This window comes from Actinoallomurus iriomotensis (assembly GCF_030269445.1).
In the GTDB taxonomy this organism is placed as follows: domain Bacteria; phylum Actinomycetota; class Actinomycetes; order Streptosporangiales; family Streptosporangiaceae; genus Actinoallomurus; species Actinoallomurus iriomotensis.
Window position 1 is genome coordinate 1 of the sequence record NZ_BSTJ01000012.1, and the last position, 113,706, is coordinate 113,706.

103 protein-coding genes and 2 pseudogenes (1 of these 105 only partly in view) are annotated in these 113,706 nt (G+C 72.1%); 46 read left to right on the top strand and 59 right to left on the bottom strand.

Annotated features, from left to right (window positions below; genetic code table 11):
• Window positions 1-120: 120 nt before the first annotated feature.
• On the bottom strand, window positions 121-816 hold the full coding sequence (locus QSK37_RS38820) for a response regulator (RefSeq protein ID WP_285631146.1): 696 nt from the start codon (window positions 814-816) through the stop codon (window positions 121-123).
• Complete coding sequence (locus tag QSK37_RS38825) at window positions 813-2,021, bottom strand: sensor histidine kinase (protein ID WP_285631149.1); 1,209 nt, start codon at window positions 2,019-2,021, stop codon at window positions 813-815. The genes QSK37_RS38820 and QSK37_RS38825 overlap by 4 nt, the downstream gene beginning before the upstream one ends.
• A 196-nt stretch (window positions 2,022-2,217) precedes the next feature.
• On the opposite strand from QSK37_RS38825, the gene QSK37_RS38830 reads away from it, so the two are divergent.
• The 6 genes from QSK37_RS38830 (at window position 2,218) to QSK37_RS38855 (ending at window position 9,405) form a co-directional block, all read left to right on the top strand.
• Entirely contained in the window at window positions 2,218-5,136 is a 2,919-nt protein-coding gene (locus QSK37_RS38830) for an AfsR/SARP family transcriptional regulator (RefSeq protein ID WP_285631152.1), read from the top strand.
• 81 nt (window positions 5,137-5,217) lie between these two features.
• Entirely contained in the window at window positions 5,218-5,868 is a 651-nt protein-coding gene (locus tag QSK37_RS38835; RefSeq protein ID WP_285631155.1) for a hypothetical protein, read from the top strand.
• A 94-nt stretch (window positions 5,869-5,962) separates the two neighbouring features.
• Window positions 5,963-6,706, top strand: a complete 744-nt coding sequence (locus QSK37_RS38840; protein WP_285631158.1) for an SCO family protein — start codon at window positions 5,963-5,965, stop codon at window positions 6,704-6,706.
• The gene (locus tag QSK37_RS38845) at window positions 6,703-7,167 is read left to right on the top strand and encodes a copper chaperone PCu(A)C (protein ID WP_285631161.1); all 465 of its coding nucleotides are present in this window, start codon (window positions 6,703-6,705) and stop codon (window positions 7,165-7,167) included. The genes QSK37_RS38840 and QSK37_RS38845 overlap by 4 nt, the downstream gene beginning before the upstream one ends.
• A gap of 13 nt (window positions 7,168-7,180) precedes the next feature.
• Complete coding sequence (locus QSK37_RS38850) at window positions 7,181-8,374, top strand: Dyp-type peroxidase (RefSeq protein WP_285631164.1); 1,194 nt, start codon at window positions 7,181-7,183, stop codon at window positions 8,372-8,374.
• The gene (locus tag QSK37_RS38855; protein ID WP_285631167.1) at window positions 8,374-9,405 is read left to right on the top strand and encodes a cytochrome c oxidase assembly protein; all 1,032 of its coding nucleotides are present in this window, start codon (window positions 8,374-8,376) and stop codon (window positions 9,403-9,405) included. Before QSK37_RS38850 ends, QSK37_RS38855 begins: the two co-directional genes overlap by 1 nt.
• Window positions 9,406-9,418: 13 nt before the next feature.
• Here QSK37_RS38855 and QSK37_RS38860 read toward each other — a convergent pair whose 3' ends face one another.
• The 9 genes from QSK37_RS38860 to QSK37_RS38900 form a co-directional block, all read right to left on the bottom strand.
• Window positions 9,419-9,667, bottom strand: a complete 249-nt coding sequence (locus tag QSK37_RS38860; RefSeq protein ID WP_285631170.1) for a DUF202 domain-containing protein — start codon at window positions 9,665-9,667, stop codon at window positions 9,419-9,421.
• The gene (locus tag QSK37_RS38865; RefSeq protein WP_285631173.1) at window positions 9,664-11,166 is read right to left on the bottom strand and encodes an MFS transporter; all 1,503 of its coding nucleotides are present in this window, start codon (window positions 11,164-11,166) and stop codon (window positions 9,664-9,666) included. Before QSK37_RS38865 ends, QSK37_RS38860 begins: the two co-directional genes overlap by 4 nt.
• A 152-nt stretch (window positions 11,167-11,318) precedes the next feature.
• Window positions 11,319-13,046: a SulP family inorganic anion transporter gene (locus tag QSK37_RS38870; protein ID WP_285631176.1), complete on the bottom strand. Its 1,728-nt coding sequence runs from the start codon at window positions 13,044-13,046 to the stop codon at window positions 11,319-11,321.
• 265 nt (window positions 13,047-13,311) lie between these two features.
• A complete protein-coding gene (locus QSK37_RS38875; RefSeq protein ID WP_285631179.1) occupies window positions 13,312-13,956 on the bottom strand; it encodes a sulfotransferase family protein in 645 nt (214 codons plus the stop codon).
• Window positions 13,957-14,013: 57 nt separating this feature from the next.
• Entirely contained in the window at window positions 14,014-14,820 is an 807-nt protein-coding gene (locus QSK37_RS38880; protein WP_285631182.1) for a phosphatase PAP2 family protein, read from the bottom strand.
• Between the two features lie 3 nt (window positions 14,821-14,823).
• Window positions 14,824-16,986, bottom strand: a complete 2,163-nt coding sequence (locus tag QSK37_RS38885; protein WP_285631186.1) for an MMPL family transporter — start codon at window positions 16,984-16,986, stop codon at window positions 14,824-14,826.
• Between the two features lie 105 nt (window positions 16,987-17,091).
• Window positions 17,092-17,646 (bottom strand): TetR/AcrR family transcriptional regulator, encoded by a 555-nt coding sequence (locus QSK37_RS38890; protein ID WP_285631189.1) that lies wholly within the window; start codon window positions 17,644-17,646, stop codon window positions 17,092-17,094.
• 66 nt (window positions 17,647-17,712) lie between these two features.
• On the bottom strand, window positions 17,713-17,901 hold the full coding sequence (locus QSK37_RS38895; RefSeq protein WP_349498030.1) for an OmpA family protein: 189 nt from the start codon (window positions 17,899-17,901) through the stop codon (window positions 17,713-17,715).
• A 31-nt stretch (window positions 17,902-17,932) separates the two neighbouring features.
• Window positions 17,933-18,184: a hypothetical protein gene (locus QSK37_RS38900; protein ID WP_285631195.1), complete on the bottom strand. Its 252-nt coding sequence runs from the start codon at window positions 18,182-18,184 to the stop codon at window positions 17,933-17,935.
• A gap of 230 nt (window positions 18,185-18,414) precedes the next feature.
• Here QSK37_RS38900 and QSK37_RS38905 point away from each other — a divergent pair, with 230 nt between their 5' ends.
• Window positions 18,415-19,320 carry a DMT family transporter gene (locus tag QSK37_RS38905; protein WP_285631198.1) on the top strand — a complete coding sequence of 302 codons (906 nt, stop codon included), beginning with the start codon at window positions 18,415-18,417 and terminating at the stop codon, window positions 19,318-19,320.
• A 343-nt stretch (window positions 19,321-19,663) separates the two neighbouring features.
• Here QSK37_RS38905 and QSK37_RS38910 read toward each other — a convergent pair whose 3' ends face one another.
• Both QSK37_RS38910 and QSK37_RS38915 read right to left on the bottom strand, forming a co-directional pair.
• Window positions 19,664-20,641, bottom strand: coding sequence for an alpha/beta fold hydrolase (locus tag QSK37_RS38910; protein WP_285631201.1), 978 nt, complete (start codon window positions 20,639-20,641; stop codon window positions 19,664-19,666).
• A gap of 202 nt (window positions 20,642-20,843) precedes the next feature.
• Window positions 20,844-21,470, bottom strand: coding sequence for a response regulator transcription factor (locus QSK37_RS38915; protein WP_285631204.1), 627 nt, complete (start codon window positions 21,468-21,470; stop codon window positions 20,844-20,846).
• A 357-nt stretch (window positions 21,471-21,827) separates the two neighbouring features.
• Here QSK37_RS38915 and QSK37_RS38920 point away from each other — a divergent pair, with 357 nt between their 5' ends.
• The 3 genes from QSK37_RS38920 to QSK37_RS38930 all read left to right on the top strand — a co-directional run bounded on the left by QSK37_RS38920 (window position 21,828) and on the right by QSK37_RS38930 (window position 24,509).
• Window positions 21,828-23,021 (top strand): CaiB/BaiF CoA transferase family protein, encoded by a 1,194-nt coding sequence (locus QSK37_RS38920; protein WP_285631207.1) that lies wholly within the window; start codon window positions 21,828-21,830, stop codon window positions 23,019-23,021.
• A gap of 15 nt (window positions 23,022-23,036) precedes the next feature.
• A complete protein-coding gene (locus tag QSK37_RS38925; RefSeq protein WP_285631210.1) occupies window positions 23,037-24,203 on the top strand; it encodes an acyl-CoA dehydrogenase family protein in 1,167 nt (388 codons plus the stop codon).
• 69 nt (window positions 24,204-24,272) lie between these two features.
• Entirely contained in the window at window positions 24,273-24,509 is a 237-nt protein-coding gene (locus QSK37_RS38930) for a hypothetical protein (RefSeq protein WP_285631213.1), read from the top strand.
• Window positions 24,510-24,545: 36 nt separating this feature from the next.
• On the opposite strand, the gene mftF is transcribed toward QSK37_RS38930, so the two are convergent.
• Genes mftF through mftA form a run of 6 tightly spaced genes read right to left on the bottom strand, consistent with a single transcriptional unit; the run spans window position 24,546 to window position 29,535 of the window.
• Window positions 24,546-25,979: a mycofactocin biosynthesis glycosyltransferase MftF gene (gene mftF, locus QSK37_RS38935; protein ID WP_285631216.1), complete on the bottom strand. Its 1,434-nt coding sequence runs from the start codon at window positions 25,977-25,979 to the stop codon at window positions 24,546-24,548.
• 6 nt (window positions 25,980-25,985) lie between these two features.
• Window positions 25,986-26,726 carry a mycofactocin biosynthesis peptidyl-dipeptidase MftE gene (gene mftE, locus QSK37_RS38940; RefSeq protein ID WP_285631222.1) on the bottom strand — a complete coding sequence of 247 codons (741 nt, stop codon included), beginning with the start codon at window positions 26,724-26,726 and terminating at the stop codon, window positions 25,986-25,988.
• A 1-nt stretch (window position 26,727) separates the two neighbouring features.
• A complete protein-coding gene (gene mftD / locus QSK37_RS38945) occupies window positions 26,728-27,912 on the bottom strand; it encodes a pre-mycofactocin synthase MftD (RefSeq protein WP_285631226.1) in 1,185 nt (394 codons plus the stop codon).
• Between the two features lie 12 nt (window positions 27,913-27,924).
• On the bottom strand, window positions 27,925-29,133 hold the full coding sequence (gene mftC, locus QSK37_RS38950; RefSeq protein ID WP_285631229.1) for a mycofactocin radical SAM maturase: 1,209 nt from the start codon (window positions 29,131-29,133) through the stop codon (window positions 27,925-27,927).
• Window positions 29,130-29,405: a mycofactocin biosynthesis chaperone MftB gene (mftB, locus tag QSK37_RS38955; protein ID WP_285631232.1), complete on the bottom strand. Its 276-nt coding sequence runs from the start codon at window positions 29,403-29,405 to the stop codon at window positions 29,130-29,132. The genes mftC and mftB overlap by 4 nt, the downstream gene beginning before the upstream one ends.
• Before the next feature lie 7 nt (window positions 29,406-29,412).
• Window positions 29,413-29,535: a mycofactocin precursor MftA gene (gene mftA / locus QSK37_RS38960; RefSeq protein ID WP_285577974.1), complete on the bottom strand. Its 123-nt coding sequence runs from the start codon at window positions 29,533-29,535 to the stop codon at window positions 29,413-29,415.
• A 113-nt stretch (window positions 29,536-29,648) separates the two neighbouring features.
• On the opposite strand from mftA, the gene mftG reads away from it, so the two are divergent.
• A complete protein-coding gene (gene mftG, locus QSK37_RS38965) occupies window positions 29,649-31,187 on the top strand; it encodes a mycofactocin dehydrogenase MftG (RefSeq protein ID WP_285631236.1) in 1,539 nt (512 codons plus the stop codon).
• Between the two features lie 9 nt (window positions 31,188-31,196).
• Here the strand turns inward: mftG and mftR are convergent, their stop codons facing one another.
• Entirely contained in the window at window positions 31,197-31,829 is a 633-nt protein-coding gene (gene mftR, locus QSK37_RS38970; protein ID WP_285577977.1) for a mycofactocin system transcriptional regulator MftR, read from the bottom strand.
• Between the two features lie 69 nt (window positions 31,830-31,898).
• Window positions 31,899-32,825, bottom strand: a complete 927-nt coding sequence (gene sigJ, locus QSK37_RS38975; RefSeq protein WP_285631239.1) for an RNA polymerase sigma factor SigJ — start codon at window positions 32,823-32,825, stop codon at window positions 31,899-31,901.
• Between the two features lie 134 nt (window positions 32,826-32,959).
• Here sigJ (QSK37_RS38975) and QSK37_RS38980 point away from each other — a divergent pair, with 134 nt between their 5' ends.
• The 5 genes from QSK37_RS38980 to QSK37_RS39000 all read left to right on the top strand — a co-directional run bounded on the left by QSK37_RS38980 (window position 32,960) and on the right by QSK37_RS39000 (window position 37,561).
• Complete coding sequence (locus QSK37_RS38980; RefSeq protein WP_285631242.1) at window positions 32,960-33,334, top strand: DoxX family protein; 375 nt, start codon at window positions 32,960-32,962, stop codon at window positions 33,332-33,334.
• Window positions 33,335-33,388: 54 nt separating this feature from the next.
• Window positions 33,389-33,847, top strand: a complete 459-nt coding sequence (locus tag QSK37_RS38985) for a nuclear transport factor 2 family protein (protein WP_285631245.1) — start codon at window positions 33,389-33,391, stop codon at window positions 33,845-33,847.
• 132 nt (window positions 33,848-33,979) lie between these two features.
• Window positions 33,980-34,789, top strand: coding sequence for a mycofactocin-coupled SDR family oxidoreductase (locus QSK37_RS38990; protein WP_285631248.1), 810 nt, complete (start codon window positions 33,980-33,982; stop codon window positions 34,787-34,789).
• 42 nt (window positions 34,790-34,831) lie between these two features.
• Window positions 34,832-35,668 carry a mycofactocin-coupled SDR family oxidoreductase gene (locus tag QSK37_RS38995; RefSeq protein ID WP_285631252.1) on the top strand — a complete coding sequence of 279 codons (837 nt, stop codon included), beginning with the start codon at window positions 34,832-34,834 and terminating at the stop codon, window positions 35,666-35,668.
• A 162-nt stretch (window positions 35,669-35,830) separates the two neighbouring features.
• Entirely contained in the window at window positions 35,831-37,561 is a 1,731-nt protein-coding gene (locus QSK37_RS39000) for a PP2C family protein-serine/threonine phosphatase (RefSeq protein WP_285631255.1), read from the top strand.
• Between the two features lie 159 nt (window positions 37,562-37,720).
• Here QSK37_RS39000 and QSK37_RS39005 read toward each other — a convergent pair whose 3' ends face one another.
• Window positions 37,721-38,365 (bottom strand): cutinase family protein, encoded by a 645-nt coding sequence (locus tag QSK37_RS39005; RefSeq protein WP_285631258.1) that lies wholly within the window; start codon window positions 38,363-38,365, stop codon window positions 37,721-37,723.
• Between the two features lie 244 nt (window positions 38,366-38,609).
• Between QSK37_RS39005 and QSK37_RS39010 the strand changes: the two genes are divergently transcribed.
• The 6 genes from QSK37_RS39010 (at window position 38,610) to QSK37_RS39035 (ending at window position 45,650) form a co-directional block, all read left to right on the top strand.
• On the top strand, window positions 38,610-40,478 hold the full coding sequence (locus QSK37_RS39010; protein WP_285631261.1) for a serine/threonine-protein kinase: 1,869 nt from the start codon (window positions 38,610-38,612) through the stop codon (window positions 40,476-40,478).
• Window positions 40,479-40,597: 119 nt separating this feature from the next.
• Window positions 40,598-42,847, top strand: a complete 2,250-nt coding sequence (locus tag QSK37_RS39015; protein ID WP_285631264.1) for a right-handed parallel beta-helix repeat-containing protein — start codon at window positions 40,598-40,600, stop codon at window positions 42,845-42,847.
• A gap of 78 nt (window positions 42,848-42,925) precedes the next feature.
• Complete coding sequence (locus QSK37_RS39020; protein ID WP_285631267.1) at window positions 42,926-43,153, top strand: hypothetical protein; 228 nt, start codon at window positions 42,926-42,928, stop codon at window positions 43,151-43,153.
• Window positions 43,154-43,214: 61 nt separating this feature from the next.
• A complete protein-coding gene (locus QSK37_RS39025) occupies window positions 43,215-43,442 on the top strand; it encodes a hypothetical protein (RefSeq protein WP_285631270.1) in 228 nt (75 codons plus the stop codon).
• A 63-nt stretch (window positions 43,443-43,505) separates the two neighbouring features.
• Window positions 43,506-44,309, top strand: coding sequence for an alpha/beta fold hydrolase (locus QSK37_RS39030; protein ID WP_285631273.1), 804 nt, complete (start codon window positions 43,506-43,508; stop codon window positions 44,307-44,309).
• 102 nt (window positions 44,310-44,411) lie between these two features.
• Window positions 44,412-45,650, top strand: a complete 1,239-nt coding sequence (locus QSK37_RS39035) for a PP2C family protein-serine/threonine phosphatase (protein WP_285631276.1) — start codon at window positions 44,412-44,414, stop codon at window positions 45,648-45,650.
• A 209-nt stretch (window positions 45,651-45,859) separates the two neighbouring features.
• Here QSK37_RS39035 and QSK37_RS39040 read toward each other — a convergent pair whose 3' ends face one another.
• From QSK37_RS39040 to QSK37_RS39060, 5 genes are read right to left on the bottom strand one after another with little or no spacing between them, the layout of a single operon-like run.
• Window positions 45,860-46,726: a metal ABC transporter permease gene (locus tag QSK37_RS39040; RefSeq protein ID WP_285631279.1), complete on the bottom strand. Its 867-nt coding sequence runs from the start codon at window positions 46,724-46,726 to the stop codon at window positions 45,860-45,862.
• The gene (locus QSK37_RS39045; protein WP_285631283.1) at window positions 46,723-47,601 is read right to left on the bottom strand and encodes a metal ABC transporter permease; all 879 of its coding nucleotides are present in this window, start codon (window positions 47,599-47,601) and stop codon (window positions 46,723-46,725) included. Before QSK37_RS39045 ends, QSK37_RS39040 begins: the two co-directional genes overlap by 4 nt.
• Window positions 47,602-47,610: 9 nt before the next feature.
• Window positions 47,611-48,375 carry a metal ABC transporter ATP-binding protein gene (locus QSK37_RS39050; RefSeq protein WP_285631286.1) on the bottom strand — a complete coding sequence of 255 codons (765 nt, stop codon included), beginning with the start codon at window positions 48,373-48,375 and terminating at the stop codon, window positions 47,611-47,613.
• A gap of 2 nt (window positions 48,376-48,377) precedes the next feature.
• Window positions 48,378-49,310: a metal ABC transporter substrate-binding protein gene (locus QSK37_RS39055; RefSeq protein ID WP_285631288.1), complete on the bottom strand. Its 933-nt coding sequence runs from the start codon at window positions 49,308-49,310 to the stop codon at window positions 48,378-48,380.
• 9 nt (window positions 49,311-49,319) lie between these two features.
• Window positions 49,320-50,204: a hypothetical protein gene (locus tag QSK37_RS39060; RefSeq protein WP_285631291.1), complete on the bottom strand. Its 885-nt coding sequence runs from the start codon at window positions 50,202-50,204 to the stop codon at window positions 49,320-49,322.
• Window positions 50,205-50,409: 205 nt separating this feature from the next.
• Here QSK37_RS39060 and QSK37_RS39065 point away from each other — a divergent pair, with 205 nt between their 5' ends.
• Entirely contained in the window at window positions 50,410-51,381 is a 972-nt protein-coding gene (locus QSK37_RS39065) for a TAXI family TRAP transporter solute-binding subunit (protein WP_285631294.1), read from the top strand.
• On the opposite strand, the gene QSK37_RS39070 is transcribed toward QSK37_RS39065, so the two are convergent.
• From QSK37_RS39070 to QSK37_RS39085, 4 genes are all read right to left on the bottom strand, one after another.
• A complete protein-coding gene (locus QSK37_RS39070) occupies window positions 51,371-52,750 on the bottom strand; it encodes a sensor histidine kinase (protein WP_285631296.1) in 1,380 nt (459 codons plus the stop codon). The two genes, QSK37_RS39065 and QSK37_RS39070, sit on opposite strands and share 11 nt — an antisense overlap.
• Before the next feature lie 7 nt (window positions 52,751-52,757).
• Window positions 52,758-53,486: a response regulator transcription factor gene (locus QSK37_RS39075; protein ID WP_285631299.1), complete on the bottom strand. Its 729-nt coding sequence runs from the start codon at window positions 53,484-53,486 to the stop codon at window positions 52,758-52,760.
• A 106-nt stretch (window positions 53,487-53,592) separates the two neighbouring features.
• Window positions 53,593-55,236, bottom strand: a complete 1,644-nt coding sequence (locus QSK37_RS39080; protein ID WP_285631302.1) for an APC family permease — start codon at window positions 55,234-55,236, stop codon at window positions 53,593-53,595.
• A 176-nt stretch (window positions 55,237-55,412) separates the two neighbouring features.
• Window positions 55,413-56,288 carry an EamA family transporter gene (locus QSK37_RS39085; RefSeq protein WP_285631305.1) on the bottom strand — a complete coding sequence of 292 codons (876 nt, stop codon included), beginning with the start codon at window positions 56,286-56,288 and terminating at the stop codon, window positions 55,413-55,415.
• A 73-nt stretch (window positions 56,289-56,361) separates the two neighbouring features.
• On the opposite strand from QSK37_RS39085, the gene QSK37_RS39090 reads away from it, so the two are divergent.
• On the top strand, window positions 56,362-57,270 hold the full coding sequence (locus QSK37_RS39090; protein ID WP_285631308.1) for a LysR family transcriptional regulator: 909 nt from the start codon (window positions 56,362-56,364) through the stop codon (window positions 57,268-57,270).
• Window positions 57,271-57,291: 21 nt separating this feature from the next.
• Here the strand turns inward: QSK37_RS39090 and QSK37_RS39095 are convergent, their stop codons facing one another.
• Window positions 57,292-58,023: an SDR family oxidoreductase gene (locus tag QSK37_RS39095; RefSeq protein WP_285578023.1), complete on the bottom strand. Its 732-nt coding sequence runs from the start codon at window positions 58,021-58,023 to the stop codon at window positions 57,292-57,294.
• Window positions 58,024-58,304: 281 nt separating this feature from the next.
• Here QSK37_RS39095 and QSK37_RS39100 point away from each other — a divergent pair, with 281 nt between their 5' ends.
• From QSK37_RS39100 to QSK37_RS39110, 3 genes are read left to right on the top strand one after another with little or no spacing between them, the layout of a single operon-like run.
• Window positions 58,305-59,333 carry an alpha/beta hydrolase gene (locus tag QSK37_RS39100; protein ID WP_285631312.1) on the top strand — a complete coding sequence of 343 codons (1,029 nt, stop codon included), beginning with the start codon at window positions 58,305-58,307 and terminating at the stop codon, window positions 59,331-59,333.
• Window positions 59,330-60,181, top strand: a complete 852-nt coding sequence (locus tag QSK37_RS39105; protein WP_285578026.1) for an SDR family NAD(P)-dependent oxidoreductase — start codon at window positions 59,330-59,332, stop codon at window positions 60,179-60,181. The genes QSK37_RS39100 and QSK37_RS39105 overlap by 4 nt, the downstream gene beginning before the upstream one ends.
• On the top strand, window positions 60,178-60,831 hold the full coding sequence (locus QSK37_RS39110) for a carboxymuconolactone decarboxylase family protein (protein WP_285631315.1): 654 nt from the start codon (window positions 60,178-60,180) through the stop codon (window positions 60,829-60,831). The genes QSK37_RS39105 and QSK37_RS39110 overlap by 4 nt, the downstream gene beginning before the upstream one ends.
• A 316-nt stretch (window positions 60,832-61,147) precedes the next feature.
• On the opposite strand, the pseudogene QSK37_RS39115 reads toward QSK37_RS39110, so the two are convergent.
• The 5 genes and pseudogenes from QSK37_RS39115 to QSK37_RS39135 form a co-directional block, all read right to left on the bottom strand.
• Window positions 61,148-61,270, bottom strand: a pseudogene (locus tag QSK37_RS39115) (TetR/AcrR family transcriptional regulator); the annotation flags it as partial.
• Window positions 61,271-61,435: 165 nt separating this feature from the next.
• Complete coding sequence (locus QSK37_RS39120; protein WP_285631318.1) at window positions 61,436-62,374, bottom strand: acyl-ACP desaturase; 939 nt, start codon at window positions 62,372-62,374, stop codon at window positions 61,436-61,438.
• Window positions 62,375-62,516: 142 nt separating this feature from the next.
• A complete protein-coding gene (locus QSK37_RS39125; protein WP_285578030.1) occupies window positions 62,517-62,771 on the bottom strand; it encodes a hypothetical protein in 255 nt (84 codons plus the stop codon).
• 81 nt (window positions 62,772-62,852) lie between these two features.
• Window positions 62,853-63,233 (bottom strand): STAS domain-containing protein, encoded by a 381-nt coding sequence (locus QSK37_RS39130; RefSeq protein ID WP_285578032.1) that lies wholly within the window; start codon window positions 63,231-63,233, stop codon window positions 62,853-62,855.
• A gap of 413 nt (window positions 63,234-63,646) precedes the next feature.
• On the bottom strand, window positions 63,647-64,717 hold the full coding sequence (locus QSK37_RS39135) for a fatty acid desaturase family protein (RefSeq protein ID WP_285578033.1): 1,071 nt from the start codon (window positions 64,715-64,717) through the stop codon (window positions 63,647-63,649).
• Window positions 64,718-65,127: 410 nt separating this feature from the next.
• Here QSK37_RS39135 and QSK37_RS39140 point away from each other — a divergent pair, with 410 nt between their 5' ends.
• Window positions 65,128-65,331, top strand: a complete 204-nt coding sequence (locus QSK37_RS39140) for a cold-shock protein (protein WP_285578034.1) — start codon at window positions 65,128-65,130, stop codon at window positions 65,329-65,331.
• A 231-nt stretch (window positions 65,332-65,562) separates the two neighbouring features.
• Here QSK37_RS39140 and QSK37_RS39145 read toward each other — a convergent pair whose 3' ends face one another.
• The 4 genes from QSK37_RS39145 to QSK37_RS39160 all read right to left on the bottom strand — a co-directional run bounded on the left by QSK37_RS39145 (window position 65,563) and on the right by QSK37_RS39160 (window position 68,679).
• Complete coding sequence (locus tag QSK37_RS39145; protein ID WP_285631321.1) at window positions 65,563-66,378, bottom strand: helix-turn-helix transcriptional regulator; 816 nt, start codon at window positions 66,376-66,378, stop codon at window positions 65,563-65,565.
• A complete protein-coding gene (locus tag QSK37_RS39150) occupies window positions 66,344-66,622 on the bottom strand; it encodes a hypothetical protein (RefSeq protein ID WP_285631324.1) in 279 nt (92 codons plus the stop codon). Before QSK37_RS39150 ends, QSK37_RS39145 begins: the two co-directional genes overlap by 35 nt.
• Window positions 66,623-66,776: 154 nt before the next feature.
• Window positions 66,777-67,826 (bottom strand): hypothetical protein, encoded by a 1,050-nt coding sequence (locus QSK37_RS39155; protein WP_285631327.1) that lies wholly within the window; start codon window positions 67,824-67,826, stop codon window positions 66,777-66,779.
• A gap of 472 nt (window positions 67,827-68,298) precedes the next feature.
• Complete coding sequence (locus QSK37_RS39160; protein WP_285631330.1) at window positions 68,299-68,679, bottom strand: STAS domain-containing protein; 381 nt, start codon at window positions 68,677-68,679, stop codon at window positions 68,299-68,301.
• 413 nt (window positions 68,680-69,092) lie between these two features.
• Between QSK37_RS39160 and QSK37_RS39165 the strand changes: the two are divergent.
• Window positions 69,093-69,733 (top strand): annotated as a pseudogene (locus QSK37_RS39165) (SAM-dependent methyltransferase).
• Here QSK37_RS39165 and QSK37_RS39170 read toward each other — a convergent pair.
• A complete protein-coding gene (locus tag QSK37_RS39170) occupies window positions 69,723-70,937 on the bottom strand; it encodes an NAD(P)/FAD-dependent oxidoreductase (RefSeq protein WP_285631333.1) in 1,215 nt (404 codons plus the stop codon). The pseudogene QSK37_RS39165 and the gene QSK37_RS39170 sit on opposite strands and share 11 nt — an antisense overlap.
• On the bottom strand, window positions 70,925-71,866 hold the full coding sequence (sigJ, locus tag QSK37_RS39175) for an RNA polymerase sigma factor SigJ (RefSeq protein WP_285631336.1): 942 nt from the start codon (window positions 71,864-71,866) through the stop codon (window positions 70,925-70,927). The genes QSK37_RS39170 and sigJ (QSK37_RS39175) overlap by 13 nt, the downstream gene beginning before the upstream one ends.
• Before the next feature lie 447 nt (window positions 71,867-72,313).
• Here sigJ (QSK37_RS39175) and QSK37_RS39180 point away from each other — a divergent pair, with 447 nt between their 5' ends.
• Complete coding sequence (locus tag QSK37_RS39180) at window positions 72,314-73,294, top strand: DUF5954 family protein (protein WP_285631339.1); 981 nt, start codon at window positions 72,314-72,316, stop codon at window positions 73,292-73,294.
• Between the two features lie 47 nt (window positions 73,295-73,341).
• On the opposite strand, the gene QSK37_RS39185 is transcribed toward QSK37_RS39180, so the two are convergent.
• Window positions 73,342-73,740, bottom strand: a complete 399-nt coding sequence (locus tag QSK37_RS39185; protein WP_285578052.1) for a VOC family protein — start codon at window positions 73,738-73,740, stop codon at window positions 73,342-73,344.
• 98 nt (window positions 73,741-73,838) lie between these two features.
• Here QSK37_RS39185 and QSK37_RS39190 point away from each other — a divergent pair, with 98 nt between their 5' ends.
• The 3 genes from QSK37_RS39190 (at window position 73,839) to QSK37_RS39200 (ending at window position 81,232) form a co-directional block, all read left to right on the top strand.
• The gene (locus QSK37_RS39190) at window positions 73,839-74,843 is read left to right on the top strand and encodes a helix-turn-helix transcriptional regulator (RefSeq protein ID WP_285631341.1); all 1,005 of its coding nucleotides are present in this window, start codon (window positions 73,839-73,841) and stop codon (window positions 74,841-74,843) included.
• 57 nt (window positions 74,844-74,900) lie between these two features.
• Window positions 74,901-80,348 (top strand): AAA family ATPase, encoded by a 5,448-nt coding sequence (locus QSK37_RS39195; protein WP_285631344.1) that lies wholly within the window; start codon window positions 74,901-74,903, stop codon window positions 80,346-80,348.
• Between the two features lie 209 nt (window positions 80,349-80,557).
• Window positions 80,558-81,232 (top strand): DUF4189 domain-containing protein, encoded by a 675-nt coding sequence (locus QSK37_RS39200; RefSeq protein WP_285631347.1) that lies wholly within the window; start codon window positions 80,558-80,560, stop codon window positions 81,230-81,232.
• Between the two features lie 37 nt (window positions 81,233-81,269).
• Here the strand turns inward: QSK37_RS39200 and QSK37_RS39205 are convergent, their stop codons facing one another.
• Window positions 81,270-83,876, bottom strand: a complete 2,607-nt coding sequence (locus QSK37_RS39205; RefSeq protein ID WP_285631350.1) for a DUF4132 domain-containing protein — start codon at window positions 83,874-83,876, stop codon at window positions 81,270-81,272.
• Between the two features lie 172 nt (window positions 83,877-84,048).
• Between QSK37_RS39205 and QSK37_RS39210 the strand changes: the two genes are divergently transcribed.
• A complete protein-coding gene (locus QSK37_RS39210) occupies window positions 84,049-84,348 on the top strand; it encodes a hypothetical protein (RefSeq protein ID WP_285631353.1) in 300 nt (99 codons plus the stop codon).
• 193 nt (window positions 84,349-84,541) lie between these two features.
• Window positions 84,542-85,975, top strand: a complete 1,434-nt coding sequence (locus QSK37_RS39215) for a sulfatase family protein (protein WP_285632101.1) — start codon at window positions 84,542-84,544, stop codon at window positions 85,973-85,975.
• 30 nt (window positions 85,976-86,005) lie between these two features.
• Here the strand turns inward: QSK37_RS39215 and folE are convergent, their stop codons facing one another.
• Window positions 86,006-86,518, bottom strand: coding sequence for a GTP cyclohydrolase I FolE (gene folE, locus QSK37_RS39220; protein WP_285632104.1), 513 nt, complete (start codon window positions 86,516-86,518; stop codon window positions 86,006-86,008).
• Between folE and QSK37_RS39225 the strand changes: the two genes are divergently transcribed.
• Entirely contained in the window at window positions 86,513-87,250 is a 738-nt protein-coding gene (locus QSK37_RS39225; protein ID WP_285632130.1) for a helix-turn-helix transcriptional regulator, read from the top strand. The genes folE and QSK37_RS39225 overlap by 6 nt on opposite strands.
• A gap of 27 nt (window positions 87,251-87,277) precedes the next feature.
• Here the strand turns inward: QSK37_RS39225 and QSK37_RS39230 are convergent, their stop codons facing one another.
• The 13 genes from QSK37_RS39230 to QSK37_RS39290 all read right to left on the bottom strand — a co-directional run bounded on the left by QSK37_RS39230 (window position 87,278) and on the right by QSK37_RS39290 (window position 102,184).
• Window positions 87,278-88,954, bottom strand: coding sequence for a helicase-related protein (locus tag QSK37_RS39230; RefSeq protein ID WP_285631356.1), 1,677 nt, complete (start codon window positions 88,952-88,954; stop codon window positions 87,278-87,280).
• Between the two features lie 80 nt (window positions 88,955-89,034).
• On the bottom strand, window positions 89,035-90,309 hold the full coding sequence (locus QSK37_RS39235; protein WP_285631359.1) for a cytochrome P450: 1,275 nt from the start codon (window positions 90,307-90,309) through the stop codon (window positions 89,035-89,037).
• Window positions 90,310-90,334: 25 nt separating this feature from the next.
• Window positions 90,335-91,558: a cytochrome P450 gene (locus tag QSK37_RS39240; protein ID WP_285631362.1), complete on the bottom strand. Its 1,224-nt coding sequence runs from the start codon at window positions 91,556-91,558 to the stop codon at window positions 90,335-90,337.
• A gap of 67 nt (window positions 91,559-91,625) precedes the next feature.
• Window positions 91,626-92,231, bottom strand: a complete 606-nt coding sequence (locus QSK37_RS39245) for a GTP-binding protein (RefSeq protein ID WP_432705643.1) — start codon at window positions 92,229-92,231, stop codon at window positions 91,626-91,628.
• Window positions 92,212-92,586: a DUF742 domain-containing protein gene (locus QSK37_RS39250; protein WP_285631368.1), complete on the bottom strand. Its 375-nt coding sequence runs from the start codon at window positions 92,584-92,586 to the stop codon at window positions 92,212-92,214. The genes QSK37_RS39245 and QSK37_RS39250 overlap by 20 nt, the downstream gene beginning before the upstream one ends.
• Window positions 92,583-93,002, bottom strand: a complete 420-nt coding sequence (locus QSK37_RS39255; RefSeq protein WP_285578071.1) for a roadblock/LC7 domain-containing protein — start codon at window positions 93,000-93,002, stop codon at window positions 92,583-92,585. The genes QSK37_RS39250 and QSK37_RS39255 overlap by 4 nt, the downstream gene beginning before the upstream one ends.
• 101 nt (window positions 93,003-93,103) lie before the next feature.
• The gene (locus QSK37_RS39260) at window positions 93,104-94,567 is read right to left on the bottom strand and encodes a sensor histidine kinase (RefSeq protein WP_285631371.1); all 1,464 of its coding nucleotides are present in this window, start codon (window positions 94,565-94,567) and stop codon (window positions 93,104-93,106) included.
• A 727-nt stretch (window positions 94,568-95,294) separates the two neighbouring features.
• Window positions 95,295-96,452: an alpha-hydroxy-acid oxidizing protein gene (locus QSK37_RS39265; protein ID WP_285631374.1), complete on the bottom strand. Its 1,158-nt coding sequence runs from the start codon at window positions 96,450-96,452 to the stop codon at window positions 95,295-95,297.
• A gap of 282 nt (window positions 96,453-96,734) precedes the next feature.
• Window positions 96,735-97,964: an SGNH/GDSL hydrolase family protein gene (locus QSK37_RS39270; RefSeq protein WP_285631377.1), complete on the bottom strand. Its 1,230-nt coding sequence runs from the start codon at window positions 97,962-97,964 to the stop codon at window positions 96,735-96,737.
• The gene (locus tag QSK37_RS39275; RefSeq protein ID WP_285631380.1) at window positions 97,961-98,476 is read right to left on the bottom strand and encodes an adenylyl-sulfate kinase; all 516 of its coding nucleotides are present in this window, start codon (window positions 98,474-98,476) and stop codon (window positions 97,961-97,963) included. Before QSK37_RS39275 ends, QSK37_RS39270 begins: the two co-directional genes overlap by 4 nt.
• Window positions 98,476-99,234, bottom strand: coding sequence for a phosphocholine cytidylyltransferase family protein (locus QSK37_RS39280; RefSeq protein WP_285631382.1), 759 nt, complete (start codon window positions 99,232-99,234; stop codon window positions 98,476-98,478). The genes QSK37_RS39275 and QSK37_RS39280 overlap by 1 nt, the downstream gene beginning before the upstream one ends.
• Complete coding sequence (locus QSK37_RS39285) at window positions 99,231-99,851, bottom strand: gamma-glutamyl-gamma-aminobutyrate hydrolase family protein (RefSeq protein ID WP_285631385.1); 621 nt, start codon at window positions 99,849-99,851, stop codon at window positions 99,231-99,233. The genes QSK37_RS39280 and QSK37_RS39285 overlap by 4 nt, the downstream gene beginning before the upstream one ends.
• Complete coding sequence (locus QSK37_RS39290; RefSeq protein WP_285631388.1) at window positions 99,848-102,184, bottom strand: PEP/pyruvate-binding domain-containing protein; 2,337 nt, start codon at window positions 102,182-102,184, stop codon at window positions 99,848-99,850. The genes QSK37_RS39285 and QSK37_RS39290 overlap by 4 nt, the downstream gene beginning before the upstream one ends.
• 208 nt (window positions 102,185-102,392) lie before the next feature.
• Here QSK37_RS39290 and QSK37_RS39295 point away from each other — a divergent pair, with 208 nt between their 5' ends.
• From QSK37_RS39295 to QSK37_RS39340, 10 genes are all read left to right on the top strand, one after another.
• On the top strand, window positions 102,393-103,457 hold the full coding sequence (locus tag QSK37_RS39295) for a LuxR C-terminal-related transcriptional regulator (RefSeq protein ID WP_285631391.1): 1,065 nt from the start codon (window positions 102,393-102,395) through the stop codon (window positions 103,455-103,457).
• A 162-nt stretch (window positions 103,458-103,619) separates the two neighbouring features.
• The gene (locus tag QSK37_RS39300; protein WP_285631394.1) at window positions 103,620-104,501 is read left to right on the top strand and encodes an alpha/beta fold hydrolase; all 882 of its coding nucleotides are present in this window, start codon (window positions 103,620-103,622) and stop codon (window positions 104,499-104,501) included.
• Window positions 104,502-104,505: 4 nt separating this feature from the next.
• A complete protein-coding gene (locus tag QSK37_RS39305) occupies window positions 104,506-105,273 on the top strand; it encodes a class I SAM-dependent methyltransferase (protein ID WP_285631397.1) in 768 nt (255 codons plus the stop codon).
• 31 nt (window positions 105,274-105,304) lie between these two features.
• Complete coding sequence (locus QSK37_RS39310) at window positions 105,305-106,189, top strand: sulfotransferase domain-containing protein (protein ID WP_285631402.1); 885 nt, start codon at window positions 105,305-105,307, stop codon at window positions 106,187-106,189.
• The gene (locus QSK37_RS39315) at window positions 106,186-107,607 is read left to right on the top strand and encodes an MFS transporter (protein WP_285631405.1); all 1,422 of its coding nucleotides are present in this window, start codon (window positions 106,186-106,188) and stop codon (window positions 107,605-107,607) included. Before QSK37_RS39310 ends, QSK37_RS39315 begins: the two co-directional genes overlap by 4 nt.
• Window positions 107,608-107,725: 118 nt before the next feature.
• The gene (locus QSK37_RS39320; RefSeq protein WP_285631407.1) at window positions 107,726-108,388 is read left to right on the top strand and encodes a TetR/AcrR family transcriptional regulator; all 663 of its coding nucleotides are present in this window, start codon (window positions 107,726-107,728) and stop codon (window positions 108,386-108,388) included.
• A 76-nt stretch (window positions 108,389-108,464) separates the two neighbouring features.
• Window positions 108,465-110,807, top strand: coding sequence for an MFS transporter (locus QSK37_RS39325; RefSeq protein WP_285631410.1), 2,343 nt, complete (start codon window positions 108,465-108,467; stop codon window positions 110,805-110,807).
• 4 nt (window positions 110,808-110,811) lie between these two features.
• Window positions 110,812-111,039, top strand: coding sequence for a hypothetical protein (locus QSK37_RS39330; protein ID WP_285631413.1), 228 nt, complete (start codon window positions 110,812-110,814; stop codon window positions 111,037-111,039).
• Between the two features lie 70 nt (window positions 111,040-111,109).
• The gene (locus QSK37_RS39335) at window positions 111,110-112,546 is read left to right on the top strand and encodes a phytoene desaturase family protein (RefSeq protein ID WP_285631416.1); all 1,437 of its coding nucleotides are present in this window, start codon (window positions 111,110-111,112) and stop codon (window positions 112,544-112,546) included.
• A gap of 6 nt (window positions 112,547-112,552) precedes the next feature.
• Window positions 112,553-113,706: the 5' portion of a lipase maturation factor family protein gene (locus QSK37_RS39340; protein ID WP_285631419.1), read on the top strand. 286 nt of this gene lie beyond the right edge of the window; 1,154 of the gene's 1,440 nt are visible here — the first part of the coding sequence; its start codon is at window positions 112,553-112,555; its stop codon lies off the right edge, out of view.

Here is a 113,706-nt window from a genome sequence, read left to right on the forward strand (position 1 = left end):
ACCGGGGCGGCCTGACCCTCTACAAAGTCCTCCGCGAGCTACAGGCACTACTCGCCACCTGGACAGGCCACTGCCCCACCTGCCGACAGCCCCTCGCCTTAACCACCTAACAAAGCACTACTAGCCGGAGACGGACGGGCTGACCAGGCCGGTCTCGTACGCGTAGACGACGGCCTGGGCGCGGCTGTTGAGGCGCAGTTTGGTCATGATGCGGTTGACGTGCGTCTTCACCGTGGTCTCGGCGATGTCGAGCGTCTCAGCGATCTCCGCGTTGGCCATTCCGCGGCCGACCATGCGCAGCACGAGCACCTCGCGTTTGGTGAGCTCGTCGGGCGTCTTGGCCGGAACGCTGCGGTTCACGTACGCCTCGATCAGCCGGCGGGTCACGCTGGGCGCGAAGAGCATGTCGCCGGTGGCGACCGTCCGTACGGCGGCGAGGAGACGTTCGGGCGGGGTGTCCTTGAGCAGGAAGCCGGACGCCCCCGCCCGCAGCGCGTCGTAGACGTACTCGTCGAGGTCGTACATGGTGAGGATCAGCACGCGCGGCGGAGCCCCGCCGGCGTCGGCGAGGATGCGGCGCGTGGCCTCGATGCCGTTGACGCCGGGCAGGTGGATGTCCATGAGCACGACGTCGGGCCGCGTGGACGCGGCGAGCGCGACGGCCTGCTCGCCGTCTCCGGCCTCGCCCGCGACGTCGAGGCCGGGCGCGGCCCGCAGCAGCGCGGCGACGCCGGCCCGGATGAGGACCTGGTCGTCCACCACGAGGACCGTCGTCGGAGCGGCCGGGTCTCCGGCCGTCGCGCCGGGGTCGGTCATGGCGTCGCGGCCGGCGTGACCGGTCCGTCCGGCGACGCCGGAGGTACGGGAAGGGTCAACACGACTTCGAACCCACCTTCCGGGCGCGGACCGGCGATCACTTGGCCGTCGTAGATACTGGCGCGTTCGCGCATGCCCAGCAACCCGTGCGGTATCTCCTCCATGCCGTGGGGCGCCGGCCGTTCGCCGGCCCCGCGGCCGTCGTCGACGACGTGCACGACGACGCGTTCCGCCTCGTACGCCACGGTCACGGACGCCCGGGCCTGCCCGGCGTGCCGCAGGACGTTCGTCAGCGCCTCCTGGATGACGCGGAACGCGCACTGGTCGTGGCCGGACGGCAGGGGACGCGGTGTGCCGGTCACGGTCACCTCCACCGGCACGCCCGCCGAGCGCACCCGCCCGGCCAGCTCCTCGAGCCGGCTGAGGCCGGGCGCGGTTCCGTACCCGTGCTCGCCGGGGTCGGGGCGGGCCATCCGCAGGACGGCGAGCAGGCGGCGCATCTCGGTCAGCGCCTCGCCGCTGGTCGCGAGCGCGGTGTCCAGCGCGCCGCGCGCGGTCTGCGGATCGCTGGCCAGCGTGTAGCGGGCGAGCCCCGCCTGCACCGAGACGACGGACATGTGATGCGCGACCACGTCGTGCAGCTCGCGGGCGATGCGGACCCGCTCCTCGGCCACCGCCTGCCGCGCGCGGTACTCCTGTTCGACGCGCAGTCGCGCGGTCAGGTCGGCGAGCTGGACGTTGCGCTCGGAGAGCCGCCGGGCGTTCGTGCCCACCGCGCACACGCACGCCGGCACCAGCAGGGCCTCGATGACGGCGAGCGGGCCGGGCAGCGACGCTCCGCCGTACAGGATGACGGCCATGGTGAGCGCCATCCCCAGCACGAGGTCGCGCGGCGGCCGCGTCGCGGCGACCGTGTAGACGGCCAGCAACGATGCCCAGACGGTGATCGAGGGCACGTAGCCGGCCGCTATGTAGCCGGCGTACCCCGCGCACGAGACGAGCAGGATCGTCCGCGGGTACCGCCGGCGCAGCGCGAGCGGCAGCCCGGCGACGGCGCTGAGCAGGATCGCCAGGGTGTCGAAGGGCCGCCAGCCCGGCGGATCCCACGTCTCGCCCGCTGCGACGAAGCCGAGGACCAGGCAGATCGCCAGTACGGTGTCGCCGGCCCGGGGGCCGGGCCGGCGCAGCGCCCTGCGAAGGATCATGCGGGCACTGTAGGCACGATCGCGTACCACGTCGGTTGCACGAGGCGCCGCCGCTGCCCCCAGGGGTGGGCGCGGACGGGCGTCGCCGACACCGTGGGTTGCAGGAAAACATCATTATTGTGCCGGATGTCCGTTCCGGTCGCCGTGCGTACCGTCGGTGACGACCGTCTCGCCGGCCGTCGCGGAGGTGCCAAGGGTGGATTTCCGGGTGCTCGGACCGGTCACCGTCCGGACGGACTCCGGAGAGCGGGTCGCCTCCGGCGGGAAGCTGTGGACGTTCGCCGCACTCCTGCTGGTGCATCCGGGTGAGACGGTGGCACGTGAGCGGGTGATCACCGAGATCTGGAACGGCGCGCCGCCGCCCTCGGCCGGCGCGAACCTGCGCACGTACGCCATGGGCCTGCGCCGCCTGCTCGGTTCGCGCGCCGGCCGGTTCACCGGCCACCCGGCGGGCTACCGCCTCGACGTCGAACCGGTCGACGTGGACCTGTGCGTGTTCGAGCGGCACGCGGCGGCGGGCCGGGCCGCGCTGCCGGGCGATCCCGCGACCGCGGCCGAGCACTTCGGCCGCGCCCTCGGCCTGTGGCGCGGCGCGCCGCTCGCCGGGCCACGCCACGGTCCCGTCCTGGCCATGACCGCCGAGATCCTCGACGAGCAGCGGCTCAACGTCGGCGAGGACCGGTTCGCGGCGCTGCTGGACCTCGGCCGGTACGAGGAGGCCGCCGGCGGGCTGCGCCGCCACCTGGCCGGTCATCCGCTGCGCGAACGCGCCTGGGTCCAGCTGATGACCGCGCTGTACCGGCAGGGCGACCCCGCCGCGGCGCTGGCCGCGTACGCCGACGCGCGCGCCGCGCTCGCCGACGGGCTGGGCATCGACCCGGGAGAGGAACTCCGCGCCCTGCAGCAGGTGGTGTTACGGCGTGACGAGCTCCCGCCGCCGCGGCGGGCCCTGATCACGGCCACGGTCGCCGCGGAGCCGGCGGCGCCACGCCAGCTGCCGCGCGTCACACCGTTCTTCGTCGGCCGCGCCGCCGAACTGGCCGCGATCCGCTCCGCGCTGGAGGCCGTGCCGGACGGCCCGGTCGCGGTCGCCGTCCACGGTCCCGGCGGCGTGGGCAAGTCGGCGTTGGTGCTCCGCGCCGCGCACGCCGCCGCCGCGCGGTTCCCGGACGGCCAGCTCTACGCCGACCTGCGCGGCACCAGCCTGACCTCGGCGCCGGTCCCGGCCACCACGGTGCTGGCCCGGTTCCTGCGCGCGCTGGACGTGCCGTCGGCGGAGATCTCCGGCGATCCGGACGAGGACGCCGCACGCCTGCGGTCGGTGCTGGCGGACCGCCGGTTGCTGGTCGTGCTGGACAACGCGGCCGGCGCCGAGCAGGTGACGCCGCTGCTGCCCGCGACCGCCGGGTGCGCCGTCCTGATCACCGGCCGCCGGCCGCTGGACCCGCTCGACGCGATCGTGCTGCCGGTGAATCCGCTGAGCGAGGCCGAGGCCGTGCGCCTGCTGGCCGAGCTGGCCGGTACGGAGCGGATCGACGCCGAGCCGGAGGCGGCCGCGCGGGTGGTGCGGCACGGCGACCGGCTGCCGCTCGCGGTCCGCGTGGCCGGCGCGCGGCTGGCCGCCCGGCCCGAATGGCCGGTGGCGATGCTGGCCGACCGGCTCGACGACGACGCGGCGCGCCTGGACGAGCTGCGCCACGGCGACCTGGCCGTACGCACCTGCCTGCGGGTCGGCTACCGCGACCTGGCGGCCGCCGATCCGGTCGCCGCCCGCGCCCTGCGCCTCGCCGGTGCCGCCGGCCTGTCCCACGTCCGCGCGCAGGCGGTGGCCGCGCTGCTCGACGACGTCCCCCGGGTGGCGCGCGACGCATTGGACCGGCTCGCCGACGCCCAGCTCGTCCACGCCGAGGGCCCGGACTCCTACCGGATGCACGACCTCGTACGGCTCTTCGCCGCTGAGCTGGCCTCGGCCGAGGACGGCGGGGACGGGGACGCCGCGCTGCGCCGGCTCGCGAGCCACTACCTGGGCACGGCGCGAGAGGCGGCCCGCTGCCTGCGGGACGACCCGGTGGCCGAGATCGCGGGGGACTGGCTGGAACCGGACTGGGCCGTCCCGCCCCCGTTCACCGGCCCCTCCGAGGCGGTGGCGTGGCTGGAGGCCGAACGCGACGGGATGGTCGCACTGGCCCGGCGCCTGGCCGACACACCCGACCGCTCCGCCCGCCTCGCCATCGACCTGATGTGGGTGCTCCAGTCCTACCTGCCACGCGGCGGACACTGGAGCGACTACGCGCTCCTCGCCGAGCAGGCGCGCCGGGTCGCCGACCGGCTCGGCGACCGCCGCGGCGAGATCCTGGCCTGGACCATCCTCAGCGGGGCCGACCAGCAGGCGAGCCGCTTCGACGCGGCGGCGGAGAAGCTGAACCGCGCGCTCGGACTGGCGCAGCGGACCGGCTCGCCGACCGGCGAGGCCAGCGTGCTCTCCCACTTGGGGCACCTGTACCAGCTGCGCGGCGACGACGAGCGGGCGCTCACCTACTACGCGCGGGCGCTCAGCCGGTACGAGCTGATGAAGCTGCCCCTGCAGCGGGGCCTCCTGCTCCACAACATCGGCGAGATCCACCTGGCCCGCGGCGACGCGGAGGAGGCGGTGGCCCTGCTCGACGCGGCGCTGCGGCTCCAGCGCGGCTGCCGGGACCGGCTGGGCGCCGCCCTGACCCTGGCGATGCTCACCGTGGCGTACTGCGAACTGGACCGGCACGACGCCGCCCAGGCCAACGGCACGGAGGCCGTGCGGCTCGCGGCCGAGACAGGCCATCGGCAGGCCGAGTGGCTGGCGCTGCTCGGGAGGGCGGAGAGCCTGCTGCGCCTCGGCCGCGTGGAGGAGTCCCGCGAAGCGGCGAACACCGCCCTGGAGGTCGCCGCGCGCCCGGCCGACGACTACCGCCGCGCCCTCGCCACCTACGCACTGGCCCGCGCCGCCGACGCGCTCGGCCGGGTGACCGAGGCCCGCACCCTCTGGGACCGCGCCACCGCACTCCGCGCCACCACCCGCACACCACCGCTGCCCGTCCTCGAACGCCTCCTCCACCTCCCCACCGCGTCCGCGAGGTGATCGGGTGGCTACCGGGTGTCCTCGGCTTTGGCGGCCCGGTGTAGCCTCGATGTACTACACGTCGTAGTTTTCAGTGAGGTCATGGTTCTGCCTGGGTGGTTTCGGCTGGTGCGCGCCGGGGGTTTCGCCTCGGTGTGCGTCGTGCTGTCCAAGGCCGGGCATGACCTGATGGCGTCGCGTCCGGCGCCGGCGTGGTCCGGCTGGATCGCCCTGGCCGTCGTGAGCGCGGTCGGGTACTGCCTGGCCGACCGGCGACGGCCGCTGTGGTGGATCCTGCTCGCCGTGGAGGTCGCGCAGAGCTGCCTCCACCTGTGGTTCACCTGGTCCACGCCGGCGGACCCGGATACGGCTCCCGGCCGCCTCGGCATGGTGACGCACGGCGGCATGCACCACCTCACCGGTGCCGGCATGCCGGCGGGGATGCCGCACGACGGCGGGATGTCGGCCGGCATGTGGGGCGCCCACGCGCTGGCCGGGCTGCTGGTCGCCCTGTGGCTGTACGCCGGTGAGCGGGCGCTGTGGCACGCGCTCGGCGTGATCGTCGGATCCCTCGTGGGGCGCACGCTGCGGGCGTTCGCGGTCTTCCTCCGGGGTTGTGTCGACGCGGATCGCGGGCCGGCCGGCGCGGACCCCTGGCGAGGTGAGGACGAGTCCCCGCCCGCTCTCGCGGCGCTGCGCCACGCGCTGGTGCGGCGAGGGCCGCCTCGGGCCGTCGGCACGTACTTCGCGTGATCACACGCGGCGCCACCGCCGGCGCCGCTTCACCCGGTTTCGCCTGACCGGTCCGGGGGCCGTCCATGAGCCCTCTGTCGCCGGAGGCGACGCCGTGGTCGCCGTACGCCCGTTCACCATGCTCAGGATCACGATGTTCTTCTCCCATGCCACCGGACGCGGCGCCCGAGTCGCCGGTCCCGGGGCCGCAACCGCCCGGCGGCTCGCCGGGGCCGCCGCGCTCGGGCTCCTCACGACGCTGGCCGCCTGCGGAAACCAGGCCGACTCACCTCCGGTGAAGGTCGCCGGGCCCACCCCCGATCTGCACGGCACGAGGATCAGCACGCCGTTGCGCGAACCCGACCTGACGCTGACCGGCGCCTCGGGACGCCCGGTGAACCTCAGGAAGGCCACCGAGGGCAGGCTGACGCTGGTCTACTTCGGTTACACCCACTGCCCGGACGTGTGCCCCACGACCATGGCCGACCTGGCCGCGGCGCTGCGGAAACTCGCCCCGGCCCAGCGCGCCCGGATCGCGGTGGTGTTCATCACCACCGACCCGTGGCGCGACACCCCGAAGGTGATCAAGTCCTGGCTGGCCTCGTTCGACTCGTCCTTCATCGGGCTGACCGGCGACTACGCCAAGATCCAGGCGGCGGCCAAGCCGCTCGGGATCGCCCTGGAACGGCCGTCGTCGACCACGGGCGACTACGAGGTCACCCACGGCGCCGAGGTGCTGCCGTTCGGCGCCGACCACCGCGCGCACCTCATCTACACGGCCGGTGTCACCGCCGCCGACTGGGCCGCCGACCTGCCAAAACTCCTGCGGGAGACGACCACGAAGGGCGGCGACACGTGAGCCGGCGGACGCCGCTCCTGGCCATGGGCGTGGCGGTCGTCGTGGCCGTCGCCGCGCTCGCGGCGTGGACGTCGTCCACTCCCACGAGCAGGCCGAAGCTGCGGGTCGTGGGCGCGTACGTGCCCCGGCCGGCCTCGCCCGACGTCGCCGCCGCCTACTTCACGGTCGTCGACGAGGGAGGCGCCGGGGACGAGCTGACCGGGGTCGGCAGCGACGTCGCCGCCGAGACGATGATGCACCGCAGCACCGGCCGGACCATGGAGATGGTCGGCTCGGTCGCGGTGCCCGCCCGGGGACGGCTGGTGTTCCGCCCCGGCGGATATCACGTCATGCTCGAACGGCCCGTACGGTCACTGCGGCCGGGGGACCACGTCACGTTGACGCTCCGTTTCCGCCGGTCCGCCCCGATCACCGTACGGGCGCCGGTCGAGCCGATCGGATACCGGCCCGATGGCACGTGACCCCGATCGGCGCGTGAGCCGCCGCGGACTGCTCGCGATGACCGCACTCGCGGGAGGCGCCGCCGTGGCCACCGGCGGCGCGGGCGTGGCCGCCGCGACACGCGGCGAGTCCGCACGCGGTCGCGGCGGGCACCGGATCCCCTTCGACGGCCGGCACCAGGCCGGGATCCTCGCGCCGTACGCCGCGCACGGCTGGTTCGCCGCCTTCGACCTCGAGCCGGGGGCGGACGCGGCCCGGCTGCGGTCGATGCTCCGCGCCTGGACCGGCGCGGCACGGGAGCTGACCGCGGGCCGGGCGCCGTCCGGAGACGACGCGATGGCGGCGGGGTACGGCCCGGCCGCGCTGACGATCACGGCCGGGTTCGGCGCCTCGCTGCTGCGCCGCCTCCGCGTCCCGGTTCCGGCCGCGCTGGCCCCGCTGCCCGCCTTCCCCCGCGACGAGATCGACCCGGCCCGGAGCGACGGCGACGTCGGGGTGCTGTTCACCGCGGACGACGCCATCGTGGTCGCGCACGCCCTGCGTACGCTCACCCGGCTGGCGCGGGGCACCGCGCGCGTCCGATGGCAGATGAGCGGGTTCAGCACCACCGACGGCGTGGTGACCGGACAGAACGCCACTCCGCGCAACCTGATGGGCCAGCTGGACGGTACCGGCAACCCCCGGCCCGGCGACCCGGGATTCGACTCGAAGATCTTCGTCGGCGACACCGGGCCGGCGTGGATGCGCGGCGGGACCTACCTGGTCTTCCGGCGGATCCGCATGCTCCTCGACGACTGGGACACTCTGCCCCGGCACCGGCAGGAGCAGGTCGTCGGACGGCGCAAGGACACCGGCGCGCCGCTGTCGGGCGGTACCGAGCTCACGCCCTTCGACCTGGACCGGCAGAACCCCGACGGCTCGCTCGCCATCGGGCCGGGTGCCCACGTCCGGCAGGCGTCTCCGGAGTCGAACGAGGGCGCGACCATCCTGCGCAAGGGCTTCTCCTACTTCGACGGCCACCGAACCGACGGCTCGCCGGACGCGGGCCTGCTGTTCATGGCCTTCCAGTCCGACCCGGCCGGCGGCTTCACCCGGATCCAGCAGCGGCTCGCGCTCGCGGACGACCTGAGCCGGTACCTCCGGCACACCTCCAGCGCGCTGTTCGCGGTCCCGCGTGGCTGTGATCCCGGCGGCCATCTCGGCCAAGACCTCCTGGAGAGACTCTGATGGACCATCCCATGACGATGGGCGACCCCCTGGCGCCGCTCACCTGGGGCCAGGCGTTCACCACGTGGCGGTTCGCGCCCGTCACCGCCGCACTCCTGACACTCGCCCTGCTGCTCTACCTCGGGGCCGTGGTCGCGGCGCGCCGGGGCGGGACGCGATGGCCGCTCGCTCGTACGGCCGCGTTCACGGCCGGGCTCGCGGTCGCGGGCGCGGCGATCATGGGCAGCCCCGGCGTGTACGGGGACGCGGGCCTGCTGTGGGTGCACATGATCGAGCACCTGATGCTGATCATGGTGTCGCCGTGGCTGCTGTGCCTCGGGCACCCGACGACCCTTCTGCTGCGCGCCACTCGCGGGGCCGCCCGCGATCGCGTCGAGTCGATCCGGGGCACGTGGTTCGCCAGGTTCCTCCGCTCGCCGCTCACCGGACTGGCGGGATACGCGGCGGTGCTGTTCGGCGTCCACCTGTCGTCCTTCATGGACGTGATGATGGGATCGCCGGGACTGATGGCACTCGAGCGCGCCCTCTACCTCGGCGGCGGGTACCTGTACTTCTCCCGGCTGCTGACCGCCGACTCACCCCGTGACGGGCTGCCGTACCCGCTGCGGCTGTTCAGCCTGTTCATGGGCATGTCCGCCGACACCATCGTGGGGATCGTCCTGCTGCAGGCCACCCACCCGCCCTTTCCCGCCTACGCCCGGACGCAGCCGTCGTGGGGGCCGGGCCCGCTGGCCGACGTCCACGGCGCGGGCGCCGTCATGTGGATCGGCGGCGACGGCCTGATGTTCGTGATGATGCTGGTCGTCGCCGCCCGGTGGTTCACGGACCGGTCGCCGGAGGCCGCGCGGGCCGGCGCGTTCCTGGAGTCGGCCCGGCAGGCGGCCCTCGCCGGCACCGGGCACGGCGACACCGCGCGGCAGGACCGCGAGCGGCTCCGGACCAGCGGGGACGTCGACGAGGACGACGCGGTCCTGGCCGCCTACAACGCGCTCCTCGCCGACCTGAACCGTACGCCGCGCGCGGACCGCTGACCGCGACGGCCCGTCAGCCCTTCACCAGCACGGCCGTGAGCGTCATCAGTGAGACGGCCACGACCGCCACGGTCGTCAGGACGGGACGACGGGCGCCGGTTACCAGGGCGCTGAGGGCGAGCGCGGGGATGCCGATGGCGGGGTGCACCTTCACCAGCGCGCCGCTGAGCGAGGCGAAGGCGATGGCGGTCCGTCGCCAGGCCAGTTCCGTGCGCTCCTCCGCCAGGCCCGGGTCGGACGCCGTCTCGGGTCGTCCGGTCATCGGCCGTGCGCGGCGGACAGGACGAGGACCGTCGCGGAGACCAGCGCGATGACCCCGACGGCGAACGTCAGGACCTTGGGCAGGACGGACCGTGGCAGGGGTTCGGACCGGTACAGGGCGCGCTGGTTACGGCTCAGCTCCAGGTGGCCGATCACCGCGATGACGGCGCCCAGGAGGATCAGCGGGACGGCGAGCGCCGGCCGCCCCCACGGGACGCCCGGGAACGGGCGCAGGAGCTGGGCGACCGCCAGCCCCGCCGCGACCAGGGCCAGCGCCGTACGGTTCCACGCGAGGAACGTGCGCTCGTTGGCGAGCAGGAATCGCGCGTCCGGCGGTGTCTCCGCGGCGGTGACCGGCGTGACGCGCCGGCGGGCGCGTGGGAGCCGTACGGCGATCGGCGCCGCCAGGACGAGCACGGCGAGGGCGATCGCGGCGAGAGCGAGCCGGCCGCCGCCGGGTGACCCGGTGAGGGTGACGGTCACCACCGCCAGCGCCATGCCCAGCTCGCCGGCCGCCACCGCGCGGTCCACCGAGGGCGTCGGGACGGTGTCGCGCGCGATGACGAGCGTGCCCAGGAGGACGCCGAGGGCGGCGAGCAGGATCGTGTTCACCGCTCCAGGGGCGGGCTCCACGGTGATGCCGGCGATGACGGCGACGCAGCCGGCCGCGGCGACCATCACACGAAGGCGGGTACGGTGCGCCGGGCCGAGGAGGGCGGCGAGGACGAATCCGGCGGGCGGCGTGGCGGTGATCAGCCCGGCCACGGCCGGAGGCACACCGTCGGCCGCGCACAGCCGCGGGAGCAGCACCAGCGGTGCGAACACCGCGAACCGGGCGGTCAGGGTGAGACCCGGCGACCTCCGCCCGCCGCGCGGCAGGGCATGCGACTTTCGGGAGACGCGCGTCCGGGGGAGCAGGCAGCGCCCGGCCACCGCACCGGCGCATCCGGCCGGAACGCCGGCCAGGAACACCCAGCGCCAGCCCGCCGAGGCGATGATCAGGCCGCCGGCGACCGGTCCCGCCACCAGGCCGAGGAGCGACGCCGCGCCAGTCGATGGTCTACCCGGAACGACGCCGGTGCTCATCAGCGCGAGGCCGCCGGCCTGGACCATGGCCGCGCCCATCGCCTGCACCACCCGGAACGCGATGAGGACCGTCAGGGAGGGCGTCAGCCCGCACACGGCCGAGGCCCCCGTGACCACCACGAATCCGTATGTCCAGGTCAGCTTGGGACCGAGCGCGTCGACCATGCGGGTCATCGGGGCCGCCACCGCGGCCAGGGTCAGCAGGTGGCCGAATGACACCCACTGGACCGCGACCGGCGACACGTCGAAGTGCCGCCGCAGTGCGGGCAGCGAGAACACGACGGCGCCGGCGTCGCATCGCCCGAGGAACGTGCCCGCGCACACCGTCGTCGCCGCGAGCCATGCGGCGCGCGGATGCTCGCGCACGATCCGGGGCCGGGGCGCCTCCGTGCGCAGAGCACCCAGAACCGGCATGCCCCCACTCCTCACGGTTAGTTCTGTAAGAGAAGGACATCACGCAACATAGGCACCCGATGACGGACTGTGACACTGGCGGAACGGGGCGACGACGGTGCGGCCGGGGGAAGGAGGTCTTGGCCCGACCGCTCATTGCGGGCCGCGCCGAGTCATGCGCGGCGCGGGGACGGCGGGTCGGGGGTACCGACGAGCGAGCGCGCGTGGAGGAGGGCGGCGGCGGGGTCCGGGTGGAGCAGGTCGGCGGGCGGCAGGTGCGCACCGTCGGTCGCGTGGGCGATGAGCCGGTGATGGCGGGGGCGTACCCCGGCCAGCAGCACGGTCACGCCGCGACCGCGCAACTGCGTGATCGTCTCACCGAGCACGCGGGCCGCCGTCAGGTCCAGAGCCGAGACGCCGGCCATGCTGAAGATCACCACCCGCCGTCCGCTCACCTGGCCGAGCCCTTGGACGAGCCGGTGACTGGCGGCGAAGAACCAGGGACCCTCCAGCCGGTAGAGGCCGATGTCGCCGGCGGCCGTACGCTCCTCACCGGTGTCGTCTCCGTCCGCGCCCTCCAGGGGCATCGCCTCGATGCGCCCGCTTCGGGCGAGCGCGGCCACGGTGACCACGGTCGCGATGACCACTCCGGCGGCGACCGCCGCGATGAGGTTCACCATCACCGTGACGGTCAGCGTGAACGCCACGATCAGAGCGTCGCTGAGACTGGTGCGCACGATCGCGGCCAACGACCTGATCTTGATCATGCGCACGGCTGCGCCGAGCATCAGCCCCGCCAGCGCGGCGCGGGGGATGGCCGAGACCAGGCCGCCGGCCATGAACGCGATCGCGGCCAGTGCGAGGGCGTGAGTGAGGGAGGCGAGCCGGGACGTCGCGCCGCATCGGACGTTGACCGCCGTACGGGCCAGGGTCGCCGTCGCGGGAACCCCGCCGACGAAGGGCACCGCCAGGTTGGCCAGGCCCTGCCCGAACAGTTCCCGGTCCGGGTCGCTGCGCTCTCCCGCGCCCAGCGCGTCCACGACCGCGGCCGACAGCAGTCCCTCCAGGGCGGCCAGCACCGCGATCGCCAGCGCTGACGGCAGGAGGGCCACCGCGACGCCGAAGTCGAGGAAGTGCGGCGACGGGACGGGCAGACCGGCGGGCACCTCGCCGACGCGTTCGAGGTGCAGGGGCAGGAACCGGGCGACCAGCGTCGCCGCCGCGATGGCGATCAGGGCGACCGGCACCTTCGGCAGACGCCGGCTGCCCACCGTCATCGCCACGGCCACCGCCGCCGCCATCAGCAGGGGCGCCGGCCGTACGTCTCTCGCGTAGTCGGCGACGGTCGCGGCAGCCACTCGCCATACTTTCTCCCCATGCCGCGCGCCGAGCCCGAGCGCGGCCGGGACCTGCTGCAGCGCGATCACCACGGCCACCCCGACCGCGAACCCCTCCACCACCGAGGCCGGCACGCAGCGCGCGTACCGGCCCAGCCGGGCCAGCGCCGCCAGGACGAGCAGGACGCCCGCCATCATCCCGGCGAGCAGGGCACCTTCCACGCCGTGGTGGCGGATGATCGGGACGAGCACCACGGTCATCACCCCGGTCGGCCCGGACACCTGAAGCGCGCCGCCGCCGAAGATCGCCGCGAGCGCGCCGGCCACCACCGCGGTGGCCAGCCCGGCCCGGGCGCCGAGGCCCGAACTCGCGCCGTAGGCCAGCGCCAGTGGCAGCGCCACGACCGCGACCGACAGCCCCGCCAGCACGTCCCGGCGCGGGTCACGCCGCATCGCGGCCCAGTCCGCTCGCCCGGGGAGCAGGGCGGTCAGCCGGTTTCGCGGGATCGGCCGTCGCCGGCCATGCCGGGGAGCGGTCCGCGGTGAGAACACGATTCCCGGCATCACACGCTCCGTTCCGGCGGTCGAGTGCGCATATGACGCTTTTGCCGCTACTGGCCGGTGCGCGCACGCGGATGATTCCGTCGATCACAGAGAGTAATTATGGTCACGTCTCGATCGGCAGTTGCGGAATAGGCTGATTGCCCTTCCCGAATGGGGTGCCGCCATCGGCCGCGTCGTTACATTCGAATTTCGTAATGCCGATCGGGACAGTAGATTATGTGGAGTTCACGCAACATGAGGAGTCAGGCCTTCTCGACATAATGCGTCAAGCCTGCTCGGGGTTCCCCGAGGAGAGCCGCCTCCTCAGCTCGGCGAACGACTGCCGGTCGTTGCCGTGGGGGAACGGCTCGTCCGGCACGGGCACGCCGAGGAACTCGCACAGAGGCCGCCAGCCCTGCGTGATCTCGAAGACCAGCAGCCGGTCGGCCGGGATCTCGCGGCACACCGCCTCGTTGTGCTGCTCAAACATCCGGATGGCGTGTCGCGCGTCATCGAACCGGCCGTCGAACTCCCCCTTCCAGACGATCTCGTGCACGACCTGCCGCATCAGGGCCAGACCCGGATCGGCCGGTGCGGGACCGACGGACGCCTGGTAGATGCTTTCCCTCGCGCTTTCGTACCAGCGCCGCGGATGACGCACCGTGAGGATCACCTTGGCGCGGGGGAAATGCTCGCTGAGCTGACGCCAGAAGTGCGCGCCCGGCCAGTCGACCGTCGCGCGGTATCCACGGTAGACCGCGTCCCAGTCGGGATTCTCCTCGCGGACGACTCGCTCCCACTGTGAGATCTGCTCGGCGTTCTGGAGAAGTTCGGTCATGTGGTGGCAGGGGCCGAATCCGAGCCGTTCCAGGGCTGACTTCAACGACAAGGTCCCAGTACGCCCGAATCCAACGCCGATGACATCGAGCATGGCGGATTGCCCTTTCCCTGTCCGGGCGGATCGTCGTCCACCGACGATTCCATGATGCTAGTGCCCCGTCGCGGTGTGCATTGGCGGGTCGAGTGGGGGAAGAGCTCGGGCTGATCGGGCGGCTGTCGGAGGGTGCGGCTTCGATAGTCGGGCGTCTGTCAGTCGTGCTCGGCGCCTTGGGGGGATCAGGAACAGCGAGGCGCCCAGCAGGGCGGCGGCCACGATGCCGTCGAGCCAGTAGTGGTTGGCGGTGGACACCACGACGAACAAGGTGGCGGCGGGATGGGCCAGCCAGAGCCAGCGCCATCGGCTGCGGCCCACGGTGATGAGGCCGATCGCGATGACGAGCGCCCAGCCCACGTGCAGGGAGGGCATCGCGGCGAACTGGTTCGCCAGGCCCTGCGTGTCGACGTCGCCGTACGGGGAGGGGCCGACCAGGCGTCCGGTGTCGACGAGGCCGAAGGCCGGGACCATGCGCGGTGGCGCCAGAGGAAAGGCCAGGTGCAGGGCCAGACCGGCGCCGGTGAGCGCGGTGAGGACGCGGCGTACCCACACGTAGTGGGTGGGATGCCGCCAGAACATCCACACCAAGAACACGATCATGGCCGGGAAGTGGACGTTGGAGTAGTAGAGGTTGGCGGCCTTCTCCAGGGCTCGGCCGTGCAGGATGAGGCCCTGCACGGAGGCCTCGTCGGGCAGGTGCACGGTGCGTTCCCAGCTCCACACCCGCGCGGCATTGGCGAAGGCCTCGGAGACGTGACCGTTCGCCGCGAGCCGTCCCAGCCGGTAGAGGCCGTACAGGACGATGACGAGGAGGAGCTCCCGTACGATCTTCGGCCGGGACCTGGGGGGTGTCGGACGCACGGTCTAGCGGCCGCTGTAGGTGTAGTGGGCCTCCTGCCGCACGGCGGGCTCGCGGCGGAGTTTCTCGCCCTCGATGTCGAGGTCGGGCAGGACGCGGTCGAGCCGGCGGGGCAGCCACCAGGCGGCACGGCCCAGCACCGCCATGACGGCGGGCACGAGGGTCATGCGAACGATGAAGGCGTCGATGAACACGCCGACGGCCAGCGCGAAGCCGATGGACTTGATGATCGGGTCGGGGGTGATCATGAATCCGGCGAACACCGAGATCATGATGATGGCGGCGGCGGTGACGACGCGAGCGTTCGCGCCGAGACCGTTGACGGTCGCCTGCCGAGGTGTGTCGCCGTGGACGAAGTCCTCGCGCATCTTCGAGACGAGGAAGACCTCGTAGTCCATGGCCAGGCCGAACAGGATGCCGATCAGGATGATCGGCAGGAAGCTGATCAACGGTCCGGGAGTGGCCACCCCGACGAGGCCGGCCAGGTGGCCCTGCTGGAAGACCGCGGTGGTGATGCCGAAGGTCGCCCCGACCGTGAGCAGGAACCCGGCGGCGGCCTTGACCGGCACGAGGATCGACCGGAAGACCAGCATGAGCAGCAGGATCGACAGGCCCACCACGAGCAGCAGGTAGATGGGCAGAGCGTGGGCGAGCTTCTCGGAGATGTCGATGCCGACCGCGGTGGTGCCGGTCAGTGCGACGTCGGCGCCCTGGACGGCGGCCACCTTGTCGCGGATGGCGTGGACGGTGTCCTCGGTGGCGGCGTCGCTGGGACCGGTGGTGGGGATGACGGCGAGCAGGGCGGTGGTCTTGGCCTCGTTGTACTGGGCGGGCGCGACGGCCCGTACACCGTGGACGCCGTTCAGGAGGCCGGCGGTCTGCTCGGTGGCGGTACGGGTGGCGGCGGTGTCGTGGCCGGAGACCACGGCGATGAGCCGTCCGTTGTAGCCCTTGCCGAAGCCCTCACTGGTCAGGTCGTACGCCTTGCGCTGGGCCGAGCCCTTGGCCGCGGTGCCGGCGTCGGGGAGCGCCAGGCGCATGTGCGTCACCGGCAGGGCCAGCGCGCCCAGCGCCACGACGCCGACCAGCAGGATCGGCAGGCGCAGCCGTGTGACGACGCGTCCCCACCGGTACCCGAGCCCTTCCTTCTCGTGGACGCCCACCCGGCCGGCGCGGTGGCGGCGGGGCAGGACCTTGGCGCCGGCGAGGGCCAGCACCGCCGGCAGCAGGGTCAGGGCGACCAGCACCGCGATCGCGACGGTGCCGGCGGCGGCCAGGCCCATCGCGGCCAGGAACGGGATGCCGACCACCGAGAGGCCGGCCAGCGCGATCACCACGGTGGCGCCGGCGAACACCACCGCCGATCCGGCGGTGCCGATCGCGCGTCCCGCCGCCTCGCCCGGCTCGGTCCCGTCCAGCCGGTACTGGCGGTAGCGGGAGGTGATGAACAGCGAGTAGTCGATGCCGACGGCCAGGCCGAGCATCAGCGCCAGCACCGGACTGGCGTCGTTGAGCTGGACCACGCTGGTCAGTGAGTACAGCCCGGCCATGCCCACCGCGACGCCGATCAACGCGTTGAGCAGGGTCATCCCGGCGGCCACCAGGGAAGCGAAGGTGACGAGCAGCACCACCGCCGCGACCACCACGCCGATCCCCTCGGTGGCCTCACCGCCGCCGCCGTCCTTGGCGGCGTCACCGCCGGTCTCCACCCGCAGCCCGCCGTGCGCGCCGTGCGCGATGTCCTTGTACGCGGTGCGCTGCGCGTCGGTGATGTCGGCGACCTGCCCGGCGAACTGCACCTGGATGAGGGCGTAGCGGCCGTCGGGCGAGACCGACCTGGCCTGGAACGGGTCGACCGCCCCGACCACGCCGGGGACCGCCTTCGCCTGCCCGACGATGGGCGCCACCTGCGCCTCGGTGAGCTTCGTCTTCGCGGGGGCGGCGACGACGATGGTCCCGGTGGCGCCGCCGGCGGCGGGGAACTCCTTCCTCAGGGCGTCCATCGCCCGCTGGGACTCGGTCCCGGGCATACGGAACTCACCACTGGTCGGGCCCTTGAACGCGAACGCCGCCGCGCCCAGCGCGGCCAGCAGGATCAGCCAGACGGCCACGACCCGGCCGCGGTGCCGGAAGCACGCGCGGCCGAGCCGGTACAGCAAGCTCGCCATGGGGGGACAGCCTTTCCTTCTGGCAGCACGAAAAGAGCTGCGGGCAGCGGTGGGGGAGGCCGGAGCGGCGGATCCGGCGTCAGATCGGTGTGGGCGGGCGGGGGATCAGCCGGGCGTACGGCCCAGCGTCCGCAGGGCGCTGATGGTCATCGCCTCGCGCAGGGTCTCTTCGTCCATCTCGAGCTGGCCGCCGCCGGTCAGGAACATGCCGCCCAGCGCCATCGTCGCGGCCACCCGGTCGAACGGGTCGGATGAGCCGCCCGCCAGCACGCCGACCAGCCGGTGCCCGACGCCGTCGAGACCCTCCATGTCGGCCTCCCGCAGCGCGGTGGCGTCGGCCATGTTGTCGAACAGCACCTTGATCTCCTGCCGGAACCGTACGGTCAGGTCCACCAGCCCGGTGATCCCGGCGCGTACGGCGGCGTCGCCTTCCAGGTCGGCCAGCCGGGCGTCCAGCGCGACCATCTCCTTGCCGACCGGCAGCAGCAGCTCGCCGAGGATCGCCTCCTTGTTGCTGAAGTGGTACAGCAGCGAGGCCTTCGAGCAGCCGACCTCCGCGGCGATGTCCGCCAGCGACGTCCCGCGGAACCCGTGCTGAACGAACAGCCGCAGCGCCGCGGCGAGGAGCTGTTCGTGCAGCGCGGTGGAGGAACGGGCCATGCGACCAGAATAGCTGTCCGATCGGTCAGATCTGACCGATCGGACAGGAAGGACCTGTGGGCTTCGTCACCGCGGCCAGCCGCTCTGGTAGGAGATCTCCACGCGGCGGTGATCGGGTCCTTCACGTCCGGACAGCTCGGCCCGTACGGCCTCGGCGCGTGCGCGGGAGAGCGTGAGGTTCGCGGCCGGCGTGCCGATGTCGTCGGTGAAGCCGGTCACGCGTACCGGGACGGTAACCCCCCGCGGCGACCTGATCCTCCGCCCTGCTGCCGCTCCTCCAGTGGGATCACCGCCTCGGCGAACGCGATGTCGCGCACGACGTACCGCTTGAGTTTCTGTCCACGGTGGTGCCGGGGGCCATCGACGAGGGAAAGGTGCCCTGCGCCAGCACCTTCGCCGGGTTCGCGACGGTGATCCCGACCTTGGCGGCCGGCTGTGACGCCTTGGCGTCGTCATCGGTCCCGAGGCGGCCGGACACCGCCGGGGCCGGCATCGCGACGGTCGCGGCCGCGAGGGCGGCCCGCCGGATCGGCGTCATACGTCCGCCTAGACGATCAAGCTGGGCCTTAAAGTATGGGCATGGCAGCACTCGCGCCGCCCGCCGCTTAGGCGGGCCGTCCGACGACACCGGCGCGTCCCCGAGAACGGCGACGCGCGGTCCGGTCGTGCTCGCACGGGAGTCCACGACCCTCTGCTCCGTCGGGAGATTCAATCGTGTCGAAAACTGCCGTCGCGGCGGCTTCTGCTGCCCGAAAACCAGCTCGGCCGGTGCTGCGAGGTCTCGCCTGCCTCGCGATCGCCGGAACCACCTGGGGAACGACCGGGGCCGCCGTGGAGATCGTCTATCGGTCGAGCGACTTCGGGCCCATGGCCGTCTCGTTCTGGCGCTTCCTCAGCGGGATGGCGCTGCTGGTCGCGGCCCGCGCGCTGCGTCCTTCCCGCGCCGTACCCCGCAAGGCGCGGCCGGCACTGCGGCGCGTGTTCCTGCTCACCGGCACGGGCCTTGGCCTGGCCGTCTTCCAGACCGCGTACTTCGGTGCCGTGCGGGACACCGGCCTGGCCGTCGGAACCATCGTCTGCCTGGGCGCGGCCCCGGTGTTCACCGCCGCCGGCGCGCGGCTGTTCCTCGGCGAACGCCTCGGCCGGGGCGGGCTGCCGGCGGTCGGCGGCGCGCTGGCCGGCCTGGCGATCCTCGTCCTGGGCGACCGGCACGGCGTCGTCCGTCCCGTGGGAGTGGGCCTGGCGCTGGTCTCGGCCGCCGGGTACGCGACGACCAACGTCCTGGGCCGGTGGACCGGACGCCACGGCACGGGCGAGGACCCCTACGGCCTCACCGTGTGGTCGTTCGCCATCGGCGCGGCCGTGATGCTGCCCCTCGCCTGGAGCGAGGGCCTGTGGCCGCACACCGCCCACCTCGGGCGGGTCGTCCTGATGATGCTGTACGTCGCCGCCGTCACGACGGCGCTCGCCTACCCGCTGTACTTCGCCGGTGCCGCCGCCGTACGGGCGGCCACCGCGGCGGTGGTGATGCTGATCGAACCGGTCAGCGCGGCGGTCCTCGCCGTTCTCCTGCTCGGTGAGCGGCTCACCTCGGCGACGGTCGGCGGGACGCTGCTGCTGCTCGCGGCCGTCACGGGCCTGGCCGTGGCCGAGTCCCGCCGCGCGGAGCGATAGCCGGACGTCTCCCGGGTGTGGTGGGTGCGCGCATCACACCCGGGAGAACACGGCACGGCCTCGAGCCGGCCGGTCGGAGAAGCGTCGTCGACGCGTTCACGCGGGCGCGGCACGCGGCGGCGCAGGAGGAGGCACCCGCCCTCCGCGCCCTACGCGGCCAGGGCGTCGACATCGACGCGCTTCGGAGGGTTCTGCCGTGAGGCCGGATGACGCGATCGACGAGCTCCTGCGCTCCCTCCGCACCGCCCTCGCGGACATTCCCGCGTCGATCGCCGGCCTGCGGGAACGTCCGCGCCTCCGCCGATGGCGGAGGTCCCCGCCGTCTTCGACGGCCGCTGAGCCGTCAGGCGGGCAGGGCGGCGAGCCAGCCGGTCAGGAGGGCGTTGACCTCCTCGGGACGCTCCTGCTGGATCCAGTGGCCGCACCCGTCGAGCAGGTGGGAGGAGACCAGGCCCGGCAGGGTGGTGGGGTACGCCTCGATCGCGTCGGCCATCCACATCGTGGAGGCGTCCAGCGCGCCGCCGGCGAACACGGACGGCTGGGTGATCGGGGAGCCGTCGAAGTCGGCGAGGTCCGCCCAGTCCCGGTCCATGTTCCGGTAGCGGGCCAGCGCTCCGCTCATCCCGGTCCGCTCGAACTCCCCGGCGTAGACGTCGAGATCGTCCTCACTGAGCCACGCCGGCAGCCGGCCGGTGGGGAACCGGTCGCGCATCGTCCCGCCCCGCGACACGAAGTGCGGGTCCGGGGCACCGGCGGGCGGCATGGTGTCGGCGGACAGGGCGGCGTAGATGCCGGCGAGCCAGCCGCGGACGTCCGGCTCGATCTCGGCCTCCGCCCGGCCGGGTTCCTGGAAGTAGCCGACGTAGAACTCCTCATCTCCGCCCATCCGCGCGAAGACCTCGCTGGGCCGCGGGCCACCGCGCGGGGCGTACGGCACGCTCAGCAGCCCGACCGCACGGAAGACGTCGGGCCGGAGGAGGGCGGAGTCGGCGGCGATGGTCGAGCCCCAGTCGTGGCCCACTACCACTGCGGTCCGCTCGCCCAGGGCGTGCACCACGGCGACGTTGTCCTCGACCAGCGCCCGCATCCCGTACGCGGCGACGCCTTCGGGCCGGGAAGAACGGCCGTAGCCGCGAACGTCGATCGCGACGGCCCGGTACCCGGCCGCGGCCAGCGCCGGCAGCTGATGGCGCCAGGAGTACCAGCACTCGGGGAACCCGTGCACCAGCAGCACGAGCGGCCCGGTGCCCTGCTCCACCAGATGGACCCGCCCGGCGGGAGACGGAACCAGACGGTGAGTGATCTCCCCGACCTGCGACATCGGTCCTCCTTGACCTTCGTGTACGTGCAGGCACGATCATCCGACGGACGGGAGCGACGGCCCGAATCGTGTTGCTGTTTCAGCAAACTCGTCCTAGGCCGTGGATGTGCGGCAGCAGGACGTTAACGTCCTCGGAACGCAGCCCGGCGTGGTCGCGTAGCGCCGAGGCGGCCGGTTCCGCCCAGCGGGCCGGCCGTACGGCTCAGAGCCAGCCGGCCTCCGCGGCGATGCGGACCGCGTGGGCGCGGTTGCGGGCGCCGAGCTTGCCGGTGGCCGAGGCGAGGTAGTTGCGTACGGTGCCGCCCGACAGGCACACCTGGGCGGCGATCTCCGGGATCTCGTATCCGCCCGCGTACCGCTGGAGGATCTCGGTCTCCCGGGAGGAGAGCGGGCTGGATTCGGCGTCGAGCGCCGCCATGGCGAGCTGGGGCGCGATGACGCGGGCCCCGGTGCCGGCCTGATCGATCGCGTCGAGCAGCTGCTTGCCGGGCACGTCCTTGACGATCAGCCCGCTGACGTTCGCCGCGATGGCGCGGCGAAGGTGCCCGGGGCGGATGACGCCCGTGACGATGATGACCTTGCATCGCGGGAGCAGCGCGCGGAGCTCCTCGATGACGGTCAGCCCCTCGATGCCGAGCAGGTCGATGTCGAGCACCGCGACGTCGGGGCGGCACTCGGTCGCGGCGGCGAGCACCGCTCGCCCCGTCGTGGCCTGCGCGACGAGCTGGACGCCGTCCTCCCGCTGGACGAGGGCGGCCAGGGTGTTGCTCCGCAGCCGCGTGTCCTCGGTGATCAGGACCCGGAGCCGGCGCCGCACCCCGGCCGTCATCGGCCCACCTCGTGGACCGGAGAGCAGGCCAGGGCAGGCGGCAGGGCCACGGCGGGCCGAACGCGGGCGAGCGCCATGGCGGCTGTACGACGGGAGCGCTGAGTCACGGATCTGCGGATCGGCCTTGCTGACGGGGTGACGGGCGCGCCAAGGCTAACGGCGCGCCGTCCGGGACGATCGCCACGATGTGCACCGATCCTCGCCATCTCGCGCACACCTCGCCGTACGTGATCTGCCCGGCCTGAGTTCGCTCTCCGTGAGCGCGCATGATGGAACCGCCGTCCGAATGAGAGGTGAGAGGGTGCGACCTGCGATGTGGGCCGACGTGCTCCCGGCCCGGCCACGGGAGGCCGCCGGATGACCGGGTTCGCCGGCCTGCCGCTGTCCGGCGTCACCGTCGTCAGCGCCGAGCAGGCGGTGGCGGCGCCGTTCGCCACGCGTCAGCTCGCCGACCTGGGCGCTCGGGTGATCAAGGTGGAGCGTCCGGGCGGGGGTGACTTCGCCCGCCACTACGACACGTCCGTGTACGGTCAGTCCAGCTACTTCGTGTGGCTCAACCGGTCCAAGGAGTCGGTGACCCTGGACCTGAAGGCGCCGCGCGGCCGGGAGATCCTCGAGCGGCTGCTCGGCCGGGCCGACGTGTTCGTGCAGAACCTGGCCCCGGGCGCGGCCGGCCGGCTGGGGCTGGACGCGGCCTCGCTACGAGAGCGGTACCCCGCACTGATCCCGTGCACGATCTCCGGCTACGGAACCAGCGGTCCGTGGTCCGACCGCAAGGCGTACGACCTGCTCGTGCAGTGCCAGACGGGCTTGGTCTCGCTGACGGGGACGCCCGAGGAGACGGCCCGGGTCGGCGTGTCGATCGCCGACATCGCCGCCGGGATGTACGCCTACTCCGGCATCCTCACCGCCCTGTACACGCGGGCGACCACCGGCGTGGCACGTGCCGTGGAGGTGTCGCTGTTCGAGGCCCTGGCCGAGTGGATGGGCCAGCCCGCCTACTACACGCGCTACGGCGGCACCCAGCCACCCAGGATCGGCACCGGGCACCCCACGATCGCCCCGTACGGCGCCTACACCACGGCCGACGGCGGACAGGTGCTGTTCTCCATCCAGAATGAGAGGGAATGGAGCGCTCTGTGCGACCGGTTCCTGGAACGCCCGGACCTGGTGGACGACCCGCGGTTCGCGACGGGCTCCGCCCGCGTCGCGCACCGGGACGAGCTCGACGCGATCGTGGCCGAGCGGTTCCGCCGGTCCGGCAGCGCGGAGGTGATGGCGGCACTGGACGCGATCGGGGTGGCCAACGCCGAGGTCGACGACGTCGAAGGGTTTCTCGGCCATCCGGTGCTCGCCTCGCGGGACCGTTGGCGTGACGTACGGATCCCCGGGGGTATGGTCCAGGCGCTCCGGCCGCCCACCGACCTGGAGGGAATCGACCCGCGCATGGAGGCCGTCCCCGGCGTCGGCGAGCACACCGAGAAGATCCTCACCGAACTCGGCCACGATGAGGCCGACATCGAGCACCTGCGCGCCGACGGCGTCATCTGAACGAGGAGGACCAGCGTGAGCACAGTGGACATCCTTTCGGAGGACGAGCGGTTCATCGTCGGCACCGTGCGCGACTTCGTCGACAAGGACGTCAGGCCGGTCGTCCAGGAGCTCGAGCACGCGAACACCTATCCCGAGGCCCTGATCGAGCGGATGAAGGGGCTCGGCGTCTTCGGCCTGGCCGTTCCGGAGGAGTACGGCGGCAATCCCGTCTCCACCCCGTGCTACGTGCTCATCACCGAAGAACTGGCGCGCGGCTGGATGAGCCTGGCCGGCGCGATGGGCGGCCACACCGTGGTGGCCAAGCTGCTGCTGCACTTCGGCACCGAACAGCAGAAGCGCCGCTACCTGCCGAAGATGGCCACCGGCGAGGTCCGCGCCACCATGGCCCTGACCGAACCGGCCGGCGGCTCGGACCTGCAGGCCCTGCGCACGATCGCGCGCCGGGACGGCGACGGATACGTGATCAACGGGGCCAAGACCTGGATCACCAACTCCCGCCGGTCGCAGCTGATCGCGCTGCTCTGCAAGACCGACCCGGACGCCGAACCCGCGCACAAGGGCATCTCGATCCTCCTCGTCGAGCACGGTCCCGGCCTCACCGTCTCGCGCGACCTGCCCAAGCTGGGCTACAAGGGCGTCGAGAGCTGCGAGCTGTCCTTCGACGACTACCGTGCGAGCGCCGACGCCGTCCTCGGCGGGGCCGAGGGCAGCGGGTTCGCCCAGATGATGAAGGGGCTGGAGACCGGCAGGCTCCAGGTCGCGGCCCGCGCCCTGGGCGTGGGCCGGGCGGCGCTGGAGGACTCACTCGCCTACGCCCAGGAGCGCGAGACGTTCGGCAAGCCGATCTGGCAGCACCAGTCGATCGGCAACTACCTCGCGGACATGGCCACCTCGCTGTCGGCCGCCCGCCAGCTCACCCTCCACGCCGCGCGCGAGGCCGACGCCGGCCGGCGAGTGGACATGGAGGCGGGCATGGCCAAGCTCTTCGCCTCCGAGACCGCCATGCGCATCGCCCTCGACGCCGTACGCATCCACGGCGGATACGGCTACTCCACCGAGTTCGACGTCGAGCGCTACTTCCGTGACGCGCCGCTGATGATCGTCGGCGAGGGGACCAACGAGATCCAGCGCAACGTGATCGCCCGCCAGCTCGTCAAGCGCGGCGGCCTGGACGCCTGACGGCCCGTAGACGCCGGTCTCCTTCCGGGCGAGGGCCCGCGCGCGTATCGTCGGCGCCGGAGGTAGGTCGTGGCATCGGTACGAGGCGTCCTGCGGGCCCTGACCCGGCTCGATGACCGGGTGCTGGGACGGTGGCTGGACCGCCCACCGCCGCGTCTGTCCGTGGCGATCACCATGACGGTTCTCCTCGTCCTCGCCGCCGTGCTGCTCACCGTCCTCCTCGGGGACACCACCCCCCTGAAGGCCGCGTCCTTCGGCGTGCTCGTCGGCTGGATCGCGCGGTTCAGCCTGAGGCGATCCCGCTGAAGGCGGGAGCGCGACGCCGAGACGGGTTCCGTCCGGTCAGCGTGCGCGCGGTCGCCCGGGGAGCGGCAGGCGGACGCGGGGCAGGAGCGGGGCCGGGGAGCGGTGCCGCCAGGCGGAGCGGGTGACCCCGGAGCCGTAGGCCAGGTCCTCGACGAGCCGGAGGACCGTGTAGCGGACCGGGTCGAGATCGGGACGGTGCCGGATCCATTCGAGCGCTATCGGGGCGAGCATGGCGCTGGCGGCGGCCCGGGCAGCGCCGCCGCGCCCGGCCGCGGCCAGGCAGACGAGTCCGAGGGGCCACCACTCGCGGCGCAGCGCGTGGCCGACGGCGGCCGCGTCCGCCACCGTGCCCTGGCCGACGATCGCCGCGCTCAGCGTCCAGCGCCCGGACGTCCCGGCGAGGCGACGGGCGAGCAGGGCGGTGGCGGTGGCCGCGCAGGCGGCGGCCGCGCGCGGGCGGCCGTAGGTCAGCAGGGTGAGCGTGGCGAGGTTCCACGCCGACGGGCGGGCGGGGGTGAGCCGCCCGGGGTGGCGTTCGGCCAGCGCCGAGGCCGACGTGCCGTACTCGTGGCGGCGCCGGGCCCAGGCCGCCGCCGTCACGCGGGGAGTGTGCGCCACCCGTGCCTCCGGCTGGTACCGCACGTGCCGGTCGCGGTCGGCGAGCCGCCAGACGAAGTCGACGTCCTCGCCCAGCCGCATCTCCTCGTCGAAGAGCAGCTCCCGGGCCGTGGACGCGCGTACGACGAGCGTCGCGGTCGGCACGAAGCCGAGCCTCGCCCCGGGACGGACCAGCGCCGGCCGGGTGCCCATGTCGAGCGCGGACCGGGCGGCCTCGTACCGCGCCAGCAGGTGGGAGCCATCGGCGTCCGGGACGACGCGCGGGGCCACGGCGGCGACCTTCGGATCGTCGAAGTACGGCAGGAGCACGTCCAGCCAGCCGTCCTCGGGCCGGCAGTCGGAGTCCACGAACGCCACGAACGGCGTGCCGGCCAGCCGCAGCCCGGTGTTGCGCGCGGCGGCGGGCCCCCGGTTGCGCGGGTGCCGTACCAGGCGGGCGCCGTGCGCGGCGGCCAGCCGCCGCAGCGGCTCGGGGTCCGGCGAGCCGTCGTCCACGACGATCACCGGGACGCCCTGGACGGCCGCGAGGCAGCGGGCCAGCTCGGCGGCGCGCCCGTACGCGGGCACGACGACCGTCACGTCATGCGGTCCGGGCCTCGGCGGCCGTACGGGGTGGGCGAGGCCGTGGTCGAGCAGCCGCCGGGCCAGCGCCCGCCCGACCGGGGACGTGGCGGCGTGACCGCGTTCGCCCGCTCGCCGGAGCTCCGCGAGGTGCGGCCGCGCGGCCGCACCGAGACGGACCACCTTCCACGGCGCGCCGCCCGTGAGGACGCGGCCGCCCGACCAGAAGGACGTGCCGCGGTCGAGCGCGACCCGGAACCCCGGCGGGAGTTCGTGCTGTTCGGGGGACACGGCCGATCAGCGATCCGGGTCGAGGAGGCGACCACGGGAGTCGGCGAGGCCCGCGCCGACGCGGCGGACGACGGCCGTCGTCATGGCCCGCACGATCTGCCGGCCCTGCTCGGCCGACGCCCCGGCCGGATCGCCGAGGACGCCGGACGGGGAGACGGCGCGGACGCCGTGGGCGACCAGGTCCGGCATCAGCTCCGCCAGCGGGCGGGTGTCGCCCGCGACCGCGTTCGGCCGGACGACCAGGTCGGGCGCCAGGTGGAGCATCACGGAGGTCTCGGTGAGTCCGGCGTGAGCGTCACCGTACGGGACACCGCAGCCGGTCCAGGCGACGTCGTGTCCTTCGGCGCGCAGCCGGCCGACGGCGGCGTCGAGCGCGGCGGTGTTGCCGCCGTGGCCGTTGACGAGGACCACGCGTCCCGCCCACAGCGCCAGGGAGCGGACGGTCTCGACGAGCACGGCGCGCAGCGCGTCGTGTCCGATCGAGACCGTGCCGGGAAAGTCCGCGTGCTCGCCGCTCGCCCCGTACGCGATCGCGGGCGCCACCAGCGGCGGGCCCGCCGGCGTGGCGGGGAGGGCGCCGGCCGAGCGTTCGGCGACCGCCCGGGCGATCACGGTGTCGGTGGACAGGGGCAGGTGCGGCCCGTGCTGCTCGGTCGAGCCGACCGGAACCAGGACGAGCGCGCCCGCTGGGACGGACGGCCAGACGGCGTCCGCCAGATCGCGGCCGACGGGATCCTCTCCGGGCACGTCAGTGCCCCGAGCCGCCGAGAGTGAGGCGGAAGCCGGGCGGGACGACGAGGTCATCCGGGCACAGCTCACGGACGCCGGCGCGGCCGAGGCCCAGGACCGCGGAGTCGAGCCCGCCGCGCAGGATGTCCAGGACGTTCTCGACGCCGGCCTGCCCGTTGGCGGCCAGGCCCCACAGGTAGGCGCGGCCGATCAGCACGGCCCGCGCGCCCAGGGCGAGGGCCTTGGCGACGTCCCCGCCGCGCCGTACGCCGCCGTCGAGGAGGACCTCGATCTGGTCGCCGACCGCCTCGACGATGGAGGGGAGCACCCGGATCGTGGCGGGCGTGGTGTCCAGGTTGTTCCCGCCGTGGTTGGAGACGGACAGAGCGGTGACTCCCGCGTCGACGGCCTTCTTCGCGTCGTCCACACGGGTGACGCCCTTGAGCAGGAAGGGCCCGTCCCACTGCTTACGGAGCCACGCCACGTCGTCCCAGGTGGGCGGCGGGGTCCGCAGCCACTCGCCGTACGCCCCGAAGAACGTGGGGGCCGGTCCGCCCGGAGGCCGCAGGTTGGGCACGGTGAGGTCGGGGACGCGGCCGGTCCGGGCGAACGCCCACAGCCAGGCGGGGTGCGGCAGGACGCCGGGCGCCAGCCGCGCCATCGTCCGGAGATCGATCCTCTCGGGGATGGCGGGGCTGCCCCAGTCGCGGCCGTTGGAGAAGGACCAGTCCAGCGTCGCGATGAGCGCCTTGGCGCCGGCCGTACGGGCGCGGTCCATGCGCTGCACCATCGCGTCGCGCTCGCCGGTCCAGTACATCTGGTAGAAGGTTTTCGGGTTGGCCGCGACGACCTCTTCCACGGGCTTGCTCGCGAACGAGCTCAGCCCCATGATCACGCCCCGGTTGGCCGCCGCGCGCGCCACGGCCACCTCGCCGTCGGGGTGGACGGCCTGCACTCCCGTGGGGGAGATGAGCACGGGGAACGACGTCTCCACGCCCATCACCGTGGTGGACAGATCACGGTCCGCGTGGTGACCGGCGACGCGGGGGGCGAAGCCGAGTTCGGCGAAGGCCCCGACGTTGTCCTCGACCGTCCGGCCGCGCTCGGACCCGGCGACCAGCGCTCCGTAGACCACGGAGGGAAGCCGTCTCCTGGCCCGGCGCTGGGCCTCCGCGACGGTCTCGAACCAGGGGTTCCTGCGCATGTGGTGTTCTCCTCAGTGGATCCGCAGGCCGGCGAGGGGGTCCTCGGCGCACGCGCTCACCGGGGGACGGCGGGTGAGCGGCACCAGGACCGGCCCGACGCGGGGAGCGGTGCGGTGGGAGTGGTCGGCCGAGGGCCGGGGCACGCCGGTGCGGTCCTCCGGCCGCCCGGCCAGCAACTCCTCGCCGTGTCCCTGGACGCACTCGGGGTCGGGGCCGTCCAGGGGCAGGCCCGTGAAGAACTTGGCGGCCATGCAACCGCCCTTGCACGTGTCGTAGAAGGCGCAGGAGGCGCAGGCGCCGCCGCTCTGCGGGCCGCGCAGGCGGCGGAACAGCTCGGACTCGCGCCAGACCCCCGCGAACCCGCCGGGCCGGCGCACGTTCCCGGCGAGGAACTCCTCGTGGATCGCGAACGGGCAGGCGTACACGTCACCGACCGGATCGATGAGGCACACCACCCGCCCCGCCCCGCACAGGTTGAGGCCGGGCAGCGCCCGGCCGTAGGCGGACAGGTGGAAGAAGGAGTCTCCGGTCAGCACGGAGTCGCCGTGCGCGACCAGCCAGTCGTACAGCTCGCGCTGCTGCTCGCGGGTGGGACGCAGTTCGTCCCACACGTCGGCGCCCCGCCCGGAGGGGCGCAGCCGGGTCAGGCGGAGCTGGGCGCCGTACGTGTCGGCGAGCGCCTTGAACGCCGCCAGCTGCGGGATGTTGTGCCGGGTGCACACGACCGAGAGCTTGAAGTTCGTCATGCCGGCGTCCGCGAGGTTCCGCATCGCGCGCACGGCGGTGTCGTACGAACCGGGGCCGCGCAGCGCGTCGTTGACCTCGGCGGTCGCGCCGTCGAGGGAGATCTGCACGTCGACGTAGTCGTTCGCGGCCAGCCGGCGCGCGACCTCGGGAGTGATCCGTACCCCGTTGGTGGAGAACTTGACGCCCACATGGTGCGCGGTGGCGTGGTCCAGGAGCTCGAAGAAGTCGGCGCGGACGGTCGGCTCGCCACCGCCGATGTTGACGTAGAAGACCTGCATCGCCTCGAGCTCGTCGATGACGGCTTTGGCCTCGGCGGTGCTCAGCTCGCGCGGGTCGCGGCGGCCGGAGCTGGACAGGCAGTGCGCGCAGGCGAGGTTGCAGGCGTAGGTGAGCTCCCAGGTCAGACAGATCGGCGCGTCGAGTCCGCGCTCGAACAGGTCGGTCAGCCGCGTGCCGTTCGTATCGACGGTCATGGGTGCCTCTCGACGATCATGGACGAGCGGGCCAGGACGGCGAGGGCCGCGCCGTACCGGGGCAGGTCCGCTGCCGGGACGCCGGCCGCCGTGCACGCGTCCCGCGCGGTGGGCGCGTCGCCGAGGGCCCGCAGGACCGCCAGCAGCCGGCGGTCCTTCAGGAACGAGAGCTTGCGGGTCCCGAAGTGGTAGAGGAGCGCGCCGAAGGGTTCCGGCCGCACCGAGACCTGCGGGTGCAGGTCCCAGGTGCGGTCGAGGTCGATGCCGGACATGGGCGCGCTAGTAGACGCCGCACATGCCGTCGATCGAGACCTCCTCGATCAGCGCGTCGGCGGCGAGCTCGTCACCGGAGGTCTGGGGGGTACCGCTCCCGGCGGTCTCGGAGGTGGAGTCCTCGTTCATCGGAAATCTCCTCTCGGCGAGAACATGAGCGATACTAAGTGCATCGAGTGCCAAAAGAAAGGCTCCGAACGGATGGGCCCAGTGCCACCTGCGTGTTCTCGCCCCCGTAGCCGATGAGACGCCCCGACGTCCTCATCGTCGGCGCGGGCGGCAGCGGAGCGGCCCTGGCGGCCCGGCTGAGCGCGGATCCGGGCCGTACGGTCCTGGTCCTGGAGGCCGGACCGGTTCCGTGGTTCCCGCCCGGGTTCCCGCCGGAGCTGCGGGACGCGCGCCTCGTCCCCGGCGCGTGGCCGGACGCCCCCACGGTCCGGGCCTATCCCGTCCGCCTCACTCCGGACCTGCCCTACACGGCCGTCCGGGGGCGGGTCCTGGGCGGCTCGACCACGGTCAACGGCGGATACTTCATCCGGGCGCGGCGCGAGGACTTCGACCGCTGGTCCGCCCAGGCGGGCGACGCCCTCTGGGCGTACGAGCGGGCGCTGCCGTTCCTGCGCGCGCTGGAGACCGACCTGGACTTCGGGGCGACCCCCGTCCACGGCGGCCACGGGCCGGTCCCGGTCGGCCGTACCGGCCTGGGGCACCCCGCCGCCGAGGCGTTCCGGGCCGCCGCACGGGAGCTGGGGCACCCGGACGAGCCCGACAAGAACGCCCAGGGCGTGCCCGGCGTCGGCCCGGTACCGACGAACACGGCCGGCGGAGAGCGGATCAACACCGGCACCGCCTACCTGCTGGGCGCGCTGGGACGTCCGAACCTCACCGTGCTGGGCGACTGCTTCGTACGGTCGGTGGCCGTCGAGCGCGGCCGCGCAACCGGAGTCGTGGCCGACCGGAACGGGCGGCGGACCGTGCTGGAGGCCGGCGAGATCGTGCTCTGCGCCGGTTCCTTCGCCTCACCCCACCTGCTGCACCTGTCCGGAATCGGACCCGCGAAGGTCCTGGCGTGCGCCGGCGTCCCCGTGGTCGAGGACCTGCCCGCCGTCGGCGCCGCGCTCAGCGACCATCCCCAGGTGGTGCTGGAGTGGACGCCCCGGCGGCCGGTGGCCGAACCGGCCGGCTCCTGGCTCGGCGGCGCCCTGCACCTGTCCTCATCCGGCGGAGACCACCCCGGAGACCTGGAGATCCTTCAGTCGCTGGTGCCGATGGCCGGGCTGGTCGGCGGCCGGACGGCCGTCCCCGGACAGCCCCTCGCGCTTCTCACCTCGGTCCAGACTCCCCGGACGAGCGGCCGGCTGCGTACGGTGTCGGCCGACCCGCGGGTGCCGCCGCGCATCGACTACGGATACCTGGAGACGGCCGATGACCGGCGCCGGCTGCGCGAGGCGGTACGCGCGGCGGCCGCCCTGCTGTCCACCAGCGCCTTCGGCGAGGTCTCCGCCGGCGTCGTGGAACCCGCGTCCCTGGATGACGACGGCCTCCTCGACCGCTGGATCCGGTCCCGCCTCGGCACGTCCCAGCACACCTGCGGCACCGTACCGATGGGCCGGTCCGGCGACCCGTCCGCCGCCGTCGACGGCCACGGCCGGGTCTACGGTGTGAGCGGGCTCCGCGTCGCCGACACCTCGATCCTGCCGGCCGCGCCGCTGCGCGGCCCCGCCGCCACCGCGGTGCTCATCGGCGAGCTCATCGCGCACGCCATGTGCACGGTCCGCTGAGAGGAGACGTCAGGGACCTGCCATCGCGTGGGTCTCCAGGAGGCCGCCGCCCACACGCCGGATCGCCTCGTCGAGCAGGACGGACAGGTCGGCGTCCTCGCCGCAGAACAGCCACTGCTCATAGGCGGCGATCGAGGCCGCGAGGAAGACGTGACCGGCGAGCCGGGGAAGCATCGCGGACTTCGGCAGGCCCGTGCGCTCCGCCACGAACTCCGTGACCACCTCGCGCCATGACGCGTAGCGCAGGGTCGAGTCGGCCTGGAGGGTCGGCACCCGCAGGATGAGCTCCATGCGCTGCCGGTGCCAGGGCACGTCCCGGACGTCGAACCGGTTGAACTCCACCACGGCCGCGCGTACGGCGTCGAGCGCCGGCAGGCGCGGATCGACGTCGCGCAGGAGCCCCCGGAGCTTCTCCAGGTGGTCCTCGAAGTCGCCCCACACGAGATCGTTCTTCGAGGCGAAGTAACGGAAGAACGTCCGCCGCCCGATGCCGGCCGCCGCGGCGATGTCGTCGACCGTGGTCTCCTCGAACCCGCGCCGGGCGAACAGGTCGAAGGCCAGCCGTTCGAGGGCGGCCCGCGAGGTCACACGCGGCCTGCCCATGATGGGCCGGGCGGCGTGGCTCTCGCTCTCAGTGGTCACGACACCAGGTTGCCATGATCCCGGTCGGCCCCGGACGGTGCCCGGAGGTGACGGACGCGGTACGCGGCGTCAGCCCGTCTTCCAGGGGCCGAGCTTGTCGGGGTTGAGCACCGCCCAGAGGTGCTTGATCCGGTCGCCGGCGATGTCGAACGCGAACACCGCCAAGGTGACGCCGTCCTGCTGGGCCACCAGACCGGGCTGGCCGTTGACCGTGCGCTCCAGCATCGTCAGGCCGTCCGCCCTGTCAGCGAGATCGGCCAGGTAGTGCGCGATCCGTTCGCCGCCCTCGACCGGGTGCGGCGCGGCGTTGACGAGGCCACCGCCGTCGCCGGTCGCCGTCGCGGCGGGGTCCAGGAGGCCGATGAGGGCGTGGACGTCCTTGGCCTCCCACGCCCGCTTGAACTCCCGGACGATGCCGGCGCGGCGAGCGGCCGGAGCCGCGGCCCCCTCCGACGCGCGGACGCGGCGCCGGGCCGATGAGGCCAGCTGACGGCACGCCGCCGGGGTACGGCCGACGATCTCGGCCACTTCGGTGAACGGATAGCGGAAGACGTCGTGCAGGATGAACGCGACGCGCTCGGCCGGGGTCATCGATTCGAGCACGACCAGGAAGGCCATGCCGACCGACTCGTCGAGAGTGACCCGGTCGGCCGGATCGGCGCCCGCCCGCCCGCCGGCCCACTCCGTACGATCCGGCAGCGGTTCGGGGATCCACTCGCCCACGTACCTCTCCCGCCGGGCCCGTGCCGAGCCGAGCAGGTCGAGGCAGATCCGGCCGGCCACCTTCGTCAGCCAGGCGCCGGGGGACTCGATGGCCTCCTGCTGCCGCCGGGACATGGCGTACCAGCGGGCGTACGTCTCCTGCACCACGTCCTCGGCGTCGGCCAGGGAGCCGAGGAGCCGGTACGCGAGATTGATTAGCTGACGCCGCTCGCTCATGATCGCGTCGAGGCTCGGATCGAGCCGGCCGCCCTCCGGCTCGGTTCGGTCGCTCATGCCGCCCCCCTTGGTCTCGTTCGCCCTCATCATCTCGACGAGACGGCGTGCCGAAGTGTGAGGCCGCACCTCACATTTCGAGGGGCCGTGTCGTCGGACCGCTGAGACGGACACCGACGAGACGGGAAAGCCAGATGAACATGTTCTTGTGGATCGTGCAGGCGGTCCTGGCCGCCGCATTCGCCATGTCCGGCCTGACGAAGGTCGCTCTGCCCAGGGCCCGGCTGACCGCCCTGTACCCGTGGGTGCCGGACTTCACCATGGCGACGGTGCGGTTCATCGGCGTGATGGCCCTGCTCGGCGCGATCGGGCTGATCGCGCCGGCCGCCGCCGGCATCGCACCCGTCCTGACGCCGATCGCCGCGACCGGACTGGCCGTCCTGATGGTCCTGGCGGCGGCCACGGTGCACATCCCGCGCAGGGAGCCGTCCGCCGTGGTGGTCAACACCGTCCTGTTCGTGCTCGCCGCGCTCGTCGCCTGGGGCCGCTTCGGCCCCTACGGCTGGTGACCGCGTCGGCGGCACGACGTTCCGAGCAGCACACCCCCCGTTGAGGAGAGACCGATGAGTGACATCCAGACCATCGCCGACCGGTTCGAGATCCAGGCGCTGCCCGGCGAGTTCGCCGACGCCGGAATGACGCGCGACTACGACCGCTTCGCGGCCCTGTTCACCGAGGACGGGGTGTGGCGGATCCCCGACGCCGGCGTCCATCTCGTCGGCCGGGAGCAGATCCGGGCCGGGATCGAGCGGCTGCAGGGCGCCTGGGACTTCTTCGTGCAGAACGTGCACCCGGGCACGGTCCGGCTCGACGGCGACACCGCGGCCGGCCGGGCCTACATCTCCGAGCTCGGCCGTCTGCGCAGCGGTGACTCGCACATCAACTACTCGCTGTACCACGACCGTTACCGGCGCACTCCGGGCGGCTGGAGGTTCGCCGAGCGCGTCTATGAGGTCCGATACGTCGACACGTCCCCGTTGCCGGGCTCGGCCCCTCACGCCGCGGAGGCCTCCGAGGCGTGACGCCCCGCGTTCTCTTCACCGCATCTATTGATCTATGGCACCGAGTGCCGTTACCGTCCCCGACATAAGGCACTCGGTGCCGCAACGGCTCCGAGCGGACGTAGCCAGGTGCCTGCGGCGAGGGAGCGGACGATGGGTCGAGTCGAGGGCAAGGTCGCGTTCATCACGGGCGCCGCGCGCGGCCAGGGCCGCAGCCACGCCATCCGCCTCGCGGAGGAAGGCGCCGACATCATGGCGATCGACCTCTGCGGCCCGGTGCCCAACCTCGGATATCCGCACGCGACGCCGGAGGACCTCGCCGAAACGGTCAAGCAGGTCGAGGCGCTCGGCCGCGGGATCGTCTCGGCCGAGGCGGACATCCGCGACGCGGACGCGCTCAGGCGGGCCGTCGACGACGGCGTGGCCCGGTTCGGCCGCCTCGACGTCGTGGTCGCCAATGCCGGGATCTGCATCCCGCGTGCCTGGGACGACGTCACGCCGGAGATCTGGCGCGACACCATCGACATCAACCTGACCGGCACCTGGAACACCGTGCGGGCCACCGCCCCGCGCCTGGTCGAGGCGGGCGGCGGCTCCATCATCCTGACCAGTTCGGCGGCGGGGCTGAAGGGCCTACCCTTCCTGACGCCGTACGTGGCGAGCAAGCACGGCGTCACGGGTCTCGCGCGGGCGTTCGCCCACGAGCTCGCGCGGCACCACATCCGCGTCAACAGCGTCCACCCGACCGGGGTCGACACGCCGATGGGGACGATGGGGGCCGCCGGCATGGGCGACATGATCGCGGACAACCCGCGCATCGGCGGGATGCTGACGAACAGCCTGCCGATCGACGTCACCAGCGCCACCGACATCAGCAACGCCGTGCTGTTCCTGGCCTCCGACGAGTCCCGCCACGTCACGGCGCTGGCGATGACGGTGGACGCCGGCAACACCCAGTACTGAAGCCGAGGACCCGAACCGCAACACCGCGAAGGGAGTCACGGAATGGCCGGACGGGTGGCAGGCAAGGTCGCGTTCATCACCGGCGCGGCGCGCGGGCAGGGCCGCAGTCACGCGGTCCGCCTGGCGCAGGAGGGCGCCGACATCATCGCCGTCGACGTCGCCGAGGCGATCGAGGGCGTCGAGTACCCGGGCGCCTCCGAAGAGGACCTGGCCGAGACCGTGAAGCAGGTGGAGGATCTCGGCCGCCGCATCGTCGCGGCCAAGGCCGACGTCCGCGACCACGACGCCCTGAAGAAGGCGCTCGACGAGGGCGTCGCTGAGTTCGGGCACGTCGACATCGTGTCGGCCAACGCCGGCATCTTCATCTTCGGCGACGAGACCCACCTGGTGAGTGAACAGGCCTGGCGGAACGTCACCGACATCAACCTGACCGGCGTGTGGCACACCTGCAAGGTCGCGGTCCCGCACCTCATCGAGCAGGGCACCGGCGGGTCGATCGTCCTCACCAGCTCCACCGCCGGCCACAAGGGCCTGACGAACTGCGCGGCCTACACGGCGAGCAAGCACGCGGTGGTCGGGCTCATGCGCACGATGGCCAACGAACTGGCGCCGCACCGGATCAGGGTCAACACCGTGCACCCGACGAGCGTCGCCACGGACATGGCGCTCAACGACGCCACCTACAAGTTGTTCCGCCCCGACCTGGAACACCCGACGCGGGACGACGCGGTCGACGCGTTCCAGGCCATCAACGCGCTGCCGCTCCCGTGGGTCGAACCGATCGACATCAGCAACGCCGTGCTGTTCCTCGCCTCCGACGAGGCGCGGTACGTCACGGGCACCGAGCTGAAGGTCGACGCCGGCTGCACGGTGAAGTAGGGGCCCGCGTCACCGCTCGCGAGATGGCGCAGGGCGGTCTCGGAGGTAAAGTAGCAGGTCAATCCCGCTTTTATGCATTGATCACTGCATGTCCGGCCGAGGGGGGCGTCGGTGGGCAGACCGAAACCAGGCATGGGAAACGATCATGATTCGACGCGGGGAGTGACTGAGCAGTCGCTCCTTGAACCTTCTTCTCGTAGCAACCCCGAGCTGGACGCGCTGTTCGACCAGTCACCGATCGCCATGGTCTTCCTCGACCGCGAACTGCGCGCCAGGCGCGCCAATGCGGCGTTCCGCCGGCTGATCGGCCTCCCGGACGAGGAGATCATCGGCCGCCGGCCCTCGGAGGCCGACGGCCTGTCGATCAGGTACTGGGCGACCACTCGGCCAATACACTGGCGGACTTCGGACGGTACGGCCTGGGACGAGCGCACTGTCGCCGAGCAGGTGATAGGCAGAGGCGTTCCCGTGGTCAACATGCACGTGGAGTGGACCAGGGCGGGCAAGCGCCAGGTCCTCTCCTGGTCGGGGTACCGGGTGACAGAGAACGGCCGGGTGCTCGGGGCCCTGCTCTGCTTCATCGACTTCACCGACCATGCGCAGACGATCACGCAGGCTCATGCCCGGCTCGACCTGCTCGAGCGGGCCGGCAGCCAGGTCGGGGCCACGCTCGATATTCACCACACCGCCCGGGAACTCGCCGACCTGGCCGTGCCCGAACTCGCCGACCGCATCTCCGTCGACCTGCTCGACCAGGTTCTCCAGGGGGAGACGCTTCCCCGTGCCGGCTCGGGCGCCCTGCGGTTCCGCCGGGTGGCTCTGCGTGACACCGTGACCAGCACCAAGATCAGGTACGAGGTGGACGATCTGATCACCCTGCCGGTCACAAGCCCACACGCGGTGGCGCTCCTGCAGGGAAGACCCTTCCTGGCGCGGAACCCGGCCGAGGTGGGCGGGCAGTTCTCCGACACACCCGATGTGGCAGAAGCCTTCTTCGCCCGGGGAGTGCATACGATCATGGTGATGCCGCTGGTCGCCCGGGGCGTCACCTTGGGGGTGGCCTCGTTCTCCCGGGCCGAACACCCGGAGCCGTACGGCGAGGCCGATGTGCGGCTGGTCGGCGACCTGGCCTCACGCGCGGCGGTGTGCATCGACAACGCCCGCCTGTACACCCGCGAGCACAACATGGCGGTCACCCTCCAGCGCAGCCTGCTGCCCCAGCGCATCCCGCAGATGCCCGGGCTGCGGATCGCCCACCGCTACGAGCCCGCCACCCAGACCGCGGAGGTGGGCGGCGACTGGTTCGACGTCATCCCGCTGGACACGGGGCAGGTCGCGCTGGTCATCGGCGACGTCACCGGCCACGGCATCCACGCCGCAGCGCTCATGGGCCAGCTCCGCACCACTACCGCGGCCCTGGCCCGCCTCGGGTGCCCGCCGGAGGAAATCATGCGCCGGCTCAGCGACGTGGTCGCCGAGCACGACGACGAGATCGGCGCCACCTGCCTGTACGCCCTGTACGACCCGGAATCCCGGCGTTGCCGCTTCACCAGCGCCGGGCACCTCCCGCCCGCACTCCGCCACCCCGGCGGCAGCGTGGAATTCATCGATGTACCGGGCGGGATGATGCTCGGCGTCGGTCCAAGCCGTTACCCGGCCACCGACACAGAACTCCCCGAAGACGGTGTGCTGGCCCTTTACACCGACGGGCTCGTCGAACACCCCGGCCAGGACATCGGCACCGGCATGTCCGACCTGGCCCGCACCCTGACCGCCGGTTCCGCACGATCGCTGGACCGGCTGTGCGACAGCGTCCTGGCCGACCTCGGAGCCGACGCCCGGGATGACATCGCCCTGCTGCTCGCTCGCACCACCGCCGGGACGGCCCGCTGATGTGATCCAGCACGAGATCCTCTTCGAACTGGAGGGCCGGCCCCTTCGGAACCTCTTCGCCACGGCACGTCGAGTAGACGTTCCCGGCCGAGCCCGCCGCGAAGCACAGATGCCGGTCGGCGGAGGCCGACCGGCACCTTGAGCTGAGGCGTGCCGCCGTCAGGGGATGTAGACGCCGTTGAACCACTGTCCGCGGGCGTCGTCGGTGTACACGTCGACGTTGAAGTTGTAGTTCCCGTGCCTGCCCTGCCACAGGTAGCCGGGCAGGCCCGAGGACGCGTTGGCGTCGCAGATCACGTCGTCGGTGCAGATCTCCAGTACGGGAATGTCGCCGAAGTAGTCGTCGGCGCCGGCGAGCGGGGCACCGACGACGGGGGCGACGGCCGGGTGGGCCGCGGCTCCGGCGGAGCCCGGGCCCGCGGGGCGCTTGGGGTCGGCGAGCAGGATCGCGTTCACGTTGCCGATCGTCTGCCAGTTCTCGGTGACCCAGGTGTGGACGACCGCGGCGCCGAGGGAGTACCCGACCGCCTTGACGTGCTGGCCCGGGCACTGGCCGCGCTGGTCGCGGATCAGCCGGTTCAGCTCGTTGACGCCCTGACGGTCGGCCGCTCCGACGGGCACCGCCGGGTACCCGACACGCTGGCTGATGTTGCCGGAGTAGATGGTGCTGTTGAGGTCACCGGTGCCGCCGACCACGATCGTGTAGGTGCCCTCACATGAGGCCGCCTGCGCGGCGGGCGCCCCCAGCAGGGTGACTCCCGCCAGCGCGACGGCGCCGGCCAGCAGGGCGGAGAACTTGCGCATTCAAACCTCCCGTTTGCGACGGTCCGATGCGCGGCTTCCGCGACCGGCTCTTCGATACGCGCGGGAGACGCTAATCACCTCCGATGACATACCGATGACACGCCCATCAATCGGGTGGTCAAGTGAATGGTGAGGGAAACGGCCTTTCCCGGTCAGCCGTCCGGGTTACCGGACCGTAATCGGCGGCCTAGGATGCTGTCGCGATTTCCCGCGAAGGGGCGTCGACCCGGCGATCGAGGTGGCGATGGGCAGGCGAGAGGCCCCGGTTCCCGAAGGGCCGTTGCGGGAATTCGCGGTGAAACTCCGGGAGCTGCGAGTCAACGCGCCGGGAACGCCGACCTACCGTGAGCTCGCGCGCAGGGCGCACTACTCCTCATCCGTCCTGTCGGTGGCCGCGTCGGGGCAGCGGCTGCCGACCTGGGAGGTCACCAGCGCCTTCGTGACGGCGTGCGAGGGCGACCTCGACGAGTGGCGTGAGCGCTGGTCGAGCCTGCGAGCCGAACTCCGGGCCGCGCATCCGGACCTGCTCCATGAGCCCGGCGCTCCCGCCCCGGACCCCGGCTCCGCCGCCGTCTCCGCGGCGGTCGCCGAGGAGGTGCCCGAGGCGGAGACACCGCCGGTGCCGGTCACGCCGCTGACCCGGTCCGACGCGGCGAAGGTCGGGCCGTTCCGGTTGCTCGGGCGCCTGGGCGGCGGTTCGATGGGCCAGGTCTACCTGGCGGTGTCGAGGTCCGGCCGTCCGGTGGCGGTGAAGGTCGTGCGTCCCCACCTGGCCGAGGATCCGCACTTCCGGCGGCGGTTCGCGGCCGAGGTCGCCGCCGTGCGCCGGGTCGACAGCCCGTACACCCCGGCCGTCATCGACGCCGACCCGGAGGCGGAGCCGCCCTGGATGGCGACCGCCTACATCGCCGGTCCCTCACTCGGCGACGCCGTGGACGCCGACGGGCCACTGCCGCCGGACGCGGTGCTGAGGCTGGCCGCGGGCATCGCCGAGGCGCTCGCCGACATCCACGCCGCCGGCGTGCTCCACCGCGATCTCAAGCCGGCCAACGTGCTGCTGGAGGCCACCGGCCCCAAGGTCATCGACTTCGGGGTGGCCCAGGCGCACGACGGCAGCCGCATGACCCAGACCGGTGCCAGCGTGGGCACGGTGCCGTTCATGGCGCCCGAGCAGGCCGGCGGCGGCGAGGTCACCGCGGCCTCCGACGTCTTCGCGCTCGGCTCGCTCCTCGCCTACGCCGCCACCGGTGTCCTGCCCTTCGGCGACGGTACGACCGGCGAGGTGCTGTACCGGATCATCCACACCGAGCCCGATCCGGCCGCGCTCGACTGCCACGACGACGAGCTTCGCGCGCTCATCACCCGATGCCTGGACAAGGACCCCGCCCGGCGGCCCACGCCGGCGCAGATCGTCGAGACCTGCGCCGACCGGCCGCTCCGCGTGGACTGGGGCTCTCTGGCCACCTCGGCGCAGCGTTCCGTCGACGACATCTCCGGGCTGCTCGCGCGGGCCGCGAACCGCCGCACCACGACCGTACGCCTCGGCGCCGGGGCGGTCGCGGCCGTCGTCCTGGTCGCCGCCGGGGTCGTGGTCGCGCTGACCGCCGGGCACCCGTCCGGAGCGGACGGCCGGGCCGGCGGCGCGAGCCCGGCGAGCACGCCCGTCGCGTGGACCGCGCGGTCCGGGCCCTCCTGCTCGACGGCCAAGGCGGCGATGGACACCAGCGGCTCCTGGGAGCCGCTGGCGGGCAGCGGCACCGGCGGCTGCGGCGACGCCCTGATCCACCGGACGACCGACAGCGGTGACGGGGCGAACTGGGCCTTCTATCCCGGTGTCGGCAAGACCTGTACGTTCCGCATCGACATCCCCGCGTCGGACGTCATCACCGCCACCAACGTCATCTATCAGGCGTGGGACACCCTTCCGGGAAAGCACACTCCCGAACACCGTATCGGCGGCAATGTCCGGACCGACCAGCGGGCCAATCGCGGCCGGGCGATGACCCTCTCGTTCGGCCCGACCAAGACCGGCACCATCGACCTGCAGATCTACGACGACTACGCCGAGCACAAGATCGAGGCCGCCGGCACGGTCACGGCCACCTGCCGCTGAGCTCGGCATTTCGTTGTTCGGTTGTTCGGCCTTTGTACGGCGGACAATCCTTTCGCCTGGTGACCGGCTATTTCACCTATATCTGGGTTCCTCCCACCCGATCCATCCGGAGGTAGCCCATGTGCAGGAAATCCTCGCTGCCACGCGCCGTGGCCTCGGCCCTGGTGGCGCTGGCGGTGGTGGCCGCGGTCGTCGCCGGCGTCGTCACACGGCCGGCGCGGGCGACCGCGCCGCCGCATGATCCCCTTCTGGGCGTCAACATGTCCTTCTACGGCGCGAACGACGCCCTGGTCACCCAGACCGGCACCCGGGAGCTGTTCCGCTCGTGGGGTGTGCCGTTCGTACGGGTGCCGCTGCGGGACCACTTCGACGACGCCGGTAAGACGCCCGTCGGCGACGACCTGCTCATGTCCGCGATGCGGGCGGTCAAGAACGTGGGCGCCACGCCCCTGCTGATCATCCGGGGCCCGGGCGAGGGCGGTACGGCGGAGGAGACGAAGGCCGCCGACCTCCACCTGCTCAAGCTGGTCCACCAGGTGTTCGGCGAAGATCCCGCCTACCTGGAGTTCGGGAACGAGCCGGACCGCGCGGATGTGTCGGCCGCCGACTACACGGCCGCCTGGAACGCGGTGGTGCCGGCGCTGAAGGCCGCCTACCCGAACGACAGGTACGTCGGGCCGGTCGCGTCCCGCGCGGACCACGAGTTCGCGGACTACGTGGCCGACTTCGCGGCCGGCGCGAAGCCCGCGCCGGACTACCTGTCGTGGCACGAGTACGTCTGCGGAGCGTCGACCGACGGCGGCTGGAAGAACACGTGCGTCAGTCACCTCGCCAACTGGCAGAACCACGTGAAGGCCATCGAGGACAAGGTCCAGGCCAAGCTCGGCAGAACGCTGCCGTACTTCATCTCGGAGTGGAACGCCGACCCGGAGGCCGGCAGCCCCGTCTACGATGACGCCAACGCCGGCTACCTGGCCGCGTGGACGTCGAAGGCGATCGCGCAGCTCCGCGCGCTCACCCCCGCGCCGGCCGGTGCGATGATCTACACGGCCACCGACCACCAGAACTTCGGCCTGGTCACCGGCGTCGACACCGTCACGGCCCAGGGCAAGGCGTTCCACGCCGCGCTGACCGGTGACTCAGTGAGCACGCCCGACTCTCCGGACTCTCCGGACTCTCCAGAGTCGCCGGGTACGCAGGACGCGTCGGCGTCACCGGTGTCACCGGCGTCACCGGACACGCAGAACTCGCCGAAGACGCCGGGCTCGGACGCGTCGGGGGACCAGTACTACGTCGCGACGGACGGCGACGACAAGACCGGTGACGGGTCGCAGGCCCACCCGTGGGCGACGATCCAGCACGCCGCCGAGCAGGTGAAGGTGGCGAGCGGCGGCGCGACGGTGCACGTGGCGGACGGAACCTACAAGGACGCCGTGGAGAACAAGACGAGCGGACACGCCGGTGGTCATCTGACGTTCGTCGCCGACCACCGCTGGAAGGCGAAGATCGCGCCGACCTCGTCCGCCATCCCGTTCGAGAACCGGGGCGACTACGTCCGCATCGAGGGCTTCGACGTCACCAGCGCGGGCGGCGCCTGGAGCGGGATCCTGACGTGGGGCGCGCACAACATCGTCCAGGGCAACCATGTGCACGACATCAGGACCGATATCGGCTCCGGCGACTGCACCGGCAGCCCGGGCGGGGACGGGATCGGCGACGACGGGTCGTCGTCGGACAACGCGTTCGTCGGCAACCAGGTCGACCACATCGGCCCGTACCCGCGCGAGTGCGAGTACATCCACGGCATCTACCCGTCCGGCGCGAACGACATCATCCAGGACAACGTCACCTACAACAGCTCCGGCAGCGGCATCCGGTTCAACCACAACGCGACCGGCGCCACCATCACCAACAACCTCTCGTTCGCCAACGCCGACCACGGGATCTTCATCAGCGGCGGCGTCGACGCGACCGCCGACAAGTTCGTGATCAGCAACAACATCGTGCTGGACAACGCGATGTTCGGCATCAACGTCCGCAGTGACGCGAACGGCGCGAACAACGAGTTCCACGACAACCTGCTCTGGGGCAACAAGAAGGGGACGTACGGGAAGGACAGCAGCGAGGAGCTCACGCCGCCGAACAGCTCCGGCACGCTCAGCGAGGACCCCAAGCTGGTGGACTACCGCGACGACGGCACGGGCGACTACCACCTGACGGCGTCCAGCCCCTGCGTCGACGCGGGCACCGACTCCGGCGCGCCGGACGCCGACTACGACGGCGTCTCCCGGCCGCAGGGGCACGCCGACGACATCGGCCCGTACGAGCTCAGCGCCGGTACCGGATCCAAGCAGGAGACGACCACGTAACCCGGGCCTGCCGGCCGAGGCGGACCGCGCCTCGGCCGGCGCTCGATTAGCATCCGCATAGCGGGTAGTCGGTTATATATGTTGCAAAACGGTCAGAAGGATTTCGCCGGCACGCTGATCGAGCCACAGGGCGTCAACGCGGGCGACGCCATCGACGCCGAGCACGCGCTGGTGCCGCAGGGGAATCCCCGTCCAGACCCACCGACGCCGCCCTCGCCGAGTGAGCTGCTCCCCGACGAGATGGTCGGTCTGCCTGAGCAGATACCCGGATACCCGGGGCAGCAGCGCTCCGTCGAGACGAGCTGAACGCCTCGCGTGAGACGCGAGCGGCCGGCGTTCTCCGGCCAAGGGCCGGGTAGGGCTCCGCTTGCTGGCATCGCACCCGGACGTCGCCGGCCTCGCAGAGAAGGTGTTCGGCCTTCCCGGGCTGCGCCCTGCGCAGCGAGAGGCCGCCGAGACACTGGTCGCGGACCGGGACGCCCTCCTGGGTTACAAGGACGGCCGGCTCACCGTCGTCTTCGACGACGTCGGCTACAAGGAGCTCCTGGAGGACACCGTGGCCGGCGAAGGACTGCTACGCCCGGTACGGGACTGACCTCGTGACCAGGCCGGCTCGGGCTCGTTTCGCGTCCCCGACCTGGGTAATCCCACTTGTGTGATGCCCGAGCCGAATGTGGGGACGTCCGGCACGCCGCGTGGGTCCGCCGGCATGCGGCGGAGTTTCCCCGTGGCCGGCGGATACCGGCTGTCCTCGTGGTCCACGGGCTCCACGGCGGTGACGCCGGTGGTCTGCGTGCACGGCGCCGGGACCTCCAGCCGGCCGCTGCTTCCTTTGGTGGAGCGGCTGGGGAGGAGCGTTGAGACGTGGGCGGTCGATCTTCCCGGCTTCGGGCAGAGCTCCCGGCCGGCCGAGCCGCTCGGGCTCACCGCGCTCGGTGAGACGCTGGCGGACTGGCTGGAGGCGGTCGAACTGCCGCCGGCGTGCCTGCTCGGCAGCTCGTTCGGCTGCCAGGTGGTGACCGAGGTCGCCGTGCGTCATCCGGACCGGGTGCGGTCGCTGGTCCTCGTCGGGCCGACGACCGACCCGGCGGCACGCACGTGGCCGCGCACCGTCCTGCGGTGGCTGCGCGACTCCGTCCGCGAGAGCCCGCGGATGCTTCCGTTGAAACTCGCCGACTACCGCGACTGCGGGGCGGGCGGGGTGCTGTTCGCGTTCGGCGAGTCACTGCGTGACCGGATCGAGGACCGCCTGCCCGCGGTCACCGTGCCGACGCTCGTCGTGCGGGGAGAACGCGACACGGTGGTATCGCACTCGTGGGCGGAGGAGGTCACCCGGCTGGTTCCGGGAGCGAGGCTCGCGACGGTGCCGAACAGCCCGCACATGGTCCCGTTCCGTGAGCCGGAGGCGCTCGCGGCCCTCGTCACCGAGTTCGTACGGCAGGACGCCGATGCGGACGGATGAGTGGATCGCCGGCGTCGGCGCTGCCACCGGCACGCCGCGCGTACCGGGTGCCCACCCGCGCGCCCGCGATGTTCCGGCCCTCGACATCGGGCGGCCGGCCTGATGGCCGAGGACGCATCGACCGTCGGCGCGCTCGGAAGACTGCTCCAGAACTCGCACCTGCTGCCGCCAGGGAAGCTGGCGGTCGAGTTCACCGAGGCGGCGCGTCCCCTGGGGATCTCGGCGATCCGGATGTATCTGGCCGATCTGCGGGAGCAGCGGCTGCGGCCGATGGACGACGCGTCCGGGCAGACGCCTCCGTCGCTGCGGGTCGACTCCACGCTGGCGGGGCGGGCGTACCAGACGATCAGCGTGCAGAGCGAACGGGTCGAGGGCGAACTCGACCGGCACCGCCTGTGGGTCCCGCTCCTCGACGGCACCGAACGGCTCGGCGTCATGGAGGCCGTGTTCCCGGGCGGCGAGGCGCCCCCCGACCGGACGGCGCTCGAACGATGCCGGATGCTGGCCTCCCTGGCCGCGCTGATCGTCGCCAGCAAGTACCCCTACAGCGACACGCTCGCGCGGCTCCGGCGGCGCCGTGAGATGGCCGTCCAGGCGGAGATGGCGTGGGCGTTCATGCCGCCGCGCACGCTCGCCACGAATAGGGTGATCCTGGCCGCGGCCCTGGAGCCGGCGTACGACGTCGGCGGAGACGCGTTCGACCACAGCCTGTCCGGCGACCACCTGATCTTCTCGATCTTCGATTCGGTCGGCCACGACCTGACCGCCGGGCTGATCTCCAGTGTCGCCATGGCCTCCTGCCGGGCCTCACGCCGCTCCGGCGGAGCGCTGGCCGACGCCGCCGAGCAGGCGGACGCCGCCATCGCCGGTCAGTTCGGCGAGTCGCGGTTCGCCACCGCGCTGCTGTGCGACCTCGACATGGGGACCGGCGAGCTGCGCTGGATCCCGTGCGGCCACCCGCCGCCCCTGCTCATCCGCGAAGGCAGGGTGCTCAAGCAGCTCATTCGCGATCCGCGCCTGCCGCTCGGCCTGGAGGAGACGGTGCAGGGGCGGCGTACGTCCTCGACCGTCCACTCGGAGAACCTGCGGCCCGGCGACCGGTTGCTCCTCTTCACGGACGGCGTCGTCGAGGCGCGCGGGGAGGACGGCCGGGAGTTCGGACTGACGGGTTTGAGCGACTTCGTGATCCGTAACCACGCCGAAGGCCTCACCGCCCCGGAGACCCTGCGCCGTCTCAACCAGACGATCCTGGGCCACCAGCACGGACGCCTCCGCGACGACGCCACGGTCGTCCTCGTGGAGTGGATGCCCACCGCCCCCGGAGAACGCCTCACCATTTGAGCGCCGGGTCCGTCGCGGGCGGGTACAACGCCGAAGAGGCGAGTACGACTCCTGAGCGCCATCCGGCCGCGTTCCGACCCGTGCGGAAGGCGGCGCCCACCGGCTGAGCCGACTGGGTCCGCACCCCTTCAGCCGGTCGTTCTCGCCGCAGATCGGCAGGGTGCCCACACCGGTCATGATCTCGCGTCCGGTCGTCCCGGTCTCCTCCTTCATGTCTCGCGGAACCGGCGTTCACCACCGGTGCTGCCCGGCGCTACCCGCGCGAGGCGCGAACCACCACGGCGGCCGACGGCGTTCCAGGCGGCGGTCGCGGCGAGCGAGACGGCGAACAGCCCGCCGGTGACGACGGTGATGGAGCCGCCGGCCGCCACGTCGTATCGGGCGGAGACGAGGACCCCGGCCAGTCCGCAGCCGGCGCCCGTGGCCACCGCGACCGCGGTCATCATCGGGATGTCGCGGGCCCAGAGCCGAGCGATGGCGGCGGGCGCGACGAGCACGGCGACGGCCAGGATCGCGCCGACGGCGGGGACGGCCACGATGATGACGGCCTCGACGGCCAGCAGCAGCGCCAGGTCGATGCCGGCCGGGCTGTACCCGGCGGCGGCGTGGCCGTCCGGGTCGAACGCGCGGAACGTCAGTCGCCGGCCCGCGGTGGTCACGAGGACGACGACGATGACGCCGACCACCGAGACGGCGACCAGGTCGCCGGTCCCCACCGTCAGGATCTGGCCGACGGTGTAGGCCGTGAGGTCCTTGGCGAAGCCGTCGCGGGCCGACAGCAGGATGACGCCGAGCGCGAACCCGGCCGACAGCACGATGCCGATCGCCGTGGTCGTGCCCTGCTCCGGGCGCCGTGACAGAGCCAGGACGCCCAGCACGACCAGCACGCCGAACACCCCGCTGCCGAGATAGAGGTTCACTCCGGCGATGGCGGCCAGCACGACGCCGGGGAAGGTGGCGTGCGTCATCGCGAGGGTGAAGAACGGCAGCCGTCGCAGCAGCACCCGCACGCTGATCAGGCCGCCGACCGCGCCGAGGAGCACCGCCTCGACGATCGCCCGGCCGACGGCGGTCACGGCGTGCTCCTCGCCGTACGGGCCGCCGGCGGCCGCCGCCGGATCGTCACGGCCGCCAGCGCGCCGAGGTGGCCGGCGACCAGGACGAGGACCACGGTGGCGCCGGAGGCCAGCCGCAGGCCGTGATGGACCGAGGCGTCGTAGCTGACCGCGAGCCCGGCCCATCCGCCGAGGGCGCCGATGGCGGCGGCGATCGGCACGATGAGCACCAGCCGGTCCGACACGAGGCGAGCGGCCGCCGCGGGCACGATGAGCAGCGCGATGACCAACACGGTGCCGACGGCGCGTACGGCGGCGACGACGACCAGGGCGACGACGGCGTTGGTGGCCAGGTCGAGCAGGCCGATCCGGTACCCGGCCGCCCGCGCTCCCTCCGGGTCGAAGGCGCGGGCGAGCAGTGGCCGCCGCAGGACCGCCAGCGCCGCGACGACCAGGGCGGTGACCACCAGCGTCTCGGTCAGCTGCTGCGGCGTGACCGTCAGGATCCGGCCGAACAGGAACGCGGTCAGGTCCGCGGTGTAGCCGGACTCCCGGGAGACGAGCACGACGCCGACGGCGAAGAAGGTGGTGAGCAGGACCGCCAGCGCGGCGTCCTCGGTGACCGCCCGGTGCCGTGTCATGAGGGTCAGCAGGGCGGCGGTCGCGGCGGCGGCGGCGGCGAGCGCGCCCCAGAAGACGCCGCCCTCGCCGCCGAGCAGGTAGCCGATGACGACGCCCGGGAAGACCGTGTGCGTGAGCGCGTCGGTCATGAACGCCAGGCGGCGCAGCAGGATCAGCACTCCGACGGTGCCGGCCAGCGCCCCCAGGACGAGCAGTTCCGCCAGCGCCCGGCCCATGAACGGGTGGGCGAACGGCGCGATGAAGATCTGGTCCATGGGCCGGCCTCAGGAGTGCGCGACGATGACACGGTCACCGCGCAGTTCGAGGGCGTGCCCGCCGTACGTCGCGCGCAGCCGGTCCGGGGTGAGCGTCAGCCGGGTGGGGCCGAAGCCGTACTGGCGGCGGTTGAGCAGGCAGACCTCCTCGCAGGCGAGGTGCGCCAGCGCCAGGTCGTGGGTGGAGACGACGACGGCCGTCCCCTGTCCCTTGAGCACGGCGACGGCGTTCAGCAGGGCCTGCTCGCTGACGGCGTCGACGCCGTTGAACGGCTCGTCCAGCAGCAGGAGCCCGGGCTCGGCGGCGATCGCGCGGGCGAGGAGCACGCGCTGGCGCTGCCCGCCGGACAGCGTGCCGAACCGGTGCCGGGCGCGGTCGGCCAGCCCGACCTGTTCGAGGGCGTCGCCGGCGGCCCGCCGGTCCGCGGCCCGGGGGCGGCGCAGCGGGCCGATGCGGCGGTAGCGGCCCATCAGCACGACCTGGCCGACCGAGATGGGGAACTCCGGGTCGAGCGTGTCGGCCTGCGGGACGTACGCGACCTCGCGCCGGGCCTGTGCGGGCGTCCGGCCGAGGACGGTGATCCGCCCGGACACGAGCGGGACGAGACCGAGGATCGCCTTGATGAGGGTCGACTTGCCGGCGCCGTTCGGGCCGATCAGGGCGACCGCCTCGCCCGGGCCGACCACGCCGCCGATGTTCTCCAGCGCCGGTGCGGGCCCGTAGCTGACGGTGACCTCGTCCAGTTCCAGGGCCGGGTCCGTGGGGGTGTTCATGGTCAGCCCTTCAGCGCCGTGACGATGGTGGTGGTGTTGTGGCGCTCCATGTCGATGTACGTGGCGCCGGCCGAGCCCGCGGGCCCGAGCGTGTCCCCGTACAGCGACTCCTCCCCGGCCTCGACCTTCACGCCCGCCTGCTTGCCGATGGCCTCGGCGGTCCTCGGGGGGAGCGATGACTCGGAGAAGATCGCCTTGACCCCGGTCGCCTTGATCTTGGCGACGAGGGCGTCGAGCCGCTTGCCGGACAGCTCGGCGGACGTGTCGAAGCTGGGGATGATCGACCCGACGAACGTCAGGTGGTAGCGGTCGATGTAGTAGCCGAAGGCGTCGTGGTTGGTGACCAGCTCGCGCCGGCCGGCGGGCAGCGTGCCGATCTGCCGGGCGATCCAGGAGTCCAGCCGGTCCAGCTTCGTGGTGTACGAGGCGAGGTTCGCCGCGTAGGCCGCCTTGCCGGAGGGGTCCGTGGCCTCGAAGGCGGCCGCGATGTTCCGGCTCATGAGCTCGGCGTTCTTCGGGTCGTGCCAGATGTGCGGGTCGCCGGCGGCCTCCTCCTCGGTGCCGTCGCCCTTCCGGATGGGCACTCCCTTGCTCGTGTCGACCAGGGTGCCGTGGAAGCCGGCGGACTTGATCGTCTGGTCCAGCCACCGCTCCAGCCGCACGCCGTTCTCCACCACGACGTCGGCCTCGGCGATGGCCTGGATGTCGGCAGGGGAGGGCTCGTAGTCGTGCGGGTCGACGTTCGGCTTGAGGAGCTGGGTGACCTTGACCTTGTCGCCCCCGATGTCGCGGGCGAAGTCGGCGACCTGGGTGGTCGTGGCGACCACCTTCAACCGTCTCGCGCCGGTGCCGTCACCGGTGCTCGCGGAACCGTCACATGCCGTGGCCGCGGCCAGAAGACCGGCGAGGACCACGGCGGAGGTGTGGATACGCAAAGTGTCTCCTCATGGTCGATATGCGTAGAGGAGACCGATCTTCGCGATAATGAAAACGGTTGTCAATGTCGATAGTTGCTCGGTCGGTTCGCGGAGGTGTTCTTCGCGGCCGGTGACCGGACCGCGTCCGTGAGAGTCTCCGGGTGGACGGTCGCCGTTCCGGCCGTGTCGGCGGGTCGGCGGCGTTCCCAGGGCATGGCGAGGGCGAGCAGGGCGATGACGGCGACCGAGCTCCTGGACCACCACTGGTGGTTCTGCCACCAGCCGACGTCGTCGAAGTGGGTCGGCAGGGTGGTGTACAGGGACGACCTGCCCGATGCCGGCGGCGGTCGGGGCCAGCGCCCAGTTGCCGCCGGTCAGCCACGCCGTCCAGCCCCATTCGCCGACGACCGGTCGTACGCCGCCGAGGTACCGGGCCACGTTCAGCAGGTCCGACCAGCCCACGGCCACCACGAGGGGCGTGGTGGCCAGGAAGAACAGCGGGACAACCGGGCGGCCGGGGGCGTTCCGGTCGCCGGCCAGCTTTGCCACCAGGGGGATCAGTGCGATGTCGGCGGCCACGGTGACCAGCCGGCCGGCGATCTCCCAGGGCAGGCCCGCGCGCAGGCCCAGGCCGTACAGGTAGGGGATCATCGGCAGGAAGTGCCACGACCCGTGGGTGGCGAGCACCGGATCCCGGTGCGCCAGGATCGCCTGCCCGGAGGCCCGGAAACCGGCGGCGAAGTCGAGCGGCTGCCACGAGTCGGCGGCGGCGGTGACGAGCAGGAACAGCCGCAGGGCGATCCCGACCGCCAGCGCCACGCGCAGCGACGGCCGCCTGCCGCGCCACAAGGAGAAGGCGGACAGGACAAGCCCGGCGACCAGGACGGATGCGGTGAGAACGGGGTGGTCCATCGCCGGTCAGACGGCCACAGGTCAGCGAAGACAAGGCCGCTGAGCTGCGGATTCGCAGGCAACTCTCAGCGCGCCCTCGGGGTTCGCGCAGCGAAGCGGACGTCCGTCACCCGCACGCGGCCCTTCTCCGCGAGGCGGTACCGAGGCCGGGACGGCGCGACACCGACGGTGACCCCGCGGACACGCCGGGGTGAGATCATGTCGCATGGCCTCACGCCCGCGCGTCACCCCGGCCGTGCCCGGTGCTCCGGCCCGCCGGGCGTTGTTGCTCGCGGGGTTGGGCCTGCCGGCGGGATGCGCGCTGGTGGGTGGCGAACCCTCGTACCGCGACGGGCCGCTGCCGATCGCCACCGGAGCCGTCGACGGCGTCTACTACCGCTATGCCAGGTCGCTGGCCGCCCGGATCGAGCACCGCCTGCCGGGCGTCCGCCCGTCCGTGGACTCCACCACCGGTTCCGTGGACAACCTCCATCGCCTGGCCTCCGGCCGCGACCGGCTGGGCTTCGCGGCCGCGGACGCCGTGGGAGCGGCGGCCACCTCCCGTACGCTCCGGTCCCTGGCCCGCCTCTACGACGACTACATCCATCTGGCCGTGGCGGGCACCGGGCCGATCCGGTCGGTCGGGGACCTGCGCGGCCGTACGGTCTCGGTGGGCGCGACCGGCTCGGGCGTGGAGCTCGTGGCCGGGCGCGTGCTGGACGCCGCCGGCCTGACCTCCGGCCGGCGTCCCGCCCAGGTCCGCATGGGGCTGGAGGAGTCCGCCGCCGCGTTGCGGGCGGGGCGGATCGACGCCTTCTTCTGGTCCGGAGGACTGCCGACCGCCGGGATCGCGAGGCTCGCCCGGCAGGTGCCCGTCCGGCTCATCGCGCTCGGCGCGCTCGCGCCGCCGATCCGCGCGCGCTACGGGCCCTACTACCGCGCCGCCGCGATCCCCGAGGGCACCTACGACGGCGTCGGCGCGACCCTCACGCTCGCCCTGGCCAACTTCCTGCTCGCCACGGCCTCACTGGACAATGGCCTGGCCTTTCGGGTGACCGAGATGCTCATCCGCGACCGGGACGCCGTCGCCGCCGAGGTGCCCTCGGCCGAGCTCCTGGACGTGCGCGACGCCATCCAGACCGAGCCGGTTCCGCTCCACCCGGGAGCCCTGCGCTACTACCGGTCCGTCAAACCGTGACCGCCGGAGGCTGATCCGCCGGGACCGCCATCGTCACGGCCAGCCCACCTCCGTCGGCGGTGGCGATGTCCAGCCGGCCACCGCAGGCGGCGAGCAGCGTACGCGCCACGGCCAGCCCGAGCCCGGACCCGTGGACGTTCTGGTGGCGCGGGCTGCGCCAGAACCGGTCGCCGACGCGGGCCATTTCCTCCGGCGGCAACCCGGGCCCCTCGTCGGTCACCTCGATCTCGACGGGATCCCCGGCGCCGGCCACCGTCACGCTGACGACCGAGCCGGCCGGTGAGAACTTCAGCGCGTTGTCGATCACCGCGTCGAAGGCGCTGCCGAGCGCGGTCGGATCCGCGACGGTCCAGACCGGCCCGCCCCAGGCGCGCATCACGGCGATGTCCCGCTGGTCCGCGACGACCTGCCAGGCGGTGACCCGCTCCTCGACGAGCGCGGCCACGTCGAAGCGTTCCACGGCGGCCTCGCGCTGCTCGGCCAGGGCGAGTTCGAGGAGGTCGTCGAGGACGGCGGTCAGCCGGCGCGCCTCCCGCCGGAGGGCCTGGATCTCCTCCTCACGGCCGGGCGGCAGCGCCAGGGCCAGGTCCTCCAGCCGGAGCATGACCGCGGACAGCGGGTTGCGGAGCTGGTGGGACGCGTCGGCGACGAACGCGCGCTGGCGTTCCATCGTGTCCTCCACCTTCTGCGCCATCCCGTTGAAGGAGGCCGTGAGGCGGCGGAGCTCGGGCGGCCCGGAGGCGGCCGTCGCACGGGCGTCGAGGCGGCCGGTGGCGATGGTGTGGGTGGCCGCGTCGAGGGCGCGTACCGGGCGCAGCATCCAGGTCGCCAGGCGGTGGGCGAGCGACCAGAACAGCAGGACCGCGACGGCGGCCGCGCCGCAGAGCAGCAGCCACCGGTGCAGGACGGCGGCGCGCATCCGCCCGGTCGGCGAAACGGTCACCACGGCGCCCACGACGTCTCCGGACTGCATCACGGGCGCGGCCACCGCCAGCGAACGGCCGCTCCAGGGCCAGATCAGGTGCGGATCGGCGCTGTGCCGCCCGGCGAACGCCTGCCGGAGGACCCCTGTGACGTCGCCGCCGGGGTAGCCCGGCGTCGCGACCAGCCGGCGGCCGTTCCGGTCCAGCACCGCGGCCGAGATGCCGTACACCTGCTGGTAGCGCGTGAGCTCGGTGCTCAACGTGGAGGTCGAGGCGCCCGGGGCCGCGTTCCCGGCCAGCGCCGCGAACCGTACGGTGTCATCCAGCCGGTCCTGGAACAGCGCGTCCTGGTGCTGACGGACGATGCTCGTGCCCAGCGGGACGCCGAGGGCGAACAGGATGCAGACCATGAGGGTGATCAGGGTCCCGATGAGTCGCGCGCGCAAGGTGGGCTCAGCTGAGGGGGAGGGCGTTCTCGCCGGGCCGCTCGGGCGCCGCGACGATGCGGTAGCCGACCCCGCGTACGGTCTCGATCACGCCGGTCAGCGCCAGCTTCGCCCGCAGCGAGGCGACGTGCACCTCCAGGGTGCGGTGGTTGCCCTGCCAGCTGGTGTTCCAGATCTCGCTGATGAGCTGCTCGCGGCGGAAGACCACGCCGGGTTCGCGGGCGAGCGTCGCGAACAGGTCGAACTCCTTGCGGGTGAGTGTCACCGGCGTCCCGTCGACGCGGATCGAACGGCGCAGCCGGTCCAGCTCGATCCGACCGTCGCACAGTGCCTGCGCCGGCCGCCGGCCGGGCGGGGCCGTGCCGCGGGCGCCGTTGCCCGGGGAGCGCCGCCGGCTGACGACGTGAATGCGGGCGATGAGCTCACCGACGTCGTACGGCTTCACGAGGTAGTCGTCGGCGCCCAGGTCGAGCCCGTGGATCCGGGACCGTACGTCCGCGCGGGCGGTCACCATGATCACCGGGATGTCGAGGACGGCGCGGACGCGGCCGCACAGGTCGAAGCCGTCCCGGTCGGGCAGGCCGAGGTCGAGCAGCATGACGTCCGGGCCGCGGTCGAGCAGTTCGAGGGCGCTGCCCGCGGTGTGCGCCAGGTCGACCTCGAAGCCGTGCCGCCGGAGCACCGACGACAGCGCCGCCGCGACGTGTACGTCGTCCTCCACGACGAGCAGGCGCATGGCACTCCTTTCCCTGCGTGACTCTATCGATACGGACGGTCCGTCCGCCGCACCCTCCGGCACGCGAGCGCGCCCCTCCCCGGCCGGGAAGGGGCGCGCTCATCCGTCACGCCACGGGCGCGAACTCCTCGCCTTCGGCCGCCCTCGCCGGTCCGGACTCCCCGGCCACCTCGCGGGACGGTCCGGCCCATCCGCTGCGGACGCCCCAGGCGTAGAACGCCAGCGAGCTGACGGCGACCACGGCCATGTCAACGCCGTACGGCATGAGGTCGTACCCGCCGAACCGGGCGCTGCCCAGAGCCGACAGCAGCGCCATCCAGGCGAGGTAGGCGATCAGCCACACGCCGGCCCGCAGGTGCGGGCCCCATCCCTCGAACCGCTGCCGCAGGCCGTAGTAGAGGTAGATCGGCAGGCCGATCGCCATGATGAGGATGACCTCACCGGTCAGCGGCCACCGCGACCAGTACATCAGCAGCGACGCGAACGCGAAGCCCGTCGGCGCGATCACCCGCAGGGCCGGCGTCCGCGTCGGCCGGGGCAGGTCCGGGCAGGTACGGCGCAGCACCGTGACGGAGACCGGGCCGGTGACGTACGAGATGACGGTGGCCACCGAGATCACCGCGGATAGGGTGCCCCAGCCGCGGAAGAGGCACAGGAAGACGAACGCGATGACCAGGTTGAACCACATCGCCGGCTGGGGGATGCCGTACTTCGGGTGCACCCGGCCGAGGATCCGCGGGAAGTAGCCGTTCTCCTGCATGCCCTGGATCATCCGGGCGGTGGTGGCCGTGTAGGTCATGCCGGTGCCGGAGGGGGAGATGAACGCGTCGGCGTACAGGGTGACGGCGAGCCAGTTGAGGTTCACCGCGATCGCCAGATCCGCGAACGGCGAGTTCAGGTCGACGCCCGACCAGCCGTGGCCGAGCAGGTGGCCGGGGACCGCGCCGATGAACGCCGTCTGCAGGCCGACGTACACGAGCGCCGAGAGGACGAGCGCGCCGATGAGGGCGATCGGCACGGAGCGGCCGGGGTTGCGCGCCTCACCCGCCATGTTGATCGGGCTCTGGAATCCGTTGAACGCGAAGACCACGCCCGAGGTCGCGATCGCGGTCAGCACCGCCGCCCAGCCGTACGGCGCGAAACCGCCGTGGTGGGAGAAGTTGCCCCCGTGGAACCCGGAGGCGAGCAGCCCGACGATCGTCAGGGCCGGGACGACGAACTTGACGATCATGATGAAGCCGTTGGCCATCGCGTACAGCCGTACGGTCCAGTAGTTGATCAGGAAGTAGACGACGACCAGGAGCGCCGCGATCGCCAGCCCGGTGGGGTGGAGCTCCTTGCCGTCGTAGAGGCCCTTCGCCCAGTGCCACTTCCACGAGCTCATGTACTGCACGGACGCCTCGGCCTCGATCGGGATGACCGAGACGATCGCCACCCAGTTCGACCAGCCCCCGATGTAGCCGACCAGTGAGCCGTGGGAGTACTGCGCGTAGCGGACCATGCCCCCGGACTTGGGGAACAGGGAGCCGAGCTCCATGTACGCCAGGCCGATGAGCATCATGATGCCCGCGCCGATCACCCAGGCCAGGATGGCCGCCGGCCCCGCGACCTTGGCGGCCTTCCAGGACCCGAAGAGCCAGCCGGAGCCGATGATCGAACTGAGGCCGACCATGAGGAGTGAGAACGTACCGAGTCGCCGGTGATAGTCGCCACCGGCTCCGCCCGGCTCCGGGCGTGCCACATTCGGCATGCGGGGTTACCTCCCTCTCGTTGGGTGCGGCCGGGACCGCAGGAGCCGCGCGCGCGATTGAGAGAAGGGTGCTCCCGGCCGTGGAGACGGGCCAAGGTCTTTGAGCTAGATCTGAGGGTTCGTCGTCATCCGGCGTCAGAGAGTGACGACCGGCCGATCCGCCGGGCCGAGCGTGGTCATGTCGGTGCCGCCGGGGTCCGCTCACCGCGGGCGCGGGCCGTCACGACCACTCCGCCCGAGGCGACGCTGACGCAGGCGATGGCGAGCCACTGCGGCGGGCTCAGGTGTTCGCCCAGCACGAGCAGGCCGGACACGGCCCCGGCGGCCGGTTCGAGGCTCACCATCACGGCCACCACCCGTTCCGGGAGGCGGCGCAGCGCGGCCTGGTCGAGCGACCACGGGATCACGGCCGACACCAGGGCGGTGCCGGCGCCCGCGAGCAGTACGTCACCGCGGAACAGGGCCAGGCCCTCGAACGCCGGGCCGAGCGGCAGCACCAGGAGGGCGGCGAACACCACCGCCCACGTCAGGTCGGACCCGTCCGCCCGGCGGGCGCCCGCACGCTTGTTCAGCACCAGATAGGCCGCCATGAACGCGCCCGAGGTCAGCGCGAGCGCGACGCCCGCCGGCGGGAAGGGGACCGGGCCGCCGCCGGGCCGGTAGATCATCGCCACCCCCACCGCCGCGAGGCCGGCCCACAGCACGTCGGCGGGACGGCGCGAGCCGGCCAGCGCCAGCACGAGCGGGCCGAGGAACTGGACGGTGGAGGCGATCCCCACCGGCAGGCGCTCCATCGCCGGATAGATGAACTGCATGCCCGCGATGGCCGCCCCGAGGGCGGCGATCAGGGGGAGCGCCTCGCGTCGCGGCGGACGCGGGCGCCACAGCGCGCAGAGGATCAGGGCGGCGAGCGCGAGCCGAAGCGTGATCACCCCCGGCGCGCCCACCTGCCCGAACATGCCCTTCCCCAGGGACTGGCCGGTCTGTACGGCGATGACGCTGCCGAGGACGAGAACCGGCGCCGGCACGCCCGGAGGTCGTCGAGCTCCCATGGCGGCAGTCTGCGAAGGTCCGACCGTTCGCGTCCATCGACGGATTTCACACTGTTTCATGTTGAATGGCCGCATGATCGACCCCCGCCTGCGAACCCTGCGCGTCCTGCGTGAGGAGGGCACGGTCACCGCGACCGCCGAAGTCCTGCACCTCACGCCGTCAACGGTCTCCCAGCAGCTCCGCGGGCTCGCCAGGGATCTCGGCGTGCGGCTGCTGGAGGCGGACGGCCGGCGCGTCCGCCTCACGCCGGCCGCGTACACGGTGCTCGACCACACCGACACGCTCTTCGCCCAGTGGGAACGCGCCCGTGCGGAGATCGCCGCGCACCGCCGGGGCGTCTCGGGCGAGGTACGGTTCGCCGCCGTGTCCAGCGCGCTGGCCGCCCTCGTCGTGCCGGCGGCGGAACGGCTGCGAGCCGAGCATCCCGGGCTGGCGGTACGGATGGCCGAGCAGGAGAGCGAGAAGGTGTTCGCGCTGCTGCTGGCGCACCGTACGGACATCGCCGTGGTGATCCCGACCGCGGACGGCTCGCCTCCGGACGATCCACGCTTCGACCAGCGGCCGCTGCTGGACGAGCCGCAGGACCTGCTCGTTCCCCCGGCGCACCCGCTGGCGGGCGACGGCACCGCGGAGCTGGCCGCCGCGGCGCGCGACCCCTGGATCGGCTCTCCCGACCGCGCCGACCAGCACCACCTGATGCTCACCGCGTGCGCCGCGGCCGGATTCACGCCCCGCATCGCCCATCACGCCAACGAGTGGTTCGCCGTCTCGGCCCTGGTCGCCGCCGGTTTCGGGGTGGCGCTGGTGCCGCGGCTCGCCCCGCTGCCGCCCGACGACGAGGTCGTCCGCGTGCCGCTGCGCGGAAATCCGGTGCCGTCCCGGCGGATCATCACGTGCGTCCGCCGGGGCAGCGACCGCCAGGCTCCCGTCGCCCACGGCCTGGCGGCCCTGCGCGAAGCGGCCGCCCACCACACCGCCTAGTGACCGAAGGGTTCACACTGTTCAGAACACGCCGCCACCCGCGGCGATGTTTTGACCAGTGATCCAGCGCGCCTCATCGCCGGCGAGGAACACCGCCACGTCGGCGACGTCCTGCGGTCGGCCGACTCGACCGAACGGCGACATGCCGGCGGCGACTTCCCGATCCCGCTCGGGGAGCAGGTCGGTGTCAGTGAACCCCGGGGAGATCGCGTTGACGGTCACATTCCGCGGACCCAGCTCGCGCGAGAGCACCCGTACGAACTGCTCCACGGCGCCCTTGCTTCCGAGGTAGAGCGAGGTCTCGGTGAAGAACATCCTTGTCCCGCCGGTCGACGTGGCGACGATACGGCCGCCGTCTCGCACCCGGCGCGCCGCTTCCTGCAACGTGAAGAAGACGCTCTTCACGTTGGCTGCGAATACCCGGTCGAAGTCCTCTTCGGTGCATTCGACCAGCGGTTTGATCACGGCATCGGCCGCATTGGCGAAGACGATGTCCAAGGGGCCGAGCGCCTGCTCGGCCCGGCTGAACAGGCCGGTCACCTCGGCCGGGCGGGACAGGTCGGCCTGCAGGGCGACAGCGGTGCCCCCGTCCGCTTCGATCGCCGCGACGACCTCGGCGGCAAGCTTGTCGTTCTTCAGGTAGTTCACGGCCACCGACGCACCACGAGCCGCCAGCCCGAGCGCGATCGCCCGGCCGATCCCCCGCGAGGCGCCAGTGACGACTGCGGCCTTTCCAGAAAGATCCTGTGTCATGACGATCCCCACACTCGACACTCACCTGACAGGTGGTACGGGCCGAGCATGGCTGTCCCAGCTCGGCTCGCCCTGCCCTACCGTCCGAGTCGAAGCGCGCTGCGCAAGGTTTGAACGCCACACCCACGACCACCTGCGTGGCCGGTCGCCGCAGGTGTTGACGGGACCACCGAAAACATATATGAACATTCATGTTCTTGGCGAACATCAATGTTCATAAAGCGTTGAAGTGATCAGTGACGCGTCACGAGCCTGCCGCCCACCCCGCGAGGAGCCGTCCCATGCACAGCAGAGCGCTGATCGCGGCCGCTCTCGTCCTCGCCGGAGTGGCCGCCGGCCCCACTCCGGCCCGTGCCGCCGCCTCGTTACCCACGATGCGGAGCGGACACGGCATCACCGTGACCGCCGAGCACCGGGTGGACGCCCGGCGCATCGACCTGACGGTCACCAGCACCGCCGTCGCCGGATCGCACCAGGTCTACGTCCTGCTACCTGAGCACTATCGTCCGGCCGAACGCTACCCCGTGCTCTACCTGCTGCACGGCGCGCTCGACACGCCCGGCTCGTGGCTGACCGACGGCGACGCGGAGAACCTCACCGCCGGCCGGCCGCTGATCACCGTGATCCCGGACGGCGGGCTCAAGGGCTGGTACACCGACTGGGCGCACCCGCGCGGCGCCGCGCCGCAGCGGTGGGAGACCTTCCACGTCGACCAGCTCATCCCGTTCGTGGACGACAACCTCAACACGATCGCGAACCGGAGGGGCCGCGCGATCGCCGGGCTGTCGATGGGCGGGTTCGGCGCGATGCGCTACGCGGCCCGGCACCCAGGCCTGTTCGCGTACGCGGCGAGCTTCTCCGGAGCCCTGGACCTGCTCGACCCGGCCGTGCGGGCGACGATCGTGGCCGAGGAACTCGGCGTCGTGCCGAACTCCGGTCCACCGGCCGCAGCCGACGCGATCTTCGGGTCGCCGCTCATCGGCCTCGACGGCGGGTGGCGGGCCGCCAGCCCGGTACGGAACGTCGCGTCGCTGCGGGGCATGGGCCTGGCCATCTACACCGGCGGCGGTTCGATCACCGATCCCTTCAGCGGAATCGTGGAGAGCGACCTCCGCGGCACCGCCCGGGCGATGCACCGGTCGCTGAACGCCGCCGGCATTCCGCACTTCTTCGACGACTACGGCGACGGCCGCGGTTACGGGCCGGGACGCTGCGACGGTAACCACGACTTCGGCTGTTGGAAGAACGACCTGGTCAACGTGTTGCCGCGGCTCATGGCCGCCGTCTCTCACCCACGAGGAGCTCAGTGAACGACCCGACCACGCACCGTCTGTCCGGCCGCCGGATTCTGATCACCGGCGCGGCCCGGGGCATCGGTGCCGCGCTGGCCCGCCGCCTGCATGAGCGCGGCGCACGCCTCGCCCTGGCCGGGCTCGAACCGGACCTGCTGGCGAGCGTCGCCGCGGACTGCGGTGACGCTCCCTGGCGGCACTGCGACATCGCCGACCGTACGGGGGTCGACGCGGCGATCGATGACCTGGCCGCCGCGCTCGGCGGACTCGACGTCATCGTGGCGAACGCCGGCATCGCCGCCCAGTGGCCGCTCCTCGACGGCGACCCGGAGGTGCTGGAGACGACGCTGCGCGTCAACGTCCTCGGCACGTACCACACGCTGCGCGCCGCCGGCCGTCACATCGCCCATCCTGGCGGGTACGCCCTGCCGGTCGCCTCGCTCGCCGCGGCCGTGCACGCGCCGCTGCTCGGCGCGTACAGCGCGTCGAAGGCGGCGGTCGAGGCGCTCGGCGACACGCTGCGGATCGAGTTGCGGCACACCGGCGCGAAGGTCGGCGTCGCCTACTTCGCCGAGCTGGACACCGAGATGACGCGGCGCGGCTTCGACACTCAGGCCGCCGCGGTGATGGGCGGGCGCGAGGGCACCTTCACCGGGGTGACGCCCCTGCGGGCGGGCGTCGACGCGCTGGAGCGCGGGATCGCCCGCCGCGCCCGCCGCGTGTACGCCCCCCGCTGGGTCGGGCCGGTGCTGGTCGCGCCCCGCGTCGCCCAGCGTGTCGTCGAGAAGGCCGTACGCTCACGCCTGCCGACCGCCCTGGAGGTCGCGCGCGGCGAGCGCCCGCCGTTCACCACGGAACAGCCATGACCGAACCGGGGGAGGCGCCCGGCCCGGCCGCTCGTCGCGTCGGGCCGGGCCGGGCGAGCCCGCTGGCCCGCGCGGTCGCGTACGGTGCGGGCCGGCGGGTCGGCACCGGCCCGGTGCGGCTCTTCCTGGTGCTCGGCCGGCACCGCCGGCTGTTCGCCGGGTGGCTGCACTTCGCCGGGCGGCTGATGCCGGGCGGGCTGCTGCCGCGCCGGGAGACCGAGCTGGTCATCCTGCGCGTCGCCCACCTGTGCGGCTCGGCGTACGAGGTCGCGCACCACACGCGGCTGGGCCGGGCGGCCGGGCTGGGCGAGGCGGACCTGCGCCGGGTGGCCGAGGGTCCCGCCGCGGACGAGTGGACGGCCCGCGAGCGCGCCCTGCTGCGCGCGGTGGACGCGCTGCACGCCGAACGTGACCTGGACGACGCCGCCTGGGCGGAGCTGAGCGACCACCTGGACGAGCGGGAGCGGATCGAGCTGTGCCTGCTCGCCGGGCACTACGAGATGCTGGCCACGGTCATTCGGACGCTGCGGATCGAGCCGGATCCGCCCCGCCGCCGACCAGCCCGACCAGCAACTGAATCATCGGTTCGCGCAATGTGGGCAACTCGCCGTCGCGGCCGTGCACCAGCTCGGCGGCCACCAGCTGGCTGACCGCCCCGACCATCATCCGTGCGGCGAACCCCGGGTCCGGCAGCCGCTGCCAGGCGGGCTCGTCGGCGAAGTTCGTCATCAGGCTCTGGACGAAGCGGTCCTGGACGGCGAACCGCTTGCGCTGCGCCTCCGGGCCCGCGGCGTAGGACTCCAGGAAGAACACCCGGGCGAACGCCGGCTCGGCGGCGAGCGTGGTCAGGTAGATCTCCAGCGCGCGATCGAAGCGCGACCAAGGCCCTTCGTCCCGGGACAGCCCCTCCTCGAAGAACTGCTCCAGCACCTGCGCGCTGCGGTCCAGCACGGTCAAGAAACAGTCCTGCTTGCCGGAGAAGTGCTGGTAGAACGTCTCGCGCGAGACCCGGCCCCGCTTGAGCACGTCCGCCACCGACGTGTGGGCGTAGCCCTTCTCCGCGACGGACTCGGCCATGGCCTGCAGCATCCGACCGCGCTGCGAGGTGCGTACGGCGTCGCGGGACAGATGGTGCCGCCCTCGAGGCAACGTCGCGTACGGACCACGTTCGTCCACCCGGCCAGCCTAGAGCCTGACTAGAAGTCCTGTCTCATTTGTCAGACGTCGTCGTGGAGCGGGCCGAGGCCCTGAGTCTCAGGCTCGGCGAGCGGCTCGCTCGGCGCGGCGTTCGACGAAACGGTTCGCCGCCGTGTCGAGACCCTGGAGGAACTCCGCGAGCTCCTCCCGTGCCCTGTTCCCGTCGTCCCGCAGGCCGTCGAGTTCGAAGACGTCCCACTGGCGCAGGACGGGCGTCAGCACGTCGTCGAGGTGCACGCGCAGGTCGTAGATGCCGGCGTTCGCGATCGCGACGGACTTGCGCAGGAAGCCGTCGATGGTGTGGCCGGGCATCTGGAAGCCGATCACGACGTCGGTGATCGCACGCATCGTCTCATCGGGAGCGAGTTCGAGAGCCGCCGCGAGCGTGTTCCGGTAGAAGAGCATGTGGAGGTTCTCGTCGGCGGCCACCCGTGCCAGCATGCGCTCGCATGCCGGATCGCCGGAGAGGCTGCCGGTGTTGCGGTGGGACACCCGGGTCGCCAGTTCCTGGAAGGCGACGTAGGCGAGCCCGTGAAGCATCTTGGTGCCGTGGTCGGCCTGGTAACCGCCCTGCATGTGCGTCATGCGCGACCGCTCAAGGGCGATCGGGTCCACGACCCGGGTGACGGTGAGGTAGTCGCGGATGACGATGCCGTGACGGTTCTCCTCGGCGGTCCAGCGGTCGACCCACGTGCCCCAGGCGCCGTCGCGGCCGAAGATGGTGGAGATCTCGCGGTGATAGCCGGGCAGGTTGTCCTCGGTCAGCAGGTTGACCACCAGGGACTCGCGTACGGCCGGTGGCAACGTGGACTGCTCCGGGTCCCAGGCCTCACCCTCCATCGGGCCGTCGAAGTCGCGGCCCCGGCTCCAGGGGACGTACTGGTGGGGGAACCACTCCTTGGCCACGGACAGGTGACGGTCGAGTTCGGTCGCGACGACCGGCTCCAGCTCCATCAGCAGGTCTGTCGTGGACTTCGGCCTCGACGTGAGCGGCATACCGTTCTCCCTCGATGATCGTCATATACGCCCCACGTCACCGTGGCGGCTCGTGGTGCGCAGTGCCCGGCGACGCATGCGATCACGCTGCGTGACAGGAGCGTCGTACCCGCACTTCGCGCCGGGCAGCCGTCCTGGCGGATCAGAACTGGACGCCTCGGTTGCCCCGTGCCGCCGGGAGGAGGCGGGCGGCCACGACGAGGGCGAAGTTCACCAGCAATGTGTGCGGCTCGTTGCTGCCCTGCTCGGTGACCCGGATCCGGGCCACCATCTGTTCCTGCATCCAGGACACCACCTCATCCTCAGTGGGCGGTTCGTCCACGAGAAGCAGCTTCCAGTCGGTCGTGTGACCGGCAACGCGAAGGTGGAGTTCGCCCGTGGGACCACTGTCGCTCATCGCGGTCGTCCTTCCGCGGGGACACTCGCCAAGGCGCGCCGGCCTCGTCCGGCAGCCGTCGATCCCCCGCGCCATCGAGGCTCATGCGACGGCGGGGCCGCAGGCGTCCACCCGGCCGGGCATGGCCTGGGCGAGGGTGGGGTAGATCGGGAAGACCTGGTCAAGGCCGGTGATGCGCAGCAGTTTGCGCACGTTGGGACGGGGCGCCGCCAGGGCGACGGTGCATCCGTACGCGTCGGCCCGTCGTCGTACGGCGACGAGCATCCGCAGTCCCGAGGCGTCACAGAACGAGACACGGGACAGGTCGATGATCACCGGCATGGCCCTGTCCTCCAGGGCGGCGGCGACCCGGTCACGGAGAACGGCGGTGGTCGCCATGTCCAGCTCGCCGGAGATCGTCAGGACGGTATGGCCGCGTATCGAGCGGCCGAACAGGCTGGCCCGAGTGGTGTTGTCATGCATCAAATGTCTCCAGAATCGAAGGCCGGGCACCGGCCGGATGGACCGGCCGTGCTCCGGTGAAAGCCGTGTCGGGTGGGTCGTCCGCGTGGTCAGGACGCGGGCCGCGCCGCAGGTCGGGCCCGGCAGACAGGGACGACATCGGGCCGTGGAGCCGAAACGATCGGTGAGGCCGGTGGCCCCTCGACGATCGTCGCGTGAGTCTGCTGCGGCGTCATACTCGCCGACCCGTCTTGGCCTGCTGTGAAGAGGCCGAAGTAGTGAGGCGTCGGGGACGGCGCCGACTCTGTTGTGAGCGCACGAAAAACCCTCGACTGAGCTCAAGCTTACCTCACCGAGGCGGCCCCGTCCTCGCGAACCGGCCGCCAAGGCTCCGGTGACGGGCCCGTGACCGTACAGCTTCGGCCGGAACCCGGTCAGCCGGCGTCCGCTACGCGGCGCAGCGGAGCGCCGACCGCGTGCAGGTGACGGAGGACCTGGCCGTAGGAACCGAAGACGCCGGTCTCGTGGTACGCCAGGCCATGGTGTCCGCAGTGGGCGCGGACGAGGTCCTGGGCCCGGCGGAGGCTGGGCCTGGGCATGCTGGGGAACAGATGGTGTTCGATCTGGTAGTTCAGGCCGCCCAGCACGAAGTCGGCGAACCGGCCGCCGCGGATGTTGCGTGAGGTGAGGACCTGCCGGCGCAGGTAGTCCAGATTGTCGGTCTCGCGCACGGTCGGCATGCCCTTGTGGTTGGGCGCGAAACTACATCCCATGTAGAAACCGAACACGCACTGGTGGACGACGACGAAGACCAGCGCCTGCAACGGGGTGAGCACGACCAGGAGGGCGGTGAGGTACCCGACCAGGTGCACCCCCAGCAACAGCGCCTCCGCCGGCTTGGACCTGGCCCTGCCCATGTCGTCGCCGAACAGGGCCCGCACGCTCGCGACGTGGAGGTTGACTCCTTCGAGCAGGAGCATCGGGAAGAACAGGTACGCCTGGTGGCGCGCCAGCGCCCGGGTCGCCCACCCGCGCCGGGTCCGCGCCTGGTCCGTGGTGAAGGCGATCGCGGCGCTCAAGACGTCCGGGTCGCGGTCCTCGTGGTTGGGATTGGCGTGGTGACGGTTGTGCTTGGTCACCCACCAGCCGTAGCTCAAGCCGATCAGCAGGTTCCCGTGGACCAGCCCGAGCAGGTCGTTGACACGCCTGGAGCCGGCGATCTGCCGATGGCCGGCGTCGTGCCCGACGAACGCGATCTGGGTGAAGACGATCCCGAGGAACGCGGCGACGAACATCTGCCACCACGAGCGCCCGAGGAGCACGAAGGCCGTACCGGCGAGCCCGAAGACGCCCAGGTTGGCGACGATCTTCATCGTGTAGTAGCCGGGCCGGCGGTCCAGCATTCCGGCGTTCTTGACCTGCCGGGCCAGGACCGCGTAGTCGCTGCCACGGGCGGTGCTCTCCTCGCCGCCGGCAGCGACCGGTCGCAGGACGTGGGACGTCATCGACACTCCTTCGGGATGCAGGTGTGGACCGCAGCGCCCATCGCGCGCTGTTGCGACCATCCGCCGCCGAAGGCCGAGATCAACTCCGGGATAACGAACAATCCGGCGACCGGAGCCCGGCGCGCTCGCCCGGCCATCGACCACCGCCACCAGGGACAACGGGGCACCGCGCCCCCGTGTTCCCTACCCGGGATCCGGCCCGAAGGCCCGGAAGCCGACTGGCCAGGACGCCTACTCCCTGTGATAACCTGCCTGCTAGTTGCAGTTGTGGTTCCTTAGACTTCGGTGCGCCTGCAGGCTCTGACCTCAGGCGCATTTTCGTGTCTCCGCCACCTTTGCGGATCGGGGTCATCACAGCGACGGGAGCCCGTAAGGCGCGGGCTCCGTCATCACCCCAGAAAGAAGAGAACATGAGCACTGGCACCGTGAAGTGGTTCAACGCGACGAAGGGCTTCGGCTTCATCGAGCCCGACGAGGGCGGCGCCGACGTCTTCGCCCACCAGTCGAACATCATGACCCAGGGTTACCGCGAGCTCCACGAGGGCCAGAAGGTCAGCTTCGACATCACGCAGGGCCAGAAGGGCCCGCAGGCGGAGAACATCGTCCCCGCCTGATCTCCGGCCGTTTCAGACGACCGGGCGTGAGCGCCGTCCACCACGGACGGCGCTCAACTGGTTGTCAGGGCCTGTCTCAAAGCCCCGCCGTCCTACGGACGGGGACTTCGGAACCCGCCGTCGAGGATGTGCCCGGCGGCGTAGGCGTGCTCGCCCGCCTCCGGGTCGTCGAGCCGCCGGCTCGGCGTTCTGCTCGATCAAGGCGATCGTGTGGCCGTCCGGGGCCCCTCGTCACTTCGGCCAGGTGGCCGTCGCGAGGGAGAGCTTCGCCATGACGCGGCCGATGTGCCGGTCGACGCAGGTGCGCTCCATCTCCAGCTGCTGAGCGATGCGCGTGCGCGACCAGCCCGAGGCCAGGAGCAGGGCCACCAGGACCTCGTCCTCGGTGAGGTCGAGTGGTGGGGCCGACCGTACGGGTTCGCCCGCCGGGGACGGGTGGGGCGATGGTGACCATAACCAGGCCTCCGCGCTGGTCTCCTTGTTGGTCACCGTGATGCGCCGGTAGGCGGCCGGGTCGGTCAGCCCGGACCCGTGCCTGATCACCTCGTCGTAGAGGTAGCCGGACACCAGGAGCGCGAGTTCGCCGTCGCTCGCGCGAAGGGCGGCTTTGAGCGTGGCGGAGTCCAGGAACCGGAAGAGCTGGACGAGCGCGTGGCCGGAGACGCCGTGGTCGTCGAAGTACACGTAGCCGGCGTGCACGGCCATGCGCATCCGGATCTGCGCGGCCGGATTCGCGAGTCCGTTGTGCTGCCGAAGGCCGGCCCGGATGTGCGGCACGACCGAGTCGAGGATCGCGTCGACGCTGGTCGACGCCGGGGCGATGGCGAACATGCCGTCGCCGCGGTCCTCGCGGTAGACGGCGTCCCAGGACAGGCCGCCGCTGTCGCAGGCGTGCCGGACGACCTCGTACATCGCCGTCCGCAGATGCAGCTGGACCCGGTCCTCGCGGGTGCCGAAGGCGGAGATGTCGACGGCGAACATCGGATGGTGCAGCGCCGAGGGCGCGCTTCCGTCAGGCCGCGTGGAGCCGAAGCCGGTCGGGTTCATGCGTCCCCCGTTCGCGGGAGGCCGGCCGCACCGGGACGAGGTGGTCGTCGGCCCAGAAGTCGATCAGCTCGTAGGCGGGAAGGTCGTGCAGCAGAGGGGTGGCCGAGTCGAGGCGCCGGCCGGTGAGCGTCATCCATCGGGCCGTCAGTGCCACGGCGATGAGGCGCTCTTCGGCGCACTGCGGGCCGGGGGCCGGGAGTAAGGACGTCGTGGGGGAGGGCACGTCGCCGGTCTCCTTCGGCACGGCTGGGCTGAGTGATTCGATGCACGGTGTCCGGCTCTCTCGCGAGTGGAAGAGTGCGGGAGGATCTTCTGCGAAGACCATCTCGCGCCGTCGTCGGCGATGTGGGCCGACGGGGCACCTCGGAACACTTCGGCGCATCGGGGAGTGCGCGGCCTCAGCCCAGGACCGGCAGTCCTCCGGGCGGCGTCGAACTCGGGTCGTCGATCGGCGCCGGCGTCACCTCGGCGGGCGAGGATGACAGGGGGAGGCGTTCGGGGCTGAGCGTGGTGTGGCCTCGCTCCAGCTCCGATGCCCATGCGCGCCAGCGCTTCGCGGCGGTGTGGTCGCCGAACAGGTCGTAGATCTCCGCGAGCCGGTAGGCGGCGCTCAGATGGCCGTGCTTGGCCGCTCGCCGGTAGTAGACCGTCGCGGTGATCAGGTCGTGTCCGGTGGCGGAGAACTCGCCGAGCGCGAAGGCCTGCTCGATCGCCGCGGCCGGAGTGTCGAGCTCGATGATGCCGGTGGCCAGGGGATGACGCCCGTCGTACTCCGCCTGCATGAGCCAGGCCAGGCCTTCGTGGCGATGGCCGTCCAGGATCAGCAGCAGCCCGATCCGATAGGAGGCGTCCGGCTCCCGGCGGGTCTCGGCGGCGTCCAGGAGGTCCAGGCCGTGCGGCCCGTACGCGGTGGCGAGGCGCTCCTGGGTCAGGGTCATCGTGCCGGCCGCCGACGGCGAACGCGTCTCGAAGCCGATCCACTGGGCGCTGGTCGCGGTCCCGGGAGGCGGGGAGGAGCCTCCCGGCGGACCGGACCTCCTCCGGGCGTCGTCGGGCCGGGTGATGAGCCGATCCTGTGCGTGTCCTTCTCGCCCGGTTCCGGCGGGAGCGCCCGGCGGCGGTACGGCGCTGCCGTTCGGCGGCCGCGGGCTCCACCTCGGGGAGGCCTTCGGCGGCGGGTCCTCGGCGGCGTGCACGGCGTCATGACGCTTGCGCCAGAGAGCGACGGCCTCCTCGTCGCTCATCCCGTCGTGCAGGCCCGGCGAGCGCCGGGCGATCTCGCGGCACGTCTGTACGTAGACGATCAGCCAGGACCAGCGTGGGGGGTTCTTGCGTCGACCTGCCAGCGTGTCGGCGAGCGCGGTGAGGGACAGCTGCGCCGCGTCCTTGTACCCCTGCCTGCTGTAGGCGTCGGCCACTCGCGCCGAGTCGCGCACTACCGTTCGCATGCTTGGCTGCCCCGACGCTCGGCGCAATTCCTGCATGTCCTGAATGAGGTGGTCAAGCGTGTATTGGCCTGCGGGGGGATCGCTCATGCGTTAGATCTTCCGTCTCATTCTACTCAAGTCGGTTTCCCGTCTCGTAGGACAATCGTGCCACCAAGCTCGATGATACGTGCGCAAGCGAACGTTCCGAGGTGTTCTGGATTGTGCTGATCTAAGCGCGTTGTGCCAGGTGAAACCGGGTGTGAGGCGGGTCCGAGATAGAGTCGATCTAGAAGATTTTATACCGTTCGGTATCGCATTATTCGTGCACGCGGGGGCGTCGGATCGCGTGGGCGTCGCTCAGTCCTCCGCCCCCGGTTTGGGTGCGGTTTGCATGCATGTTAGGCATGCAAACCATGCATCTTTAGGTCAATTCAGGCGTCAACTGTGTCATATGACGCAATTCAACGGCCGGCGTCGTCCTGCCCGGCGGGGTTCACGCGACCGGGGGACCGGACGGCTCCACGTGGCCGGGCACGGCCTGGGTGAGCGTCGAGTGGATCGGGAAGGTCTGGTCGAAGCCGGTGATGCGCAGCAGCCTGCGCACGTTGGGGCGCGGTCCGGACAGGGCCATGGCGCGCCCGCGGTCGTGCGCCCGCCGCCGTACGGTGACGAGCATCCTCAGGCCCGAGGCGTCGCAGAACGAGACGTCGGACAGGTCGATGATCAGGGGCATGACCGTGTCGTCCAGGACAGAGGTGATCCGGTCCTGAAGAGCGGAAGTGCTGGCGATGTCCAGCTCGCCGGAGATGGCCAGGACGGTATGGCCGCGTATCGAGCGGCCGGACAGGCCCACTCGGATGGTGTCGTGGTGCATCGGTGGTCTCCGAATCGAATGCCGGGCTCGGCCGATCGGACCGGCCGGGCTCGGAGCGGAAGTCGTGTGAGGCGTCGCCGACGTGGTCGGGGCGCGGGCCGCGCCGCAGGACGGGCCCGGCGGACAAGGACGACATCGGAACATGGAGCCGAGGTGATCGGTGAGGTGCGCCGCCCTTGGGTGGTCATCGCGCTGATGTGCTGCGGCGTCGTGGCCGCCGCCCCGTCTTGGCCTGCTCTGATGAGGCCGAAGTCGTGAGATGCCGGAGTCGGCGCTGACTTGGTGATGAGCGCACGGAAAGTCCTCGACTGCCTTCGACCTTACCCCAACCGGGCCGTTCTGTCCTCAAGAACCGACCGCGCAGGGCTCTGACCAGGCTTGACGGAGCAGCCTTCCCGCCCCTGGGGCGCGCGGTGCGGTTCGCCGCGAACCTGGGCATCCGCCAGTACCTGGACATCGGCACCGGCATCCCGGCGGCCGACAACACGCACGAGGTCGCGCAGTCGGTGCCGCCGATTCCCCTGTCGTCCACGTGGACGACGACCCGATCGTGCTCGCCCACGCGCGGGCCCTGCTCCACGGCACTCCCGAGGGCCGCACCGCGTACCTGGACGCCGACTTCCGCGACCACGAGCGGATCCTGTCCGTGCCGGAGACGACCGGCCTCATCGACTTCGACCGGCCGGTGGCGCTGCTCACCGTCGCGCTGCTGCACTTCATCCCCGACGAGGACCGGCCGGGAGAGCTCCTCGAACGCTACAAGGCGGCCCTGGCGCCCGGCGGCGTGCTGATCCTGTCGCACGCCGCCGCCAGCCTGGTGGACGACCCGGAGGCGTCCCGTGCCGTGGTGGGCGGCTACACCGGCGCAGGGGTGAGCCTGACCGCCCGGTCCCGGGAGCGGATCGAGGAGTTCTTCTCCGGGTGGGACCTGGTCGAGCCGGGGATCGTCCCGGTCTCGGAGTGGCGTCCGGACGGCGACCTGAACGACGCCGCTCTGGCGCCCGCCCAGGCAGGCGCCTTCGCGGGTGTGGCGGTCAAGCGGGTCAGGTCGTGACGGTGCGGCGGACCGAGAAGCCGGGTTCGGCGTGCCGGAGGATCTCCTCGGCGTCGCCGGTCGGCGGGTAGATCCACTCCTCGTTCACCGCGCGTTTGCGGGCCTTGGCCGTCTCACCGGTCATCTGGACCCGGCGCTCCCACCCACGCGTGAAGACCGCGCCGGCAGAGCCGAGGTCGAGGCAGGTGACGTACGGGTCGGGGGCGAAGGGGACCGGTGACAGGCCGAGCAGGTCGGCGGCCACGTTGTGCCCGGCGAAGCGCCCGAGCGCGAGGGCGTGCTGACAGCTGGGCATCGTCCGGTGGCCGTCCTCGACCTCGGCGGCGGCGGTGTCGCCGGCCGCGTAGACGCCCGGCACGCCGGGCACCCGCAGGAAACGGTCGGTGAGCAGGCGGCCGAGATGGTCGCGCTCGGCCGGGACGTCTCCGGTGAGCCGGCTGGCGCGCACCCCGGCCGTCCACACGACCGTCCGGGCGGGGACGGTGACGCCGTCGCTCAGCTCGGCGCCCCGCTCGGTGACGGCGGACAGGGACGTGCCGAGCCGGCGTTCGACGCCCAGTTCGTCCAGGGCGGCGGTGACGGCGGGGCGTGGGCCGGGGCCGAGGTCGGGGCCCAGCGTGTCGGCGCGTTCCAGCAGGACGACGCGGACCTGGTCCTCGGCGCCGCAGGTCGCCGCCACCGCGCGCAGGCGGTCCACCAGCTCGGTCGCGATCTCCAGCCCGGTGAACCCGGCACCGACGACCACGGCGGTGAACCGGCCGTCGGCGGGCCCCGCGGGCAGGGCATGCAGGTGCGCCTCCAGCGCGGTGGCCGCCTCGATGGTGTCGACGTCGTGCAGGCGCTCGGCACCGGGCAGCCGCTCCGGCCGCACCAGGTGGCTGCCGGTCGCCAGCACCAGCCGCTCGTACGGCAGCGCGGAGACCTCGCCGTCGCGGTGCCGGACGGTCACCCGCCGCCGCCCGGTGTCGACGGCGGTGGCCGTGCCCGCGACGCGTTCCACCCCGATGGGCTTCAGGACATCGTCGAGCGGGACCCGCATCGTCGCCGGGTCGGCCTGGTAGAGGCGAGGACGGATCACCAGGTCGTCGCCGGGGGCGATGAGGGTGACCGTACGGTCCGCGCCCTGCCGCCGCAGCAGCCGGGACGCGGCGGCGGCGCTCCAGACGGCGGCGAACCCACCGCCCAGGACCACTATGTCCGACATGTGTGTTCCTCTCGGTCGTGGCTCCCCGGGCGGGGAGCGATCTGGCGGCGCACGCGGGCGAGCTTGCCGGGGTTGCGGACGATGTCGATCGCGGTGACGCGCCGGTTCGCCACGGTGATCGTCACCACGGAGTCCAACGTGCCGTCGAGCAGCCAGAGAAGACCCGGCTCACCGTTGACCGTCGCGGGGACCATCGTGCGGATGCCGCCGCGGCGTACGACGCCCGCCAGGTAGCGGGCGACCCGGTCCGCGCCGTGAACGGGATTGCGCGCGGCACGGACGACTCCGCCGCCGTCGCTGCGCAGGACGACGTCGCCGTCCAGCACGTCCAGCAGGGCACGGACGTTCCCGCTCCCGCAGGCGTCGGCGAACGCGGCGGCCACCCGCCGTCGCTCGGCCGGCGACACCGCGAACCGCGGCGCGCCCGCCTCGACCCGCCGCCGGGCCCGCGCCGCGAGCTGCCGGCAGGCCGCCGGACCGCGGCCCACGACCCGCCCGACTTCGGCGAACGGCATCCCGAACACCTCGTGCAACACGAACGCGGTCCGTTCGGCCGGGCTGAGCGACTCCAGCACCACCATCAGGGCCGTGCTGAGCGCCTCGTCCAACGTGACGCGATCGGCCGGGTCGGCGGCGCCTATCAGGGCCTCGCCGGCGCCGACCAGGGGCTCAGGCAGCCAGGGCCCGACGTACTCCTCCCGGCGGTGGCGCGCCGAACGCAGCGCGTCGCGTGCGATCCGCGCCACCGTGACGATCAGCCAGCCGGTCAGGTCGTCGATCCGGCTCCGGTCGACCCGGCACAGCCGCAACCAGCTCTCCTGTACGGCGTCCTCGGCCTCGTCCACGCTGCCCAGCAGCCCGTACGCCACCGCGACCAACCGCCCGCGCAGAGCCTCGAACTCCCGCGCCGCATCGTCATCGTCCTGCACGAAAAGGGGACGATATGGGACCCGCGGATGTGACAACGGTCCCGGGCCGCCCTAACCCGGTCCCGTGATCGCGGCAGGCGATCAGGGTCCGGCCGTCGGGGAGCCGTCCGGCCGGCTCGAACCCCCCGGTGCCGGATCGCTTGTGACAGATCACGCAGGCTCTGCCCGCCCGCTGGGCCGCGGTGAGGTCGGCGGGGCGCAGCGGCCGTTCGGCGGCGATCGCGGACCGCGACCCACCGCATCGGTCGAGGAACGCGATCAACTTACGGAATGGCATCCCGGCAAACGTAGAGCTCTATTTCGACATTACAGTCGAGCAATGATTTTTCATCAGAATTTCATCGGCGATATTCCGATGTCGAAACCAAATGACGCGGTTTCGGGGTCGGGTCCGCCAAAAATCCCGGAACCGATGTGTGATCGGTCGGTCGCGGACAGTATGGGGCCATGGCCTTCTCTCTGATGCCCGGGTACGACCGCATCAACGTGGTCGCCGATCTCGAGCTGGTCGCGGCGATGCGCGACAAGGATCTCGGCGATCGGATGCGGACGTACCCCCGGTTCATCACCGGAGGCGGGCCCGACTTCGGGTTCGCGATCCAGACCGGCACCACCTGGCGCATCGGCAGCGCCGGCGGGGACGATCCGTACGGGGCCCGGATCGGCTTGGCCAGTCACCTGCGCGTCGAGTCGAGGGAGCGCGAGACCGACCCGGACGTGCGGCGCGCGATGCTGGCGGCGGCCGACAAGCTCGACCCCGAGTCCGGTGAGCAGCTCGCCAAGGACGAGTGGGAGATCGGGCCGCGTCGCTACCGGCTCATCCGGGTCGAGAAGTTCATCCTCCTCGGCGACCGGGTGATGGAGCCGCCCAGGCCCACCGACGTCGACCCGCCCGACACCGACGCCGCCCTCCTGCAGGACCATCTCATCGACCCGCTGGCGCCGGCCGGGGTGTGGGAGGCGCGCATGAGGTTGAACCTCGTCGACTGGGTTCCCCCGTTGCCCGAGCCCGTGCCGGAGGCGGTGATGATGGAGGCGCGGCACGCGATCCGCACCCATCCAGGAGTGGTCCTGCTCCCGCCCGAGTTCAACGTCGTGGAGTTCGAGGGCGACTCCCTCCGCAACATCACCGGCGCGGACGGCCCCGCCCGGGCGCGCACCAACCTGGCCTTCCACTTCGTCGAGGCGCTGCCCCGGATCCGTGAGTGGGAGGGCGATCCGGCCACACCCGCCGAGCTCGCCGAGTGGAAGAAGGCCGCCGAGCAGGTCGAAGCCTCACCCGGACCCGTCTTCGAAGTGCTGGGGCGGCGTTACTGCATCGTCCGCGTCTCGCGCATGATGCGGCTCGGCCGGGACGGCCCCGAGAGCCCGCGCCCGTCCGACCAGGAACGCTACGGCTGGCCCAGGAACCCCCAGCCCCAGTCCTGACCCGTCGGGGCACCGGACGGACGCGGTCCGTCCGGTGCCCGCCCGTACTACTCCTCGTATCGCCGGCGGGCCTCCGGGGTGACGGGCGTGAAGAAGTTGACCAGGTTGCCGTCCGGGTCCCTGAACAGCAGTGATCGGTTTCCCCAGGGCTGCGTCGTGGGTTCGTTCACGAACGCGACGTCGAACCGCCTCAGGTTCTCGTACTCGCGGTCGACGTCCTCGACGCGGAACTCGATGATGACGCTCTGGTTGGCCGCCGGGCGGGGCGCGTCCGCGCCGAGCCCCCGCACCGTACGGGCGCTCGCGAGGGCGATGGTCCCGGTCGGGGTGACGATCTCGGCGAAGTCGTCCGTATACCGTTTCGCCGCCTGGCCGGTGGCCTTCTCGTAGAACTCGGCGATGCGGTGGACGTCGTCGGTGACGATGCGGATCGAGGCGAAGTGCATGATGGCGAGCTCCCGTGAGTTCTGCGCGGTGGACGAGGTCCGACGATAGGCCGGATACTGGACACAAACCGCCCAGTATCAACGAGAGACTTGCCGCTATGAGTCGTCCCACCGCCCGGGTCCTCGCGCTCCTGGAGATCCTCCAGGCGGGCGGCGTCCACACTCTCGCGAGCCTCGCCGAGCGGCTGGGCGTGGACGCGCGTACGGTCCGGCGCTATGTCGACCATCTGGTCGACCTGGACGTGCCCGTCGAGTCGGTGCGGGGCCGGTACGGGGGTTACCGGCTCGCCCCCGGATACCGGATGCCGCCGCTGATGCTGACCGAGGACGAGGCACTGGCCGCGCTGCTCGGCCTGGAGACCGTACGGCGGGCCGGGCTCGCCGCGACGTCGGCCGCGGCCGCCGAGACCGCCGCCGCCAAGCTCCGCCGGGTGCTGCCCCGGCCGCTCGGCCGGCGCCTGGCCGCGCTGCTCGCGACGACGCGGTTCACCGCGCCGGCCGGCGACGCCGCCGGCGGTGGCCCGGGCGGGGGAGTCCTGCTGACCCTCGCCGAGGCGGCGTGGGGCCGGCATCCGATCGAGATGCGATACACCGCCCGCGACGAGCGACGCAGCCGGCGGGTCGTTCACCCGTACGGCATGGTCGCCCACTCGGGCCGGTGGTACGTCGCCGGCGCGGACTCGATCAGCGGCGAGGTGCGGACGTTCCGGGTGGACCGGATCGAGGACCTGCGTGTGCTGCCCGGATCGTTCGGCCGGCCCGAGGACTTCGATGCCGCGGCCCACGTGCTGACCGGTCTCGCGCAGACCCCGTGGGCGCACGATGTGACGCTCCGCGTTGAGGCGACTCTCGGGCGCATCCGGTCGCGGTTCCCGGAGGGGCTCGCGATCGTCGAGGAGATCCCGCCGACGGCGTCGGCCGGGCATGAGGGCTGGTTCCGTGTTCGGCTCCGCGCCGAGCGGCTGGAGTGGATCCCGCCTCTGATCGCCGCGCTGGACCGCCCGTTCGTGATCGAACGGCCGAGCGAGCTGCGCGGGCTCATGAGTGAGCTGGCGGGACGTCTCGCGGGGTACGCGGCCGCCGATCAGGAGCGCTCAAAGTAGGGCTCAAGTAGGTGTAGACAGGATATAGCCGTCTCTGACCTGCGGGGGAGGTGTCGGATGGGGGCGGAGGGGGTACTGGCAGGCCGGGATCCGCCCGATCGGGTGGAGACACTCCATGAGAGCGAACGCACGCGGGTCACGCGCCTCTTCTTCGACGGACTCGTCGTCGTACGCAAGGAACCTCTGGGACCGGACGCCCAGCGGCGGTTGTGGCACGAGCTGACGATCATCGAGCGGCTGCGCGGTGTGGCGGGGATCCCTCGGCTGCTGGACGCGCCGCGGTATCCGGGGTCGATCGTGTCGGCGGACGTCGGCGGCGTGTGCCTGGCCGGTCTGGCGAAGCCGCTGCCCGTCGACGACCTGGTCGGGCTGGCGGTGGAGCTGTTCCGAACGGTGGCGGAGGTGCACCAGCGGGGTGTGGTGCACCGTGAGATCACGCCGGCGAACATCATCGTCTCCCGCGACGGTGCGCCGTGCCTGGTGGACTTCGCCCTGGCGTCATCGTTCGCCGAGATCCGTCCCGAGTTCACGCACCACACCGAGATCGTGGGGACGCTGGAGTACCTGGCGCCGGAGCAGACCGGGCGTACCGGCCGGCCGGTGGATCAGCGTGCGGACCTGTACTCGCTGGGCGCCACGTTGTACGAGCTGGCGACGGGCGGGCCGCCGTTCGGCTCCGGCGATCCGCTGCGGCTCACCCATGATCATCTGGCCCGCGTGCCGACACCGCCGGCGCAGGTGAACCACGCCGTACCCGTCCTGTTGTCCGAGATCATCATGCATCTGCTGGAGAAGGAGCCGGACAACCGCTACCAGACGGCGGAGGGCGTGATCCACGACCTGGAGTGGATGCGGGAGGTCGGCCCGCATCCGGTGGTCTCGCCGCGAGTCGGCGAGCACGATTTCCCGCTGCGGTTGCTGCCGCCGTCCCGGCTCGTGGGCCGGGACGCGGAGGTGGCGACGCTGGAGGCGGCGTTCGAGGAGGCGCTGACGGGCCGGTGCCGCGGCGTGCTGATCGGGGGCGCGCCGGGGGTGGGCAAGACGGCGCTGGTCGACGAGTTGCGGCCCGTGGTGACGGGCCGGGACGGCTGGTTCGTGACGGGCAAGTTCGACCAGTACCGGCGGGACCTGGAGTTCGACGGGGTCGAGCAGGCCTTCCGCGCGCTGGGCCGGCTGTTGCTGGCCGAGCCGGAGGACGAACTGGCCGAGGTCCGTGAGGGGATACTGCGGGCGGTCGCCCCGAACGCGGGCCTGCTGACCGCGGCGGTGCCGGAGTTCGCCACGCTGCTGAAGGTGCCGCCCGATCCGGGAGACCCGCTGACCGCGCAGGTGCGGGCGCAGCGCATGGCGGTCGAGGCTCTGCGCGCGGTCGCCTCGCGGAAACGGCCGGTGGCCATGTTCGTCGATGATCTGCAGTGGGCGGGGCGAACGCCACTCGGTTTCATCGACATGTTGCTGAGCGAGGAACCGACCGACGGCCTGCTGCTGGTCGGCGCGTACCGGGAAGCCGGTGTGGACGCGACCCATCCGCTGACGGCGTCGCTGTCCCGATGGCGTGACCAGCCCGGAGTGCGGCACCTGCGGCTGGCCAACCTGCCGGTCTCCGGCACGATCACCATGGTCGCGGAGATGCTGCGCGTCGACGCCGCCACGGCGGCGGGCCTGGCCGACGTGATCAGTCCGTACACGTCCGGCAATCCGTACGAGACGGTGGAGCTGCTCAACACACTGCGGAGCGGCGGCGCGTTGACGGCGACCGCCACCGGTTGGCGGTGGGACGCGGCGGCCGTACGTGCCCAGCTGGGGCGGTCCGAGGTGGCGGGACTGCTGGCGACGCGCGTCAAGGACCTGCCGGTACGGTCACGGCGGGTGGTGGAGGCGATGGCGTGTCTCGGCGGCACGGCGGAGCTGACCGTGCTGCGGACCGCGATCGCCGCGTCGGCGGGCGTGGTGGAGAACGCTCTGGCGCCCGCCCTCGACGACGGCCTGCTGACGCCGGAGCCCGGAACGCGTCAGGCGGTGCGGTTCCGGCACGACCGGATCCGCGAGGTGGTCCTGGAGGGGCTGGAGCCGAGCCGGCGACGTGCTCTGCAACTGGCGATGGCGCGGCGGCTCGCGGCGGTGCCGGAGCGGTTCGCGGTCGCGGCGGAGCAGTATCTGCCGGTGGTCGACGGGGTCACCGACCCCGCGGAGCGGTGCCGGGTGGTGGGGCTGCTGCGGCGAGCCGCCGGCCAGGCGGCGTTGATCGGGAACTACGCGGAGGTGAACGCGCTGCTGACGGCGGCACTGCGGCTGATCGACCCGGACGGGACGGCCATCCGGATCCAGGTGCACATCGGCCGTCATCTCGCGCTGTACAGCATGGGGCGCCTGGACGACGCGGACGAGGACTACCGCACGATCGAGGAGCTGTGCGCCTCCGTCCTGCAACGCGCCGACGCGACGTGCGTGCAGGTGAGAAGCCTGACCCACCGGAACCGTCTGGCCGAGGCACTCGACCTGGGCGTGCGGTCGCTACGCGCGCTCGGCATCACCGTGCCCACCGCGGACCGGTTGCCCGCCGAACTCGACCGCCAGTACGACTACCTGTACCGGTGGCTGGAGCGTACCGACACTGGTGACGAGCCTGCCGGTCACGATCTCACCGATCCCGCACTGCTCGCCGCGACCCGCGTGATCAACACGCTCGTGCCGGCGAGCTACTTCGTCGCCGACCAGGACACGGTCGCCTGGCTGAGCCTGGAGGCGGTGCGGATCTGGCTCGAGCACGGCTCCGCTCGTACGCTGCTCGGCCCGGCGATCCACGCGGTCTTCTCCGTGATGGGGCTGCGCGACGACTACGCCGCCGGATACCGGGCGTCCCAGCGGATTCTGGCGTTGGGTCAGGCCCGCGGCTACGAGCCCGACACCTCGCAGGCACGCTTCCTGTCCGCTTTTCAGAGCTGCTGGTTCGAGCCGATCGAACACGGTATCCAAGCGGCGCAGCGGGCCCGCGAGGGGCTGCTGGCGGGAGGAGACCTGGCCAACGCCGGCTACAGCTACGAGCCGGCCGTGCACTACCTGCTGGACGCCGGGCCCTCGCTGGACAGCTGTGCCGCCGAGGTGGACGCGGGGCTGGCCTTCGTGCGTCATATCGGCAGCGAGCAGACCGCCCAATGGCTCGACAGTTTCCGCTGGCTGGTGGGTGTGCTGCGCGGCGAAGGCCCGCCGGCGGCCGGTGAGGCGGCGCCCGACCGGTACGCCGGGAACAAGGCAGCGCTTTTCCATGCGCACGTGAACCATGCGGTCGCCGCCGCCATCTTCAGCGATTCGGCCGGCCTGGCACGGCACACCGCGGCGGCGAGGTCGCTGTTGCCGACGTCCCCGGGCCTCTACTCGACCGCCGTGGCCCGTGTGCTGCGCGGGCTGGCCCTTGCCGGCCAGGTCCATGACAGCCACGGCGGCGAGCGCGACGCCCTGCTGGCCGAACTGGATGAGGTGACGCGGTGGCTGGCCGCCCGTGCCGCGGACGCACCGGAGAATTTCCTGCATCTGCTGCAGCTGGTCGAGGCCGAGCGGGCCTGGGCGGTCGGTGACTTCCAGGTCGCGGCCATCGGCTTCGACGCCGCCCGGCACGAGGTCGCCCAGCGTCAGCGTCCATGGCACCAGGCCTTGATCACCGAGCGCACCGGCCGTTTCTGCGTCGCCCACGGCGTCGAACACGCCGGTTACGAGATCCTCGCCGAAGCGCGCCGGCAGTACCTCGCCTGGGGGGCGACCGCGAAGGCCGCACAGCTCGACTGGGCATACCCGCGTCTGCGGTCACAACCTGAGGCGACCGCCGGGCCGCCCGGCGCTTCTCACCGTGAGCGGGCCACCGTCACGGCCGGAACCGTCGACCTGCTCGGCGTCCTGTCCACGTCGCAGGCGCTGAGTTCGGAGACCAGTGTCGAACGGCTGCACGGCCGCGTGGTCCGGGTGCTCAGTGCGATGACCGGTGCCACCGCCGTGCACCTGCCGTTGTGGAGTGAGGAGCGGCAGGATTGGCTCCTGCCGGTTCCCGGCAGTGGTGGCACGGCCCTCATCAGTGCGAAGGGCAACGAACGGGCGGTTCCGATGTCCGTGCTGCGCTACGCCCGGCGTACGGGTGAGCCTCTGATCGTGGACGACGCCACCCGCGACGACCGTTTCACCGGCGACCCTTATTTCTCCGACGTGGCCTTCTGCTCGCTGCTCGCCGTGCCCATCGTCAGCCGCGGCACGCTGCACGCGGTGCTGATGCTGGAGAACCGCCTCATCCGCAGCGCCTTCACCATCGAACGGCTCGACGCCGTCAAACTCATCGCCGGTCAGCTCGCGGTCTCCCTCGACAACGTCCAGCTGTACGCGGAGTTCCGCCGGATCGCCGACGAACAGGCGGCCCTGCGGCGGGTGGCGACGCTGGTCGCCCGCGGGGTGGCGCCGGAGTCGATGTTCACCGCCGTCGCCGAGGAGATCGCCGTACTCACCGGCGCCGACCACACGGCGATCGTACGGTTCGAGCCGGACGCGGAGGCGACGGTGATGGGCGGGCACGGGTTCTGGCACTCTCAGTCGGGTACGCGCGGAAAACTCGACCCCCGCTCGGCCATGGCCTTGGTCCAGGCGACGGGCCGCGCCGCCCGGCACGACCTGGACGACCTGGTGTGGTCGGGCGTGGTCGCCCCCGAGGGACCCCGGCACGCGGTCGCCGGCCCGATCGTGGTGGAGGGCCGGATCTGGGGCGCGATAGGCGTCGGGTCCCGTCGCGAGGCGCTGCCCCAGGACACCGAGCAACGGCTGGCCGACTTCACCGAACTCGTCGCGACCGCCATCGCCAACGCCGCGAGCCGCAACGAGCTCACCAGCTCGCGTCTGCGGATCGTCGCCGCCGCCGACCAGGCACGCCGCCGGATCGAGCGGGACCTGCACGACGGCGCCCAGCAGCGGCTGGTCTCCCTGGCGCTGCGGATGCGGGCCGCGCAGGCGGCGGCACCGCCGGAACTCAGCGAGTTCGTCGCCGAGCTCGACGACCTCGCCGACGAGGCGGCCGACGCGCTGGACCAGCTGCGCGAGATCTCACGCGGCATCCACCCCGCCATCTTGACCAAGGGCGACCTCGGCGCGGCGCTGCGCGCACTCGCCCGCCGCTCGCCGATCCCGGTCGAACTCGACGTACGGATGGAGGGACGGCTGCCCGAGCACGTCGACGTCAGCGTGTACTACCTGGTCGCCGAGGCGCTGACCAACGCCGCCAAGTACGCCCGCGCCTCCGTCATCACGGTCACCGTCTCGGCCGACACCCAGGACGCCGTCCTTCGCGTCGCGGTCCGCGACGACGGCGTCGGCGGCGCCGACTTCGCCCGCGGCACCGGCCTGGTCGGCCTGAAGGACCGCGTGGAGGCCCTGGGCGGCCGAATCTGCCTGGACAGCCCCCGCGGTGCGGGCACCGACCTACGCGCGGAGTTCCCCCTCACCACCGCGAACAGCGACGTCACCGCCCCCTAGCCGCGATTCCACCGGCCACCGCGACCCGGCACGGCGGCGGCTACGCGACGCGCTCCGCCGGCGTCCCCGGTCCGATTCCACTCATGAAGTTCTCGGACGCCAGGAGATCGGAACCGATCTGCCGGAAATGGCGTCCTAGTTCTGCTTCGCAGTGATGAGGCAAACGCTACGATCTTCCGGACATTGACACATCTGGGGAGTGGGTCACCGTGCAACCCCCGCAGCCGCCGTACGGCGGCCCGCCGCCCGCGTACGGGCCTCCGCCGCCGCCCGGGCCGCCGGGACCACCGATGCCGCCCGGCCCGCCGGGATGGGGGCCGCCGGGACCGCCCGGACCGCAGCGGCCGAACAACAACAACGCCGCGGTGATCATCATCATCGCGGCCGTGGTGGTGCTGTTCGGCGGCGGCGCCATCCTGTGGTGGGGCTTCGACATCGGTGCCTCGGGAGGCAAGCGGGCGGCCTCCGCGCCGACGCTGGACATTCCGACGCCGCCCACCTTCACCCCGCCGCCGTTCCCCAGCTCGACGCCGTACTCTCCGCCCGACACGTACTCTCCGCCGGACACCTACTCGCCCCCGGACACGTACTCGCCGCCGGCGCAGCACTGGGGCGCCATCGCCGTGGCGAGCGACGGCAGCGTCGGCAAGTCCTGGGACTACAGCAGCTCGAGCGCCGCCTCGAAGCGGGCGTTGAACGAGTGCCCCCGCTCCGGCTGCAAGGTCCTGGTGACCTTCGTCAACTCCTGTGGCGCCGTCGCGTTCAACCCGCACACCAACCGGTACTGGGGCGGCCGTGGCTCCACGAAGGCCGCGGCCGAGCGGGACGCCATCTCCAACGCGGGCGGCGGCCACTGGATCAGCTGGGTGTGCACCACCCGGTAGCGAACCGGCGGTCCGCGCTCCCTGAGGCGCGGACCGCTCAGTGGGCGCTGCGGACGAGGTCGTGGACGGCCTCGCTCATCGTGACCGGATCGACCTCGCCGAGCGGCACCGAGTCCTTCGGCGAGTAGGCGGGGGCCGGACCCGCCCACAGTGTGCTGATCTCCTGGTCCTCGCCTTCGCCGTACATGTAGTGGTGGAGGCCGGGACTCAGGCCCGCCACGACGTACAGGCCGGCGGGGTCGCGCCGGGCGAGCCACCCGCCCGTGAAATCGCCGTCGGCGTCCACGGACTCCCAGCGCCCCTGCGAATGGCCCCTGGCCCTGCCGTAGGAGAGGACGAGCCCCTCCACCCGGGCGAGCCGGTGCGCGGCGCGCTCGTCGTCCGTGAGCCGGTGGACGGGGCGCCCGAGCTGCTCGAACGGCTGCGAGATCTCGTAGTCGGCGAACAGCTCCGTCCAGGCGCCGAGGGCGTCGTCCAGCAGGATCGGGTGGGCGATGCCGACGCGGGCGTCCGGCGCCGGGATGAACAGGTCGTCGTCGACGTCGGCGTAGGAGTGGTCCTCGGCGACGCGGAAGGAGACGCCGCCGTCGGTGATCCACACCAGCCGGCGGACGATGTGCCCCAGCAGCGGGTGAGTGACGAACAGGGCGTGGAAGTCGTCCGGCGTCCAGCTCCGCCGTTTGATCATGGCCAGCTCGAAGCGCTTGATCTCCTGTTCGGCGATGGTCCGCAGGTCCTTCTTCAGGCCGGTGAACAGGGCGTGCGCGGCCGGTGCCAGGGCCGGATCGTCCTTGGGGCCGGGCTTGGGTGCGCTCTTGCGCACCTTGCCGTTCGGCTCGACGACCAGCGGTGAGAGCTCCTGGTCGAAGGTCACGGTGAAGCGGCGTGGGCCGTAGTCGAGGACGAGGGTGCCCTGGGCGTCCAGGCCGAAGTCCGGCACGGCGCGGTCGGCCAGGTCCTCCGGCGTGATGCCGCGGGCGGCCGCGATCTCGTCGATCTTCTGCACCGCTCTGGCCTTGAGCCCCTTGTACTTGCCCCGGCGGGTCAGCTCGAACAGGTGGGTGAGGGCGACGTCGGAGCCGATCGTGGCGAGGACGTCCAGCGCGGCGATGGCCCGGCCGGCGCTGCCCTCGCCCGGCCAGTGTTTGACCAGCGGGCTGAGCCGCCGCACCGTCGTGTCGTCGCCGATCAGGCCGAGCTGCGCCAGCGCCCAGTTGTGCCGGGTGGGCGCGCCGAGGGAGTACCAGCGCTGGAACAGGGCCCAGGAGAACTCGGCCAGCGAGTGCCGGTCGCAGAAGTCGCGGACCGCCGCGACCTCGGGAGCCTTCTTGGCGAGCAGGTGCAGCAGGCACCTGGTCGCGTTCGCGGGCAGGGCCCGGTCGCCGTCGCGCGTGAGGATCCGCGGAAGCAGCGCCGGGTCGGCCCAGTCCACCTTCGCGCTGCGGGCCGGCCGGCCCGCGAGGGCCTCGGGCAGGTCGTCACAGTCGGGGACGGCCGGTCGCGGCAGAAACGCCTCGACGGCCCCGGACGGCAGCGCCTCGGCGAGCTCGGGCCGGGCGTACAGCAGGCTCCGCAGCAGCCCGGCCGCTCGAAGCCCCCGCGTCGTGCCGTTGTCGGCCGGCGGCGCCAGCGCCCGGAGCGCGATCAGCGGGTGGCGCTCGGCCGCCTCCTGCAAGGCGGCGGGCCCGCCCTTCTCGCCCATGTCGTCGAGCAGGATGGGGAAAAGCCGTTCGTCGGCGACCTCCAGGAGGGCCCTGCGTACGACCGGGCGCGTCTCGTCGGCGTTGGTGTAGGGGTACCTGAGCGCCCTTTCGAGCAGGGGGAGAGCGTCCGCGCCCAGCCCGTCGAGCAGCGTCCCGAGTATGGCGGGAGTCGGCGGTATCCAGCCGATCCGGCCGACGTGCGCGGCGGTGGACAGGGAGCAGACCACGTGTTCGTGGTCGAGGACCCGCGCACCGGAGGGGTCGTCCAGAGACTCGTCCATCCAGGCCGTCTCGGTGGGGATGAGGTAGGAGACCGTGCAGCGCCTCAACGCGTCACCACGACGGGCCGACAGCCGTGCGACGGCGTCGCGGTAGTCGCCCTCGGGTGCCGCCGCCAGGAGCGCGCGGAGCCGTTTGGCCACCGTGTCCGCGGCGATCCACTGGTCCACGCGGACGTGGTCGTAGGAGTTCATGCGTCGGATCTCGCCGCGCCACCCTTTGGGCCCCGGACCGGCGTAGGCGGCGATCCGGATGACGCCGCCGGGACCCGGCGCCACCCGTCGCGGCGCCGGACCGAGCGCGATGGAGGACGCCTCGGTGACCGCACAGGCGGCGAAGGCGAGCCCGTGGTCCAGCACCCAGGCGTCCAGGATGGCCGCACCCTCGACACCCTGCAGATACTTGACCGCGACCGCGGCGACGGCGGCCGCGCCGACCGGGTCCGGCTCGCCGTCCAGCCAGGCCCGGACGGCCTCGCCGAGCTCGGGGTCGGTGTCCTCGTGCTCCAGCATCTCGTCGACGATCGGGCGTGCCGCCCGCTCCCACTCGCGCGCCCGCCGAGCGGCGTCCTCGTCCAGAACGACCGCCGGCCCGGCGACACCGCCACGCCGCGGATGGATGCACTCACGCCACTCGACCGGAACGCCCACCGTCTCGACCATGGCACCGGAACCTAGCGGCCACCGCCGACATTCGCGCTCCGTCATCTACCCGGCGGCCGACCAGCCGCCGTGCGGGCGACGCCGGGCGGCTGTCGACAAGACGCCTCTCAGCCGGTAGGCACGTCAGTGCCGCACGTGCGAGTCCACAGTCAAGTCCTGGGAAGCCTCGCCGATGTCGCGACCGCAACGCACCATCAACACTCCCGCCGTCATTCTCGGCATCCTCATGGTCGGCTGCTGGCTGTGGGTCGGATACCTCTTGGTGATTCCACCGCACGGCTGTTCGAGCGACAGCGCGGGCGTTCCCCTCGCCGACGTCTGCCGCCTCGAGCGGGCCGACCGGCTCCGCTACGCGGTGCTCGCACTCCTCATCTCCAACGTGCTGCTGACTCTTCTCGCCTTCGGCCCGCGTCTCCTCCGTACTCTCGACGAGTGGACCACCCCTCAGAGGGAGACCGGCGACGACTGGTGAAGCGGGCCGCTCGCACCGCGTGCCGGTCGGTTTTCGGGGCCGGGACGGAAACGTGAATCGGCGCGGGGATGAACAATGGCCGCACGGCGGCGGTTGGGGTGTCGCGGGGCGGGCGGATGCGCTTGGCTGGCCGCTCGTGCTCCGCTTCCGGCCTGTGGTCCCAACGATCGTGATCTGTCTGCTTCTGGCGCTGATGGGGTGTGCCGCTCATCCCCTCCAGGCCCGGAAGGGTGGTGCCGGGAGCCGGACGCCCGCCCTGGCAGAGCGGCCGAACATCGTCTTCGTGCTCACCGACGACCTGTCCACGGACCTGCTCCGGTACATGCCGAACGTGCAGCGGCTCCAGCGGGAGGGCCGCTCCTTCACCAACTACTTCGTCACCGACTCCTTCTGCTGCCCGTCCCGTTCCTCCATCTTCACCGGGCAGTTCCCGCACGACACCGGCGTCTACACGAACAGCGGGCCGAACGGCGGCTTCGACAAGTTCACCAAGACAGGCAAGGACCGCCAGACCTTCGCGATCGCGCTCGGGGCGAAGGGCTACCGCACCGCGATGATGGGCAAGTACCTCAACGGCTACGACAGGACCGCCTACGTGCCGCCCGGGTGGAGCCAGTGGGACGGCGTGGGCACCGGCGGCTACGGCGGCTTCCACTACATCCTCAACGAGAACGGCACGCTGAGCACGGGCGGCACCGCGCCCGCCGACTACCTCACCGACGTGCTGTCCGCCAAGGGGACCGCGTTCATCGACCGGTCGGCGGCGGACCGCTCGCCGTTCCTGCTGGAGATCGCCTCCTTCGCGCCGCACCTGCCGGCGACTCCGGCGCCACGTGACGCCCACAAGTTCCTGGACGCGCGCGCCCCGCGCGGGCCGGCGTTCAACGAGGGCGACGTCGCCGACAAGCCGCGGTGGCTGCGCAGCTACCGCAAGCTGAAGCACGGCCAGCTCACCTCGATCGACGCCCAGTACGTCCGGCGGGTGCAGTCGGTGCAGGCGGTCGACCGGATGGTCGGCCGGCTCCGTGTCACCCTCCGGGCGCGTGGCCTGTCCCAGAACACCTACTTCGTGTTCAGCTCCGACAACGGCTACCACATGGGCGAACACCGGCTCATGCCCGGCAAGACCACCGCCTTCGACACCGATATCCGGGTGCCGCTCGTCGTCGTGGGTCCCGGCGTACGGGCGGGCAGCACCGACGCCACGCTGGCCGAGAACACCGACCTGGCTCCGACCTTCGAGGACCTCACCGGGACGCCCGTCCCGGCGTCGGTGGACGGCAGAAGCCTGGTCCCGCTCCTCCGTGGCGAACGCGACGCCGGCGCGCCCGGCGCGGTCCTCGTCGAGCACCACGGGCCCAGCCTGTCCAAGGACGATCCCGACCGGCCCGGGCCCGCCAGCGGGAACCCGCCCTCGTACACCGCGATCCGGACACTGGACGCGCTCTACGTCGAGTACAAGGACGGCGAGCGGGAGTACTACGACCTGCGCACCGATCCGTACGAGCTCGACAACACGGTGGCGACCCTGCCCCCGGCCCGGCTCGCGCAGCTGCAACGGACCCTCCACGGTCTGCGCACCTGCCACGGCAGCCGTCGCTGCTCCGTCGCCGCCCGCCTCAACTGAGCCGGAGCCGGGGCCGGGGCCGCCGGAGCGTCAGCCGGACAGCCCGGTCAGGGCGAGGAACTCGCCGCGGGAGCGGGCGTCGGTGCGCAGCGCGCCGAGCAGTGTGGAGGTCAGAGTGGTGGAGCCGGTGGCCTGCACGCCCCTCAGGGTCATGCAGGTGTGCTCGGCCTCGATCACCACGCCCACGCCCTGGGGCTCCAGATGCTCCTGGAGCCAGTCCGCCACCTGCTTGGTCAGGCGCTCCTGCACCTGGGGCCGGCAGGCGAAGTGCTCGACGACGCGGGCCGGCTTCGACAACCCCAGGATGCGCCGGCCGGGCAGGTAGCCGACGTGCGCCGTGCCGACGAACGGCAGCAGGTGGTGTTCGCAGACCGAGCGCAGCGGGATGGCGCGGGCCAGCACGAGCTCGTCGTACCCCTCGTCGTTGGGGAAGGTCGTCAGGTCGAACGGACGAGGACTGAACAGTTCGGCGTACGCCCGGGCCATCCGCGCGGGCGTACGCCGCAGGCTCTCGGAGTCGGTGCGGATGCCGAGCGCGTGCAGGAACTGCCTGGCGGCCCGCTCGGCGCCCTCGAGTCCGTCAGCGTGCTGAGCGAGGAGACCCGGCGACGGATGTACGCCGTCGTACGCCGCGCGGGCCGGCCCGTGACTCGTGACGAGGCGGCCGCCGGCGTCGGGGTCTCCCGGAAACTGGCCGCGTTCCACCTGGACAAGCTGGTCGAGGCCGGCCTGCTGCGCGCCCACTACGAGCACACGGACGGTCTGCGTCGGGCCGGCCGCCGGCCCAAGCTGTACGAGCCCTCCGGCGTCACGGTCCAGTTCTCCATTCCCGATCGTCGCCATGAGTTCCTCGCCGACCTGCTCATGGAGGCCGTCCTGACGGAGGGCAGGGCCGAGGACGCCCGGCAGGCCGCGGTGCGGGTGGCCGGGGTACGCGGCCGCGACCTGGGCGAGGCGGAGCGGCAGGCGACCCGTCCAGGACGGTTGGGGGCGGAGCGGGGCCTGACGTTCTGCGAACGCATGCTCGAGCGGCACGGCTTCGAGCCGCTCCGCGAGACCACGACCCGCCTCCGGCTGCGCAACTGCCCCTTCCAACCGCTCACCGCGAAGGCGCCCGACCTCGTGTGCGCCATGAACGACGCCTTCCTGACCGGCTATCTCGACGGCGTCGGGGCCACCGGCCTGCGGGCGGTCCCGGCCCCCACCCCCGGCGAGTGCTGCGTCCGGATCTCACCCGCGGCCCCCCGGCAGCCAGGAGCACCGTCCGGTGCATAGCGAGCGGCGCGCGGCTTGTGGCGGCCGTCACCACGCCGGTGGTCCGTCGTCGTACCAGTCGAGTGCGGCTCGATGGCAGTCGTCGCAGCGCTGGAACCACGGGGCGCAGGGACGGCCGCAGGACGCGCACAGCGACGCGTCGGTGAGGGGCCTGCGCCGGGCGACCAGCTCGACGACGCGGCGGGACGCCGCCTCCTCTCCGGCCGAGGCTTCTTCGGGGTGCACGCCGCCGACGACGCCGAACGAGCGGCCGGCCGCACCCAGGTCGCGCATCATCGCGGCGTGGCGCTCCGCCTCGTCGAGGCTCATCCGGGCGACCGCGGACTCGGGACGAAGCATCCCCCGCAGGGAGCCGTCCGTCAGCACCGCGGAGGCGATCGCGGGGAAGGCGCCGCCCGCGTCCACGGGTAACGTCATGAGCCGCCACACCGTCGCCCCGTCGCCGGGCCACGAGGCGTCCACCGTCGCGCGGGCGCGGACCGCGGCGCGGGCCGCCTGCCACATCGAGAGCAGATGATCGATCGGGGCGGGACGTAACCAGGGCCGTGCGCCGACCGCATGGCGGGCCGCCTTCCGCCAGCCGGTCAGGGCGTGCGGGATCTCGGCCGGAGCGGGGTCGCCGAGCTCGCACCAGTCCGGGCGCAGGTGCGCCCGGTCGATGGACAGGTCGGAGGGCGCGCCGTTCGCCACGGCGACGGCGGCGCGTACGAGCCCGGCGTCCGGCGCGAACCCGGGGATGCCGCCGGCGTACACCGCGACCCGGCCCTCGGCGTCGGCGAGGCCCCGCCGGCCGGCTCGCCCCGCCATCTGGGCGGCTTCCCACAACCGCAGCGGGCGCCGTTTCGTGCCGTCGAACTTGCCGGTCTCGGCGAAGGCCACCGCGCGCAGCGGCAGATTGATCCCGTGCCCGATGACGTCGGTCGTGACGATCACTTCGACCTCGCCGGCGACCAATCGCTGGATCTGCTCCCGTCGCGCCCCAGGCGGCATGGCGCCGTACAGGACGGTGGCGCGGCGGCCGTGATCGATCAGCTCGCGGTGCAGGGCAAGCACCGCCCTGCGGCTGAACGCGAGCACGGCCGAGCCGGCCGGAACCGTGCCGGGGCTCATCGGGGGTGCGTGGGTGAGCTCGGCCTGCCGCGAGTGCCGCGCGATCTCGAGGTGGCCCGCCTGGGCGAGGGCGGTGCGCAGCAGGGCGCCGGCCTCGGGGGCGGCCGCGACATGGATGTGACGGTGGGACCCGGACAGCAGCAGCCGGGTCCAGGCATGGCCTCGATCGGCGTCGGCGAGCCAGTGCGCCTCATCGAGCACGAGCACGTCGCCGCCGGTGGGGGCGGACTCGGCGGTACAGGACACGACATCGGCCCGCGGGTTGATCCGCTCCTCGCCGGTGACCAGGCCGACGCGCTCGTGCGGAAGGCGGGCGCGCAGCCTCTCGTAGACCTCACGGGCGAGCATCCGCAGGGGAGCGGCATACGTGCCCGACCGCCCCCGCACGGCCTGGGCGACGAGGAACTCGATCGCGTCGTGGGTCTTGCCGGAGTTGGTGGGGCCCAGGTGGAGGACCACTCGCTCCGGAGGCGTCGTCCGCGCCGCGAGGCGCACCCGGGCCCGCGCCGCCGCCTCACGCTCCAGGTCGCGCCGCCGGCGCGATGCCTCCCGCCTGGCCTGACGTCGCTCGATCGTGGGGTCGTGACCCGTCATGACTCCCCCTGGTGGTCGGGTGACTACTCAGGGTGGGGAGACTAGTGAGACGGGCCGACATTTCTCCGGGGACGGGATGCTCAGCCGGCGCCTCCGGCCACGTACGACGGGGTGAACGTCACCGGCAGGGAGACCAGGCCGCGCATCCACACGGACGGCGACCACTCCAGCTCCTCGGGGCTCACCGCCAGCAGCACGTCCGGGAGCCGGTCGAGGAGCACCTCGACGGCGGCCCGGCAGATGACCTCGGCGAGCTCCGGGGCCGGGTACGGGCACCGGTGTTCGCCGTGGCTGAACGACAGCATGGCGTGGTTCCCGGCGGTGACCGACTCCGGGTCGGGCCGTACCTGCGGGTCGCTGTTGGCCGCCGCGAGGCCCAGGACGAGCAGGTCGCCGGCTTTGATCTGCTGCCCGCCGAGCTGGATGGCCCGGGAGGCCCAGCGCCCCAGGTAGTTCTGCGTGGGGGTGTCCTCCCACAGCACCTCGTTGAGCGCCTGGCCGACGCTGCGGCGCCCGCCCGCGAGGTTCACCGAGAACCGGTCGTCGGTCAGCATCAGCCGGATGGTGTTGCCGATCCAGTACGCCATCGGCTGCTGGGCGGCGGTGATCACCAGGACCAGGTCGGCGATGAGTTCCTCTTCGGTCAGGCCGGCCGGATCGTTCAGCATGCGCGTGGTGAAGTCCGACCCCGGCTGCTCAGCCTTGTGCGCCACCAGCCGCCGCATCGTCGCGTCGATGCCCTGATACGCCTCGAGCGCGCCTTCGTCGCCGTTGACCGTGGTCATCATGTCCCGCAGCAGGCCGGGCGTCTCGGCCTCGGGCAGGCCGAAGATCTTGGCGACGGCCAGCAGCGGCAGCGGCTGCGCGAACTCGGCCATCAGGTCGACCTCACCCGCCTCGACGAAATTGTCGATCAGGTCGTCCGCGATCCTCTCGCACTGCATCCGGAGGTCGAACTGATCGACGCCGAACAGGCCGTCGCTGATCGCGCCCGCCCGGCGGCGGTGCTCGTCCCCCTCGGCGAACAGCGTGGAGGGCTGGTAGCCGACGAACGGCATCAGGGGCCAGTCGGGCGGGATGTTCGGCCACTGGTTCCAGCGGCGGCAGTCGCGGGCGAACACGTCCGGATTGCGCAGCACATGGTGGAGCTCCCGGTAGCCGATCACGAACCAGGCTGGGACGTCGCCCTCGATCACCACCGGGACGACCGGCCCGTGCTCCTGCCTCATCTCTCGGTACAGCTCCGCCGGATCGCGCAGGAACCGCGGTCCGTACAGCGGCAACACGTCGGTGTGGACCGGGCAGCCCATCGCCCCGGTGTCGGCGTGGTCGGGGGCCGGCTCAAGGTCGGTCATGATCTCTTTCCACGATCAGTTTCGGTCAGCGTCCGCCGACGGCCAGCGCGGGGGAGAACCGCGCCGGCAGCCCCGTCAGCCCGCGGACGTGGAAGGACGGCCGCCAGACGAGGTCTTCGGCGGGGACGGACAGGAGGACGTCCGGGAGCCGGTCCAGCAGCACCTCGACGGCGGTTCGGACGATCACCTCGGCGGCTTCCCGTGTGGACTGCGGGCATCCGTGGCTGCCGTGCCCGAAGGCCAGGTGGGCCTGGTTCCCGGAGATCCCCGTGGGTGAGCCGGGCCGTACGTGCGGATCGGTGTTCGCGCCGGCCATGCCGATGATCAACATGTCGCCGGCCCGGATCCGGCGACCGGCGAGTTCGGTGTCCCGCGCGGCCCACCTGCCGACGTCGTTCTGCACCGGCCCGTCCTCCCAGAGAACCTCGTTCAACGCCTGGCCGACGCTCCGGCGGCCGCCGGACAAGGTCAGGGAGAACCGGTCGTCGGTGAGCATCAGGCGCAGTGTGTTGCCGATCCAGTTCGCCACCGGCTCCTGTCCCGTCACCATCACCACGAGCAGGTCCTGGGCGATCTCCTCGGCGGTACCGGGATGAGTGGTCACGATGCGCGAGGCCAGGTCGGTGCCCGGACTCTCGCGCTTCATCGAGACGAGATCGTGCATCGCGGCGACCACCCGGCCGTGCGCCGCGAGCGCGCCTTCGCCGGTGTCCAGCGCCTCGACCAGGTCCCTGGCGACGGACTCGAGCCGCGTGCCGGGGACGCCCAGCATCTCGGCGAGGACCAGCACCGGCATCGAGTACGCGTAGTCGGCCAGCAGATCCGCCTCGCCGCGGCCCGCGAAGTCGTCGATCAACGTGTCGGCGATCCGCTCACACCGGAGCTGCAACTCGAACGGGTCGATGCTCGCGAACGCCCGCTCGACCGCTTCGTACCGGCTCTGGTGCTCGGATCCCTCGCCGAAGAACATCGACGGCTGGTAGGCGATGAACGGCATCAGCGGCCAGTCGGACGGGATCTCTCCCCACTTGTTCCAGACGCGGGAATCACGTGGGAACAGCTGGGGGTCGGTCAGGACCCGGTGCAGCTCCCGGTAGCCGATGACCAGCCACGCGAAGACGTCGTTCTCCAGGAGGACGGGCACGATCGGCCCGTGGTCGCGCCTCAGCTCCGCGTAGAGGGCGGCGGGGTGCTCGCTGTAGATGCGTTCGTACAGGCGGACCGCCCCGTCGGCCGACCCGTCGGTCATGAGTCCTCCTCCGTCGGGGAGGGTGACCACAGGGCCGTGCCTCCGATGCCCTCGCTTCGCTCGGTCATCAGACGTGTTCTCTGGTGGACAGGGAGTAGAGGTGGTTCACGAGAGTGATCAGTACCTTCTTGCTCGACTGGCGGTCCCGGGCGTCGCAGTCGATCAGCGGGATGTCCTCGGACAGGTCGAGTGCCTCCCGGATGTCCTCCGGCCGGTGCTCCGGCCCGCCGAAGTCGTTGCGGGCCACGATGAACGGCATCCCGTGGTGCTCGAGGCGGTCGATGGCGTACCAGGAGTCCTGGACGCGCCGGGTGTCCACGAGGACGACCGCGCCGAGGGTGCCGGAGAACAGCCGGTCCCACAGGAACCAGAACCGCTGCTGCCCCGGGGCGCCGAACAGGTACAGGACCATCTCGTCGTTCAGGGTGATCCGCCCGAAGTCGAACGCCACGGTGGTCGTGGTCTTGCCCCGTACCTCGCCCGCGTCGTCGATCCCGACACCGGCCCGCGTCATGATCTCTTCGGTGCTCAGCGGCCGGATCTCGCTCACCGAGCGGACCATGGTCGTCTTACCGACGCCGAAGCCGCCGACGATCACGATCTTCAGCGCGTTGCTGACGGTGCTCGGCAGCGGCGCGGCACCGGTGGCCTGGTCAGAGCTTTTCAAGTCCAACGAGCACCTGCTTAAGGACGGTCGGGTCGGGGAGTCTGGTCTTGGCGGGGCCGGGTGTGGGGGCCGCGGCGCTGGACGGGTGGCGTGCGGTGATCCGGCCGGTGTCGAGCAGATCGCACAACAGGATCTTCACGACGCTGACCGGCAGCCCGAGCTCGGCCGCGATCTCCACGACCGCCTTGGGGCCGGTGCACATGCGGAGGATCTTCACGTGCTCGGACTGCATGCCCGGCGTCGGATCGCACTCGCTCACGATCAGGGAGACGCTGTCGATGGAGCTCTCGTCCACCCGGCTGCGGCCGCCGGTGACGATGTACAGGCGGTCCGGGTCTTCTCTGTCGACGGACCGTGTCATCGTGCGCCGGTGCCCTGCTGCGACTGCCGGGGCGCGGCGACCAGGTACTCGCCGAGCTGCTCGACGAGCTCGTGCATGTTGTGCCCGATCAGGCCGACGTCGGCCTCATCGGTCGCCACGACGGCCAGGTGGGCGCCCTCGCCGGCCTCCACGATGAACAGCAGTCCGCCGTGGAACTCGGTCATGGACTGGCGGAGGCCGCCGGAGCCGTCGCCGAACTCCGCGGACGCCCCGTAGGCGAGGCTCTGGATGCCCGAGGCGATGGCGGCAAGCTGGTCGGCCTGGTCGACGCTCAGCCCGTACGTGTGGCAGAGCTTGAGTCCGTCCTTCGACAGCACGAGGGCGTGCCGGGTCTCGGGCGTTCTCTCCAGGAGGTTTTCCAGTAGCCAGTCGAGGTCGCGATCTGTGGTCTTCATCGGTTCATCGGGGAAAGTGCTCCGGGTCTGCGCGCCCGACGCGTGCCCCCTGCCTCCAATCTCTCGTCGTTACATTCCTGCCTGGCGGGCGAGCCGAGCGTTCATGCGTCGTCTGGCTCGGAGGCATGCGCGTCGTTCCCTGTCCGCTTGCGACGACCGGCCTCGCGGAAGGCGGTGAACTTGGCGCCGGGGTCAAGGGGCTTGGCAGGCTTCTTCTTCGGCGCGTCGGCCGACGCCTCCGAGGGCGCCGACGCCGCCGCGAGCGTCTGTCCCCTTCGGCGCTTCGGCAGTCCGGCGATCATGTTCTCGCCGGTGGTGTCGCTCTCGGCCTGCGGCGTACCGGAGGCGGCCGGCGCCGCGGCACCGGTGGGGGCGTCAGGTGCGGCGACGGTCTCGGCGACGTCGTTCGCCGGCGCGGTGAGGGTCGCCGTGGCGGCCGGGGCGCCGTCACCCGGGCCGGAGGCGGTCTCGGTACGGCGCTGGGCGCCCGCGGCGCGAGATCCGGCCGGAGCGGCCTCGGGCGCCGGCTGTGTGACGAGCTGCCGGGGGATCATGACCACGACTCCGGTGCCACCACGCGAGGACGGGCGGAAGGAGACGGTCAGGCCGTGCTTACGGGCGAGGCAGCCCACCACCGCGAGCCCGAGGCGTGTGCCGGAGAGCGTCGCCAGGTCCAGCGCCTCCGCGGACACCGCCTGCTCCGCGCGCTCGAGCGCGGCGGAACTCATCGCCAGACCGCCGTCCTCGACGGTCACCACGATGCCCGTGTGGATCTCCTCGACGTACACGTGCACCTCCTCGGAGGGAGGCGAGAAGCTGGTCGCGTTGTCCATCAGCTCGGCCAGGGCGTGCATGACGCCCTCGGCGGCGTACCCGGCGACCGCCGCCGTGCTGGTCGAGTGGATGCGGACCCGCTGGTACGCGCTGATCCGGCCGACGGCGCCCCGGAGGATGCTCTCCATCACGATCGGCTTGGTCCAGCGCCGGCCGGAACGGGCGCCGGTGAGCACGGCGATGCTGTCCGCCAGGCGTCCCGCCTGAGCGGTGGCGTGGTCGAGTTTGAGCAGGTCGCCGAGGGTCTCCTCGTCGTGGCGGTTCTCCATCTCGCGCAGGTCGGCGAGCATGCTGGTGGCCAGCGCCTGGACGCGGCCGGCCGCGTTGGCGCAGGCGGACATGGCGGCCGCGCGCATGCGCTCTCCCCGGCCGACCTCGTCGACGAGGGTCCGCAGGATGCGCCGGTGGGCGGAGCCGGTCGGCTGCACGACCGAGGCGAGGACGGTGTCGGAGGACGCGCCGTCGCGCAGGCGCTTGACCGCGCCGGGCAGCGTCTCGTCGGCCAGCCGCAGGAGTTCGGCCTCCATCGTGGCGACGCGGCCGCGCAGGCGGCGCGCGGTCTGGAACCCATGGGCGGCGAAGGCGAGCGTGGCGCACAGGGCGAGCGCCGCCACTCCGGTGTACGTCGCGACGAGTGCGCGATCGCCGGCCGGTACGGACGCCGTCGCCAGCAGGCAGGCGCCGCCGGTCACGACCACGGCGGCCAGCAGGACGAGCAGGGTCCGGTCCATCGGCGGGCGCTCCGCCCGTTGGCGGCTTGGAACGTGTGCTGACATCGATCAGGTCCTCGTCGGCGGTCGGTACGGGATCGGAGCAGTCCGGAGTGAGCCGGGCACCGTACGTCGGGAAAACCGCCCAGGCTCAGGTAATTGCCGCTAAACGGGCATTTTGCTGCCGTACGGCGCGGGAAGTGGTGATGGCCGCCGGCTCGGACGTGCCTCGCGCGGGGAGGCGACGAAGGAGACAAAAAGCGAGCGCCATTCGCTTTTGCCGCCCCGGATGCTCGCGCATGTCTGTCGTGATCCCTCGCCTCAGCCGCGATGTCCACCCGGTTCCGACAGAGATCCGGGCCGCGCGCGGGAACGAAATATTAGCCGTTTCGTAGTTCCGACGCTACGGTTCGTCATCCATTAGTGTCATTCCCACGCTTTGCGGCCGAAGGGACACTTTGCCGGCCAGCGGTCCGTCCGTTCCGCGCGGTCGGCCGCCCGCGCCCGCCTGTTGAGCGACCGGCCGAACATCGGAGCACTTCCGCGAAAGGCCGGTGTTTAGCCTTACGCGGTCGAGCCGCGCGGGGCGCCGGCGTCCCTTGAGGTGCGCGGTCCAACAGCGAGGCCGTTTCCCATGGATTCGGAGTTCGCCAGGAGGTCCGATGACGGCGACGTTCTTCCTCGCGCCGTCGCTCTTTCTGTGGCCGGACACCTCCGACGTAAGGGCGGCCGCGAACCCGCGGACCCGTCATCCCACCCGGCGGAGTGCCTCGGGGGTGAGGTCCTTGAGGGAGGGGTAGCCGTCCACCGCCATGATCAGGTCGGCCTCGGCCAGTAGCGAGCGCAGCACGTGGACGACGCCGTGGACGCCGCCGAGCGCCAGGCCGTAGGCGTACGGGCGGCCGATCCCCACCGCGGTGGCGCCCAACGCCAGCGCCTTGATGACGTCGGCGCCACTGCGTATCCCCGAGTCGAACAGCACCGGCAGCCCGTCGGCGGCGTCGAGCACGTCGGGCAGGCACTCCAGGGTGGTCAGTCCTCCGTTGGCCTGTCGTCCGCCGTGGTTGGAACAGTAGATGGCGTCCGCGCCGTGGTCCTTGGCGCGGCGGACGTCGTCGGGGTGGCAGATGCCCTTGAGCATCAGCGGCAACTCGGTCTGGGACCGCAGCCAGTCCAGGTCGTCCCACCGGAACGGCCCACCGAAGATCGGCAACGTGCGCACCGCGACCTCGGTGGGGTCGTCGCCGGGCCGCAGTCTCTTCCGGAAGACCGGGTCGCTGGTGTAGTTGCTCAGGCAGCCGCTGGGCACCTGCGGGTAGTTCGAGCCGCGCAGGTCGCGAGGCCGCCAGCCGGTGACCCAGGTGTCGAGGGTGACGGCGATGCCCTTGAACCCCGCCGCCTCGGCGCGGTGCACCAGACTCGCGGCCATGTCCCGATCCGGCGGTGTGTAGAGCTGGAAGAAGCCGGGCGTATCGCCGAGCACGTCGGCCACATCCTCCATCGGGTCCGCCGACAGCGTTCCGACGAAGAACGGAACACCGGTGCGAACGGAGGCGAGCGCACAGGCGAGGTCGCCGTGCCCGTCCAGGGCGCAGACCCCGATCACCCCGATCGGCGCCATGAACACCGGCGAGGGCAACCTCACCCCGAACAGCTCGACCGACATGTCCCGGTCGGTCGGGGCGACCAGCATCCGCGGATACAGCCCCCAGCGCTTGAACACCTCGCAGTTGGCCCGCTGGGTGTGCTCGTCACCGGCCCCACCGGCCACGTACTCCCAGACCTTCGGCGGCATCGCGGCCGACGCCTTCTCCTCCAGCTCCGCGAACCTGATGGGGTACGGCGGCTGCCACCCGGTCAGCCCCCGGGCGTACAGCTCGTCCTGGTACTCGGCGAACGCTGCCACGATCTGCGTGTTACCCCTGGTGAGCTGCGCGAATCCGAACGCACGGCGCGCTTGCCGTTGTCCCGCGACCCCGGGGCGCCCCAGGTGGCCGGCGCCGAGATCGCGATGTACCCGAGTACGAACTTGGGGAACTTCGCCCAGACGAACCGGGCGCGGGCCCCGATGCCCCCGGCGACGCCCGTGGCCTTGTGGCCCGCGCCCGAGGCCGGGCCCGCCACGCTCAGGTCGACCAGCCGCACCGCGGCCCTGTGGAGGGAGCGGTGAGCGCCGCTGGTGAGACGCTCATCGGGCCGACTCCCGTACACGCGCCAGCATCGACGCCACCTCGGGCGTCAGCGTGTCGGCGATCAGGGCGTTTCCCCGGTCGCTCGGGTGCGGGCCGAGCCTGCCGTACGAGAACAGGGATTCCGGGTCGGCCGCCTCGGTGAAACGCGACGTCACGTCGACCACCGGCAGCAGGCGGCGCATCCCGGCGAAGACGTCGCCGTAGACCCGTCCCCGGTCGGCGCGCTCCAGGTCCACCACCTGCGGCATGACGAGCAGGAGGGGCTGCTTGCCCGCGTCCCGGCACGTCGCCGCGAACCGTTCGACCAGCGCGGTCAGCAGGCGCACGGCCGCCGGCTCGCGGTAGAGGCGTGCGGTCCATCGCGCGTTGTCGCGCAGAACGACGTTGAACGCCCGCTGGAAGGCCCCGTCCCGGTCGCGGGTGAGCCGGCCGGCGGCCAGGTGCGCGAGTAGCGGGAGATGCCGCCGCCAGCGCCGCGCGAGCCGCGGCAGGTAGGGGAAGCGCAGGATGTCGCGGCGGAACTTGCTCCGGTAGAACCCGTCCAGCCGCTGGATACGGTCCAGCTGATCCTGGTAACCGGCGTATTCGGACGGGTCCCGCACCGCGCTCGGGTGGTGTTCCAGACCGGAGCGGCCCAGCGTGAAGCGTGGCTTGAAGGCCAGCGTGTTGCCGTATTCGAAGTAGTGCTTCCAGTACGACTGAATCCGGGCGATGGTCTCCGGCACGACTCCCATGATCACGACGTCGGCCTCCAAGGAGTCCAGCTCGCGTTCGAGCCGTAGCAGGCCCTGGTCCAGCCCGTAGTTGCCGACGCCGTAGTTGGCCACGTTGACGCCCAGCCGGCGGGACAGGTGGTGCGGCCAGGTCTCGTCGTCCCCCACCAGGCGGCAGAACGTGAAGGAGTCACCGAAGCACGCCACGCCGGCCGGCGCGTCCAGGTCGGCGAAACCCGGATCGCGCCGCCTCCCGCGGGCGTCGACGGCGAAGGAGACCTCGCCGGAGGTCGTCCGCTCGGTGCCCGTCTCCCCGGGCCGCCTGCACCAGCCCAGGTCCGGGTCGAAGGACTTCTCGCCGTGTCGTTTCGCCAGGTCGGCGGCGATGTGCGGCGTCTCGTCGCGCGGGCCGATGAGCCAGGGGAAGCCCGATCTCAGGCGTCGCACCAGTACGAACGCGGCCGCCTCCAGCACGCCGTACAGCACCGCCGCCACGACCGTGGGCGCCCTCATGACCGTACGGCGGGCAGCGCCGCGAGGACGCGGTCGACGAGCGCGTCCGGCGTGCCGTCGGGTCCCCAGCTCTGCAGCACGAGGTCCGGCTTCGGCGGACGCGGGAACGGGATGTCGACGCCGACGACGTCGCGCATCCGGCCGTTCCGGGCCGCCTGGTACAGGCCCTTGGTGTCGCGCTCCTCCAGCACGCTCATCGGAACGTCGAGGAAGACCTCGAAGTACTCCGAGAACGTCTCGCGGTTCCACTCCTGCCACTCCGGGAAGATGGACAGGACGGCGGCCACGACGTTGATGCCCTGGCGGTCCAGCATGGCGCACAGCCGGCTGACCCGGCCGGCGTTGGCCTCCCGCCCCTGGACGTCGTGCCCCAGCGACTCTCCCCATACGTCGCGCAGCAGGTCGCCGTCGAGATACACGACGTTCGGCGACTCGGCCTTGAGCCGGGTGACGAGGCGCGTACCCACCGTCGTCTTGCCGGCCCCCGACATGCCGATCAACCAGATGACCATCACTGCCTCCCCTGGTCGGTGAGTTCCAGCCGTCCCGTCGCGGTGAGCGACTCGTACAGTTCGAGGTCGTCCCGGCGGTCGACCTCGGCCCAGTCGCCGGCGCACGGGACCGTCTCGATCCGCTGGCCGGCGTCGAGCAGCAGTTGCAGCAGGCCCGTCATGTCGAGTCGGTCCCGCTGCTCCGGTGAGAGCGTGCCGAGCACGGTCTCGACCGCCCCCCAACTGGCCGGGGTGAACCGCAGGAGCCCCATGTACTGCCCCTCGATCTCCGCGACCGTACGGGCGCGCCCGCCGATCTCCCGCAGCGATCCGTCCTCGGTCCGCCGGAACGTCTCGGCGTCCTCCAGCGGCTCGGCGAACCGCCGTGCCCAGAGTTCGAGCCAGTGGGGGTCGTAGGCGATGGCCAGCTCACCGGGGGCGTGCGCGAGGCGTGCGGCCGTCTCGGCGGAGTACACGATGTCCCCGTACGACACGAGGCACGGGGCGGAGCGCAGCCAGGCCGTCGCCGCCCGCAGCGAGGCGACCATGTTCGTATGCGCCCACCGCCGCGCGATGAACACCTGCCAGTGGTCTCCCGCCAGCACCTCGGCGCGGTAACCGGCGACGAGGGCGAAGTCGTCGACGCCGGCGCCCGCGAGGGCGGAGCGCTGCCGGGCCAGGAGCGTCCGGCCGGCGAGCGGGACCAGGCACTTGGGCCGGTCGTCGGTGAGCGGGCCGAGTCGTGAGCCGCGTCCGGCGGCCAGGATGATCCCCTTCATGCGCTCGCCCCGAACCAGTCGTGGAACAGCGCGCGGTCGTCTTCGGCGAACGGCGTCATCCGCTCGGGATGCCACATGATCCCGGCGAGCGGGGCATTCTCGTGTCTCACGGCTTTGATCACCTTTCCCGGGCCGGTGGCCCAGACCTGGAGTGGGGGACGGGTCCGCATGGCGGCCCACGTGTGGTAGCTGTTCGCGACGCGTTCACGGCCGTCGACCGTGAGCACCTGGCGTTCGGCGACGTGCCCCCGCACTCGCGTCAGCGGCACGCCGAAGCGATGTTGGAGGAGCTGCATGCCGCGGCAGACGCCGAGGAGCGGGAGCCCGCGGCGCTCCGCCGCGTCGACGAGCGCGAGCTCGGCGGCGTCGCGTTCGGGCGCGTCACCGCCGTAGGCGGCCAGGTCGTTGCCCCCGGTCAGGAGGACGCCGCGCACCGGCGACCGCCGGAGTACCGCGAGCGCCGCCGTCGTGTCATTGGGCAGCGGCAGGGGCAGGAGCCCGCAGTGCAGGAGGAAGGCGGCCCAGCGCCGGTCCAGAGCGTCGTTCCGGGTCCCGTGCGCGTCGACCACCACCCGTTGACTCACCGCCACATAGCTCACGGCTCCTCGTTCGTTCATGGCAGGACCTTGACCTGGTGGTTCAGGCAGTCGATCGTCAGAGCGCGCGCGGCCGCGCAACGGCCGTACAGCGTCTCGCCGGCACCGATCACCGCGGGGATGCCGAGCTGGTGGGCACGGATCGCCATGTGGGAGTTGGCGCCGCCGAACCGCGTGACGAAGCCGCTGATCCCCTGGGAGAAGATCCAGTCGTAGCCCGGGTCGCCGCTGGGCAGCAGGAGGATCTTCCCGGTCAGGTGCGCGGGCTCCGCCTCGGCCACCTCGACCGGCGCGGTGACCTTTCGCTGCGTCACGTAGTTCGGCTCGTAGCGGGGCAGGTGGAACGCGGTGACCTCGGACGGCTCGCTGATCACCGGCGGCATGACGATGCTCCGCGTCAGCTCGTGGCGGGCGCGGCCGTCGTCCACCGCCCGGCGCAGCGCGCGCCCGGGCTCGTCCGCGCCGCGGTACAGCGCCTCGATGACGGACACGTCGACGTAGGACATGTCGTCGGCGTCCAGCCCGTGGCGGCCGCCGAACTCCTTGATCAGCGACAGCGCCTCGCTGAGGTGACGGGTGAACTCGAACTTGGAGTTCTCCCGCTGGACGATGCTGCCGGTGATGAACGCCCACAGGCTCTCGGCGTCCGGTTCGAGCCCGTGCGTCCGCGACAGCCGGTCGACGCGGCGAAGCGCGCCGGGCGGCAGCCGGAACTCCTCCGGCTCCGCGGTACGGCCCGGGGCGGCCGACCAGTCGAAGTAGTCGTCCGGCGCCTCGTCGTAGCGCGGTGAGCAGATGTCGTACGTTCCGGGGCGCAGGAAGCCGTACGTGGCCAGGAACTCCTCTTTCGCCAGCACCGTCCGGTCGCGCAGCATGCGGTTCGTCACCGTGTCGAGGGACGCCATCAGGCGCGCGACGCCGTCCTCGTCGAGGACCTCACGGGCGACGAGCGACCGCAGCATCTCCACGGCGATGAAACCGAGCCGGGCGAAGCCGGCGAACGCCAGCGTGCCGTACCGGCGGCAGTCCTCCAGGAGCCAGTGGACGCGCGCGGCCGGATCCAGCTCCGAGTCGCGGATCCGCGCCAGGCGACCGCGCAGGGACCTGATGTTCGCCTGGTCCTCGATCCGCGCCGGATGCTCCGGGCGCATGAGCCGGTTGGTCAGCGCGCGCAGCGAGCCGGCGATCCGCCGGCGTTCGTCGTCGTCGAAAAGGCCATGGGTCCGGCACTTCAGCCGGTCCTCAAGATCAAAGCAGTAGGAGGAGAAGACAACGTCGAATTCCAGCTTGTCGTGGAATTCCGGATTTTCGGCCAGTCGGTCCAGATAATAAGTGGCGAGACGTTCCGCCAGGGATTCGTCCAGATCAGCGGGAATGAGCGAGTTGCAACTCGCCCGTATGTCGACGTACGGCAGTCCATAAAAGTCGAGCAACAGGGGGAATCCGCGCACGTCCCGGTAGCCGTAGCGCACGCGTTGCTCGGCCCACTGCGCGTCCGTGATCAGCCGGCGGTAGATCGAGAGGGCCAGGGGGCGCGGCTTCGTACCGATGATCTCCGCCGGGTTCCAGTCCGGCATCACGCCGAAGAGGGCCCGGTCGCCGAGCAGGTACGGATGGGGCCTGCCGGCCGCCTCGACCTTGGCCGTGATCGCGGCGAGCGCGGTCTCCTGTCCGGCGGTGCCAGGAAGGGCGTCGACGACCAGGGGGCGCACCTGCAGCAGGAACAGCCGGTCGGCGGCGTCGAAGGCGAACTCGATGTCCAGGCACGACGTTCCGAGCTCGCCCTCCAGCTCGCGGGCGAGCGCGACGACACGGCGCAGCCGGGCGTCCTCCGGCATCGCGGAGGCGTGCCGCCACAGGTAGAAGGTCTTCAGGCCGGACGCCCTGCCGCCGGTCACCGCCTCGGTGTCGCCGGCCTCGTCGTAGTTGACGACCACGTACGGCGCGCCGGTGCCCGGGTCGCAGGTGAAGACCACTCCGGACATGGTGGGAGAGTCGACCATGGGCTGGACGAGGACGTGCTGGTCGCCCAGGCCGGTGAGCTCGGTGAGGTCGGCCCGGTACGAGTCGACGACGGCCCTGATGGCGGTCCGCAGGGCCTCGCGTCCGACGGTGTCCGGCACCGAGAGGTACCTGCCGGGCATCAGGGTCTCGGCATGGTCCTCCATCAGGGTGCTGCTGCGCACGATCAGGGCCCCCCTGCCCCACGGCCGGTCCTGGATCGCGTCCAGGACCTCTTCTTCGTGCTCCAGCCAGGAATCGACGCGGAAATAGTGCAGCGGCAGGACTTCGGCTTCCTTGATCACCGGAAAGAGGCGTTCCAAGGTTTCGGCCTTCGTTCCGAAAGCTGCCATCAGGCTTCCTCCTCGGGGGATTCCAAGGCCGTACGTGCGCCGAAGAGCCGCCGCGGCGCGGCCACCCGCAGCACGTAGGACGTTCACCTTTCCGTCGTCTGAACGTCATGCATGTTTAACCCCGCGATTCCCGGCAAATCACTTTCTCCTTGACAGCAGCTGGACGTTCTCAAGCGGTGGCATCTTGATGACACGGGGAAACATGGCCATGAACGCAGAGCACTCCCGCCGACAGAGCACCGTGGACGAGGGCAGACCGGACGAACGCGATGCCCTCGGTCTGCGCAAGGTGGACCGGGCCGTCTACGGGCTCTGGCTTCGCCATCCCGACTGGAACACCGCGGCGATGGCCGAGCGGCTCGACCTTCCGGCAGAGGTGATCGCGAAGGCGCGCGAGGTCCTGCTGTCGAAGGGCCTGCTCGCCGCCGATCCCGCCCTCCCGGACCGGGCGCTGCCCGCCGGACCGGACGCCGTGGTCGAGCGGACCATCGCCACCATCGAGGCGGACGCCGCGCGCCGGCGGGCCGACGCCCTCCGGGCGGGAGCCGAGTTATCAGCGCTCGTCACCGCTCGCCTGACGGAACACCAGGAACCCCCGGAGGCGATCGAATGGATCCGGGACATGCCGACCGCCCGCCTGCGCCTCGGCGAGCTGGTCCGTCTCGCCCGGCACGAGATCTTCGCCCTGCACGTCGGCGACCCGCCGGGCTGGAAGATCGCCACCGCTTTCTCCGCGTTGAACCGGCGCACGCTCGAACGCGGCCTGCCGATCCGCGCGATCTACGAGCACGGACGCCTGGCCGACCGGACGGCGCTCGCCCGGATGGCGAACCTCGTCGACAAGGGCGCAGAGGTCCGTACCGCGACGCGTCCGGCGATCTGGGGAACCGTCGTCGACCGGACGATCGGCGTGATCCCGGCCGGTAACGACGACCAGGGTCTTCTCGTCATCACGGGCACCGGCATCGTGCACGCTCTGTCGGCCCTGTTCGAGAGCTGCTGGTCCTGGGCCCAGCCGCTCGCCGCGGGCACCGCACAGTCCGGGCACCCCGAGAGCCCCGGCGACGACACCGGCGAGGGCGGAGGACTCAGCGAGCACGACCGGCTGCTGCTGCGGCTGCTCAGCCTCGGCATCAAGGACGAGGCCATCGCCCGCAACATGGACATGTCGGTCCGTACCGTCCGCCGGCGCATCTCCCAGCTGTTCGACCGTCTCGGCGTGACCAGCCGGTTCCAGGCGGGGGTGCAGGCCGTGCACCGAGGCTGGCTCTGAGCGCCGCGGGCGTCAGGAAGCTGCCGCGGCGGATGGATGGCAGCTAGCTGCGACGCGACGCCGTTTGAGCGCGTAAGGCGCGGACACGGGATTCAGTGACGTTCGCCGGCGAACGACGAGTCGCGGGAACGCGACGGCCCGTCGAACGCGGAGGAGTAATTCATGTACGCAAAGGTTCGTGACACCGAGTTGTACTTCGACGTCGAAGGCTCGGGGCTCGCGCGGAACGGCCGCGAGGCGCACGAGAAGCCGGTGCTCTTCGCGCTTCCCGGGGGACCCGGCGGAGACCAGGCCGGTCTGAAGCCCATGCTCTCGCCACTGAGCGACCAGGTGCAGATCGTCTCGGTGGACCACCGGGGAAGCGGCCGGTCGGCCCCCGGCCCGGTGGAGACGTACACGATGGAGAACCACGTCGATGACGTCGAGGCGCTGAGGCGGCATCTGGGGCTGGGGAAGATCGCGCTGCTGGGCATCTCGTACGGCGGGATGGTCGCCCAGACGTACGCGACCCGCTACCCCGAGAACCTCTCCCACCTGCTCCTGGTCGTCACCGCGCCGGACCACCGTTTCCTCAAGCGCGCCCAGGAGATCCTCGCCGAGCGCGGCACTCCGGAGCAGCAGCGGACGGCGGAACGGCTCTTCGCGGGCGAGTTCGAGAGCCCGGACCAGATGCGGCACTACTTCGAGGTCATGGGGCCGATGTACTCCCGGACCTTCGACCTGGAGGAGGAACGCTCGCGGCGGTTCATCTTCACGCCCGAATCGATCAACGCGGCCTACCGCGGCTACCTCCGTGACTGGGACGTGACCGGCGACCTGCACCGGATCACCGCGCCGACGCTCGTGATCGCCGCCCGCCACGACTGGATCTGCGCTCCGGAGTTCTCCGTCGAGATCGCGCAGCGCATCCCCGGCGCGGAGCTGCGCATGTTCGAGAACAGCGGCCACAACGTGAACGCCGACGAGTACGACGCGTTCATCGACGTGCTGCGCGGGTTCATCCCCTATCCGCCGCGGCACGACCATCTCGCAGAAAGGGTCTGACGAAATGACAACGGACAGCCGGGTCAAGTGGGACTACACCAAGCTCGCGGCGACGTACACGCAACGGCCGCCGTACGCGCCCAAGGCGATCGACCGCATCGTCGCGACGTGCGGGAAGACGGCGCCGCGCGTGGCCGACATCGGCGCCGGCAACGCTCACCTCACCGTCGACCTCCTCTCGCGCGGATGCCTGGTCGACGCCGTCGAGCCGAACGAGGCGATGCGCGAGATCGGCATGGACCGTACGGCGGGCGGCACGGTGACGTGGCACGTCGGGATCGGGGAGGACACCGGGCTGGAGACCGGGGCCTACGACCTGGTGACCTTCGGCTCGTCGTTCGCCACGACCGACCGCCCGGCGGCGCTGCGGGAGACGGCCCGCATCCTGCGCCGGCCGGGCTGGTTCACCTGCATCTGGAACCACCGCGACCTGCAGGACCCCCTGCAGGCGGAGGTCGAGGCCCTGATCCGGGCCAAGATTCCCGACTACGGGTACGGCACCCGGCGCGAGGACCAGGCGCCGGTGATCGAGGAGAGCGGGCTGTTCGAGACGCCGACCGTGCTGCGCGAGCCCATCATGCACCGGGTGCCGGTCTCGGACTGGCTCGCCGCCTGGCGGTCCCACGGGATCCTGGAGCGTCAGGCCGGGGCGCAGTTCGAGAGCATCCTCGCCGACATCGACCGGCACGTGCTCGCGCTCGGCGTCGACGAGCTGGAGATCCCGTACGTGACGGTCGGGTGGATCGCCGCCGTACGCGAGGGACGTTCCTGAGCGACCGTCAGCGGCCCCGAAGGAGAGCGCCATGACAACCCTTCCGGATCCCGGTCTCGCCCTCGGCCGGGTCAGCGACCTCTACCGGCGCAACGCCGCCGGGTTGACCGAGGGCGACATCGTCGTCGCGAGTCACGGCGGTTCCGGACAGTCCCTCATCGGTAACATCCTGTACGAGCTGGGCCTCAACTACGTCGACGCGTACACGGAGGTTCTCCATGAGGACGGCCGGGCCGTGGCCGCGGACGCGCACACGGGATACCGGAGCCATCTCGCCTCACAGCACGACAAGGACGAGGGCCGGGACGACGGCCGCCCGATCCGGCCCTGGCCCCGTTTCGTGAAGACGCACCATCCTCCGGTGGTCTTCGGCGACGCGGCGTTCGGCGGAGTGTGGATCCTCGTCCGCGACCCGCGCGACGCGATCTACGCGAGCTACCAGTGGCGAGCGGGGTTCGCGGAGGAGGAGTGGGATCGGGTACCGGACACCTTCCAGGGCTGGCTCCACGGCCGGGGAGACTTCAGTGACAGCCCGGCGAACGACTGGCCCGCGTTCTACGAGGCGTGGACGGAGCGGGCCCGCACGTGCGGTCACGTCGACGTGCTCAGGTTCGAGGATCTGAAACGCCGCCCCACCGAGGTGGTCGTCGGCGCGCTCGACCGGCTCGGCGTGAAGGTCACGCCGGACGAGGTCGCCCGCGCCGTGGAGGCCAGCTCGTTCGCGAAGATGCGCGAGCACGAGGACCGGATGGACCCGTCCGGCTCGGACGGCGCCGCCCGGCCGAGGGTGATGCGGGCGGGTAAGACCCAGGGGTGGAAGGACTGGATGACCCCGGAGCTGGCGGACTTCTTCGCCGGCGCCGAACTGCGGGAGGTGGCCCGGCGGTACGGCTACGACCTGCGGGAGGTCGCGTGACGAGCGCCACGGAGACGTCGCACCAGGAGACCGCCGACGGCGGACTCTCGCGCTGGCCGGTGGCCCTGCTGCTGGCCAGCGCGTCCTTCCTGGTCCTGTTCGACAGCCTGGCGCTCGCCACGGCCCTGCCGTCCATCGGCGCCGACTTCCGGCTCCGACCGGGCTCCCTGCAATGGGTGATCAGTCTCTACTCGCTGAGCATCGGGGCGTTCCTCGTCCTCGGCGGGCGCGTCAGCGACCTGTGGGGCCGGCGCCGGACCCTGCTCGCGAGCCTGGCGCTGTGCACCGCCGCCGGGCTCGTGGCCGGGCTCGCCCCCGGCCTGCCGCTGCTGCTGGCCGGGAGAGTCCTGCAGGGGCTCGCGGCCGCGTTCGCGATTCCGGCGGCGCTGGCCACCGCCGCCACGGTGTTCCCCGAAGAGCCCTGGAAGAGCCGGGTGTTCTCGGTCATCGCCTTCGCGGCGTGGTCGGCGGGCCTGGCCGGCGCCATGCTGGGCGGACTGATCACCGCACACCTCGGCTGGCGCTGGGTGCTCCTCCTGACCGTCCCGGTCGCGGCGGCGGCCTTCGCCGCGGCCGCGACGCTGCTTCCCCCCGACCCTCCGCGCCGCGGCGCGGGCGAGCGGCTCGACGTCGGCGGCGCACTGCTCGCCAGCGGCGGACTCGTCGCCCTGATCCTCGGCCTGCAGCAGCTCACCGACGACCGGCACACCGTACGCTCCGTCCTCATAGCGTGCCTGGGGCTGGTGCTGCTCGGCGGCCTGGTCGTGGTCGAGCGGCGCGTCACCCACCCGCTGGTGAAGCTCGGCTTGCTGCGCTCACGCCGCATCACCGGGAGCTTCCTGGCCTTCGGCGCCTACTGCGCGGGCTACTCGGCCGTCATCGTGCTCGGCAGCCTGTACCTCCAGGACGTGCACGGGCTGTCGGCCACCGCGGCGGGCCTCACCCTTTCCCCCGTGCTCGTCGGCGGGATCGTGAGCTCGAGCCTCTCCTCGATGGTGCTGCGCCGGTTCGGCGCGCGCGCCGTCCTGACTCCGGCCTTCCTCCTGTGCGCCCTGGCGCTGACGGTCGTCACGCTGCTGGGCACCGCCGACGTCGTCGTCCTCGCGCCCTGGCTGGTCCTGTGGGGGATCGCGTCCGGCCCGATCTACGTGGCCCTCACCAGTGAGTCCATCGGCATCGCCGCGGAGGAGGATCGCGGCACCGTCTCGGCGCTGTTCGAGTCGATGAGCCACGTGGGCGGCGGAGTCGCGGTGGCCGTCTACCTGACGATGCTCGACGCCGGCGCCGGCTACCGCGCGGCCCGGCTGCTCGGCGCCGTGTCGGTGGCCCTCGGCGCCGTACTGGTGTGCCTTCTCCTGTCCGGGCGAGACCGCGGCCGGCCGAATCCCGTTCTACCTGGTCGGACGCTTCGCGACTGAGACGCGCATCACATTCTTCTGGGGATTGATGCCGGGCCGTTCGCTGTTCGAGCGATGTATCCGGAGAAACGGGGACACGCTCCCCGGTTCCGGGAGACGGGGCTTAAGGGGGGCAGGCATGAGCAGTACGGACGTGGCGCGGCCGCAGTCGGCTCGCGAGTGCCTGGCTCCGTGCCGGAGGGCGGACGCGTCCCGCAACCACGAGCGGATCCTGATCGCCGCTCGCGCCGTCTTCGTCGAGCACGGATTGGACGCGTCACTCGACGAGGTCGCCCGGCGCGCGGGTGTCGGCAACGCCACTCTCTATCGCCATTTCGGCGACCGTGAAGACCTCATCCGTCAGGTCGCCACGCATGTCATCGCGCAGGTCGCGGATGACGCCGAAAGCGTGCTGGCCGAGGAGGACGATCCGTTCCAGGCGCTTCGCCGCTGCGTCGAGGCCGCCGCCGCCCATGGCGTCGGCGCGGTGCTGCAGGTGGTGCGCGGCCGGTTCGTCAAGGACGAGGCGTTCTTCGCGGTACGCGACCGGGGCGTGGCCGCGTTCGAAGAGATCATGCGGCGGGCGCGGGAGAGCGGGCAGCTTCGCCCCGACGTGACGTTCGACGATGTCTGGGGCATGCTCGCCCAGCTCACCCGGCCGATGCCGGGTTGTGACCGGGCGGACTTCGACGCCCGTGTCGGCCGGTACATCGAACTCCTCCTGGCCGGTCTGCGTGCGCCCGCGCCGAACGAACTCCCCGGCCCGTCCCCCGCGTCCACCGACCCCGTCCCCCGCCGCTGACCGAAGCGGCTGATCATCCGCGGACCTCACGTCTCGCTCAGAACATCTCGCCCGAACGCTGGAGACACCTTTCGTCATGTCGACAACCGCACCGACCGCTCAGCGGGACGGCACCACGGCCGCACCACCGGCCGCACAGTCGGCCGTCCCCCGGCGATGGACGGCCCTGCTCTTCATCGCCCTCGCCCAGTTGATGGTCGTGCTCGACGCGACCATCGTGAACATCGCCCTGCCGTCCGCACAGCGGGCGCTGCACATCTCCGACGGTGACCGCCAGTGGGTGATCACCGCCTACACCCTCGTCTTCGGCGGGCTGCTCCTGTTCGGCGGCCGGATCGCCGACCTCGTGGGCCGCAAGCGCACGTTCCTGATCGGCCTGATCGGCTTCGCCGGCGCCTCGGCCATCGGCGGCGCGGCGGTCAACACCGAGATGCTGCTCGGCGCCCGCGCGCTCCAGGGCGTGTTCGGCGCCCTGCTCGCGCCGTCGGCGCTCTCCCTGCTCGCCCTCATGTTCACCGAGCCGCGGGAGCGGGCCAAGGCGTTCGGCATCTACGGCGCGATCGCGGGCGGTGGCAGCGCCGTCGGCCTGATCCTCGGCGGCGTGCTGACCGAGTACGTGAACTGGCGTTGGGCGCTCTACGTGAACGTGCCCATCGCGGCCGTCGCGTTCGTCGGCGCCGTGGCGTTCGTCCACGTCGCCGTGTCCACGGGGCGCCGAAACCGCGCCCGCCTGGACATTCCCGGCGTCATCCTGGTGACCGCCGGTCTCGTGTCGCTCGTGTACGGCTTCACGCGTGCCGAGTCGCAGGGGTGGAGCGAGCGTGGCGTGATCGGCCTGTTCGTCCTCGCGGCCCTGCTGCTCGTCGCGTTCGTCGTCGTCGAGGCCCTGACGCGGGCGCCGTTGCTGCCCCTGCGCGTGGTCCTGGACCGGAACCGCGGCGGTGCCTACCTCGCGGTCGGCCTGGCCGTGATCGCCATGTTCGGGCTCTTCCTCTTCCTGACGTACTACCTGCAGATCGTCAAGGGCTACTCGCCGGTCCGGAGCGGCCTGGCCTTCCTGCCGTTCACGGCCGGCATGATCACCGGCTCGACGCAGATCGCGGCGCGGCTGATGCACCGGGTCCCGGCGCGGGCCCTGATGGTGCCCGGCCTGCTCGTCGCCGCGGTCGGCATGGTCCTGCTCACCCAGCTCAAGGTGGACAGCTCGTACGTCGGCGTGGTCCTGCCCGCCGAACTGCTCATCAGCCTGGGGCTGGGCTCGACGATGATGCCGGCCATGAACCTGGCGACCACCGGCGTGGCCCCGGAGGACGCGGGTGTCGCGTCGGCGATGGTCAACACCGCCCAGCAGGTCGGCGGCTCGATCGGCACCGCCCTGCTCAACACCATCGCCGCGACCGCCACGACCACCTACATCGCCACGCACGCGCACGGGCGGCCGTCGGGCCTGCTCGTGGCGGTCGGCCAGGTGCACGGCTTCACGGTCGCCATCTGGTGGGCGGCGGGAATCATCCTCCTGGCCGCCGTCGTCGTGGCCGTATTGATCAACGGGGGAGGCCGGCGGCGGTCCGCGTCATCGGCCGACCGGCGGGAGGCCGTGCTGGAGACGCGAGTGGAGGCGCCGGCGCAGATTCCCGCGCCGCGGGTACTCGACGGCATCGCGGTCGGCGGCCGGGTTCGCGGAGCCGGGGGCGTGCCGCTGCCCGGCGCCACGATCACACTGGTCGAGCCCGGCGGACGCCAGCTCGGCCGGGCCACGACCGGAGACGACGGATCGTACGCACTGAGCGTCCCGGCCGCCGGCTCGTACGTGCTCATCGTGGCGGCCGACGGTCACCAGCCGCAGGCGGCCACGGTCACGGTCGGCGGCGAACCGCTCTTCTCCGAGCTCACGCTGTCCGGCACCTCCGGACTGGCCGGCGTCGTCCGCAGCGCCACGAACGGAGCCGCGATCGCGGCGGCGACGGTCGTCGTGACCGACGTGCGGGGCGAGATCGTCGGCTCCGCCCGGACGGACGAGAACGGCAGGTTCTCCGTCCAGGACCTGGTCTCCGGCACCGTCACCGTGGTCGCGAGGGCGGACGGCCACCGGCCGGGCGCGCTGCGGGTCGAGGTGAACGGACCGGGCACCGCACAGTGCGACGTGGAGCTCCAGGCCGGTGGCCGGCTCAGCGGCACCGTACGCGCCGGGGCGGGGAACACGCCGCTCGGCGACGCCCAGGTCGCCCTGGTCAACGCCGCGGGTGACACGGTCGCCGTCACCACGACCGGCCCCGAAGGCGAGTACGCCTTCACGGGCCTGGACCACGGGCGGTACACCGTCACCGCCAGCGCGTACCGGCCCGCCACGACCACGATGACCATCGACGGCACGGACCACGCCACGGCCGACCTCCGGCTCGGCCACCCCGGCGAATGACGAGGTGACGACCGGGACGGCGGCGGCGCACGACAACCGCCGCCGCCCGGGCCGGATGCGGAGATGGGCCATGGAGAACCTCCGCGACTTCACCGCCGGGCTCGCTCCGGTGGAGGCGCAGTCCCTGGTCACCGCCCTCACCGGACTGCTGAACGACTTCGGCGACGGCCTGCGGGACGACACCGCCCTGCTCGCCCTCGGCGTGCCCGGCCGGCCGCGGCCGCCGGCCTGATCGACCGGGCGATCCGGGTGACCCGGACGACTCGGGTGTAATCCCGGGTCGCCGGGGCAGGGCCCGGACCATGGCCGATGTCGACGCGGTGGTGGTCGGGGCCGGGCCGAACGGGCTGACCGCGGCGGTGACGCTCGCCCGGGCCGGGCTGGCCGTCCACGTCTACGAGGCGGAGGCGACCGTGGGCGGCGGTGCGCGGACGGCGGAGCTGACGCTGCCCGGCTTCCGGCACGACGTGTGCTCGGCGGTGCATCCCCTCGGCGCTGGTTCGCCGGTGCTGAGCGCGCTGCCGCTGGAGGCGCACGGTCTCCGCTGGGTGCACCCGGCCCTTCCGCTCGCCCATCCGTTCGCCGACGGGTCGGCCGCGACACTCGCGCGCTCGGTCGAGGAGACGGCCGCGTCGCTCGGCCCGGACGCGGCCCGCTACCGGCGGCTCGTCGCCCCCTTCCTGGGGCGGTGGGACGCACTGGCCGGCGACGTGCTGCGGGCCCCGCTCGCCTCCTGGCCCGGTCATCCTCTGCTGCTGGCGAGGTTCGGCGTACGGGCCGGGGCGCCGGCCGCGCTGCTGGCCCGCCTGTTCCGGGGCCGGCACGCCCGCGGCCTGTTCGCCGGGCTGGCCGCCCACGCGATCGCGCCGCTGCGCACCCCCGCGACGGGTGGTGTCGCGCTGCTGTTCGCGCTGGCCGCCCACGAGGTCGGCTGGCCGTTCCCGCGAGGTGGTTCGCAGGCGCTGTCCGACGCGCTGGTGGCCTACCTGGAGTCGCTCGGCGGGCGGATCGTCACGGGGCGGCGCGTACGGAGCCTGGAGGAGCTGCCCACCGCCCGCGCGTACGTGCTCGACGTCATGCCCGAGCAGCTCGCGGCGATCGCCGGTGACCGGCTGCCGCGCCGGTACGCCGAGCGGCTCCGGCGGTACCGGCACGGGCCCGCCGTCTTCAAGGTCGACTACGCGCTGTCCGGGCCGGTGCCGTGGACGTCCGAGGCCTGTCGCAGGGCCGGCACCGTGCATCTCGGGCCGTCGATGGAGGAGATCGGCGGTGCGCTGCGGTCGGCGTACGGCGGCGGCGTCCCTCGCGTGCCGTTCCTCATCACCTCCCAGCCGACGCTGTTCGACCCCTCGCGCGCGCCGGACGGCCGGCACGTACTGTGGGCGTACGGGCACGTGCCGAACGGGTGGACGGGCGATCTGACCGCGGCGATCGAGCGGCAGATCGAGCGGTTCGCGCCGGGGTTCGGCGAGCTCGTCCTCGCCCGCGGCGCCGCCGGTCCCGAGCGGATCGCCGAGCACGACGCCAACAACGTCGGGGGTGACATCGCCGGCGGCGCGTGCGACGGGCTGCGGCTGCTGTTCCGCCCCACGGTCGCTCGCGTTCCGTACGCCACGCCGAATCCGGCGATCTACCTGTGCTCCTCGGCGACTCCGCCCGGACCCGGCGTGCACGGCATGGGCGGTTACCACGCCGCGCGGTACGCGTTGCGACGTGTCTTCGGCGCCGGAGCGGGGTGAGGAGACGTGCACTGGCTCACCGACCCCGGGTACGGGCCCGGCCGGCTGGTCTTCCAGCGCGGGCTGGCCGTGACGTACCTGGTCGGATTCGTCGTCGCGGCGAACCAGTTCCGCGCGCTGCTCGGGAGCGGCGGCCTGACGCCGATCCCCGCGTACGTGCGCCGGGTGCCGTTCCGCCTCGCGCCGAGCCTGTTCCAGCTGCACTACTCGGACCGGTTCTTCGCGACGGTCGCCTGGGCGGGGGCGGCGGTGGCCGCCGCGGTCGCGGCCGGGGCGGCCGACGTGGTCCCGCTGTGGGCCTCGATGGTGCCGTGGGTCGTGCTGTGGCTGCTGTACCTGTCGATCGTCAACGTGGGCCAGGTCTGGTACGGCTTCGGCTGGGAGTCGCTGCTGCTGGAGGCCGGTTTCCTCGCGGTCTTCCTCGGCAACGCGCGGACGGCCCCGCCGACGCTGGTGCTGTGGCTGCTGCGCTGGCTGCTGTTCCGCCTGGAGTTCGGCGCGGGCCTGATCAAGATCCGCGGTGATCGGTGCTGGCGCGACCTGACCTGCCTGTACTACCACCACGAGACGCAGCCGATGCCGAACCCGCTCAGCTGGCACTTCCACCACCTGCCCCGCCCGCTCCACCGCGTCGAGGTCCTGGCGAACCACGTCACGCAACTCGTCGTCCCGTTCGGCCTGTTCGCGCCGCAGCCGTACGCCACGGTCGCCGCGGCGATCGTCATCGTCACCCAGCTCTGGCTGATCGTCTCGGGGAACTTCGCCTGGCTGAACTGGATCACCGCCCTCCTGGCGGCCTCCGTCGTCGACTGGCGGGCGGTCGCCCGCCTCGCGCACCTGTCGATCGGCCCGAGCCCGGCCGTCGAACCGCCGTGGCACCAGGCCCTGGCCGTGGCGGTGACGGTTTTGGTCGTCGCGCTCAGCTACTGGCCGGTGCGGAACCTGGTCTCGCGGCGGCAGCGGATGAACGCCAGCTTCAACGCCTTCCACCTGGTCGGCACCTACGGCGCCTTCGGCTCCGTCAGCAAGCGGCGGTACGAGGTGGTCGTCGAGGGCACGGACGACGCGGAGCCGGGCCCGGAGACCGTGTGGAGGGAGTACGAGTTCAAGGGCAAGCCCGGCGACGTCCACCGGCGTCCGCCGCAGGTGGCGCCGTACCA

Bases quoted from the DNA above. Each gene is read 5' to 3' on its own strand.
- QSK37_RS38820 (WP_285631146.1), bottom strand. From the start codon at position 816: ATGACCGACCCCGGCGCGACGGCCGGAGACCCGGCCGCTCCGACGACG.
- QSK37_RS38825 (WP_285631149.1), bottom strand. From the start codon at position 2,021: ATGATCCTTCGCAGGGCGCTGCGCCGGCCCGGCCCCCGGGCCGGCGAC.
- QSK37_RS38835 (WP_285631155.1), top strand. From the start codon at position 5,218: ATGGTTCTGCCTGGGTGGTTTCGGCTGGTGCGCGCCGGGGGTTTCGCC.
- QSK37_RS38855 (WP_285631167.1), top strand. From the start codon at position 8,374: ATGGACCATCCCATGACGATGGGCGACCCCCTGGCGCCGCTCACCTGG.
- QSK37_RS38860 (WP_285631170.1), bottom strand. From the start codon at position 9,667: ATGACCGGACGACCCGAGACGGCGTCCGACCCGGGCCTGGCGGAGGAG.
- QSK37_RS38865 (WP_285631173.1), bottom strand. From the start codon at position 11,166: ATGCCGGTTCTGGGTGCTCTGCGCACGGAGGCGCCCCGGCCCCGGATC.
- QSK37_RS38870 (WP_285631176.1), bottom strand. From the start codon at position 13,046: ATGCCGGGAATCGTGTTCTCACCGCGGACCGCTCCCCGGCATGGCCGG.
- QSK37_RS38875 (WP_285631179.1), bottom strand. From the start codon at position 13,956: ATGCTCGATGTCATCGGCGTTGGATTCGGGCGTACTGGGACCTTGTCG.
- QSK37_RS38885 (WP_285631186.1), bottom strand. From the start codon at position 16,986: ATGGCGAGCTTGCTGTACCGGCTCGGCCGCGCGTGCTTCCGGCACCGC.
- QSK37_RS38890 (WP_285631189.1), bottom strand. From the start codon at position 17,646: ATGGCCCGTTCCTCCACCGCGCTGCACGAACAGCTCCTCGCCGCGGCG.
- QSK37_RS38900 (WP_285631195.1), bottom strand. From the start codon at position 18,184: ATGACGCCGATCCGGCGGGCCGCCCTCGCGGCCGCGACCGTCGCGATG.
- QSK37_RS38910 (WP_285631201.1), bottom strand. From the start codon at position 20,641: ATGTCGCAGGTCGGGGAGATCACTCACCGTCTGGTTCCGTCTCCCGCC.
- QSK37_RS38915 (WP_285631204.1), bottom strand. From the start codon at position 21,470: ATGACGGCCGGGGTGCGGCGCCGGCTCCGGGTCCTGATCACCGAGGAC.
- QSK37_RS38920 (WP_285631207.1), top strand. From the start codon at position 21,828: ATGACCGGGTTCGCCGGCCTGCCGCTGTCCGGCGTCACCGTCGTCAGC.
- mftD (WP_285631226.1), bottom strand. From the start codon at position 27,912: ATGCGCAGGAACCCCTGGTTCGAGACCGTCGCGGAGGCCCAGCGCCGG.
- mftC (WP_285631229.1), bottom strand. From the start codon at position 29,133: ATGACCGTCGATACGAACGGCACGCGGCTGACCGACCTGTTCGAGCGC.
- mftB (WP_285631232.1), bottom strand. From the start codon at position 29,405: ATGTCCGGCATCGACCTCGACCGCACCTGGGACCTGCACCCGCAGGTC.
- mftA (WP_285577974.1), bottom strand. From the start codon at position 29,535: ATGAACGAGGACTCCACCTCCGAGACCGCCGGGAGCGGTACCCCCCAG.
- mftG (WP_285631236.1), top strand. From the start codon at position 29,649: ATGAGACGCCCCGACGTCCTCATCGTCGGCGCGGGCGGCAGCGGAGCG.
- sigJ (WP_285631239.1), bottom strand. From the start codon at position 32,825: ATGAGCGACCGAACCGAGCCGGAGGGCGGCCGGCTCGATCCGAGCCTC.
- QSK37_RS38980 (WP_285631242.1), top strand. From the start codon at position 32,960: ATGAACATGTTCTTGTGGATCGTGCAGGCGGTCCTGGCCGCCGCATTC.
- QSK37_RS38985 (WP_285631245.1), top strand. From the start codon at position 33,389: ATGAGTGACATCCAGACCATCGCCGACCGGTTCGAGATCCAGGCGCTG.
- QSK37_RS38990 (WP_285631248.1), top strand. From the start codon at position 33,980: ATGGGTCGAGTCGAGGGCAAGGTCGCGTTCATCACGGGCGCCGCGCGC.
- QSK37_RS38995 (WP_285631252.1), top strand. From the start codon at position 34,832: ATGGCCGGACGGGTGGCAGGCAAGGTCGCGTTCATCACCGGCGCGGCG.
- QSK37_RS39005 (WP_285631258.1), bottom strand. From the start codon at position 38,365: ATGCGCAAGTTCTCCGCCCTGCTGGCCGGCGCCGTCGCGCTGGCGGGA.
- QSK37_RS39010 (WP_285631261.1), top strand. From the start codon at position 38,610: ATGGGCAGGCGAGAGGCCCCGGTTCCCGAAGGGCCGTTGCGGGAATTC.
- QSK37_RS39015 (WP_285631264.1), top strand. From the start codon at position 40,598: ATGTGCAGGAAATCCTCGCTGCCACGCGCCGTGGCCTCGGCCCTGGTG.
- QSK37_RS39020 (WP_285631267.1), top strand. From the start codon at position 42,926: ATGTTGCAAAACGGTCAGAAGGATTTCGCCGGCACGCTGATCGAGCCA.
- QSK37_RS39030 (WP_285631273.1), top strand. From the start codon at position 43,506: ATGCCCGAGCCGAATGTGGGGACGTCCGGCACGCCGCGTGGGTCCGCC.
- QSK37_RS39035 (WP_285631276.1), top strand. From the start codon at position 44,412: ATGGCCGAGGACGCATCGACCGTCGGCGCGCTCGGAAGACTGCTCCAG.
- QSK37_RS39045 (WP_285631283.1), bottom strand. From the start codon at position 47,601: ATGGACCAGATCTTCATCGCGCCGTTCGCCCACCCGTTCATGGGCCGG.
- QSK37_RS39050 (WP_285631286.1), bottom strand. From the start codon at position 48,375: ATGAACACCCCCACGGACCCGGCCCTGGAACTGGACGAGGTCACCGTC.
- QSK37_RS39060 (WP_285631291.1), bottom strand. From the start codon at position 50,204: ATGGACCACCCCGTTCTCACCGCATCCGTCCTGGTCGCCGGGCTTGTC.
- QSK37_RS39065 (WP_285631294.1), top strand. From the start codon at position 50,410: ATGGCCTCACGCCCGCGCGTCACCCCGGCCGTGCCCGGTGCTCCGGCC.
- QSK37_RS39075 (WP_285631299.1), bottom strand. From the start codon at position 53,486: ATGCGCCTGCTCGTCGTGGAGGACGACGTACACGTCGCGGCGGCGCTG.
- QSK37_RS39080 (WP_285631302.1), bottom strand. From the start codon at position 55,236: ATGCCGAATGTGGCACGCCCGGAGCCGGGCGGAGCCGGTGGCGACTAT.
- QSK37_RS39085 (WP_285631305.1), bottom strand. From the start codon at position 56,288: ATGGGAGCTCGACGACCTCCGGGCGTGCCGGCGCCGGTTCTCGTCCTC.
- QSK37_RS39090 (WP_285631308.1), top strand. From the start codon at position 56,362: ATGATCGACCCCCGCCTGCGAACCCTGCGCGTCCTGCGTGAGGAGGGC.
- QSK37_RS39095 (WP_285578023.1), bottom strand. From the start codon at position 58,023: ATGACACAGGATCTTTCTGGAAAGGCCGCAGTCGTCACTGGCGCCTCG.
- QSK37_RS39100 (WP_285631312.1), top strand. From the start codon at position 58,305: ATGCACAGCAGAGCGCTGATCGCGGCCGCTCTCGTCCTCGCCGGAGTG.
- QSK37_RS39110 (WP_285631315.1), top strand. From the start codon at position 60,178: ATGACCGAACCGGGGGAGGCGCCCGGCCCGGCCGCTCGTCGCGTCGGG.
- QSK37_RS39120 (WP_285631318.1), bottom strand. From the start codon at position 62,374: ATGCCGCTCACGTCGAGGCCGAAGTCCACGACAGACCTGCTGATGGAG.
- QSK37_RS39125 (WP_285578030.1), bottom strand. From the start codon at position 62,771: ATGAGCGACAGTGGTCCCACGGGCGAACTCCACCTTCGCGTTGCCGGT.
- QSK37_RS39130 (WP_285578032.1), bottom strand. From the start codon at position 63,233: ATGCATGACAACACCACTCGGGCCAGCCTGTTCGGCCGCTCGATACGC.
- QSK37_RS39135 (WP_285578033.1), bottom strand. From the start codon at position 64,717: ATGACGTCCCACGTCCTGCGACCGGTCGCTGCCGGCGGCGAGGAGAGC.
- QSK37_RS39140 (WP_285578034.1), top strand. From the start codon at position 65,128: ATGAGCACTGGCACCGTGAAGTGGTTCAACGCGACGAAGGGCTTCGGC.
- QSK37_RS39145 (WP_285631321.1), bottom strand. From the start codon at position 66,378: ATGAACCCGACCGGCTTCGGCTCCACGCGGCCTGACGGAAGCGCGCCC.
- QSK37_RS39155 (WP_285631327.1), bottom strand. From the start codon at position 67,826: ATGCGAACGGTAGTGCGCGACTCGGCGCGAGTGGCCGACGCCTACAGC.
- QSK37_RS39160 (WP_285631330.1), bottom strand. From the start codon at position 68,679: ATGCACCACGACACCATCCGAGTGGGCCTGTCCGGCCGCTCGATACGC.
- QSK37_RS39170 (WP_285631333.1), bottom strand. From the start codon at position 70,937: ATGTCGGACATAGTGGTCCTGGGCGGTGGGTTCGCCGCCGTCTGGAGC.
- QSK37_RS39180 (WP_285631339.1), top strand. From the start codon at position 72,314: ATGGCCTTCTCTCTGATGCCCGGGTACGACCGCATCAACGTGGTCGCC.
- QSK37_RS39185 (WP_285578052.1), bottom strand. From the start codon at position 73,740: ATGCACTTCGCCTCGATCCGCATCGTCACCGACGACGTCCACCGCATC.
- QSK37_RS39190 (WP_285631341.1), top strand. From the start codon at position 73,839: ATGAGTCGTCCCACCGCCCGGGTCCTCGCGCTCCTGGAGATCCTCCAG.
- QSK37_RS39195 (WP_285631344.1), top strand. From the start codon at position 74,901: ATGGGGGCGGAGGGGGTACTGGCAGGCCGGGATCCGCCCGATCGGGTG.
- QSK37_RS39205 (WP_285631350.1), bottom strand. From the start codon at position 83,876: ATGGTCGAGACGGTGGGCGTTCCGGTCGAGTGGCGTGAGTGCATCCAT.
- QSK37_RS39210 (WP_285631353.1), top strand. From the start codon at position 84,049: ATGTCGCGACCGCAACGCACCATCAACACTCCCGCCGTCATTCTCGGC.
- QSK37_RS39215 (WP_285632101.1), top strand. From the start codon at position 84,542: ATGGGGTGTGCCGCTCATCCCCTCCAGGCCCGGAAGGGTGGTGCCGGG.
- QSK37_RS39230 (WP_285631356.1), bottom strand. From the start codon at position 88,954: ATGACGGGTCACGACCCCACGATCGAGCGACGTCAGGCCAGGCGGGAG.
- QSK37_RS39235 (WP_285631359.1), bottom strand. From the start codon at position 90,309: ATGACCGACCTTGAGCCGGCCCCCGACCACGCCGACACCGGGGCGATG.
- QSK37_RS39240 (WP_285631362.1), bottom strand. From the start codon at position 91,558: ATGACCGACGGGTCGGCCGACGGGGCGGTCCGCCTGTACGAACGCATC.
- QSK37_RS39250 (WP_285631368.1), bottom strand. From the start codon at position 92,586: ATGACACGGTCCGTCGACAGAGAAGACCCGGACCGCCTGTACATCGTC.
- QSK37_RS39255 (WP_285578071.1), bottom strand. From the start codon at position 93,002: ATGAAGACCACAGATCGCGACCTCGACTGGCTACTGGAAAACCTCCTG.
- QSK37_RS39260 (WP_285631371.1), bottom strand. From the start codon at position 94,567: ATGGACCGGACCCTGCTCGTCCTGCTGGCCGCCGTGGTCGTGACCGGC.
- QSK37_RS39270 (WP_285631377.1), bottom strand. From the start codon at position 97,964: ATGAGGGCGCCCACGGTCGTGGCGGCGGTGCTGTACGGCGTGCTGGAG.
- QSK37_RS39275 (WP_285631380.1), bottom strand. From the start codon at position 98,476: ATGGTCATCTGGTTGATCGGCATGTCGGGGGCCGGCAAGACGACGGTG.
- QSK37_RS39280 (WP_285631382.1), bottom strand. From the start codon at position 99,234: ATGAAGGGGATCATCCTGGCCGCCGGACGCGGCTCACGACTCGGCCCG.
- QSK37_RS39285 (WP_285631385.1), bottom strand. From the start codon at position 99,851: ATGAACGAACGAGGAGCCGTGAGCTATGTGGCGGTGAGTCAACGGGTG.
- QSK37_RS39290 (WP_285631388.1), bottom strand. From the start codon at position 102,184: ATGGCAGCTTTCGGAACGAAGGCCGAAACCTTGGAACGCCTCTTTCCG.
- QSK37_RS39295 (WP_285631391.1), top strand. From the start codon at position 102,393: ATGAACGCAGAGCACTCCCGCCGACAGAGCACCGTGGACGAGGGCAGA.
- QSK37_RS39300 (WP_285631394.1), top strand. From the start codon at position 103,620: ATGTACGCAAAGGTTCGTGACACCGAGTTGTACTTCGACGTCGAAGGC.
- QSK37_RS39305 (WP_285631397.1), top strand. From the start codon at position 104,506: ATGACAACGGACAGCCGGGTCAAGTGGGACTACACCAAGCTCGCGGCG.
- QSK37_RS39310 (WP_285631402.1), top strand. From the start codon at position 105,305: ATGACAACCCTTCCGGATCCCGGTCTCGCCCTCGGCCGGGTCAGCGAC.
- QSK37_RS39320 (WP_285631407.1), top strand. From the start codon at position 107,726: ATGAGCAGTACGGACGTGGCGCGGCCGCAGTCGGCTCGCGAGTGCCTG.
- QSK37_RS39325 (WP_285631410.1), top strand. From the start codon at position 108,465: ATGTCGACAACCGCACCGACCGCTCAGCGGGACGGCACCACGGCCGCA.
- QSK37_RS39335 (WP_285631416.1), top strand. From the start codon at position 111,110: ATGGCCGATGTCGACGCGGTGGTGGTCGGGGCCGGGCCGAACGGGCTG.